105 protein-coding genes and 1 pseudogene (2 of these 106 cut by a window edge) are annotated in these 114072 nt (G+C 60.0%); 61 read left to right on the forward strand and 45 right to left on the reverse strand.

Annotated elements, in window-relative coordinates:
- The 9 genes from FHR70_RS05835 to FHR70_RS05875 form a co-directional block, all read right to left on the reverse strand.
- Positions 1-1057 carry the 5' portion of an LLM class flavin-dependent oxidoreductase gene (locus FHR70_RS05835; protein ID WP_183447982.1) on the reverse strand. It extends 14 nt beyond the left edge of the window, so the window shows 1057 of its 1071 coding nt (coding positions 1-1057); the start codon lies at positions 1055-1057; its stop codon lies beyond the left edge, outside the window.
- Between the two features lie 72 nt (positions 1058-1129).
- Positions 1130-1429, reverse strand: coding sequence for a hypothetical protein (locus FHR70_RS05840; RefSeq protein WP_183447984.1), 300 nt, complete (start codon positions 1427-1429; stop codon positions 1130-1132).
- On the reverse strand, positions 1426-3027 hold the full coding sequence (locus FHR70_RS05845; protein ID WP_183447986.1) for an SDR family oxidoreductase: 1602 nt from the start codon (positions 3025-3027) through the stop codon (positions 1426-1428). The genes FHR70_RS05840 and FHR70_RS05845 overlap by 4 nt, the downstream gene beginning before the upstream one ends.
- A 21-nt stretch (positions 3028-3048) precedes the next feature.
- Positions 3049-3573 carry a flavin reductase family protein gene (locus tag FHR70_RS05850; protein ID WP_183447988.1) on the reverse strand — a complete coding sequence of 175 codons (525 nt, stop codon included), beginning with the start codon at positions 3571-3573 and terminating at the stop codon, positions 3049-3051.
- Positions 3574-3763: 190 nt separating this feature from the next.
- The gene (locus tag FHR70_RS05855; RefSeq protein WP_246407802.1) at positions 3764-4315 is read right to left on the reverse strand and encodes a nuclear transport factor 2 family protein; all 552 of its coding nucleotides are present in this window, start codon (positions 4313-4315) and stop codon (positions 3764-3766) included.
- Positions 4312-6414, reverse strand: coding sequence for an acetate--CoA ligase family protein (locus FHR70_RS05860; protein ID WP_183447990.1), 2103 nt, complete (start codon positions 6412-6414; stop codon positions 4312-4314). The genes FHR70_RS05855 and FHR70_RS05860 overlap by 4 nt, the downstream gene beginning before the upstream one ends.
- 50 nt (positions 6415-6464) lie before the next feature.
- Complete coding sequence (locus FHR70_RS05865; RefSeq protein WP_183447992.1) at positions 6465-7349, reverse strand: SMP-30/gluconolactonase/LRE family protein; 885 nt, start codon at positions 7347-7349, stop codon at positions 6465-6467.
- Between the two features lie 82 nt (positions 7350-7431).
- The gene (locus FHR70_RS05870; RefSeq protein WP_210277481.1) at positions 7432-8658 is read right to left on the reverse strand and encodes an ABC transporter substrate-binding protein; all 1227 of its coding nucleotides are present in this window, start codon (positions 8656-8658) and stop codon (positions 7432-7434) included.
- Between the two features lie 108 nt (positions 8659-8766).
- Complete coding sequence (locus FHR70_RS05875) at positions 8767-9525, reverse strand: glucose 1-dehydrogenase (RefSeq protein WP_183447993.1); 759 nt, start codon at positions 9523-9525, stop codon at positions 8767-8769.
- A 222-nt stretch (positions 9526-9747) separates the two neighbouring features.
- On the opposite strand from FHR70_RS05875, the gene FHR70_RS05880 reads away from it, so the two are divergent.
- Entirely contained in the window at positions 9748-10524 is a 777-nt protein-coding gene (locus FHR70_RS05880; protein ID WP_183447995.1) for an IclR family transcriptional regulator, read from the forward strand.
- Positions 10525-10655: 131 nt separating this feature from the next.
- Positions 10656-10846 (forward strand): annotated as a pseudogene (locus FHR70_RS24585) (3-oxoadipyl-CoA thiolase); the annotation flags it as partial.
- A 114-nt stretch (positions 10847-10960) separates the two neighbouring features.
- Here the strand turns inward: FHR70_RS24585 and FHR70_RS05885 are convergent.
- Entirely contained in the window at positions 10961-12823 is a 1863-nt protein-coding gene (locus tag FHR70_RS05885) for a TRAP transporter large permease subunit (protein WP_425487846.1), read from the reverse strand.
- A 71-nt stretch (positions 12824-12894) separates the two neighbouring features.
- Entirely contained in the window at positions 12895-13950 is a 1056-nt protein-coding gene (locus FHR70_RS05890) for a LacI family DNA-binding transcriptional regulator (protein WP_183447999.1), read from the reverse strand.
- 104 nt (positions 13951-14054) lie between these two features.
- On the opposite strand from FHR70_RS05890, the gene FHR70_RS05895 reads away from it, so the two are divergent.
- The 4 genes from FHR70_RS05895 (at position 14055) to FHR70_RS05910 (ending at position 18278) form a co-directional block, all read left to right on the forward strand.
- Positions 14055-15071 (forward strand): TRAP transporter substrate-binding protein, encoded by a 1017-nt coding sequence (locus FHR70_RS05895; protein WP_183448001.1) that lies wholly within the window; start codon positions 14055-14057, stop codon positions 15069-15071.
- A gap of 92 nt (positions 15072-15163) precedes the next feature.
- Positions 15164-15703 carry a VOC family protein gene (locus FHR70_RS05900; RefSeq protein WP_183448003.1) on the forward strand — a complete coding sequence of 180 codons (540 nt, stop codon included), beginning with the start codon at positions 15164-15166 and terminating at the stop codon, positions 15701-15703.
- Positions 15704-15711: 8 nt separating this feature from the next.
- The gene (locus FHR70_RS05905) at positions 15712-16977 is read left to right on the forward strand and encodes a ribulose-bisphosphate carboxylase large subunit family protein (protein ID WP_183448005.1); all 1266 of its coding nucleotides are present in this window, start codon (positions 15712-15714) and stop codon (positions 16975-16977) included.
- 14 nt (positions 16978-16991) lie between these two features.
- Positions 16992-18278, forward strand: coding sequence for a four-carbon acid sugar kinase family protein (locus FHR70_RS05910; protein WP_183448006.1), 1287 nt, complete (start codon positions 16992-16994; stop codon positions 18276-18278).
- 133 nt (positions 18279-18411) lie between these two features.
- Here the strand turns inward: FHR70_RS05910 and FHR70_RS05915 are convergent, their stop codons facing one another.
- From FHR70_RS05915 to FHR70_RS05925, 3 genes are all read right to left on the reverse strand, one after another.
- Positions 18412-19173, reverse strand: coding sequence for a glucose 1-dehydrogenase (locus tag FHR70_RS05915; protein ID WP_183448007.1), 762 nt, complete (start codon positions 19171-19173; stop codon positions 18412-18414).
- A gap of 70 nt (positions 19174-19243) precedes the next feature.
- Complete coding sequence (locus FHR70_RS05920) at positions 19244-20875, reverse strand: acyl-CoA synthetase (RefSeq protein ID WP_183448008.1); 1632 nt, start codon at positions 20873-20875, stop codon at positions 19244-19246.
- A 40-nt stretch (positions 20876-20915) separates the two neighbouring features.
- Positions 20916-21725, reverse strand: coding sequence for an IclR family transcriptional regulator (locus FHR70_RS05925; RefSeq protein WP_183448009.1), 810 nt, complete (start codon positions 21723-21725; stop codon positions 20916-20918).
- A gap of 200 nt (positions 21726-21925) precedes the next feature.
- Between FHR70_RS05925 and FHR70_RS05930 the strand changes: the two genes are divergently transcribed.
- The 4 genes from FHR70_RS05930 to FHR70_RS05945 all read left to right on the forward strand — a co-directional run bounded on the left by FHR70_RS05930 (position 21926) and on the right by FHR70_RS05945 (position 24914).
- Positions 21926-22078: a hypothetical protein gene (locus FHR70_RS05930; protein WP_183448010.1), complete on the forward strand. Its 153-nt coding sequence runs from the start codon at positions 21926-21928 to the stop codon at positions 22076-22078.
- A gap of 20 nt (positions 22079-22098) precedes the next feature.
- Positions 22099-23109, forward strand: coding sequence for a TRAP transporter substrate-binding protein (locus FHR70_RS05935; protein WP_183448011.1), 1011 nt, complete (start codon positions 22099-22101; stop codon positions 23107-23109).
- Between the two features lie 95 nt (positions 23110-23204).
- Entirely contained in the window at positions 23205-24008 is an 804-nt protein-coding gene (locus tag FHR70_RS05940) for an SDR family NAD(P)-dependent oxidoreductase (RefSeq protein WP_183448012.1), read from the forward strand.
- Positions 24009-24056: 48 nt separating this feature from the next.
- A complete protein-coding gene (locus FHR70_RS05945) occupies positions 24057-24914 on the forward strand; it encodes a PCC domain-containing protein (protein ID WP_183448013.1) in 858 nt (285 codons plus the stop codon).
- A gap of 172 nt (positions 24915-25086) precedes the next feature.
- Here the strand turns inward: FHR70_RS05945 and FHR70_RS05950 are convergent, their stop codons facing one another.
- The 5 genes from FHR70_RS05950 to dctP all read right to left on the reverse strand — a co-directional run bounded on the left by FHR70_RS05950 (position 25087) and on the right by dctP (position 29355).
- Positions 25087-25977, reverse strand: a complete 891-nt coding sequence (locus FHR70_RS05950) for a shikimate dehydrogenase (protein ID WP_183448015.1) — start codon at positions 25975-25977, stop codon at positions 25087-25089.
- 5 nt (positions 25978-25982) lie between these two features.
- Positions 25983-26432, reverse strand: coding sequence for a type II 3-dehydroquinate dehydratase (aroQ, locus tag FHR70_RS05955; protein WP_183448017.1), 450 nt, complete (start codon positions 26430-26432; stop codon positions 25983-25985).
- 28 nt (positions 26433-26460) lie between these two features.
- Entirely contained in the window at positions 26461-27762 is a 1302-nt protein-coding gene (locus FHR70_RS05960) for a TRAP transporter large permease (protein ID WP_183448019.1), read from the reverse strand.
- Positions 27759-28277: a TRAP transporter small permease gene (locus FHR70_RS05965; protein ID WP_183448021.1), complete on the reverse strand. Its 519-nt coding sequence runs from the start codon at positions 28275-28277 to the stop codon at positions 27759-27761. The genes FHR70_RS05960 and FHR70_RS05965 overlap by 4 nt, the downstream gene beginning before the upstream one ends.
- 85 nt (positions 28278-28362) lie before the next feature.
- On the reverse strand, positions 28363-29355 hold the full coding sequence (gene dctP / locus FHR70_RS05970) for a TRAP transporter substrate-binding protein DctP (protein ID WP_183448023.1): 993 nt from the start codon (positions 29353-29355) through the stop codon (positions 28363-28365).
- A gap of 198 nt (positions 29356-29553) precedes the next feature.
- Between dctP and FHR70_RS05975 the strand changes: the two genes are divergently transcribed.
- The 15 genes from FHR70_RS05975 (at position 29554) to FHR70_RS06045 (ending at position 44214) form a co-directional block, all read left to right on the forward strand.
- On the forward strand, positions 29554-30222 hold the full coding sequence (locus FHR70_RS05975) for a GntR family transcriptional regulator (protein ID WP_183448025.1): 669 nt from the start codon (positions 29554-29556) through the stop codon (positions 30220-30222).
- Positions 30219-30899: a GntR family transcriptional regulator gene (locus tag FHR70_RS05980; RefSeq protein WP_183448027.1), complete on the forward strand. Its 681-nt coding sequence runs from the start codon at positions 30219-30221 to the stop codon at positions 30897-30899. The genes FHR70_RS05975 and FHR70_RS05980 overlap by 4 nt, the downstream gene beginning before the upstream one ends.
- Positions 30900-30966: 67 nt before the next feature.
- Positions 30967-32838: a bifunctional sugar phosphate isomerase/epimerase/4-hydroxyphenylpyruvate dioxygenase family protein gene (locus FHR70_RS05985; RefSeq protein ID WP_183448029.1), complete on the forward strand. Its 1872-nt coding sequence runs from the start codon at positions 30967-30969 to the stop codon at positions 32836-32838.
- A gap of 288 nt (positions 32839-33126) precedes the next feature.
- Positions 33127-34416 (forward strand): urea ABC transporter substrate-binding protein, encoded by a 1290-nt coding sequence (gene urtA / locus FHR70_RS05990; RefSeq protein WP_183448031.1) that lies wholly within the window; start codon positions 33127-33129, stop codon positions 34414-34416.
- Between the two features lie 60 nt (positions 34417-34476).
- A complete protein-coding gene (gene urtB, locus FHR70_RS05995) occupies positions 34477-36069 on the forward strand; it encodes an urea ABC transporter permease subunit UrtB (protein ID WP_246407803.1) in 1593 nt (530 codons plus the stop codon).
- Positions 36066-37202 carry an urea ABC transporter permease subunit UrtC gene (urtC, locus tag FHR70_RS06000; protein WP_183448035.1) on the forward strand — a complete coding sequence of 379 codons (1137 nt, stop codon included), beginning with the start codon at positions 36066-36068 and terminating at the stop codon, positions 37200-37202. The genes urtB and urtC overlap by 4 nt, the downstream gene beginning before the upstream one ends.
- Positions 37203-37205: 3 nt before the next feature.
- The gene (gene urtD / locus FHR70_RS06005) at positions 37206-37958 is read left to right on the forward strand and encodes an urea ABC transporter ATP-binding protein UrtD (protein WP_183448037.1); all 753 of its coding nucleotides are present in this window, start codon (positions 37206-37208) and stop codon (positions 37956-37958) included.
- 2 nt (positions 37959-37960) lie between these two features.
- Complete coding sequence (urtE, locus tag FHR70_RS06010) at positions 37961-38656, forward strand: urea ABC transporter ATP-binding subunit UrtE (RefSeq protein WP_183448545.1); 696 nt, start codon at positions 37961-37963, stop codon at positions 38654-38656.
- On the forward strand, positions 38631-39473 hold the full coding sequence (locus tag FHR70_RS06015; RefSeq protein ID WP_183448039.1) for an urease accessory protein UreD: 843 nt from the start codon (positions 38631-38633) through the stop codon (positions 39471-39473). Before urtE ends, FHR70_RS06015 begins: the two co-directional genes overlap by 26 nt.
- Before the next feature lie 9 nt (positions 39474-39482).
- Complete coding sequence (locus FHR70_RS06020; protein ID WP_183448041.1) at positions 39483-40103, forward strand: urease subunit gamma; 621 nt, start codon at positions 39483-39485, stop codon at positions 40101-40103.
- The gene (ureC, locus tag FHR70_RS06025) at positions 40103-41830 is read left to right on the forward strand and encodes an urease subunit alpha (RefSeq protein ID WP_183448043.1); all 1728 of its coding nucleotides are present in this window, start codon (positions 40103-40105) and stop codon (positions 41828-41830) included. Before FHR70_RS06020 ends, ureC begins: the two co-directional genes overlap by 1 nt.
- 2 nt (positions 41831-41832) lie before the next feature.
- Positions 41833-42318 (forward strand): urease accessory protein UreE, encoded by a 486-nt coding sequence (locus FHR70_RS06030; protein ID WP_183448045.1) that lies wholly within the window; start codon positions 41833-41835, stop codon positions 42316-42318.
- Positions 42299-43009 carry an urease accessory protein UreF gene (locus FHR70_RS06035; protein WP_246407804.1) on the forward strand — a complete coding sequence of 237 codons (711 nt, stop codon included), beginning with the start codon at positions 42299-42301 and terminating at the stop codon, positions 43007-43009. Before FHR70_RS06030 ends, FHR70_RS06035 begins: the two co-directional genes overlap by 20 nt.
- A complete protein-coding gene (ureG, locus tag FHR70_RS06040; protein WP_210277482.1) occupies positions 43006-43629 on the forward strand; it encodes an urease accessory protein UreG in 624 nt (207 codons plus the stop codon). Before FHR70_RS06035 ends, ureG begins: the two co-directional genes overlap by 4 nt.
- Positions 43630-43641: 12 nt before the next feature.
- A complete protein-coding gene (locus tag FHR70_RS06045) occupies positions 43642-44214 on the forward strand; it encodes a HupE/UreJ family protein (RefSeq protein ID WP_183448047.1) in 573 nt (190 codons plus the stop codon).
- A gap of 83 nt (positions 44215-44297) precedes the next feature.
- Here FHR70_RS06045 and FHR70_RS06050 read toward each other — a convergent pair whose 3' ends face one another.
- Positions 44298-44585, reverse strand: coding sequence for a (2Fe-2S)-binding protein (locus FHR70_RS06050; RefSeq protein ID WP_183448049.1), 288 nt, complete (start codon positions 44583-44585; stop codon positions 44298-44300).
- A 219-nt stretch (positions 44586-44804) separates the two neighbouring features.
- On the opposite strand from FHR70_RS06050, the gene FHR70_RS06055 reads away from it, so the two are divergent.
- The 10 genes from FHR70_RS06055 to FHR70_RS06100 all read left to right on the forward strand — a co-directional run bounded on the left by FHR70_RS06055 (position 44805) and on the right by FHR70_RS06100 (position 51303).
- Positions 44805-45023, forward strand: coding sequence for a hypothetical protein (locus FHR70_RS06055; RefSeq protein ID WP_183448051.1), 219 nt, complete (start codon positions 44805-44807; stop codon positions 45021-45023).
- 13 nt (positions 45024-45036) lie between these two features.
- A complete protein-coding gene (locus FHR70_RS06060) occupies positions 45037-45429 on the forward strand; it encodes a hypothetical protein (protein WP_183448053.1) in 393 nt (130 codons plus the stop codon).
- Positions 45430-45443: 14 nt separating this feature from the next.
- Positions 45444-46238: a cyclic nucleotide-binding domain-containing protein gene (locus FHR70_RS06065; protein WP_183448055.1), complete on the forward strand. Its 795-nt coding sequence runs from the start codon at positions 45444-45446 to the stop codon at positions 46236-46238.
- A 178-nt stretch (positions 46239-46416) separates the two neighbouring features.
- A complete protein-coding gene (locus FHR70_RS06070) occupies positions 46417-46581 on the forward strand; it encodes a periplasmic nitrate reductase, NapE protein (protein ID WP_425487847.1) in 165 nt (54 codons plus the stop codon).
- A 139-nt stretch (positions 46582-46720) separates the two neighbouring features.
- Positions 46721-46885, forward strand: a complete 165-nt coding sequence (locus FHR70_RS23890) for a 4Fe-4S dicluster domain-containing protein (protein ID WP_246407902.1) — start codon at positions 46721-46723, stop codon at positions 46883-46885.
- Positions 46882-47139 (forward strand): chaperone NapD, encoded by a 258-nt coding sequence (locus FHR70_RS06080; protein WP_183448060.1) that lies wholly within the window; start codon positions 46882-46884, stop codon positions 47137-47139. The genes FHR70_RS23890 and FHR70_RS06080 overlap by 4 nt, the downstream gene beginning before the upstream one ends.
- 4 nt (positions 47140-47143) lie before the next feature.
- Positions 47144-49663 (forward strand): periplasmic nitrate reductase subunit alpha, encoded by a 2520-nt coding sequence (gene napA, locus FHR70_RS06085; protein ID WP_183448061.1) that lies wholly within the window; start codon positions 47144-47146, stop codon positions 49661-49663.
- Positions 49660-50133 carry a nitrate reductase cytochrome c-type subunit gene (locus tag FHR70_RS06090; protein ID WP_183448062.1) on the forward strand — a complete coding sequence of 158 codons (474 nt, stop codon included), beginning with the start codon at positions 49660-49662 and terminating at the stop codon, positions 50131-50133. The genes napA and FHR70_RS06090 overlap by 4 nt, the downstream gene beginning before the upstream one ends.
- A complete protein-coding gene (locus tag FHR70_RS06095; protein ID WP_183448063.1) occupies positions 50133-50750 on the forward strand; it encodes a NapC/NirT family cytochrome c in 618 nt (205 codons plus the stop codon). The genes FHR70_RS06090 and FHR70_RS06095 overlap by 1 nt, the downstream gene beginning before the upstream one ends.
- 4 nt (positions 50751-50754) lie before the next feature.
- Positions 50755-51303, forward strand: coding sequence for a DUF4142 domain-containing protein (locus FHR70_RS06100; protein WP_183448064.1), 549 nt, complete (start codon positions 50755-50757; stop codon positions 51301-51303).
- 107 nt (positions 51304-51410) lie between these two features.
- Here the strand turns inward: FHR70_RS06100 and nirK are convergent, their stop codons facing one another.
- The 7 genes from nirK to FHR70_RS06135 form a co-directional block, all read right to left on the reverse strand.
- Positions 51411-52511 carry a copper-containing nitrite reductase gene (nirK, locus tag FHR70_RS06105; RefSeq protein ID WP_183448065.1) on the reverse strand — a complete coding sequence of 367 codons (1101 nt, stop codon included), beginning with the start codon at positions 52509-52511 and terminating at the stop codon, positions 51411-51413.
- A gap of 300 nt (positions 52512-52811) precedes the next feature.
- Positions 52812-54725: a nitric oxide reductase activation protein NorD gene (locus tag FHR70_RS06110; RefSeq protein WP_183448066.1), complete on the reverse strand. Its 1914-nt coding sequence runs from the start codon at positions 54723-54725 to the stop codon at positions 52812-52814.
- Between the two features lie 14 nt (positions 54726-54739).
- Positions 54740-55552 carry a CbbQ/NirQ/NorQ/GpvN family protein gene (locus FHR70_RS06115; protein ID WP_183448067.1) on the reverse strand — a complete coding sequence of 271 codons (813 nt, stop codon included), beginning with the start codon at positions 55550-55552 and terminating at the stop codon, positions 54740-54742.
- 59 nt (positions 55553-55611) lie between these two features.
- Entirely contained in the window at positions 55612-56958 is a 1347-nt protein-coding gene (locus tag FHR70_RS06120; protein WP_183448068.1) for a cbb3-type cytochrome c oxidase subunit I, read from the reverse strand.
- 12 nt (positions 56959-56970) lie between these two features.
- Positions 56971-57423, reverse strand: a complete 453-nt coding sequence (locus FHR70_RS06125) for a c-type cytochrome (protein ID WP_183448070.1) — start codon at positions 57421-57423, stop codon at positions 56971-56973.
- 225 nt (positions 57424-57648) lie between these two features.
- Positions 57649-57924, reverse strand: coding sequence for a cytochrome C oxidase subunit IV family protein (locus FHR70_RS06130; protein WP_183448072.1), 276 nt, complete (start codon positions 57922-57924; stop codon positions 57649-57651).
- Between the two features lie 3 nt (positions 57925-57927).
- Positions 57928-58494 carry a cytochrome c oxidase subunit 3 gene (locus tag FHR70_RS06135; RefSeq protein WP_183448074.1) on the reverse strand — a complete coding sequence of 189 codons (567 nt, stop codon included), beginning with the start codon at positions 58492-58494 and terminating at the stop codon, positions 57928-57930.
- Positions 58495-58629: 135 nt separating this feature from the next.
- Here FHR70_RS06135 and FHR70_RS06140 point away from each other — a divergent pair, with 135 nt between their 5' ends.
- Positions 58630-58785, forward strand: coding sequence for a hypothetical protein (locus FHR70_RS06140; RefSeq protein ID WP_183448076.1), 156 nt, complete (start codon positions 58630-58632; stop codon positions 58783-58785).
- 68 nt (positions 58786-58853) lie between these two features.
- Here the strand turns inward: FHR70_RS06140 and FHR70_RS06145 are convergent, their stop codons facing one another.
- The gene (locus FHR70_RS06145) at positions 58854-59102 is read right to left on the reverse strand and encodes a DUF2249 domain-containing protein (protein ID WP_183448078.1); all 249 of its coding nucleotides are present in this window, start codon (positions 59100-59102) and stop codon (positions 58854-58856) included.
- Positions 59103-59388: 286 nt separating this feature from the next.
- Between FHR70_RS06145 and FHR70_RS06150 the strand changes: the two genes are divergently transcribed.
- Positions 59389-59643 (forward strand): DUF1858 domain-containing protein, encoded by a 255-nt coding sequence (locus FHR70_RS06150; protein WP_183448551.1) that lies wholly within the window; start codon positions 59389-59391, stop codon positions 59641-59643.
- 9 nt (positions 59644-59652) lie between these two features.
- On the opposite strand, the gene FHR70_RS06155 is transcribed toward FHR70_RS06150, so the two are convergent.
- Positions 59653-60351 carry a Crp/Fnr family transcriptional regulator gene (locus tag FHR70_RS06155; RefSeq protein WP_183448080.1) on the reverse strand — a complete coding sequence of 233 codons (699 nt, stop codon included), beginning with the start codon at positions 60349-60351 and terminating at the stop codon, positions 59653-59655.
- 320 nt (positions 60352-60671) lie between these two features.
- Here FHR70_RS06155 and FHR70_RS06160 point away from each other — a divergent pair, with 320 nt between their 5' ends.
- The 5 genes from FHR70_RS06160 to hemN all read left to right on the forward strand — a co-directional run bounded on the left by FHR70_RS06160 (position 60672) and on the right by hemN (position 66019).
- Positions 60672-61127 (forward strand): pseudoazurin, encoded by a 456-nt coding sequence (locus FHR70_RS06160; RefSeq protein WP_183448082.1) that lies wholly within the window; start codon positions 60672-60674, stop codon positions 61125-61127.
- Between the two features lie 72 nt (positions 61128-61199).
- Positions 61200-62645, forward strand: a complete 1446-nt coding sequence (gene ccoG / locus FHR70_RS06165) for a cytochrome c oxidase accessory protein CcoG (RefSeq protein WP_246407805.1) — start codon at positions 61200-61202, stop codon at positions 62643-62645.
- Positions 62646-63827 (forward strand): NnrS family protein, encoded by a 1182-nt coding sequence (locus tag FHR70_RS06170; RefSeq protein ID WP_183448086.1) that lies wholly within the window; start codon positions 62646-62648, stop codon positions 63825-63827.
- Between the two features lie 339 nt (positions 63828-64166).
- On the forward strand, positions 64167-64421 hold the full coding sequence (locus tag FHR70_RS06175) for a hypothetical protein (RefSeq protein WP_183448088.1): 255 nt from the start codon (positions 64167-64169) through the stop codon (positions 64419-64421).
- Positions 64422-64666: 245 nt separating this feature from the next.
- The gene (gene hemN / locus FHR70_RS06180; protein WP_183448090.1) at positions 64667-66019 is read left to right on the forward strand and encodes an oxygen-independent coproporphyrinogen III oxidase; all 1353 of its coding nucleotides are present in this window, start codon (positions 64667-64669) and stop codon (positions 66017-66019) included.
- A gap of 15 nt (positions 66020-66034) precedes the next feature.
- Here hemN and FHR70_RS06185 read toward each other — a convergent pair whose 3' ends face one another.
- Positions 66035-66493 (reverse strand): MarR family winged helix-turn-helix transcriptional regulator, encoded by a 459-nt coding sequence (locus FHR70_RS06185; RefSeq protein WP_183448092.1) that lies wholly within the window; start codon positions 66491-66493, stop codon positions 66035-66037.
- Between the two features lie 59 nt (positions 66494-66552).
- Here FHR70_RS06185 and hmgA point away from each other — a divergent pair, with 59 nt between their 5' ends.
- From hmgA to FHR70_RS06200, 3 genes are all read left to right on the forward strand, one after another.
- Entirely contained in the window at positions 66553-67908 is a 1356-nt protein-coding gene (gene hmgA / locus FHR70_RS06190; RefSeq protein WP_183448094.1) for a homogentisate 1,2-dioxygenase, read from the forward strand.
- Positions 67909-68134: 226 nt separating this feature from the next.
- Positions 68135-68299, forward strand: coding sequence for a hypothetical protein (locus tag FHR70_RS06195; protein WP_183448096.1), 165 nt, complete (start codon positions 68135-68137; stop codon positions 68297-68299).
- 261 nt (positions 68300-68560) lie between these two features.
- Complete coding sequence (locus FHR70_RS06200) at positions 68561-70441, forward strand: tetratricopeptide repeat protein (protein WP_183448098.1); 1881 nt, start codon at positions 68561-68563, stop codon at positions 70439-70441.
- Between the two features lie 19 nt (positions 70442-70460).
- On the opposite strand, the gene FHR70_RS06205 is transcribed toward FHR70_RS06200, so the two are convergent.
- The 3 genes from FHR70_RS06205 to tam form a co-directional block, all read right to left on the reverse strand.
- Positions 70461-72371 (reverse strand): CHASE2 domain-containing protein, encoded by a 1911-nt coding sequence (locus FHR70_RS06205; RefSeq protein WP_183448100.1) that lies wholly within the window; start codon positions 72369-72371, stop codon positions 70461-70463.
- 6 nt (positions 72372-72377) lie between these two features.
- A complete protein-coding gene (locus FHR70_RS06210; protein WP_183448553.1) occupies positions 72378-72890 on the reverse strand; it encodes a FecR domain-containing protein in 513 nt (170 codons plus the stop codon).
- A 175-nt stretch (positions 72891-73065) separates the two neighbouring features.
- On the reverse strand, positions 73066-73839 hold the full coding sequence (tam, locus tag FHR70_RS06215) for a trans-aconitate 2-methyltransferase (RefSeq protein WP_183448102.1): 774 nt from the start codon (positions 73837-73839) through the stop codon (positions 73066-73068).
- 312 nt (positions 73840-74151) lie between these two features.
- Between tam and FHR70_RS06220 the strand changes: the two genes are divergently transcribed.
- The gene (locus tag FHR70_RS06220) at positions 74152-74976 is read left to right on the forward strand and encodes a DUF2189 domain-containing protein (RefSeq protein WP_183448104.1); all 825 of its coding nucleotides are present in this window, start codon (positions 74152-74154) and stop codon (positions 74974-74976) included.
- Between the two features lie 57 nt (positions 74977-75033).
- Here FHR70_RS06220 and FHR70_RS06225 read toward each other — a convergent pair whose 3' ends face one another.
- Genes FHR70_RS06225 through FHR70_RS06245 form a run of 5 tightly spaced genes read right to left on the reverse strand, consistent with a single transcriptional unit; the run spans position 75034 to position 79456 of the window.
- Entirely contained in the window at positions 75034-75369 is a 336-nt protein-coding gene (locus FHR70_RS06225; RefSeq protein WP_183448106.1) for a cytochrome C oxidase subunit IV family protein, read from the reverse strand.
- Between the two features lie 8 nt (positions 75370-75377).
- The gene (locus tag FHR70_RS06230) at positions 75378-76100 is read right to left on the reverse strand and encodes a heme-copper oxidase subunit III family protein (protein WP_183448108.1); all 723 of its coding nucleotides are present in this window, start codon (positions 76098-76100) and stop codon (positions 75378-75380) included.
- 14 nt (positions 76101-76114) lie between these two features.
- Positions 76115-76819 carry a cytochrome c oxidase subunit 3 gene (locus FHR70_RS06235; RefSeq protein ID WP_183448110.1) on the reverse strand — a complete coding sequence of 235 codons (705 nt, stop codon included), beginning with the start codon at positions 76817-76819 and terminating at the stop codon, positions 76115-76117.
- Positions 76812-78593: a cytochrome c oxidase subunit I gene (ctaD, locus tag FHR70_RS06240; protein WP_425487848.1), complete on the reverse strand. Its 1782-nt coding sequence runs from the start codon at positions 78591-78593 to the stop codon at positions 76812-76814. Before ctaD ends, FHR70_RS06235 begins: the two co-directional genes overlap by 8 nt.
- A 35-nt stretch (positions 78594-78628) precedes the next feature.
- Positions 78629-79456: a cytochrome c oxidase subunit II gene (locus tag FHR70_RS06245; protein ID WP_183448115.1), complete on the reverse strand. Its 828-nt coding sequence runs from the start codon at positions 79454-79456 to the stop codon at positions 78629-78631.
- 619 nt (positions 79457-80075) lie between these two features.
- Here FHR70_RS06245 and FHR70_RS06250 point away from each other — a divergent pair.
- Both FHR70_RS06250 and FHR70_RS06255 read left to right on the forward strand, forming a co-directional pair.
- On the forward strand, positions 80076-82052 hold the full coding sequence (locus FHR70_RS06250) for an autotransporter assembly complex protein TamA (protein WP_343058735.1): 1977 nt from the start codon (positions 80076-80078) through the stop codon (positions 82050-82052).
- Complete coding sequence (locus FHR70_RS06255) at positions 82052-86353, forward strand: translocation/assembly module TamB domain-containing protein (RefSeq protein WP_183448123.1); 4302 nt, start codon at positions 82052-82054, stop codon at positions 86351-86353. The genes FHR70_RS06250 and FHR70_RS06255 overlap by 1 nt, the downstream gene beginning before the upstream one ends.
- 62 nt (positions 86354-86415) lie before the next feature.
- Here FHR70_RS06255 and FHR70_RS06260 read toward each other — a convergent pair whose 3' ends face one another.
- A complete protein-coding gene (locus tag FHR70_RS06260) occupies positions 86416-87420 on the reverse strand; it encodes a Bug family tripartite tricarboxylate transporter substrate binding protein (RefSeq protein WP_183448125.1) in 1005 nt (334 codons plus the stop codon).
- A 310-nt stretch (positions 87421-87730) separates the two neighbouring features.
- Between FHR70_RS06260 and FHR70_RS06265 the strand changes: the two genes are divergently transcribed.
- Both FHR70_RS06265 and FHR70_RS06270 read left to right on the forward strand, forming a co-directional pair.
- On the forward strand, positions 87731-93580 hold the full coding sequence (locus tag FHR70_RS06265) for a HAMP domain-containing protein (protein ID WP_183448127.1): 5850 nt from the start codon (positions 87731-87733) through the stop codon (positions 93578-93580).
- Entirely contained in the window at positions 93577-95685 is a 2109-nt protein-coding gene (locus tag FHR70_RS06270) for a response regulator (RefSeq protein WP_183448129.1), read from the forward strand. Before FHR70_RS06265 ends, FHR70_RS06270 begins: the two co-directional genes overlap by 4 nt.
- Before the next feature lie 120 nt (positions 95686-95805).
- Here the strand turns inward: FHR70_RS06270 and FHR70_RS06275 are convergent, their stop codons facing one another.
- The 3 genes from FHR70_RS06275 to FHR70_RS06285 form a co-directional block, all read right to left on the reverse strand.
- On the reverse strand, positions 95806-96036 hold the full coding sequence (locus FHR70_RS06275; protein WP_183448131.1) for a hypothetical protein: 231 nt from the start codon (positions 96034-96036) through the stop codon (positions 95806-95808).
- A gap of 222 nt (positions 96037-96258) precedes the next feature.
- Entirely contained in the window at positions 96259-97635 is a 1377-nt protein-coding gene (locus FHR70_RS06280) for an FAD-binding oxidoreductase (RefSeq protein ID WP_183448133.1), read from the reverse strand.
- 38 nt (positions 97636-97673) lie between these two features.
- On the reverse strand, positions 97674-98873 hold the full coding sequence (locus FHR70_RS06285) for a mandelate racemase/muconate lactonizing enzyme family protein (protein WP_183448135.1): 1200 nt from the start codon (positions 98871-98873) through the stop codon (positions 97674-97676).
- Between the two features lie 331 nt (positions 98874-99204).
- On the opposite strand from FHR70_RS06285, the gene FHR70_RS06290 reads away from it, so the two are divergent.
- From FHR70_RS06290 to denD, 4 genes are all read left to right on the forward strand, one after another.
- On the forward strand, positions 99205-99747 hold the full coding sequence (locus tag FHR70_RS06290) for a TRAP transporter small permease subunit (protein ID WP_183448137.1): 543 nt from the start codon (positions 99205-99207) through the stop codon (positions 99745-99747).
- Positions 99744-101027 carry a TRAP transporter large permease subunit gene (locus tag FHR70_RS06295; protein ID WP_183448139.1) on the forward strand — a complete coding sequence of 428 codons (1284 nt, stop codon included), beginning with the start codon at positions 99744-99746 and terminating at the stop codon, positions 101025-101027. Before FHR70_RS06290 ends, FHR70_RS06295 begins: the two co-directional genes overlap by 4 nt.
- A 36-nt stretch (positions 101028-101063) precedes the next feature.
- Positions 101064-102074, forward strand: a complete 1011-nt coding sequence (locus FHR70_RS06300; protein ID WP_183448141.1) for a TRAP transporter substrate-binding protein — start codon at positions 101064-101066, stop codon at positions 102072-102074.
- 117 nt (positions 102075-102191) lie between these two features.
- Positions 102192-103175 carry a D-erythronate dehydrogenase gene (denD, locus tag FHR70_RS06305; protein ID WP_183448143.1) on the forward strand — a complete coding sequence of 328 codons (984 nt, stop codon included), beginning with the start codon at positions 102192-102194 and terminating at the stop codon, positions 103173-103175.
- Positions 103176-103209: 34 nt separating this feature from the next.
- Here denD and FHR70_RS06310 read toward each other — a convergent pair whose 3' ends face one another.
- Positions 103210-103476, reverse strand: coding sequence for a hypothetical protein (locus tag FHR70_RS06310; RefSeq protein WP_343058736.1), 267 nt, complete (start codon positions 103474-103476; stop codon positions 103210-103212).
- A 685-nt stretch (positions 103477-104161) separates the two neighbouring features.
- On the opposite strand from FHR70_RS06310, the gene FHR70_RS24285 reads away from it, so the two are divergent.
- The 4 genes from FHR70_RS24285 (at position 104162) to FHR70_RS06330 (ending at position 108858) form a co-directional block, all read left to right on the forward strand.
- Positions 104162-105532, forward strand: coding sequence for a protoglobin domain-containing protein (locus FHR70_RS24285; RefSeq protein ID WP_343058737.1), 1371 nt, complete (start codon positions 104162-104164; stop codon positions 105530-105532).
- Positions 105533-106095: 563 nt separating this feature from the next.
- Positions 106096-107076: a S1C family serine protease gene (locus FHR70_RS06320; protein ID WP_183448146.1), complete on the forward strand. Its 981-nt coding sequence runs from the start codon at positions 106096-106098 to the stop codon at positions 107074-107076.
- A 99-nt stretch (positions 107077-107175) separates the two neighbouring features.
- Positions 107176-108012: an aldo/keto reductase gene (locus FHR70_RS06325; protein WP_183448148.1), complete on the forward strand. Its 837-nt coding sequence runs from the start codon at positions 107176-107178 to the stop codon at positions 108010-108012.
- A 12-nt stretch (positions 108013-108024) separates the two neighbouring features.
- Positions 108025-108858, forward strand: a complete 834-nt coding sequence (locus FHR70_RS06330; RefSeq protein ID WP_183448150.1) for an inositol monophosphatase family protein — start codon at positions 108025-108027, stop codon at positions 108856-108858.
- Here the strand turns inward: FHR70_RS06330 and FHR70_RS06335 are convergent.
- Complete coding sequence (locus tag FHR70_RS06335) at positions 108849-109490, reverse strand: helix-turn-helix transcriptional regulator (protein ID WP_183448152.1); 642 nt, start codon at positions 109488-109490, stop codon at positions 108849-108851. The genes FHR70_RS06330 and FHR70_RS06335 overlap by 10 nt on opposite strands.
- Positions 109487-110602, reverse strand: coding sequence for an aminotransferase class I/II-fold pyridoxal phosphate-dependent enzyme (locus FHR70_RS06340; protein ID WP_183448153.1), 1116 nt, complete (start codon positions 110600-110602; stop codon positions 109487-109489). The genes FHR70_RS06335 and FHR70_RS06340 overlap by 4 nt, the downstream gene beginning before the upstream one ends.
- Before the next feature lie 172 nt (positions 110603-110774).
- Here FHR70_RS06340 and FHR70_RS06345 point away from each other — a divergent pair, with 172 nt between their 5' ends.
- The 3 genes in view from FHR70_RS06345 to FHR70_RS06355 are tightly spaced (at most 14 nt apart) and all read left to right on the forward strand, a layout consistent with a single transcriptional unit that may run on beyond the window.
- Entirely contained in the window at positions 110775-111869 is a 1095-nt protein-coding gene (locus FHR70_RS06345; protein WP_210277484.1) for an aminotransferase class I/II-fold pyridoxal phosphate-dependent enzyme, read from the forward strand.
- A gap of 14 nt (positions 111870-111883) precedes the next feature.
- Positions 111884-113275, forward strand: a complete 1392-nt coding sequence (locus tag FHR70_RS06350) for a M20/M25/M40 family metallo-hydrolase (RefSeq protein ID WP_183448157.1) — start codon at positions 111884-111886, stop codon at positions 113273-113275.
- On the forward strand, positions 113272-114072 hold the 5' portion of the coding sequence (locus FHR70_RS06355) for a pyridoxal-phosphate dependent enzyme (protein ID WP_183448159.1). The gene runs 168 nt beyond the window's last position; 801 of the gene's 969 nt are visible here — the first part of the coding sequence; the start codon lies at positions 113272-113274; the stop codon falls past the right edge of the window. Before FHR70_RS06350 ends, FHR70_RS06355 begins: the two co-directional genes overlap by 4 nt.

The following is a 114072-nucleotide window of genomic DNA, read 5'->3' on the forward strand; positions in this document are numbered from 1 at the left end:
CGAGGCTTCTGTCAGATCCAAGGGCCTTATTCACGGCCGGGATGATCTTTTCTCCCCAAAGTTCGATTTGACGCACCATGGTCTGCTGGTCGAAGTCGCCGAGCTGCGTCTGGATTGCAATGTGATCGGGCTTGAGAACCTCAATTTCGGCCAAGAGGCGGTCAATAACGTAATTCACACTTCCAATTGGGAGGTTCTTGCGCATCTGCTCGAAAGAGAGATCCTTCTGTGTTGGGGTTTCCTTCAGTAGATACCCGTCCTCACTCTGCTGACGGCGCTGGTGGAGAGCTTCAGACAAGCGGCGCTGGAAGCGTGCATTGTCGAGATAACTTTCAATTTCGGATTCGTTAGAGCTGGCATAGGCACACCGGAGGAAAGCTACTCTCGCGTCTCTAACATGCTTGCCCTCGGATGCTGCGGCCTGCTCAAGGGACTCGCGTAGTTTGGCGATTGTGTCCAAGCCATCGTGGAAAGCGGTTACGAAAAGATGGTTTCCCTCGCGATAGGCGCGGCTCATCGACCGAGAACTTCCAGCGGCAAGGTAGATCGGAGGGTTAGGTTGCTGAACCGGACGCACGGAAATGGCCGTTGGCGGGATCTGGCGATACTGCCCGTTATGCTCGTATATCTTCTGCTTCAGGCCTTTTTGGAGAATGTCCAGGTACTCCGAGAAGATCGCTGGCCCCTCGTCGACATTGACGCCGAATCGTTCGAACTCGAACTGCTGGTATCCAGATCCGACGCCGAGATCGAGGCGGCCGTTGGAGACGATATCTGCGAACCCGGCTTCTGCGAGGAGGCGTTGCGGATGATAGAGTGGCAGTACGCAAACTGCAGTTCCGAGTCGAATGGTGCTCGTCACACCAGCGCAGTGAGCCACCATCATCAAAGGTGACGGCACGAGGCTGTAGTTATTGAAGTGATGCTCTGCAAACCAGGCAGAGTTGAATCCGGCCTTCTCGGATGCGACGGCCTGCTCAATCGAGTTGCGGATCACCTGCTCGGACGTCTGATGGTATCCCCGTTGTGCCGCTAGTATAAACGTACCGAATTCCATGACAGGTTATCTTTCTGGTCGTTAGAGAAGAATATGGGCTATCGGCTGGTTCAGATGCCGCGAGTCAGATGATTAGGGGGAAGTTCGCTCTACATGAGCACGGATGAGATTCGATGTTTCATCGACCCAGCCGAACGGCGCAGCTGTAGAAATCATACTGCCATAGTCCGCGCGCCATGTCGGAACCGTAGGGGCACCGGGCAAGGTAGGGATGATATCAATTCCGATGAGAGCGTTGTCGTGGTCGACGAAAATCAGTTCTCGTACCTGTGGATGCCGATCAGACAGGCAGCTCAGCACGATCTTGAAGCTGCGAAAGTCTTCGGCATCCTGGAGGGTCAAACCTCTACTGGAAGAATAATGCACAATCATGCCATATTGACCTCATCGGAGGCTCCCGGATTACTTGCCGACCCGGCATTGCCGAAAGAGGTCCAGCCGCCATCGACATAGAATGCCGAGCCATTAATGTATGAGGCTTTTGAGGACGCCACAAAGTGCACGACATGAGCGACATCATCAGGTCGGCCAAAGTCGCCCATTGGAATACGTCGCCTGATCGCCCCGGCATCGATGCGGCCGGATCCTTCCAGTTCTGCGACACCTGGCGTTCGGATATATCCGGGCGCAACTGTAACCGTACGGCGTCCGTCTGGACCTAGCTCAGAAGCCATACAGCGTGTGAGGACATCGACAGCTGCCTTCGATGCCCCATAAGCATGGCGTGGCGCAAAGGGCAGAAACGAATTGATTGATCCTATATTGACAATGACGCCGTCGCGATCCGGCATCATGCGCAAGGCCTCACGCGCACAGAGGAAAGCCCCTGTCACGTTGACGCTGATCGTCCGGTCCAAGTCGGCGGCGGTCTGCTCAAGACTAGGCTTGAACTCATCAGCAATAGCTGCATTGTTGACAAGAACATGGATCGTTCCGCAACGCTGCTTGATTTCGGCAAAGCCATCGACCACCTGCTGTTCGTCGGTGATGTCGATGCCGATGCCTATATGCTCCTCACCGAGAGATCGAGAGACGGCTTCCGCCGCCTGCGCCTCCTTATCGACAACTATCACCCGATCGCCGGATGCGGCAAAGCGTTGGGCGATCGCTTCCCCGATTCCCCGCCCGGCACCTGTGACAACCACGTTCCGGCGTTTCTGTTTGATCTGAGGCGCTTGGAGTTCATCCGTAGGGGCGCCCTCGACAGGTGGGTGCGCAGTACCGGGCTGGTTGAAGGAAGCCCATCCTCCGTCAACGGGCACAACAGAGCCGGTGACGTAACGTGCTTCGTCGGAAGCAAGAAAGCCGATGACGGATGCCATTTCGTCTGGTCGCCCGATCCGTCCTAAGGGGACACGCTGTCGCACCAGGCCGAGGTCAGCTTTTCCGGTTCGTTCGAGCTCGGCAACCATGGGTGTGCGGACGTATCCTGGCGCGATTGCATTGACCCGAATGCCCTTACCAGCCCATTCGCACGCGAGAGACTTGGTCATTGATATGAGACCTGCCTTTGAGGCCGCATAGGCATTGCGGCGCGGATTGCCGAGAACACCTGCCATCGAAGCCGTGTTGACGATGGCCCCCCCCCTCGTCATGCGCTTCGCGGCCTCCTTGGCCATCAGGAAAGGGCCATAGAGATTCACCTGCAATGCCTTGCGAAAGTCAGCCGCGACTGTCTCTATGGTCGGAGCCATCGTAGGTCCTAGAGCGGCATTGTTGACGAGGACGTCCAGTCGGTCGACCTGAGTGTCGAGCCAATTGTACAGTTCCCGTATGTCCTGCTCTGATCCGAGATCGCAGGAATGGAATAGATGCTCCTCTCCGAACGCCTGAAGGGCTGCGGGGAAGCGATCGGTAGGCAGATCGACAGCAACGATCCGGAAACCTCTCGCTGCAAATTCTTCGAGCAGAGCCTGCCCGATGCCGCCGGCAGCACCAGTAATAAGGACAACTTTTCTTTCGTTGCGCACGGCGATTGCTCCCAATGAGGTTTAGAAATGGGTACCAAGACGGCGGAAGTATCCATCACGGTAGAGGAGGGGAGAGCCGTCGTTCGACTCAAGGGCTTCAACGCGGCCAAGATAGACGCTGTGCGTGCCGCAGAGCGTGACGGATTCAACGACGCAATCGAAGCTGGCCAACGAACCTTTCAGAACGGGTGCGCCGGTTGCAACCTCGATCCACTCGCCCGCGGAAAATCGCTTCTCAGTATCTATCTTCGAAGTTGAAAACAAACGGGCGATTTCGTGCTGATCTTCAGTCAGGAAGTTGACGACCATTCGTCCGCTTGCGGCAATGACGGCTTCCGTGCGGGCGCTCTGGTTGACGCAGACCAGAATGGTCGGCGGATCTGTCGTGGCTGAGCAGATAGCGGTTGCAGTCAGGCCCGCTCTTTGTCCACCATGAGCAGTCGTAATAATGGCTACCGGCGATGCGACTTGGCGCATCGCGACTCTGAAATCATCGGCAGAGACGGCGCCTACCTGCCTGGGCATGGATTTCGGTGCTCTTGCCATACTCAAGCTCTCCATTCGCAGAATATGTCTTTTGTAATGCCTTCCGGATCCGAAAGATCGCTGAAGGATCAGAGACGGCTCCCGCTGTTATTCTTGTTTCAATGGCTCAGAGGTCTCAAGGTGAGAGCAGCTGATAGGCCGAAATTCATCGTTGTGAATAAAAATCCGGTGCGCAGAACGCTTACAGTTCTCAAAATTCTTCTCTGCTGAAGAGTGCATAACTGGCATCCGCCGGGAAGGCAGCGCCGATCGGCTTTCGTGCCCCGAAGCGTTCGTCCTCGCTCAGCATCGGTACTGGCTGAGGTTCCATCCAATCATATACCACGGTGCGATCCAGAACCCGCCACTCCTGACCCCGCTTTTCGAAGAGGTCGCAGTACCGGCCTGCCAAAAGAACCTGTTCCGTTTGGCCTCCGGCTGCAGGTCCGCGCTGCAAGGCATGGAAGTAGCTTTCGACAGCCGCTTGTGTCGGGCTTTTGAATTCGATCAGGATATTGCTGACCTGATGGATCATCCGAGGATTCGATCTGAAGACCTTTTGCGCAAGTTCGATGAACCCTTCTGCGGGACCAATGTAGGCACCGTGGCGATCATAGGCATCAGGCCAATAGGAGGAGCGCAGGCTTGTTACATCAGCTCGGTCGATTCCTCGACAGTAGCGGTAGAGACAGTCCCGAATGGCCTCCCTATCCATGAGCTCGATGAGCAGGCTATGCATATCGCGAGTTGGGCTCATGGTCATTGGCCCCCCTGTCTAAGAATAAGTAGCGCATCGAGTGGCACGACACCCTGGCCCTTGGGAAGAATGCGCACTGGATTCAAGTCAATCGACTCAATGCGATCGGCGTTGGCGGCGGCGAAGCGAGATAGATTGGATAAGAGCTCAGCCAAGGCATCGATATCGGCGGGCTCCTCGCCGCGCACTCCCTCAAGGATGGCGTAGCCCCGGATCTCGCGGATCATGCGGTGAGCTTCAGCGACGTCGAAGGGAGCCGCGCGGAAGGTGACATCCTTCAGCACTTCCACGAAGATGCCGCCAAGCCCAAACATCACGACAGGTCCCAGGACCGGGTCCTGCACGACGCCAATAATCGTTTCGACGCCGCCGCTGATCATCGGTGCTACCACAATACCCTCAAGATAGGCACTTGGACACTTCTCCACAGCCTTTGCCAGGATCTCCGCTCCCATGCGATTGGCTTCTTCAGCTGTCCGAATATTGACGGCGACGCCACCGACCTCGGTCTTGTGAGCGATATCCGGGGATGAAATCTTCAGCACGACCGGGAATCCGATCTCGCCGGCCGCAGCACCAATGTCACCTCCGGGTGCAACAAGTCGCTCCTGCGGGAATGTGAGGCCCGCACGGCTTAGAACATCCTTGGCACCGCGCTCTGACAGAGCGCTTGCCTCGATTGAGATCTTTTCTCCCGGGGCAACCGGAGCGGTTTCTTGAGCTTCGTCGAAGCTTCTCCGGAAACGTGTGAGCGCGCCAAGGGCACGGATCAGCGCCGAGCCATCCTCATGGGCGATGAAGCCGTTCGCCTCATAGCGGCGGAAAACGTCCGGCCCCGCCGACATGGTGAGAGCTAGAACCTTCTCTTCATATCCTTTCGTCGCCTCGAGCAAGGTCTTGCGCAAGGGCTCCGCAAAGCTGGAACTGCCGGGACCGGTGCCGAAAATACCGACGAAGATATCGTAGCCGCCCTTATCAACCACGGCATTGATATACTTTGCCATCAGAGGAAGATCCGTCACAACCTGCGCCGTTGCATCAACGGGGTTGCGTGGCGATGCATAAGGAAGCATTGCTTTGAGCTCTTCCTGCGCATCCTCCGGCATGATCGCTACATCGAGGCCGTTGGCGACCGCGTCATCGGCCATCTGGATGCCGAAGCCGCCTGACATGGTGAAAATTCCGATTTTGTTGCCCCTCGGGTAGATGCCTCGGGCACACGCATAGGCTACGTCGAGTTGCTCAGCTGTGCTCGCAGCTCGAAAAACGCCAAACTGCCGCAGAACCGCATCGAAAACGGCATCAGACCCAGCAAGTGCTGCAGTATGCGATGCGGCAGCAGCGGCTCCGACATCAGACCGGCCCGTTTTCATGAAAACAATGGCCTTTTCGTTTCTGCGGGCGTGTTCGAGCGCAGCAAAGAAAAGCTCATGGTCTCTGATGCTCTCGGCATAGGCCATGATGACCTTCGTTTCCGGCTGGTCGACCATCCAGTGCAGCACTTCGGCAAGGTTGAGATCGGCCTCGTTGCCCGTCGTAATCCAGTGGCTGATGCCGAGGCCGCGGTTGCGGGCCAAGTGGGCGATATGTGCGCCATAGGCGCCGCTTTGCGAGACGATGCCAACGGGCCCAGGCTTGATGAACTCGTTGTCCAGTACAACCGAGAACGTGCCATAGAAGTTAGAAGCCGGATTGAACACACCGAGACAGTTCGGGCCGAGGATGCGCATGCCGCTCTTGCGGGCAATCTGACTGATCTCATCCTGCAGAATACGGCCTGGGTCTCCTGTTTCGGCAAAACCGGCCGAGAAGATGATTGCGTTCTTCACCCCAAGTTGCGCCGCATCGCGGACGGCCTGAACGGTCGCCTCTGCCGGCACGGCCAGCAGCGCCACGTCAGGGGTCTCCGGCAGAGCCGCGATGGATGCGTAGGCCGGGATGCCCTGAACAGTATCGCGGTTAGGATTGACTGGCAGAATGCGGCCGTCATAGCCGGCCTCTCGCATATAGCGCAGCGGACGCCCGCCGATGCGTGCCATATTGTCGGATGCACCTACAATGGCAACAGAACGTGGGGCCAGGAGTGCAGAAAGAGGAGAAGACACCGGACGTGGTTCCTTTCGGTAGCCTAACAGAGGATCGAGCTTCAGCAGCGTTACTCGGCTGTGATCTTGAACCGCGTTTCAGGTATTCCCTTGACGCCGAGCCCTTCGATAGCAAACAGGTGGCCGCCGGCAGGGTGCCGGGATATGGCGCGACCGGATCCGGAATCCTTGATCGATGTGACATAAAGAGTGCTCATGTCCGGTCCTCCGAAAGCAATGCAGGACGGCATGTCGACTGGACACTCGATGACACGGTCGACTAGGCCTTCGGTGTCAAATCGAGCAATTTTGCCGCTTTGTACGAGAGCCACCCAAATGAAGCCCTCGCTATCGATAGTGGCGCCATCGGGCCCGGAGTTGAACGGCTTCGTGTCAACGTGGATCCGAGGCTCCTCGAGGGGACCCGATCCAGACCCGTAGCGGTAGGCCCGGACGCTGCGGTCCAGACTGTCAGCGAAGTACATGGTTTCGCCATCTGGGCTGAAGCAGAGGGCATTCGCGATGCGGATCCCGTTGGCCAGCATCTGCGCAGCGCCCTTGCCGCTCACCCGATAGAGCTCACCAAGCGGGTCAGCCTGCACGCCCATGGTGCCGCACACGAAACGCCCTTGGCGATCAACCTTTCCGTCGTTGAAGCGAACAAGCGGGTCCGGCGGATCGAGCTTGAACAGAGGATCGGCTCTCCCGGTCCCAAGGTCGACCAGATAAATCCCGTCGCTGAGGCCGGCAACCAGCTTTTCCCCTTCCGCGAGGCCGATCGATCCGATCGTCGACGGCATCTCCCATTCGTGGAATTCGCCCGTTGCTTGATCGTAGCCTCGGATCAGCTTGCGCACGCCGTCAACCCAGTAAAGGCGCTGCTTGTCGGGGTCCCAGACGGGGCTCTCGCCCAGCATGTCGGGGACCTTGGAAATTCGGGTAGCAGAAAGAACCATCAGAGATCTTTTATGTTGGCGCTAAACAGAAACTGCTCCTCACAAGAGGCCGGGATGCACAGGCGCCCCGGCCGACGGGAGATCAGCTCTTGTTGACCAGCGGGCAAGCGCTTTCCGACAGGGGGCGCCAAGCCTGCTCTGCGGGAACTTCACCGAGAATCTCGTAGTAGTCCCAGGGATACTTGACCTCACCGGGCTTCTTGACGCGGACAGTCTTCATGGGCCGCATGACCACACCGTCGGCGCGGATCGAGACATTGTTCAACATCATGTCGTTCACAGGCGTGGCACGCATCTTGGCCATGACTGCGTCGCCCTCGTCCGTCCCTGCCGCGGCGACGGCTTTCAGGTAATGGTTGACGGCCGAGTACGTGGCAAGCTGTGACTCGTTCGGAATGCGCCCCTGGAACGCCTTTCCATAGCGCTTCGCGAGTTCGCGCGTGCCTTCATTCTGGTCCCAATAGGCCGAGCTGGTGAACACCATGTCCTGAGCAGCTTCCAAACCGATACCGTGTACCAGATTGATCTGAAGACCGAGCGGCGCGAGCTGCTGTCCGGCACTGGTAATTCCAAATTCTTTCGCCTGCTTAATGACGTTGGCGAGGTCGGATCCGGAATTTGCTATGCCAATGACTTTAGCCCCGCTCGCCTGAGCCTGCAGGAGCTGGGACGAAAAGTCAGTCGCGTTGAGCGGGTGCAACGTCGATCCAAGAACCTTGCCGCCGGCGGCTTGAATGAAGCGAGTGGCATCCTCCTGCCACATCTTCCCGAATGTGTAGTCGACAGTGATGAAATACCAGGTGTCAAGGCCGCGCCCAAGCAGTGCACTGACAGTGCCCTTCGGTAGCGTGTAGGTATCGTACGCCCAGTTCGTGCCCATCGGCGTGCATTTCGAGTTCGTCAGATCGGACGACGCAGTGCCGGCGATGAGGTAGGGTTTCTTATGGCTTGCCATGACGGGCTGAAGGGCGAGTGCGATCGATGATGCTGAGCAGCCGACGATCGTGTCGACACCCTCTTTCTCAATCCACTTCAACGCAGCGGCAACCCCGACATCCGGCTTGTTCTGGTCATCGGCAACAACGACTTCAATTTTCGTGCCCTTGATCTGGCCACCTGCATCCTCGACGGCAAGCTTAACAGAGGTGACGGATCCTGCGCCACAATTATCAGAGTAGACGCCCGATTGATCGTTCATGACGCCGATGCGGATAACGTTATCGGACATCTGGGCCATGGCTGGTGTAGCAAGTGCCGTCGCTGCAAGGAGCATGGTCGCGCGTGCGAGGCGGATAGTGCTGCTAGACATGTTCTCTTCCTCCACTAAAGCCCCAATTTTCGTTGGCGTAAGGGGGCAAATCTGTCATTCCTGATAGGCGTAAGCTTGGTGCTGTTTATCCGGCGAGACATGCCCCCATTATGAGAACGCGTAGGTGATTGCGCCATCGACGAAGATCATATCGCCGGAGATGAAGCTCGCTTCGTCCGACGCGAGAAATACAGCTGCGTTGGCAATATCCTCAGGTTGCCCGAGGCGACCAAGCGGAACGCGCTGGCGCCGGCGTTCCCAAGCGGCTTCGTCTACCACGAGGTTCGCGCCGTCGGTCTGTGTTGGTCCAGGCGCAATGGCGTTGACGCGCACATTGAGAGACCCGAATTCCGCAGCGCCCGAGCGGGTGGCAGCCGCAACAGCCGCTTTGATTGCGGAGTACATAATGCCATGCTTCATCGCGAGCACGGCAGAGGGGGATGCAATGTTGATGATGGATCCCCGCCCGGCCTCGCGCATCTGGGGCATTATAGCTTGGTAGCCCCAGATCACGCCTTTGAAGCCCACATCGATCATGCGGCCGATGACTTCCTCAGTCTGCTCCTCAAGGGGGCCATAACGGTTCCACATCGCGTTGTTCACGAGGATCGTCGTGGGGCCGTAGACCTGCCTTAGCGACTCTGCCGCTGCCATCACCTGCTCACGTACCGCAACATTGCCTACCAGCGCGACGGCTTTTCCACCATCTCGGCGAATTGCTTCTGCTGCGGTTTCGGCAACCTCCTCTTTAAGGTCCAGTACGCCGACGGCTGCCCCTTCTCGTGCAAAGGCATCGCTTATGGCCCGCCCTATGCCTCGGCCGCCGCCGGTCACCAATGCTACATGCCCTTGAAGTCTGCCACTCACGTTCGTTCCTCCTCGAGGCGGGAGCACGTAACACTCCTCGCGGAGCAAGGGCGTCAAATCGCCAATGCTCAGTCACTTAGAACCGATGGCCACACCGCCTTATTGCTACTTTTGGATGGGCTGGGTTGACTCCGAAAAGGATGGCATGTGCACTCTGGGGCAACCAGATTTTTTTGTATCTGCGATTTACATTCATATACATGAAAATGAGCGGGAGTAGCTATGCAGTCATCTCAAGTCAAATCGGCAATGCGTGCTCTTGAGATCCTCGAGTACTTCAGGCGCGTGCAACAACAGCGTTCGATGTCAGAGATTGCTGCGGACCTTCATTATCCTCAATCAAGCGCGACAGTTCTGCTCAAGACATTGATAAACTTGGGCTATCTCAACTTTGACCGGCGTCAGCGAGTGTATTTTCCGACCCCAAAGGTAACCGCATTGGGAGATTGGATCCCACGCAAGCTTTTCGGTACAGGGCAGATCCTCGAAGCGATGCGCGATGTCCATGCCGCCACAGGAGAGGGTGTCTTTGTCGGTGTCGCTAATGATGTATATCTACAGTACATCAAGACATTGGAGTCGATCCACGCCCTCCGTTTTCATCTCGACGAAGGCACGATCCGTCCTCTTACGCAGTCGGGGGCAGGGTGGCTTCTTCTTTCAACCTTAAGCGACGACAAGATCGACAACATCGTCCGTCGCGCAAACATCGCGACACCTACCAATCAACGCGTGAAGTTGAGCGTTATGATGGAGCGTGTCACGCAAATCCGGGAGCAAGGATACGCTGTAGCGGAAGATATACCGATTTTAGGTGGACGTACCCTCTGCGTTCTTTTGCCAGCGACGGTCCAGGGTCAGCCAGCGGCCCTGTGCATCGGTGGAGTAGCTGAACGCTTTCGACAGAATCATGATCGGTATCTAAACGCTCTGCAGGCGGCGGTTCGATCCGCTAGAATCCCGGATAGCTTCGATGTCCCAGTAAATATCGATATTTGACGTTGATCGTCAAAAAAGATCCTGAGCTGACGGATCTCAAAGTTGAGTAAAGATGACGATCAATCCAGATGGCAGGCAGTATGTAAGTCAGGGAAAGTTGACCAATGGTTAGAGGCTATGTCTGAGCGTATGTGCGCACACCCAATGGTCGGTATGGTGGCTCTTTGTCGAGTAAGCGAGTCGATGATTTCGCTGCATTGCCCTGAAGGCTCTGCTGGAGCGCTACTCAATCCCGGATTTCGAAGTCGTCGACGACGTGATCCGTGACTGCGTCAACCAAGCCGGTGAGGATAGCCGAGACGTGGTTCACATGGCGGTGCTGCATGAACAGGCTGATCATCTTTTAGCTAAGCGTTCGTGGGAAGAGGTTCGCAACAGACGGTCGTTCCAGCATGCTGCTGCTCTATGGCAGCAGCATGCAAATTCTGTTTCGCTTCTATAGATAAGCCGTCGACAGAGCCGGGATCATGGCGATGACGAGGAGCCCAACGAAGAGCGCGCCAATATAGGGCCAGATGGCACCCATGGCCTCATCCGGCGAGACGTTGCCGATCTTGCAGGCGATGTAGAATCCGATACCAATCGGAGGCGCCATCAGCCCTACATTCATCGCCGTTACCACGACCATGGAATAATGGATGTCGTTTATCCCGAGGGTCTTTGCGATCGGGAACATGATTGGAGCCATCAAGACAATGGCCGGCAGCCCCTCGAGCACGCAGCCGAGCACCATGAAGACTGCAATCGTCACGAGCATATATGTAATCCAGCCACCCGGCAGGTCTGTGACCATTGCAGCCATTTTGAAGGCGAAGCCAGTTTGGGTGAGCGCCCAGGCCATGGCGGAGGCTGTGCCCAGAATGATCAGAATAGCGCCCGAGAGAGCTGCCGTCTCGACCAACATGTCATAGATCTTGCTGGGGCGGATGCCGCCGTAAAGGACCATGCCGATGATGAGAGCATAGAGCACTGCAATGGTGGAGACCTCCGTGGCCGTTGCTACGCCACCTCCAACAGCGCTTCGAATCAGGAACGGCAGGACCAGAGCGGGAGCGGCCACCGCCAGAGCCTTGCCAACCAAACGAAGCGGAGCCCGACGGATCCCATCCATGACTTCGCTCCGCGCCTTCCAGCGGGCAAGGATGGCGAGAACAAGGAGCAGTACCATGGCGATGACGAAGCCGGAGGTGAACAATCCGGCAATGGACACGCCGGCGACCGACCCGAGCACGATAAGGACGATCGAGGGCGGCACCGTATCGGCCATAGCCGCGCCGGTCGCCAAGAGAGCGATCATTTCCCGTGGCTTGTGGCCGCGTCGCTTCATCTCCGGGAACAGAGCCGGTGCCACGGTGGCCATGTCCGACACCTTCGATCCGGAGATGCCGGACACCAGGAACAGCGAGCCGAGCAGCACATAGGACATGCCGGCCCGCACGTGTCCGAGCAGAGAGGCGAGGAAGTCGACGATGGCCTTGCCCATGCCGGTAGCGTCCAGAATGCAGCCCAGCAGCACGAAGATCGGCACCGACAGAAGGATCAGACTCGACATACCCTCATCAATCCGCCCGATCATCACCATTGTCGGAACCGAACTGGTAACGGTCAGAAAGGTGAGAGCGCCAAGACCGAAACAGAAAGCAATCGGCACGCCGATGGCAAGAAAGAAGGCAACGAAGCCTACGAGAAAGATGAGGATGTTGATGTGGCCCAACGGCGGCAGGGATGGGGATACAAGCCATAACAGCGCGCCTGCAACAGCGATGACAGCGGCTGCTGCGGCAATCTCAGAGGCCTTGGCGGCGCGGACTGTTTCCCTGAGCGCAAGAAGCGCCATCAAACCAATACCTACCGGAAGAGCAGCCACGCGCCAGCTCATTGGAATGTTGAGCGCGGCCGAGGTGATGTAGGATTCCTCAATCACGTATTCGATGGCAGGCCACAGCATGCCAAACAGAAAGACCGCAACCAGAAGAGGCCCAAGCGCGCTGAAGAACCCGCGCAGCCTTTCTGGAAACATATGAAGGAAGAGGGTCAGGCGGAGGTGCTCATTGCGGTCAATAGCGATGACAGCACCGAGCATGGCAAGCCAGAGGAAACAAAATGCGGCCGCCTCGTCGACCCAGATGATGGGAAGGGAAAGAATGTAGCGTGAAGTAACGCCCATCAAGAGGAGGCCGATGATCACAACAAGGATGATGGACGAAACCATCTCCACGGGCTTAAGGAGCACTGATCCGCTTTTCAAACCGGTCGGCATATCCTCGATTTCACCGATGCCGATGCTCTCTGTTGCCATAGTCATTGTCTCCTCCGTCGTCCCTGATTGTCTCTGGCACGTTTGTTCTTCGTGATTATGAATGGCCGCCGTCAGGGCAGATTTTCCCTGAAGACGACTTCGACCCGCATGGGATCGGGCGGGCTGTTGATCTTGTGTCCCTCCCGCAAATCGCGGAAGAGGGCGGCGCATTTGGCGATGGTATCTTCAGCGCTTTGGGTAATAACGGCATCCATCGTGCCGTCGAGCAGGAACTCGCGGGTGTCGCTTGTCAGTCCGTGGCCGACGAAGACCACATTCTTCTCGCGTCTTGAATCTTTGAGGGCGCGGCCGATGCCGGAAGCACCGCCGCCGATATTATATATTCCATCCAGATCAGGATGGTGGGAGAGAAATGCCCGCATTTGACGGTAATTCAATGCCTCGTCGTCATGTCCTTCACGCAGACCAACTACTTCGATGTCGGGATAGAGTTCCTGCAGGATATCGAGGAAACCCATCTCACGCTCTCCATGTGCGCGGTAGCTGAGACTGCCGGCGATCATGGCAACCTTAGCGGGACGTTTGGCGATGAAGCGGGCAAGCAGATAGCCTGCCATTCGCCCTGCGGCCCGATTGTCAAGACCGAAATAAGCTGTGCGCGTTGGGCTGGCGACGTCGGAGATTAGCGTCACCACAGGCTTTCCCGCGGCAGTGATGCGACTGACAGCTTCACGCACCACGGGATGCTCGATCGCCATGAAGGCTATCCCATCTGTATGCTTGGCGTGGCGGTTCAATGTCTTCGCAAGCAGGTCGGGGTTGAAGCTGTCGATATATTCGACAGTGGGCCTGATCGAGAAGCGCTCCAACTGCGGCGTCATCTCGCTGATCATGCGGCCCAGCATGGTGATGTAGCGGTTGGTTCCCAGTGGAAGAATGAACGAGATTTGCGCGAGCGGCCGCACGTCCCGGATCCGCTCATCGCTCTGGTCCACATACCCGAGTTCCGCTGCAGCCTTCATGACCCGCTTGACCGTCGCTGCCTTTACACCCTGGCGGCCGTTCAGAACCCGATCAACAGTGGCCGTAGAGACATCCGCGAACCGCGCGATGTCCACAATGGTCACACGCCGGTTGAAGGAAGGAATATCAGCAAGAGTGCTCATTAGTTACATCAAATTACATCAAAATTTTGATTTGACCGCATCATTCTTATGACGGATTTTTCCATTCGGAAAGAGAAAAACATCTTTTTGGGAGATATCACGCCATGATCATCAGCCGTAGGACGCTTCTCAAAGGCATCGGGGCTGCTCCGGCTGCCGTTAGCCTCTTCTCAGTTCCACGATACGCTCACGCTGCCGAAATTACGCTGCGCTACGGCAACAACCTGCCTCTCAGTCATCCCCTCAATATCCGTGCCAAGGAAGCTGCTGACCGGATCGCGAAGGAAACGAATGGGCGCGTCGAGATGCTGATCTTCCCTGCCAATCAGCTTGGCGGAGATACCGACATGCTATCTCAGGTGCGCAATGGTGCTCTGACCTTCTTCACTCCGTCGGCACTGGTGATCGCTACCCTTGTTCCGGTCGCGGCCATCAATGCCGTTGGCTTCGCGTTCAAGGACTACAACCAAGTCTGGGCTGCCATGGATGGTCCGGTTGGGGCTTTCGTACGTAAGGCTATTGCTGATTCCCGGCTGCACGCGCTTGAAACCATGTGGGATAATGGCTTCCGCCAGATGACCACGAGCGGTGCTCCGATCCAGAGCGCTGACTCGATGAAGGGCCTGAAGATCCGCGTTCCGGTGAGTCCGATCAGCATTTCGATGTTCTCCGGCCTTGGCGCTGCGCCGGCCAGTTTGCAGTTCAGTGAGGTCTATACGGCGCTCCAGACTAAAGTGGTTGATGCTCAGGAGAACCCGCTGCCGATCATTCAAGTGGCGAAGCTCTACGAGGTGCAATCCTCCTGTGCGCTCACGAATCACATCTGGGACGGCTATTGGTTCATCGCCAATGGCCGCCAGTGGGCAGGCATGCCGGGAGACGTGCAGGAGATCGTCTCGCGCGCTATCAATGAGGCGGGCCTGAAGCAGCGGCAGGACATCAAAACTCTCAACGAATCCGTGCAGGCCGATCTGCAGAGCAAAGGGCTGTCGTTCAATCAGTGTGATACGGAAAGCTTCCGCGCCAGATTGCGCGAAGCCGGCTTCTACAAGGAATGGAAGCAGAAGTTCGGCCCGGAGGCCTGGGGCCATCTTGAAAGCGTCGTCGGAACGCTCGCCTGACGAATGCTGTACGACCCGGTGGAAAGCACCGGATTCTCATCTTTCCCGGGCGCGGTTCAAGAGGTCGCGCCCTCATCGGATATAGGTAAGTTATGAGCCGATTTCTCGGAGAGATCAGGCAGGCAGGCTATGTTGTCGACGACATTGAAGCCGCCATGGATTATTGGTCGCGCGTTCTAGGTGTAGGGCCTTTCTTCTATAAGGAGCAGGTGCCGATCGAGAACTACAGGTATCGGGGTGAGGCCTATCGGCCGCACAATTCCGTGGCGCTCGCTAATTCCGGTCCACTCCAGATCGAGCTTATCCAGACCCGTAATGATGCGCCATCCATGTACCGCGACTTCAGGCAGGCTGGTCATCGTGGCCTGCAGCATGTCGCCTACTGGACGGAAAGCTACGATGCCGATCTGGAACGCTTGATGAAGCAAGGGTTTGTTCCGGTGATGAGTGGGGAGGTCGGCGAACGCGGGCGCTTTGTCTATTTCGACACTGAGTACCATCCAGGCACCGTGATCGAACTGTCGGAGGTGGCCGGACCAAAGGGCAAGATGTTTCAGCTGATCAGAGAGGCTTCGGAAGGATGGGACGGACGCGATCCGGTTCGGCCGTTCCCTAATCTTTCTCAGCTTTGAGGTTCGTCATGTCGGATGCGCATTACGAGGCGACCTATCTCGTTGAAACACCCTTGCCGCTTGAGGCGGTGGCCGAGGTGATGGCAGGCGAGCAATCCTGCGGGACCTTCACCCGTGTCGAGGGGGAAACTGACGAACTGCGCGAGCGCGCCAGTGCGAATGTCGTGGCAATTCGAGACCTAGGGGAAGTTGCGCAACCCTCCGTCCGCAGCTCTTGGCTCGACCGTAAGGGTCTATCAACGTCCTCCCGCCGCGGTGAGGTCGTAGTGCGCTTTCCGATTGCGAATGTTGGGGTAAACTTATCGACGCTTGCCGCAACTGTGGCTGGCAACCTCTTCGATCTTGGTGAGGTGACAGGCCTGCGGCTCGAAGCGCTCAAGCTGCCCAGCGCTTACCGGAAGCAGTATCCCCTCCCTCAACATGGCATTGCAGGCACGCGCCGCTTGACCGGCGTTACTCAAGGTGCGCTCATCGGGTCCATAATCAAACCGAACGTTGGGCTTCGTTCCGAGGAAATCGCATCGCTGGTGGCGCGCCTATGCGCCGCCGGGCTCGACTTCATCAAGGATGATGAGATCGCAGCCAATCCCGTCCACGCGCCACTGTCGACCCGCATTCCAGCCGTGATGGCCGCCGTGCGCCGCCATCAGGATCGTACTGGCAAGCATGTCATGGTCGCATTCAACATCACCGATGAGACGGATGCTATGCGACGGCATGCAGATCTGGTGGCTAAAGAGAGTGGTACTTGCGTCATGGCCAGCCTGAACTGGTGCGGGTTCTCCAGTATCGAGACACTGCGGCGCAGCACCGATCTGGTGATACACGGTCATCGCAATGGTTATGGCGCACTCTCGCGTCATCCTGGACTTGGTATTGGTTTTAGAGCTTATCAGACGCTTTGGCGCCTCGCCGGTGTCGATCATATGCATGTGCACGGCTTGGGAGGAAAATTCGCGCAGGCGGACGATGAAGTGGTGGAGAGCGCGAAGGATTGCTTGACATCTCTTTGCGACGCCGATGATCGAGTCATGCCTGCTTTCTCTTCCGGTCAGTGGGCGGGAACGGTGGAGCAGACCTATTCGGCCGTGAACACGTCTGACCTTCTTTTTATGGCAGGTGGTGGGATCATGGCCCATCCAGGCGGGCCAGCGGAAGGTGTCGCGAGCATACGTGAGGCCTGGCGGGCTGTGGAGGCGGGCGAGAGCATTGCTGGTGCCAGGGCCAAGCATCGCTCACTTGCGGATGCGTTCAGCTTCTTCTCGGAACATTAAGGGATAGGGCTGCCATGAAACCGTCCTATGGATGGTACGGAGACGATTTCACGGGAGCGACAGATACGCTTGCAACATTGGCACGACGTGGTCGTCGAGCCTTTCTTTTCCTACGCATACCCGATCAGCAGAAACTGGCTCAGGTCGGGGATCTTGACGCTTTAGGGATTGCAGGTGCTGCACGTACGATGGATCCGGCGGAAATGCGGGCCGAGCTCGTACCCATCGGAGCGTTCTTCCATGATCTTGGAGTTCGCATCCTGCATTACAAATGCTGCTCGACCTTCGACAGTGCCCCGGCGCGTGGAAATATCGCGGTGGCAACCGCGATCCTGCGCGAGTATATGGCGCAGGGAACTGTTGCTATCGTCGGCGGCCAGCCATCACTGGGCCGCTACTGTGCCTTCTCCAATCTGTTCGCATCATTCGGGGCTGATGGAGGTGTCTTCCGACTCGACCGTCACCCGACCATGAGCCGGCACCCGGCAACGCCTATGACCGAGTCCGACCTGAGACAGCATCTGGCCGCTCTCGGCATGGAGGATATAGAGGCGGTACACTGGCCTTTGCTTTCCGGAGACTCAGAAGCTATTGCCGACGAATGGCAACGACTGTCGGGGACAGCGTCCGCAGTGCTGCTCGATGCACTGGACGCACAGCATATCAGTACTATCGGCCGCTTGCTTCGAGCAGAAAGCCGGCGGAATTCCTTACTGGCAGTAGGACCTAGCAGCGTCGCCCAGGCTTTCTTCAACGAGAGGACGCAGACGGTAGATCCTCTGTCGAAAGCCATGGATGGGCCTGTGCTTGCTTTTGTGGGGAGCCTATCCCCGACAACGAGAGTGCAGATGGCGGCTGCGTATTCCTATACACGTCTGACTTTGGATCCCGAGAGCCTCCTGTCGAGCTCAAAGATGCGGGAGGAGATTATCGCAAGTGCGACATCTGCGTTGGCTCGAGGTGAGCACGTTATGCTTTCGACGGCTCCTGATGCTGGTGATGTTCCGCATTCTGCAACTACTGATCTCGCGGTAGTCAGCGCCTCCCTTGTTGATGAGGTTATCAGTCGTCATCCTGTTCGGCGGCTGGCGATCGCCGGCGGCGATACATCGAGCCGGATTGTTGGTCATCTCGGCTATTGGGGCCTTGGCTATCATAGCCAGATCAGCAACGGTGTCGCCGTTAGTCTCGCCCGGAGCGATGACCCATCACGCGATAGAATGCTCGTGATGCTTAAAGGTGGGCAAGTGGGTCATGAGCATTTGTTCGACGCATTTGTCGATAATAAATATACAGTGTGAAATAAGCGTGCCTAAGAAATTTATTATTAGTTTCAGTTCGAAATTGAATAGATTAAATAATAAGTTAATTGTTTTGTTGCTTGCACTCTCAAACTTCGATTCTTAGGGGTAGTTGGGGCAAATGCTTGCGTCTTCATTGACCTAACAGGCCCGCGGCGGTGAAACCGCCGTCCACACAGAAAGTCTGCCCTGTAATGAAACCTGATTTAGTCTCATCGAGGAGAAAGATCGCCATACTGGCGATGTCGGATGGCTCTCCATATCGACGCTGGGGAACTCTCTCGATCCACTCGGCGCGGATCTGATCAGTGTGGATCTCGCGCACAAGGGGCGTGTCTATGGGGCCTGGCGCAATGGCGTTGACGCGTACTCCCGAAGCCGCAAGCTCCACGGCCATGACCTGTGTCATTGTGATCACTCCGCCTTTAGAGGCGCCATAGGCGACCCTTCCGATGTTGCCGCGAATGCCTGAAACTGACGCGATGTTAACGATTGTGCCCTTGCCGCGCTCACGCATCCGTTTGGAAATCTCGCGAGACGTCACGAAGCTCCCGACGACATTGACGTCGAGCATCCTGCGAAACAGATCGGCACTGGTGTCGAGCGCCGGCACATCCTTCGCAATACCCGCGGCGTTGACTAGCCCGGTAATTGCGCCAACACGCGCTTCACATTGCGCCACTGCCTGTACGACTGCGGCTTCATCCGCGATATCCAACTGAAGAAAATGGGCGTTCTCACCGGGTCCTTCGAGCGCTTTCCGACTCTCATCAAGGTTCTGCTCGTCCCGATCCGCAATGATGGCGCGCCAGCCTTGATCAAGAACTGCCTTGGCGATGGCAAAGCCGATGCCGGAGGCTCCACCTGTGACAAAGACTGTTTGCTGCAAAGACACCGTGCTCTCCTGCTTTGTGATGCCCCACCTGATCTCTCACTGGCACATGCCGCTGTTGTAATAGTTCCGGTCAGCGCTGGTCTGAAACTGAATTGTGCTCAAGGCATTGAAGGCAGCCTTTTGTCTCCAATTCTCCACGAATAGCCTTTTTCGTGATCTTGCCATAAGCTGATTTAGGCAGCGCTTCCCAGAAGAATATACGCTTTGGAAGCTTATATCGTGCAAGCCTACCCTCGAGCCAAGCGAGGAGTTCGTCCTCGCTGAGTGTCCGTTCCGACCGCAGTGTGCAGACGGCAACCCCAGCCTCACCCCAAGTTCTGTCAGGTACGCCCAGCACTGCGACTTCCGAGATCGCCGGATGGGTGAGGATTTTCTCCTCGATCTCGCGTGGATAGATGTTGGAGCCACCCGAAATGTACATGTCCGAGGCACGGCCGGTGATAAAGAGAAAACCCTCCTCGTCCATATGCCCAAGGTCGCCGGTTCTGAACCAGCCTTCTCGAAAGGCTTTCGCATTGGCTTCCGGGTTGTTGTAGTAGCCGGCGAAGACAGCCGGACCACAGACGCAGATTTCGCCTGTCGTACCTGCCGACACCTCTTGTCCTTGATCGTCTTGGATCGAAACCTGCATGCCGGTACGCTCATAACCGCAGGTTCCAACTTTCACGCCAGGACTATCTTCCAGGTCGTGAAGGGCAGGAGGCAGAACAGTGATGTTGCCAGTGACCTCCCCGAGTCCGAAGTATTGCACCAGCACCTTTCCAAGTTTCGCCAGCGCGTGCTTCTGGTCCTCCCGGTACATGGGAGCGCCGGCATAGATCACATAACGGAGAGATGAGTGATCGTGCGCATCGACCGAAGGATGCTCTGTGAGAAGCTTCACGATGGTAGGTACCGTGAACATGTTCGTGATGTGCCACTTCTCCACTAGGCTCCAGGCCTCGTTCACGTCAAAGCGCTCTCCCGAAAGCAGCACCGTTTTGGCGGCCCGCGCGACCTGCACGAGTTGATGAACGCCAGCGCCATGAGATAGCGGCGCGACCACGAGGGATGCGTCGATGTTCGTCGTGCCCGGCATCAGGTCGCTAAGATGATTGGCGATGACGAAAGCCATCTGGCCATGGGTCAGAACGGCAGCCTTGGGCCGCCCCGTCGTTCCTGAGGTAAAGAAGAACCAGCAGGGATCATCGTGCTCCACCGCCGCTGCTGGCGCCGACTGCCCCCTGTGTTTCCCGACAAATTCGTCGTAGTCTTCCCCAAAGCTTGTGCGACCGATGGAGATGACAAACCGGACATCTGGAGCCGCTTCGCGGATTGCCTCGGCATGTTCGGGAAAATCACCGTGACAGATCATGGCTGAGGCGCCGCTTGCCTGGGCCAAGTAGGCAACCTCGTCCGGTGTTTGCCGGAAGTTCGTCGGCACCCAGACGGCGCCAAGTCGGAAGCAGGCAAACATCGATTCGAACATCTGGTTGCAGTTCTTGGACTGCACTAGGACGCGATCGCCTTTCCGGATACCCTTTGCCGCAAGCGCTGCCGCCATGGCATCGACACGCTGGTCGAGCTCTGCCCAGCTCCATGTGCGCTCGCCCCAGACGAATCCGATTTCTCCGCCGTGCCGACGAGCGGCCTGACGCAGGATGTGAGAAAGATTCATGACCCGCTTCGTCGCGGGCGTGATCAGGAGAGGGCTGCTGTTCATGAGGTTCGTTCCGAATGGACAGGGCGATGGATAAACATGGTCAGGCTCTCACAGGACGAAACATCTTGCGGAGCTTGCGCTCGACGCTCTCGACCTCTGTTCTGAGATAGCGGATAAGCTCCGGCTGTCGCTCAGCGCTCATGCGGCTGTCGATGGCCGCGAGGCTCAATGCGCCGGCGACACGCCCATCAGGGAATCTGATTGCAAGGCCGAGCCCCCAGGAACCGGCAACGATGCGACCGGGATTTAACGCATAACCCTGCCGGCGCGCTGCCGCGATGTCGTCACGGATCTGTTCCGCCGAATAATACGTGTATTGGGTTTCGAGAACCTTCCTGTTCGCAGCGAGGATGGTCTCCACCTCATTCTCTTCGAGAGAAGCCAACATCGCGAGCGAACCGGCGCCAACTCCGAGAGGATGCTGATTTCCGACCTGCAGAGCGTGGGTGCGCACGGGATAGGTGCCTTCCTCGCGATGCAGGCACACAGCGTAGTTGCCGCGTTTCACGGACAGGAAGCTCGTGTCCATCGTAACTGCAGAGAGATTGCGCAAGCTCTCAAGCGAAAGCTCAAGTAGGCCATGACGACGTGACGCAAGGGTGCCAACCACATAGGCTTCCTCGCCAAGATAGTACCGGCGGGTATGCGCCTCTTGTTCCACGAGGCCGGCCCGCATCAGCGCGAGGAGCAGCCGCCGCGCTGTCGGCTTATTGAGTCCGCTCCCCTCGACGATGTCGCTCAGCTGCATGCCCCGTTCCGCTTCGCGTCCGACGAGTGCCAGCAGGCGCAGGGCCCTATCCACACTTTGGGATCCTGACAGATCTCTGGTCGATAAGGAGGCATCATCCATGGTGCAAATCCGCGATAGGTCCACATAATGGACCAGTGCTGCCGGTCGTCATCCCTTCCTTGAAGCTAAATTGGATCGAGTTGTGTTGCAATGGTTTGTAAGACGTGTATCTTTTTGACGCCAGAAGAGAAAGAAAGATCCATAAAGTGGACCTGCCGCGGGGTATTTGTTGCTGTCCTGGCAAGGAGGGAGAGGGCGAGATGATCCTTGAGAGAGCCGGCTGGTTCCCGTGGCTTGCCATGCCTGGCTCGGTCATCGCCTTCTTCGGAATCGGTGCTCTGGCATTCCTTGCGCTCGGTACGTTCCACCTCGTTCCGGTGGTACGGGAGGCTGCAACAAGTCGCTCTACATAAGAAGCATGAGGGAGAGAGACATGATCATTTCACGACGTACCCTACTGCATGGCACTGCCTCCGCGGCACTCGCCGGCAGCTTCGGAGTTCGGGCTCAGTCAGCCGAATTCACCTATAAATATGCTAACAACTTGCCGATCACCCATCCCATGAACCTGCGCGCGAAGGAAGCCGCCGACAGAATCAAGCAGGAGACGGGCGGTCGGGTCGAGATCCAGATTTTCCCCAACAACCAGCTCGGCTCCGACACCGATATGCTGAGTCAGGTCCGGTCGGGCGGCGTCGAGTTCTTCACCCTGTCGCCTCTGATCCTGTCCACTCTCGTGCCCAACGCCTCAATCAGCGGCATCGGCTTCGCCTTCCCGAACTATGACAGCGTGTGGAAGGCCATGGACGGCGATCTAGGCGCCTACGTGCGCGGTCAGATTGCCAAGGCGAACCTGATCGTGATGGACAAGATTTGGGATAACGGCTTCCGCCAGACCACGAGTTCCAATAAGCCGATCAAAACGCCTGACGATCTGAAAGGATTCAGAATCCGCGTGCCGGTGAGTCCGCTTTGGACCTCCATGTTCACGGCCTTCGGTTCGGCACCGGCCAGCATTAACTTCGCAGAGGTCTATACGGCACTTCAAACGAAGGTGGTCGATGGGCAGGAAAATCCCCTCGCGATCATATCCACGGCAAAACTCTTCGAGGTGCAGAAATTTGTCTCCATGACCAACCACATGTGGGACGGGTTCTGGTTCTTGGCTAATCGCCGCGCCTGGGAGCGCTTGCCGGAGGACCTGCGCCCCATCGTGGCAAAGCACCTCAACGAGGCTGCGGTTGCCGAGCGCGCGGATGTGGCAAAGCTCAATGCAGGCCTCAAAGACGAGCTCGTCTCCAAGGGCATGCAGTTCAACGATCCTGATCCAGCCCTTTTCCGCGAGGCGCTGCGCAAGGCCGGGTTCTATGCCGAATGGAAGAAAAAGTATGGCGATGAGGCTTGGACCATTCTTGAAAAGGCTGTGGGCACTAGCCTGACCTGAACCATAGCTTAGTTAAGATCTTCGCGACCGGTGGATGCCGCCGGTCGCTGCACCTTCCCTGCTGAGCGTGCGGATTCCAGACGCTGGAGAGCTTTATGGTCGACCGTCTGAAGGGAAAAACGGCTATCGTTTTTGGAGCCGGTTCCTCAGGTAAAGGTTGGGGCAATGGCAAAGCCGCAGCCCTTGCTTATGCGCGCGAGGGAGCCCGCGTCGCCTGTATAGACCTCATCCGAGAGGCCGCGGAGGAAACGGCATCGATCATTGCGAAGGAAGGCGGCGAGGCTGCCGCAATCGCTGCCGATGTCACTGATACAGATTCCGTGGTGGCAGCCGTCTCTCAAGTCGCCACGTTTTTTGGGCGTATCAATATCCTGCATAACAATGTAGGTGTGGCCCATATGGGCGGTCCGGTCGAGCTGACCGAGGAGCAGTTCGAAGCAGCGCTGACGCTCAACATCGGACCGGTCTACCGCACTGCCAAGGCCGTGATTCCGCATATGCTGCGGCAGGGAGGGGGCGCCATTGTCAACATCTCCTCCCTCGCGGCAATCCGTTGGACGGGCTATCCCTACTTCGCCTATTACGCCACCAAGGCTGCAGTGAATCAGGCAACAGTGGCACTCGCGATGCAATATGCCCGTCAAGGCATCCGTGCCAACTGCATCATGCCGGGGCTCATCGATACGCCGTTGATCTATCGCCAGATCTCCGGGCAATACGCTTCTGTCGAAGACATGGTGGCGGCGCGCAATGCGGCTGTTCCCATGGGCCGGATGGGAACAGCCTGGGATGTAGCCAACGCGGCTGTCTTTCTCGCCTCCGACGAGGCGACGTTCATTACGGGCGTTTGTCTGCCGGTGGATGGCGGACAGAGCTGTGCGGTGTCCGAATTTCGCTGATAGGCAGGTTATACGTGCAGAATGGTGCTGCGGGAGTGTTGATTGACCATGAGACGCATCGAGCATCCAGGACCGGCTGATTCCGAGCGCATGACCGCCATCGCGGGTTCCGCCGTTCCGCTACGCTTTGTGTTGGAGCCAGGCCTCGCAGTCGATGCAGCTATAGCTGCAGGCCTGACACGAGCCGGCTGCATCGGCGGCTTTGTGGAGTTCCGGGGAGGCCGCTGCGAGCCTTTCCGCTATGTGATGCCTGCCGCATCCTCTGATCCGCGCTATGTGGCTTGGTATAGCGAGACCTTCGAACCAGTTGGGCCTGTGAATGTAGAGCGCGCCTGCGCCATTATCGGTGTGCGGGATGGAAAGATCTTTCTCCATTGCCACGGTATCTGGGAAACGTCCGAAGGAAAGCGGATGGGCCATATGCTCGCTCCCTTGTGCAGAGTCGCGGAAACCATTGAGGTTTCGGGCATTGGCTTTAAGGATGCCACCTTTGAGGCCATGCCTGATATGGAGACGAACTTCACCCTGTTCGAGCCGGTTCGGAGTGTCGGATCGAGGCCGTTGAACATGAATGCTCAAGTGCTTCTTGCAAGGATACGTCCTAATCAAGACATTAGCATCGCTATTGAAGGAATCTGCTTACAGCATGGAATAGAACGAGCCAAAGTTTATGGTATCGGGAGTCTAAATGGCGTGCACTTCAGTGACGGTTCTCAGTTGGAATCACATGCGACCGAGGTCCTGATCCATGATGGTCGCTTAGAGGACGAGGATGGGCAGGCGCGGGCACGCCTTGCCATTGACGTCGTTGATATGAACGGAGTGATCGCCTCTGGAGTGATCAACCGTGGTGATAACCCCGTATGCGTTACCTTTGAACTAGTAATCAAGGCGCTTGGTGGATAAGCTACAAATTGGTTTTCCGCCTAGGCGATCTCAGCTAAGCCAACCCATTCGATGCCAGAAGATGAGTGTAGAAAGCCTCGGAATTCTACGCTCTGCTCCAATTCGGATATTTTGGCCGATTGAGCCCTTAGAAGCTACAAATACTACCTTTACCCATTTTTACTGCCGAGTATCACATCTCTGCAAAGTGTTGGAGCATCCGCTCAGCATTTGCCTCCAGACCTGTGAAAAGCCTGAACGCACCTACAGCCTGAAAAACGGCCATGCCTCCGCCCGACATGATGCTGCAACCGCGTACTCGGGCCTGGCGCAACAATTCGGTTTCCAGGGGGAAGTAGACGATGTCGACGACCCAGAGTTCGGGGCGCAACAGATCGGCAGGCACAGCCATGCCTGGGTATTTCGCCATCCCGAGCGGCGTGGTGTTGACCATGCCATCAGCCGCAGCCATGGCGTCCTTAACGGAAACCCCATTTGAGGCGCGGCTTTCACCGAACCGCTCACGCAGGGCAGACACGAGAGCCTTGGCGCGGGTTTCGTCTGTATCGATGATGGTGACTTCGCCTATCCCCAGGGTAAGAAGGGCGTGGGCGACCGCAGCGCCGGCTCCGCCTGCGCCGAACTGAACGACCAAGTCGCGGCGAACGTCGGGTAACTCGCGTTGAAAGCTTTCGGCAAAGCCCCACCAATCGGTGTTGTGCCCAACACTACGGCCGTCTTTCAGAACAACCGTGTTCACAGCCCCCAGGGCCGCCGCGTCAGACGATAGCTCATCGAGAAGAGGGATCACTGCCTGCTTGCAGGGATGCGTGATGTTCAGCCCGGCAAAGCCGAAGCGCCGGGCGGCCGTGAGGATCTCTGGGAGCGCGTCCGCACCGAGGCCGAGCGTCTCCAGGTCGATTAGCTTGTAGACATAGCGCAAGCCTTGCTCGGCGCCTTCTTTCTCGTGGAGAGCGGGCGTCCGAGACGCCTGAATTCCGGTGCCCACCAAGCCCACAAGCACGGACGGATGGTGCCATGAATCCAAGGCCTTCCTAGTTCCAGTACGAGGGGCGCTTGTCATAAGCGTCAGACCTTTGCCGGCAGTGCGTCGATCATGTCGAGCATGGCACGCACGGCCACGGAATAGCCTTTGGTGCCGAGCCCCGCGATGACAGCAGTCGCGACCGGAGAGACATAGGATTTGTGATAGATCGGCTCGCGCTTATGGATGTTCGAGATGTGCAATTCGATGAGCGGACCGGGAAACATCTTCAGGGCGTCCATGATCGCCATGGACGTGAAAGTGAAGGCTGCCGGATTGATGATGATGCCGCTGCCCTCGTCGATGGCCTCATGAACCCATTCAATGATCTCATATTCCCGGTTTGACTGGTGAAAGACGATTGGCTGATCGGATGCGGCTTCCCGGCACATAGCTTCCACCTCGGCCAGGGTCGTGCGGCCGTAGATCTCCGGCTCGCGGGTTCCCAGGCGGTTGAGGTTGGGGCCGTTGAGAATGTAGATCGGCTTGCTCATCGGAATCAGTCTCTAAAAGGGAGCAGGCTCATCCCTGGTAGCCAAAGAGGCGCGGCAGCCAGAGCACGGTTTCAGGCACGAAGGTCATGATCGCGAGGGCAACGATCATGGCGACGAGGAACGGCAGCGAGTCGCGGACGATCTCGCGCAGCGGCTCTCCGGAGATGTTCGCCATGATGAACAGCAACAGCCCGTAGGGGGGCGTGATCAGCCCGATCATGATGTTGACGACCACCACCACGCCGAAATGCACGAAATCAATGCCCAGCGCCTGCGCGGTTGGAATGAAGACAGGCACCACGATCAGCAGGATTGCCGTTCCTTCCAATACGCAGCCGAGGAGAAGCAGCAGGACGTTGACGAAGATCAGGAATCCGACGGGGGACAGGTCCCACGATGCCAGAAGCGCCTTCACGCCTTCCGGAATATTCTCGACGGTAATGACATAATTGAACACGAGCGCACCGGCGATCAGCATGCCGATGGATGCCGTCGTCCGCGCGCTGACAGCAAGCGCCTTGTAGAATTCGCGCCAGCTCACGCTGCGGTAAAGCCCCGCCGATATGAGAAGCGCGTAACCGGCCGCGACGGCTGCGGCTTCCGTTGGGGTCATCACGCCGCTGTAGATGCCGCCGAGCAGGACGACCGGCATCATGAGGGATGGGAAGGCCTCCCAGGTGATCCGCGGCAGCTTGCGCAAGGGGACTGGCTTCTCGACTGGGAAGTTCTTGCGGCGCGCCGTGATCGCCACGATCATCATCTGGCTCAGGGCCATCAGCAAGCCTGGAATAACGCCGCCAAGGAAAAGAAAGCCGATCGAGGCGTCGGACACGAGCGCATAGAGTACCATCGGGATCGAGGGCGGGATGATCGGCCCGATCACCGACGAGACGGCCGTCAGCGCAGCGGCGTAGCTTCCGGGATACCGGCCGTCGCGGGTCATCATGGCCTGCATCATGCGTCCGGTGCCTGCGGCATCTGCGATGGCCGAGCCGGACATGCCGGCGAAGATGATGCTCTGCAGGATGTTGACCTGGGCAAGGCCGCCGCGAAAGCGGCCGACCAGTGCATTGCAGAACGCCATGAGGCGGTCCGTCATGCTTCCGATATTCATGAACTCGGCGGCGAGAATGAACAGCGGAACCGACAGGATGACGTAGTTGGAATACATGCCGTTGAGCAGCTGCTCGGCGGCAGTTCCCATGTCGAGCCCTGCCAGCAGCAGGTACAGGATCGAGCCGGCGATCATCGCATGGCCGATCGGCAGTCCAAGAAAGGCGAGGGCGGTGATCGCCACGAGCGAGATCGAGAAGGGGCTGGTGAGGTTCATACGCCGGAGCTCGCTTTGGTAGGGTCGAATTCATCCGGCGCCGCGCCCCGCATGGCCTCCCAGGCGATCCAGATGTAGCGAATGATCGTGGCGATGGCGAAGACGATGTAGATCGAGAACAGCCAATCGAACCTGATCTTGAGATAGCTTGTTTTCTCCACCTTCATGAATGTCACGTAGTCGATAACGGCCGGAAGAGAGATGGCGTAGAGCGCGATCACGGCGAAGGCGCTGACGAGCGCCATTACGCGGCGGGGTCCCGGGCCGACGGCGCCATAGATGATGTCGAAGCGGATTTCCTCACGCTCGCTCACGACAAAGGCTGCGCCCCACAGGACGAGCCAGAGCCATAGGACGACGCTGATCTCGTGCGTCCATCCGATCGGAAGTCCCAGAAGATACCGGAAGGCGATCTGCAGGAGGAAGGCTGCGAACATCGCGGCCAGCATCGCAGCGGCGATGTTCTCGGCGCGTCGAGCAAGCCACGAGCCGATTGCCCGCAAGGATGAGGTCATGAAAGCCGTTCCCCTCGTGAGAAGGCGCTGAGCACTTGTGACAAGGCCGTCGGAGCAAAGCCCCGACGGCCGAGGCATTGAAGCCTTACATCGCGTTGATCTTGTCGACCATGCCCGCCGGCCAGCTCTTTGCTAGGTCGGACGCCAGGTACTTCTTCTGCGCGAATTCGCGGAAGGCTTTCAGATCGGGAGTGTAGACCTCAAGGCCCTTCTCCTTGAAGAAGGTCGCGAGCTGCGCCTCCTGCTTGAGGTGTTCCTGCGTGCTCCACTCGATCGCCTTGTCGGCCGCCGCCTGGAAGGCCGCCTTCTTCTCCGCTGACAGAGAGTCCCAGACCTTGTTTGACACGGCCAGAAGGTCGAAGCCGACGAGATGGGAGGTCAGAGCAATCTGCGACATCACCTCATAGAACTTCATGTTCTGCACGTTCGGCAACGGGTTGTCCTGCCCGTCGATGGCGCCCGTCTGTAGGCCGGTATAGACCTCCGCATAGGCCATCGGCGTGGGGTTCGCGCCCAGGGACTGGCCGAGGAACTGCCAAGCATCGCCGCCGGGCATGCGCAGCTTAACACCGGCGAGGTCTTCCGGTTTGTTGATTTTCTTGTTGGGCTTGAGGCCTACATGCCGAGCGCCAAAATAGGTTGGCCCGAGGATGTGGATGCCCAGCTTGTCCGAGGCCATCTTCTTGAGCTGCTGGCCAACGTCGCTGGCAAAGGCTTTTTTCAGATGATCGGCATCGCGGAAGAGATAGGCCGAAGTGACGATGGACCATTCCGGGATCTGGTTCGAGATGTCCTGCGGGGCGATGTTGCCCATCTCGAGATTGCCGCGCTGCATGGCGACGAGCTCGGTGCCTTGCTTGAACAGGGTGCCGCCGTAATAGGGCTGAAGGTTGAAGCCCTGCGCCTTCACGGCCTCGCCGAACTGCTTCATCATGTTGGCCCGGATGTCCTGCTCCGAGAACACGGCCGAGAACCTCAGATTTGTTGGTGTCTGTGCGATAGCCGCTCCGGCTGTGCCCCATGCCAGTAAGGCCGCGCCTGCAGCCATCAGGGCACGCCGATTGATGTCAAATCCCATAATTTCCTCTCCTTCAAGTTGCCGCGCATTGGTCTGCGTCTTGGTGGAACTATCCTCTCAGAGGTTTGCGAAATCAATAGGCATTAAACAAAACATCTGATATTTTTGATTACAGCATATAAGATTGGCTGCTCACCCCTGAGATGAAGTAGCCTTGGAGGGTCCATTGAGGGCAAGGCACCAACCAAAGGTGGCCGGATGAGCGTCGAGTTGCTGGCGACGTCCATTGCCGACAGAGCCTACGACCAGATCCGCGCCGATATCGTATTCGGGCGACTGGTCCCCGGAACCCGCCTCCGGCTGGACCGGCTGGCGAGCGCCTATGGCGCAAGCGTCAGCACTTTGCGGGAGATCCTGAGCCGGCTCTCGTCGGAGGGCCTCGTCATCGCCGAGGGGCAGCGAGGCTTCCGGGTTGCTCCCGTCTCGCCCACAGGTTTCGAGGATGTGGCAGCCATGCGGCTGCTCCTGGAAACCTACGCCTTGCCTCTGTCCTTCGCGGCCGGTGATCTCGAATGGGAGAGCCGCGTCGTGGCTGCCCACCACAAGCTCGCCTTCATGGAGCGGCGAATGTTGGCCGGGGACCAGAAGGAAACGGAACTGTGGAAGCGCTACGACCGCGAATTTCACCAAGTCCTGATCGAGGCCTGCGGCTCCCAAACCCTGCTCGATCTCTACGCCGGCGTGTTCGATCAGTATCTCCGGTATCAAATGGTGGCTGTGGTGTTTCGTGGAGAGATCGCTGCCGGGGAGCACAGAATGCTCCTAGATTACGCCCTGACACGCAAAGCTGAGAAGGCCTGCGCGGTACTTACCCAGCATGTGAACGGATGCGTGGCTTATACGCTGAAAAAGGGAATGCTGGGATGAGCGACGACGTGCATGTGTTGCCTCAGCCTTCAACGGTTGGAGAAAGCGCCTATCAGAAGATCCGGTCTGATATCGTGTTCGGCCGGCTCCCTCCCGGCAAGAAGTTGAAGCTTGAGCGCCTCAAGGAGGATTACGGCGCCAGCGTCAGCACGCTTCGAGAGATCCTGAATCGTCTCCATTCCGAGCGGCTCGTGGTCGCCGAGGGCCAGAAAGGATTCGAAGTGGCGCCCGTCTCCATTGCCAATCTGAGGGAGATCGCCGCTCTCCGCCAGCTTCTTGAGTGCCGCGCGCTAGAGCAATCCTTCAGGGCGGGCGACGTGGAATGGGAGGGCCGGGTCGTGGCCGCCCACCACCGGCTCGCCCGGATGGAGGAGCGCATGGCTCAAGGCGACAGATCTCATACCGAGGAATGGAAGCGGTATGACTGGCAGTTCCATCAGGCGCTCATCTCTGCTTGCGGATCGAGGATGCTGATCGACAACCATGCTGCGGTCTTCGACAAGTACCTGCGCTACCAGATGATCGCCCTGAGCTATCGTGGCGACATCGCCGCCAACGAACATGCTGAGCTTATGAAATGCGCTCTCAGACGCGATGCGGCCCGCGCCTGCGAGGTCCTGACGCGCCACGTCGCCGGCGGGGTCGAGCATGCGCTCGCCACGGGAACCATCAGCTGACAGCAGAAGGAGCGGGCCGAGCCGGAAACACGCTTCCATACACGTGAGAGGAAATGGATCGACGAGCATGCGCAAAGCCATCGCCACCGTCTGCCTGAGCGGCACCCTGACCGAAAAGATCGAAGCCATTGCGGCTGCGGAGTTCAAGGGCGTGGAGATCTTCGAGAATGATCTTCTCTCTTTCAACGGCACGCCGGCCGAAGTGCGGCGCATGATCGAGAGGCTTGGGCTTGAGACCATCACCTTCCAACCCTTCCGCGACTTCGAGGGCATGCCCGAGCCGCAGCGGGCGAAGGTCTTCGCCCGGGCCGAGCGCAAGTTCGACGTAATGGAGGAACTCGGCTGCGATCTCCTGATGGTGTGCAGCAACGTCTCTCCGGACTCGCTTGGCGGCATCGAGCGTGCGGCGGCTGATTTTCATGAACTCGGCGAGCGCGCTGCCAAGCGTGGCATGCGGGTGGCCTTCGAGGCGCTCTCCTGGGGGCGGCACATCCACGACTATCGTGATTCCTGGGAAGTGGTGCGTCGTGCAAACCATCCGGCAGTCGGGTTGGTACTCGACTCCTTCCATGTGCTGGCGCGCGGAACGGACCTGTCGGCGATCCGGTCCATCCCATCCGACAAGATCTTCCTCGTGCAGATGGCCGACGCGCCGAAGCTCGACATGGATTACCTGTCCTGGAGCCGGCATTACCGCTGCTTCCCAGGACAGGGTGACCTGCCCATCGACGACTTCATGGATGCACTTCACGCGACCGGTTTCGATGGGCTCCTGTCTCTTGAGATTTTCAACGACCGCTTCCGTGCCGGCTCCGCGCGCAGCGTTGCCATCGACGGACAGAGGTCGCTCATCGTCATGCTCGACGAACTCCGCCGGCGGACGGGAGCGGCTCTTCCTGGCCTCCAAACCCTTCCGCCCAAAGCAGTCTGCTCAGGCGTTGAGTTCGTCGAGTTCGCCGTCGACGAACGGAGCGCCGTTGGATTGGAGCACGTCCTAAAGGGACTTGGCTTTCAGAAAGCCGGGCTTCACCGCTCAAAAGCCGTGACCCGCTGGCGCCAGGGCGACATCAACATTGTCGTGAATGCCGACAAGGAGGGCTTCGCCCATTCCTTCAATATTACGCATGGCACTGCTGTCTGCGCCCTTGCTCTGCGGGTCGATGACGCGCCAAAGACCGTGGATCGGGCCATAACGCTGCTGGATCAGCCTTTCCAGCAGCCGGTCGGACCCGGCGAGATGAACATTCCGGCGGTCCGGGGGCTTGGCGGCAGCCTCCTCTACTTCGTGGATTGCAAAACCGGGCTGGACCGACACTGGGATTTGGACTTCGAGCCGGTCGCGGCAGACGATTTCACCGGAGTTGGTCTGGAATCCGTCGATCACGTCTCGCAATCAATGCATTATGAGGAGATGCTGACGTGGCTCCTGTTCTATACATCTCTCCTCGATGCCCAGAAGACGCCGATCCAGGCAGTCATTGATCCAGGTGGTGTGGTGCAAAGTCAGGCCATCGAGACGCGTGATGGAAAACTGCGCTTGATCCTCAATGCCTCCCAGAGTCAGCGTACCCTGTCGTCGCGGTTCTTGAATGAATTCTTCGGGTCAGGAGTCCAGCACATTGCGCTTGCGACTGGCGATATCTTCTCGACTATCGAGCGTCTCAAGGAGAACGGCGTCGATCTCCTTCCCATCCCGGAGAACTACTACGATGACCTTGAGGCCAGAACAGACTTGTCTGCGGAGGACGTAGATCGGCTGCGATCAGCCAACATCCTGTACGATCGCGATGGACCAGACGAGTACTTTCAGGCTTACACGAAAACACTCGCAGGCGGCTTCTTCTTCGAAATCGTGCAACGACGGAATTACCAAGGCTATGGAGCCATGAATGCTCCCATCCGCCTCGCGTCTCAGACACGTTTGGCCATGGAAGTGTAACCTTATGCAGTCCTGACCTCGAATCGGACTTAATTGTCAGCATTCTGACCGTGGGCGGACATTACACGACGGTTGCGAACGCCCGCTCCAAGTCATCAGCGCCTGGTTAACTCAGCTCTCCGCCTCAGATTTGAGCTTTCGCCGCTTTTCTGAGCAGCGGTTCGGATGACCTCCTGAGTTTAAGGAGGACGTGATAGCTTCACACGATCCTCACTAACCATAATGGCACGGTTCTTGCTTAATGCTCCATGCTGCACCTGAACAGGGCACGCAAGGGGAGAAGGACCTATGTCGATATTCACCATGACGCGAAGAAACCTCGTGGCGCTGACTGCAGCGGCTCTGGTTTCAGGCGCCACGCTGCAAGCCGCAAGAGCCGAGGAAACGATCAAGGTAGGGGTTCTCCACTCACTGTCGGGGACGATGGCCATCAGCGAAACGACGCTGAAAGACGTTATGCTGATGCTCGTCGAGGAGCAGAACAAGAAGGGAGGGCTGCTCGGCAGGAAGCTCGAAGCAGTTGTCGTCGATCCGGCCTCCAACTGGCCGCTCTTCGCCGAGAAGGCCCGCGAGCTCATCAGCCAGCATAAGGTTTCCGCCGTCTTCGGAGCATGGACCTCCGTGTCGCGCAAGTCGGTGCTGCCGGTCTTCAAGGAACTCAACAGCATCCTCTTCTATCCGGTTCAATATGAAGGCGAGGAGAGTGAGCGGAACGTGTTCTACACGGGTGCCGCTCCCAATCAGCAAGCCATTCCGGCCGTCGATTACCTCGCCAAGGAAGAGAAGGTCGAGCGTTGGGTTCTGGCTGGCACTGATTATGTTTATCCGCGTACGACCAACAAGATACTGGAAGCCTATCTGAAGTCCAAGGGCGTGAAGGCTGAGGATATCATGATCAGCTACACGCCGTTCGGGCATTCCGACTGGCAGACAATTGTCGCCGACATCAAGAAGTTCGGCTCATCCGGTAAGAAGACGGCGGTCGTTTCTACGATCAACGGCGACGCCAATGTGCCGTTCTACAAGGAACTCGCTAACCAAGGCGTCAAGGCCACTGATATTCCGGTCGTGGCGTTCTCGGTCGGAGAGGAAGAGCTTGCGGGCATCGACACGAAGCCTCTCGTCGGGCACCTTGCAGCCTGGAACTACTTCCAATCGGTAGAGACGCCCGAGAACAAGGCTTTCATCGAGAAATGGAAGACTTTCACGAAGAACGCGAAGCGCGTCTCCAATGATCCGATGGAAGCCCATGTGATTGGCTTCAACATGTGGGTGAAGGCCGTCGAGAAGGCTGGCACGACTGATCCCGACAAGGTCATCGATGCCATCGTGGGAATTCAGGTGCCGAACCTCACCGGTGGCGTCTCTGAGATGCTCCCCAACCACCACATCACCAAGCCGGTGCTGATTGGTGAGATCAAGGAGGACGGGCAGTTCGACACCGTCTGGCAGACCGATGGCCTCGTCTCGGGCGATGCTTGGTCGAAGCACCTGGACGGTTCCAAAGACCTGATTGCCGATTGGCAGACCCTCAAATGCGGCAACTATAACACCGTAACGAAGAAGTGCGGCTCCTAAACACCTGACATGGGGGCGGCATTGGCCGCCCTCGCTGCCCCTCTATTCAAAGTTCTTCTCATGTATTGCTTGCACCATATTTTACGAGCCTTGCTTCTGTTGCTCGGCATGGCTTCCGCGGCCTTGGCAGGCCCCTATGAAGAGGCACTGCCCAAGTTCGCCAACGACAGCTATGCGGATACGGATGCCGCAATCGGCGCTGTCGCAAGCAGCGGCAATCCCTTGGCTGTGGATGTTGTCGAGGCTTTGCGCGACGGAAGACTTCTCATAGGGTCTGGTCAGGTTTTCATTCGCCGATCGTCCGGAGAACTGATCAACGCTGCCACCGGTCAAGCATGGGGCAGCCCGGCTGGCGAACTTAAGCCTGTCCGGATCAATAATCGGTTGCGCCGCGCCATCGAGGCTGCACTCGGCAACCTGACATTGCTCAGTCCCGATGCCGGCAGGCGTTTGGAGGCCGCTCGTGCCGTGTTCCGCTCCCGCGATGAGGCGGTTCTGCCGACGCTGGAAAAAGCCATTGCGCAAGAAAGCCAGGCTCATGTCAGGAATGCCCTGGAGAACGCGCGCGCTGCCATTCTCCTGAGCCAGCTGGATGCTTTGCCGATGCAGAGGCTTGGAGCGATCGAAACCCTGGAGGCTCGTGGCGACCAGGATGCGCTCGCCCTCCTGTCCAATCTGCCGCCCGACGCAACGCCCGAAATGAAGGCCGGCGCAGGGAAGGCAGTCGCCGGCATCCACACCCGCTTAGCATTATGGGAGGCGGTCCAAAACGTGTGGTACGGCATCTCCCTTGGATCCGTCCTGCTGCTCGCCGCCATCGGCCTCGCCATTACCTTCGGCACGATGGGCGTCATCAACATGGCCCATGGCGAGATGGTGATGCTGGGGGCCTATACGACCTTCGTGGTGCAGGAAATCATCCGCGCGTATGCTCCCGGTCTTTTTGGAGCCTCGCTTTTCATAGCTCTGCCGCTCGCCTTTCTGGTCGCAGGCGCCGTCGGCGTTCTCATTGAGAGAACGGTTATACGCTTCCTTTATGGCCGACCTCTGGAAACACTGCTCGCGACATGGGGGATCTCTCTCATTCTGCAGCAGGGTGTGCGCACGATCTTCGGCCCCACGAACCGAGAGGTCGGAACACCGGCATGGATGAGCGGTGCGCTCGAGGTCGGGGCGATGAGCCTGACCTACAACCGCATTGCCATCGTGGTCTTCGCCTTCTCGGTCTTCGCGGTCCTGCTCCTCGTGCTGCGATACACATCGCTGGGACTTTACGTGCGGGCTGTCACCCAGAACCGGCGCATGGCGGGCTCCATGGGTATCCGGACCAACCGCATCGACGCCCTGGCCTTTGGGCTCGGATCGGGAGTGGCAGGTATCGCCGGAGTGGCGCTCTCCCAGATCGACAATGTCAGCCCTAATCTGGGGCAGGGCTACATCATCGACAGCTTCATGGTCGTTGTGTTTGGTGGCGTTGGAAACTTGTGGGGCACGCTGGTCGGTGCGATGACGCTCGGCATCGCCAACAAACTGCTCGAACCCTATGCGGGAGCTGTGCTGGGTAAGATCGTCCTGCTGATTGCGATCATCCTCTTCATCCAAAGGCGTCCGCGCGGGCTCTTCGCGCTCAAAGGGAGGGCGGTCGAAGCATGAGAACGCAATCATTCTTTGACCGGCAGACCACTCTGGTTCTGTCGCTCCTGGCCGCCGTAGCCATCCTGGTGCCGTCCATGAACGGACTAGCCGCGCCCGGATCGGCGCTGCACCTCTCGGATCACTTGGTGCCACTGCTTGGCAAGTATGTTTGCTTTGCCCTGCTGGCGCTCTCTGTCGATCTCATCTGGGGTTTTTGCGGCATTCTGTCCCTCGGGCACGGTGCCTTCTTTGCCTTGGGCGGCTACGCCATGGGGATGCACCTCATGCGGCAGATCGGTCCGCGCGGCGTCTATGGTGATCCGATCCTGCCAGATTTCATGGTGTTCCTGAACTGGAAGGAATTGCCCTGGTTCTGGCACGGCTTCGACTCGTTTCCCTTCGCTGTGCTCATGGTGCTGCTGGTGCCGGGAGCGCTCGCCTTCGTTTTCGGCTGGTTCGCCTTCCGCTCCCGGGTCACGGGTGTTTATTTATCCATTATCACCCAAGCCATGACCTTCGCCTTAATGCTAGCCTTCTTCCGGAATGACATGGGACTGGGCGGCAACAACGGGTTGACCGACTTCAAGGAGATCCTTGGCTTCACCGTACAGGCGGGATCGACCAGGATTGTCCTGTTCGTGCTTTCGGTTCTGGCGCTTGCGGGTGGCTATCTGCTCTGCCGATGGGTTGTAGGCTCCACCTTCGGCAAAGTGCTTGTGGCCGTGCGCGATGCGGAAAGCCGCACGCGGTTCCTTGGCTACAGGGTTGAACACTACAAGCTCGTCGTATTCACACTCTCGGCCATGCTAGCGGGCATTGCAGGTGCGCTTTACGTGCCTCAGGTTGGCATCATCAACCCAAGCGAGTTTGCTCCCGCCGGCTCCATCGAGGTTGTCATCTGGGTTGCTGTCGGCGGCCGCGGAACTCTGGCCGGGCCCATTCTCGGGGCGTTGCTGGTCAATGCCGGAAAAACCTGGTTCACCGCCGCACTGCCGGAGTTCTGGCTGTTCGCCCTGGGTGGGCTTTTCGTCTTCGTTACGATCTTCATGCCACGCGGCATTCTTGGCGCTGTTGGGGATCTTTGGGAGAGGTCCAGTCAAAGATTTCGATCAGGTCGTCAACCACAACCTGTCACCCATGCGGCGGAGTAAGCCATGACCGCGCCTGTTACGCCGACCCTGCTTTACCTGGACAATATCACAGTCTCTTTCGATGGCTTCCGTGCCCTGAACGCTCTGTCGCTCACCGTCGATCATGCGGAGATGCGCGCCATCATTGGTCCCAACGGAGCTGGCAAGACGACCATGATGGATGTGATCACCGGCAAAACAAGACCAAGCGAGGGCACGGCTTTGTTCGAAGGTTCCCATGATCTGTCTGCTCTTGATGAGGCAGCCATCGCCGAGCTCGGCATCGGCCGGAAGTTTCAGACGCCGACCGTGTTTGAGATGCACACGGTCGAAGACAATATGCTTCTCGCGTTGAAGAACGAGCGAGGGCCTCTGGCAACCCTGTTCTCTCGTCGAACGACCCATGAAAAAGAGAGAATTGATGCATTGCTGGAGAGAGTGCGTCTTACCGCTCATCGCTATCGCCCGGCAGGCGAACTGTCTCATGGGCAGAAGCAATGGCTCGAAATCGGGATGCTATTGGCGCAAGAGCCTAAGCTCCTGCTGATCGACGAGCCTGCCGCCGGGATGACGGACCAGGAGACCGCCGATACCGTCGACCTTCTGCGTGACATCGCCATGAGCAAGGCCGTGATCGTGGTTGAGCACGACATGGCCTTTGTGCGTGATCTCGGCGTGAAGGTCACCTGCCTGCATGAGGGCTCCGTACTAGCCCAGGGATCGCTCGATGCGGTGAGTGCCAATGAGCGTGTGGTCGAGGTGTATTTGGGTCGATGACGATGCTTGCAGTGGAAAATCTGTCCCTCCATTACGGTGCCGTCCAGGCCCTGCGCGGCGTTTCCGTTGCTGCCGCCGTAGGCGAGGTCACATGCGTTCTGGGGCGGAATGGTGTGGGCAAGACGTCCCTGCTCCGAGCCATAGCGGGCCACCGCCCGATCTCAGGCGGCAGCATCCTTTTCGAAGGACAGGACATCGCCCGCCTGAAACCCTTTGAACGTGCAGCGCGGGGCATTGCCTATGTGCCCCAGGGACGCGAGATCTTCCCGCTCCTGACGGTGAAGGAAAATCTTGAGACCGGCTTTGCTCCCTTAAAGCGCAGCTCACGGCAGGTTCCTGAAGAGGTGTACGACCTCTTTCCGGTGCTCAAGTCCATGCTTGGGCGGCGCGGTGGCGATCTCTCAGGCGGGCAGCAACAGCAACTCGCGATCGGTCGGGCGCTGGTGATGCGCCCGCGCCTCCTGGTGCTCGATGAACCGACCGAGGGCATCCAGCCCTCGATCATCAAGGACATCGGACGTGCCATCGCTTACCTGAGAGAGCGTAAGGACATGGCCATCCTGCTCGTGGAGCAATACTTCGATTTCGCCCGTGATTTGGCAGACCGCTTCGTGGTCATGGAGCGTGGTGAAATCGTTCAGCACGGTGACCGTGCAGCGCTGGAGGGGAACGATGTTCGTCAGCGCCTTGCCATCTGAAGGCGATCCTGCGCTGCGTCAGCGGGCCCTGGGCCGAGTGTCCTTCATGGCAGCGAACCTCGAAGGGCAGACCCGACCGCTACGTATCGAGGAAAGCGGTTCCATGCGCATCCGCCTCCCGAAAGGGGAGGGCGCAGGTCTGGATGCCGTTCTCGTCAACACGGCAGGCGGCATTGCCTGCGGGGATCGTTTCTCGATCGAGATCGACGCACAGGCGGGTGCCTCCGTGACTGTTGCAACGCCTGCCGCGGAGAAGGTCTACCGCTCGGATGGGGCTGTCTCCAAGCTATCGGTGACACTCAAGGCAGGAGCGGGATCCCAAATCGACTGGCTGCCACAAGAGACGATCCTGTTCGATCAGGCAAGGCTCGAAAGGCAGCTTGAGGCAACCGTTGCCGAGGACGCGCGCCTCACCCTGCTTGAGGCGGTGGTCTTTGGGCGCGCAGCGAGAGCGGAGCGCATCTTGGATGGCCTCTTTATTGATCGGTGGCGTATCTGCCGCGGGTCGCGCCTCATTTATGCGGACACCTTGCGGCTGGAAGGTCCGATCGCCGATCTGCTGCAGAAGCCTAGCGTAGGCAACGGTGCCCGTGCTCTCGCGACCTTGATTCACGTCTCGCCTGGAGCCGAAGCCCGCCTGGATTCGGTACGCGAACATCTATCCTCTGGGCAGGGTTGCGACGCAGCGGCAAGCGCCTGGAATGGCCTTCTCGCCGTGCGCTTCTGTGCCGTCACCGTTGAAGCGCTACGGGCTTCCGTCTGCTCATTCCTCCTCACCTTTCGTGGCGAGCCCCTGCCTCGCGTCTGGCTCAGCTAGGACTTCCAAATGCAACTGACACCTCGCGAAAAAGACAAGCTCCTCATCGCCATGGCCGCGATGGTGGCTCGCCGCCGCCTGGAGCGTGGCGTGAAGCTCAATCACCCGGAAGCCATCGCCCTCATTACCGACACGGTCGTGGAAGGCGCCCGCGACGGGCGATCTGTCGCCGAGCTGATGGAGGCGGGCGCGCATGTTGTCGCAGCCGATCAGGTCATGGAGGGTGTGGCCGAGATGATTCACGACGTTCAGGTTGAGGCCACTTTCCCCGATGGCACCAAACTCGTCACAGTGCACCACCCGATCCGGGGCGCGGCCTCCAAGGATGTGCCTGGCGAAGTCATGGCTCAGGAAGGCGATATCGTCTTCAATGAGGGCGCGGAACGCACCGTTGTGACCGTGGCAAACACAGGAGACCGCCCCATCCAAGTGGGAAGCCACTACCATTTCTTTGAAACCAATCCAGCCTTGTCCTTCGAGCGCGAAATGGCGCGAGGCATGCGCCTGGATATCACACCCGGTACAGCGTTGCGGTTCGAACCTGGCTCCACGCGAGAGGTTGTTCTGATCCCATTGTCGGGCAAGCGCGAGGTCTACGGTTTCCGCCAGGGCGTGATGGGAGCTCTCTGATGACGAATGGAAGAAAGCCCGCCTCTCTCCCGCGCGCGGCTTATGCCAATATGTTCGGCCCCACCAAGGGCGACAGGATCAGGCTCGCAGATACTTCGCTCGTGATCGAGGTTGAGAAGGATTTCACGACCTATGGTGAGGAAGTTAAGTTCGGGGGCGGCAAGGTCATTCGCGATGGAATGGGTCAGGGACAGGCAACCCGCGCCGAGGGTGCGGTCGACACCGTCATTACCAATGCGGTTGTTCTTGATCATTGGGGCATTGTCAAAGGTGATATCGGGATCAAGGGCGGGCGGATCACCGGGATCGGTAAGGCCGGCAATCCGGATGTGCAGCCCAATGTGGACATCGTCATCGGCCCAGGAACGGAGATCATCGCCGGCGAAGGAAAGATCGTCACGGCAGGCGGGTTTGATTCTCATATTCACTTCATCTGCCCGCAGCAGATTGACGAAGCCCTGATGTCCGGCATCACGACGATGCTTGGAGGCGGCACAGGACCGGCTACCGGCACCTTCGCGACTACCTGCACGCCGGGGCCTTGGCACATCGCTCGCATGATCGAGGCCGCAGAGGCCTTTCCCATGAACCTGGCCTTCACCGGCAAGGGGAATGCCTCACGTCCGGGTGCGTTGGAGGAGATGATCGAGGCCGGAGCTTGCGCCATGAAGCTCCACGAGGACTGGGGAACCACGCCCGCGGCAATCGATTGCTGTCTGTCGGTGGCCGATGCCTACGACGTCCAGGTGATGATCCATACCGATACCCTCAACGAGTCCGGCTTCGTCGAGGACACCATCGCTGCGTTCAAGGGACGCACGATCCATGCCTTTCACACGGAAGGGGCAGGGGGCGGCCACGCGCCGGACATCATCAAGGTGGCTGGCCTTCCCAATGTGCTGCCATCATCTACCAATCCGACGCGACCTTACACGGTAAACACCATCGACGAGCATCTCGATATGCTCATGGTCTGTCACCATCTCGATCCGTCGATTCCTGAGGATCTGGCTTTCGCGGAAAGCCGCATTCGCAAGGAGACCATTGCGGCCGAGGATATCCTTCACGATATCGGCGCGCTCTCGATGATGTCCTCCGACAGCCAGGCCATGGGCCGCGTGGGCGAGGTCATCATCCGCACTTGGCAGACTGCGCACAAGATGAAGGTGCAGCGCGGGCCGCTGCCCGGCGAGACCGGTGACAACGATAACCTACGCGTCCGCCGTTACGTGGCAAAGTACACGATCAATCCTGCCATTGCTCACGGAGTGTCCCGGCATATCGGCTCGATCGAGGCTGGAAAGCTTGCTGATCTCGTGGTCTGGACGCCTGCCTTCTTCGGTGCGAAGCCCGATCTGGTCATTAAAGGCGGAGCCATTGCGGCGGCGCTGATGGGTGACCCGAACGCCTCGATCCCGACGCCGCAACCGGTGCATTACCGCCCGATGTTCGGCGCCTATGGTCGGGCTCTGGCGACAACCTCGCTCACCTTCGTGTCCAAGGCGGCGGTCGAGAACGGCTTGGCCGAGAGGATTGGGGTCCAGAAGCAGCTTGTCGCCATAGAAAACGTTCGCAGTGGCATTGGCAAGAAGGACATGGTGCTGAACAACGCGACCCCCTTCATCGAGGTCGATCCGGAAACCTATGATGTTCGCGCCGACGGTGAGCTGTTGCTCTGCGAACCTGCCAAAGTCCTTCCCATGGCTCAACGTTACTTTTTGTTCTAATCATGATCCGCGCAACATCCATCATCCGCCGTGACGCTGTCGATTCAGACCGCGTCGTCGATATCATCACCCTCGATCACGGCGATCGCCACCGGCGCCGCATCATGATGAACGCCGATGGCGGAACGGCTTTCCTTCTTGATCTGGATAGGGCCGACGTACTCGAGGACGGCGATGCCATCCGTCTCGACAGCGGCTGGCTCGTAGCAGTGAAAGCCGCGCCTGAAAAGCTCATCAAGGTTTCGACTGAGAATCCCCTCGATCTCCTCACTCTGGCTTGGCACATCGGCAACCGGCACGTGCCCGCAGAGATTACGTTAGAAGCAATCTACATCGGCTATGATCACGTGCTGCTCGATATGCTGCAGGGCTTAGGAGCCAAGACCAAGTTTGTGGATCGGCCCTTCCGGCCTGTAAGGGGAGCGTACCACCATCACGAACACGGCGGCCATTCGGGCGATCAACATCATGGGCATGGACATGGATGATGCATTCCTGCTGAAAGGAGCTGGGAACGGGCATGGCATCCTGCCGATCTTGGCCTGGCTCTCCCCAACTTATCCGGTCGGTTCTTATGCCTATTCCCACACGTTGGAATGGGCTGTTGACGCGGGGGACGTCACTAACGACGAGAATCTCGTTGCATGGCTAAAAGATCAGATGACTCTCGGCTTCGGCCGAAACGATGCAATTCTGCTGAGCCATGCCTATCGGGCGGTAGAAGCTGACGATGCCACGGCTCTCGAAGGTGTCAACGACTTGGCTCTTGCACTGTGCCCATCCGGTGAGTTGTATCTAGAGACGAGCCAGCAGGGACGCAGCTTCCTCGATGCCACCTTGGCGGCTTGGCCTGCGCCTGGATTGATCGATCTGAAAGGTGACGTGGCATTCCCGGTTGCCATCGGCATGGCGGCTGCGGCCCACGGCGTTCCTCTGCCTATCACCTTAAGCGCCTATCTCTTCTGCCTCGTTCAGACGCTTGTCTCTGCGGCCATCCGGCTCGCACCCATTGGGCAGACGGCAGGCACCCGCGTCTGTGCCGCCTTGGCTTTGGCGGTGCAAGAGATTGCACAGGAAACCATCAGTCTATCTCTCGATGATATTGGTGGCACAACCTTCCGAGCGGATCTCGGCTCCTTCCATCATGAAGACCAGTATACGAGGCTTTTTCGATCATGATTTCTCAGACAGGACCTCTTCGCGTTGGCATCGGTGGGCCGGTCGGCTCAGGCAAGACTGCTCTCATGGAGGCGCTCTGCAAGACCTTCCGCGAGCGCTACGACATCTGTGCTATCACCAACGACATTTACACCAAGGAAGATGCACGTCTCCTCACTGTGGCCGGAGCCCTGCCGGTGGAGCGCATCATGGGTGTCGAGACGGGTGGATGCCCGCATACGGCTATTCGCGAGGACGCTTCAATCAATCTCGCGGCCATTGCGACCATGTGCAAGCGCTTTCCAAAGCTCGACATCGTGCTGGTTGAGTCCGGAGGCGATAATCTGGCGGCAACCTTCTCACCTGAACTCGCGGATCTGACGATCTACGTCATCGACGTCGCAGGTGGCGAGAAGATCCCCCGCAAGGGTGGTCCGGGAATCACTCGTTCAGATCTTCTGGTCATCAACAAGATCGATCTCGCGCCTCACGTCGGCGCTGACCTTGCCATCATGGAAGACGACACGAAGCGTATGCGAAGCCTGCGCCCTTACGTCTTCAGCAACGTCCGAGCAGGTGTGGGCGTAAGCTCCATCGCTCAGTTTATCGAACAGGCTGGCGGCTTGGCCGCAGTCGCGTAAGAGGAGCTATTCATGAAAATCAAACATACTATCCTTGCAGCAGCAATGTCACTAGCCGCAACGCCGGCGTTGGCTCACAATTGGATGCCTTCAGATTCGGGGTTTTCTGCCGGATTCCTCCATCCGTTTGGCGGAAGCGATCACATGCTTACCATGGTGGGCGTAGGCCTTTTCGCCGCGTCGCTCAGGGGAAGAGCCCTCATCGCCGTGCCTGCCAGCTTTGTGCTTATGATGCTGGTGGGTGGAGCATTTGGTATCGCGGGTTTCCATATTCCCGCAGTCGAAGCAGTAATTGTGGCTTCCGTTATCGCCATGGGAATTGTTGTAGCGCTAGGGTGGTCTTGGCCCGTCGGTGCCGCAGCGATGCTCGCTGGTCTCATGGCCCTTTTTCACGGCTATGCGCATGGCGCCGAAATCCCAGCAGGAGCGACTGTCCTTCCATACTGCGCCGGGTTCATGCTGGCGAGTACCGCCTTGCAGTCCCTCGGTATTCTTATGGGGCACATTATCTTAAGACAGGGTAAGACAACCCGTCCGCTCGGAGCCATCATCATGTTTGCAGGTCTCGTCCTTACCTTCGGCTGAACGAAGAGACATCGTCTCCAAAGCGAGAATCGAGGCTTCGCTCCGGTCCTTTTCACCTATCTCATAGGGCCGCTTCATTTCAGTCATATGAACCGCGAGCGGGGCATCCATCTCTTCCGCTGTACGGCAGGCAGGTTCAAGTTTGCTTGTTGGTTCAGCGGGCAGGCTGCTTCACGATCTGCCGAACAGGCGTGCTTTTCGGCCAACCGCTCATCCAATATGGAGCGGATCGTCGTTGCGCATCGCCCGCACTGCGGGCCACAGCCGAGGTCGCGGTAGACCTGAGCGGGCGTATGAGGGCAGTCCAAGCTTGACTTAAGGCAGGCGCGCACTTCGCCGTCCGAGAAGACATTGCACGAGCAGACGATCACGAAGACCTCCTATCCAGAAGCAAGGTGACAAGCGCCTGACCCTTGAAGAGCAGCCATATGAAGCTCGTCTTGGCTTCGGGATATACCGCATGGATTCACGGAATTGATTGCGACAGATCAAACTGTCTGGCGGGGCAACAAACGCTCCGAGTTTGTCATGTCGCAAATTAGCAGGAGCGACGATGCGGTAAGGATCTGCCGGTTCAGTGGAGCCTGCCCATGGCTATTTGGTTTTATCGTTCCGTATTACGCTCTTTGAGCCGAGGGTTTGCCATCGCCATGTTGCTGGTCGGAACGGCAATGATGGCGCTCGTCGCCAGTTTGGCATTCTTTGGAGCTCTGATCAGCCTTCCAGTTCTTCTTTGTCTTCGGGAGGTGCGGCGACGCCTGCAGTCGGGCGTCATTCGCGAGGACCATTATGTTGGTCACCAGCGGTAATTAGGACAGAGCCATGACCATCAGATTGCATGAGGAGAGGCCGCTCCGCCAGACGGAGCCCCTGAATCCCGTGCAGTTACTCACCCGGGTTCGTGCTGTGGTCAGCATGCTTGATTTGAACTGCGTCTGCCGCAGCAAGCTCAATGCCGCTTTGGAGCGGTTCGAGAACCTGGAAACCCGGCGCCAGCTCAGGACGCTGCTCCTTGATGCCCGACATCAAGCAGAGCGCATTGGCGCGCTGCTCGAACTCGCAGGCGAACTCGATACCATCGATTCGGATGAGACGGACCTGGGGGTCTTCGATGAAATTACGCTCCTCTTTCAAGACATCGGAGCTGCGGCACAAGCGGGAGCGGCGGACATGTCAAAGGCGAAGCGCCTCGCTGCAGCACGCGGAACTGGATGAACCAGGAGAATTAAGTGATCGTAAGTGACGTTCTTGCGACAGGGTTGCTTCAAGGTCTTGATAAGGAGACCGCCGAAAGCGTGTTGCTGCTGGCCGAAAGGCGAATGGTTGCGGCAGGAGACATCGTTTTCACAGCAGGGGAGCCCGCCTGCGCCGTGCATGTGCTGGTTTCCGGGGTCGTGCATTTGGTCCAGTGTACTCCCAACGGCTCTCGCATAATTGTCAAGTACGTCCGGCCGGGTGAGGTTTTCGGCAGCCCGGCTCTGCTGGGGCGGTTCTATCCGACCGACGCCATCACGGTCACCGATTGCCTCGAACTCCAATGGCCTTCGGAGGTCATGCGCTGGCTGGTGGATCGAAACCCTGCTATGGCACTCAACGTGATTCGCAATCTTGAGGCACGCCTGCGCGAGATGGAAAGCAGAGTGCGGGATCTTTCGACCGAACCTGTCGAGCAACGCCTTGCCCGTGCGATTCTGCAACTGGTCGATACATATGGCCAACTGACCGAGGAGGGGGTCGAGATTCCATTTCCTGTGAGCCGACAGGATCTTGCAGACCTCATCGGCTGCACCCTCCACGTGGTCAGCCGAACGCTGTCAACGTGGGAGACGCAGCGCCGGGTCAAACGCTACAGGCGCCGCCTGGTAATCGCTGATGTCGAGGCTGTCGCGGGGGTTCTCTATGGAAGTCAGCCTCAAGTAAGAGAGGCTCCTTCATTGCCAGTTCATGGAGTTGAGGCGATTGCTACCTTTCACTCGGCAGCAAAAATTAGCATCGGACGACATGACGTGAACAATGCTACGTAAGTCTGGTCAATCATTTCGAATTTAAGTCTTTGTATAATTTATTATTTTTTCTTAGAGCGCCTATGGCTACGTAACTCTACGGACTATACTCTAGCCAAACTGGAGTGCCAGTGTACACTGGAACCTTCGCTTGTGAGGGCTGTTCATTATACCCAAGGTCTGCTTCCAGATGTCGATCATGCAATCAGAAATAGTGGAATCGGGCAGGAAGAAACGGGAAATCCTTACGTTTCTTATTCTTGCAGTCATGATCTGGCCCTTCATCGCCGTTGGAGTGGTCGCTGGATGGGGCTTCATCGTCTGGATGTACTATCTGTTTACTGGACCGCCTGGTCCCGTCTGATGGGGCGCCCATGACTGAGACCATTCATCTTAAGCGTCGTCATTTTCTGCTCGGCAGGTTCTCTGCAGGCGATCAATCTGAGAGCCCTCCCGTGGCCGTCATCGGACGCTCGTGCTTTGCTTTCCAGGGGATTGCCTGCATGAGCTGCCGTGATGCCTGTCCCACCGGCGCCGTGCGTTTTGACCTTGCCTTGGGTGGTGCCCGCCCCAGGATCATAAGCGATGCCTGCACCGGTTGCGGTGACTGCTTCCAGGCCTGTCCTGCCAATGCCATCGAACTTTCTGTCGTCGAGGAGGGCTCATGAACGGCGAGTGCCACATTTCCAGTCTCGTCGTTCACAGCCGTCCCGATCAGGTCCAGTCGATCCTCGAAGGCATTCGCTCGGTCCAGGGCGCAGAGGTTCACGGCGGCGCCGACACCGGCAAGCTGATCGTCACCCTTGAGACCGATACCGAGAGCCAAGTCGTCGAGCGCATCAACGCCATTCAGCTTCTCGACGGCGTCCTTGCCGCCACCCTCGTGTTCCACCACTTCGAGCCAGCCCAAGAGCGGGAGTAGACCCATGGACGTCACGCGCCGCACCATCCTGAAAACCCAGGCTGCCGCCGCTGCGGCCACCGCTGCGGGTATTTCAATTCCTGCCGAGGCCCAGAACATCCCGACGGGCGAAGACATTCAGCTCCAGTGGTCCAAGGCCCCGTGCCGCTTCTGCGGCACCGGATGCGGGGTGATGGTGGGCGTGAAGGACGGCCGCGTTGTCGCTACGCATGGCGACATGCAGGCGGAGGTCAACCGAGGCCTCAACTGTGTGAAGGGCTACTTCCTGTCCAAGATCATGTACGGGGCTGATCGACTCACGCAGCCGCTCATGCGCATGAAGAACGGCCAATACGCCAAGGATGGCGAGTTCCAGCCGGTTTCCTGGGATCGCGCCTTCGACGAGATGGCCGCACAGTGGAAGCGGGTGCTGAAGGAGAAAGGACCTGAGTCCGTCGGCATGTTCGGCTCCGGCCAATGGACTATGTGGGAGGGTTATGCCGCGTCCAAGCTGATGCGGGCGGGCTTCCGTTCCAATAACCTCGATCCGAACGCACGCCACTGCATGGCGTCAGCGGCCGTGACCTTCATCCGCACCTTCGGCATGGACGAGCCGATGGGCTGCTACGACGACTTCGAGCATGCGGATGCTTTCGTGCTCTGGGGCTCAAACATGGCCGAGATGCACCCGATCCTGTGGACCAGGGTAACCGACCGCCGCTTGAGCCATCCTCATGTGAAGATTGCGACGCTTTCCACCTATGAGCACCGGACAACGGATCTGTCCGATATGTCCTTGATCTTCAAGCCGAACTCAGATCTGGCGATCCTGAACTACATCGCCAACTACATCATCCAGAATGGCGCGGTGAACCGCGAGTTCGTCGAGAAGCACTGCAACTTCAGGCTGGCCAATACAGATATCGGTTACGGGCTGCGGCCTGACAATGTTCTGGAACAGCGGGCGCAGCATGCCAACGACGCGCAGGTCTCCCACCCGGCGAGCTTCGAGGATTACGCGAAGCTCATGAGCCAGTACACAGTCGAGAAGGCCTCGGAGATTTCGGGGGTTCCGAAGGAGCGGCTTGAGGCGCTGGCTCGCATCTACGCCGATCCTCAGACCAAGGTGATGTCGCTCTGGACCATGGGCTTCAACCAGCACGTCCGTGGCGTCTGGGCCAATCATATGGTCTATAATCTCCACTTGCTCACGGGAAAGATATCTGAGCCCGGCAACTCTCCCTTCTCACTTACAGGACAGCCCTCGGCTTGTGGCACCGCGCGCGAGGTAGGCACTTTCGCACACCGTTTGCCCGCCGACATGCAGGTCGCCAATCCCGAGCACCGCAAGCATGCCGAGGAGATCTGGAAGCTTCCGCATGGGCTCTTACCCGGGAAGGTCGGCTACCATGCCGTGCAGCAGGACCGTATGCTGAAGGACGGCAAGCTCAACGCCTACTGGATCATGGTCAACAACAACCTCCAGACGGCGCCGAACACCAACAACGAAACCTATCCTGGCTATCGAAATCCAGCGAATTTCGTGGTGGTGTCGGATGCCTATCCGACTGTGACCGCCATGGCGGCGGACCTGATCCTTCCAGCCGCAATGTGGGTGGAAAAGGAGGGCGCCTATGGCAATGCGGAGCGGCGTACCCACTTCTGGCACCAACTCGTCAACGCTCCGGGGGAAGCCCGCTCCGACCTCTGGCAATTGATGGAGTTCTCCAAGCGCTTCTCCACCGATGAGGTCTGGACGAAGGAAATTCTCGACGCCCATCCGGAGTACAGGGGCAAGAGCCTGTTCGACGTCCTCTTCAGGAACGGCAACGTGGACAAGTTCCCGCTGTCCGAAATGGATCCGACCTACGAGAACCGGGAATCGAAGGAGTTCGGCTTCTACGTTCAGAAAGGGCTATTTGAGGAGTTCGCCCAGTTCGGCGCCGGGCACGGGCACGACTATGCTCCTTTCGACACCTACCATCAGGTACGCGGGATGCGTTGGCCCGTCGTGAACGGACAGGAGACGCGCTGGCGCTACCGCGAAGGCTATGACCCGTATGTGGAGAAGGGAAGCGGAGTTCAATTCTATGGAAACCCCGACAAGAAGGCTAATCTCATAGGCGCTCCCTATGAGCCGCCGGCCGAGTCTCCAGATGCCGAATATGATATGTGGCTCGTCACGGGGCGCGTTCTGGAGCACTGGCATTCGGGTTCCATGACCTTGCGCGTTCCTGAACTTTACAAGGCATTCTCGGGTGCCGTCGTATTCATGCATCCGGACGATGCGGCCAAGCGAGGTCTCAGGCGAGGGCAGGAGGTCAAGGTCGTGTCGCGGCGCGGGGAGATCCGGAGCCGCATTGAGACGAGGGGACGCAACCGCGTGCCGCCTGGGCTAATCTTCGTTCCGTTCTTCGACGCAAGCCAACTTATCAATAAGGTCACGCTAGACGCCACGGACCCGATCTCGAAGCAAACCGACTTCAAAAAGTGCGCCGTCAAGGTGGTGGCGGTCGCGAGTGCCGATGCGGGAGGTCAGCAATGAGGTGTGGAATCTTTGCGGTGCTGGTCGGCATCGGCCCATTGCTAGCGGCCGGTGCGATCCTCGCTCAGGACGCGCCGCGCCTGCGTGGGCCTGAGCCGTTCACAAAGGAAACTCCGGCTCCACCGATGCAGCGGCAGATCACCGATGACGTGCGTGTGGGCCGCAACTATCCCGACCAGCCTCCAGTGATCCCACATTCGATTGAAGGCTATGCCGTCGACCTGAACGCCAACAAGTGCATGTCGTGTCATGCGCGCAAGTTCACTGAGCAGAGTCAGGCTCCGATGATCAGCGTGACGCATTATCAGGACCGGGCCGGCAACACGCTCGGCGGATTGGCGCCGCGCCGCTATGTCTGCGTGGCTTGCCACGTGCCACAGACAAACGCGAAGCCCCTCGTGGAGAACGTGTTCACCGATATGGACGCCATCACCGAGCCCGAGCGGCAGCCTGCAAGGGGGAGGCAATGATGGCGGCTGGCATCGCACGGGCCTGGGGCTGGTTCCGCGGCAACCGATGGGTCAAGACGGCGCTGAGCCCGCCAGGTTACTTAAGCCTAGCATTCCTCACGCTCGGTGGCTTCGTCGCCGGTGTGATTTTCTGGGGCGGCTTCAACACCGCGCTCGAATACACGAACACGGAGAAGTTCTGCGTGGGCTGCCATGAGATGCAGGCAAACGTTTTCGAGGAGTTGAAGGGCACCATCCACTTCACCAATCGTTCCGGCGTGAGGGCTACGTGCCCTGATTGCCACGTTCCGCACGAATGGACCAACAAGATCGCCCGCAAGATGCAGGCTTCGAAAGAGGTTTGGGGGCATATCTTCGGCTCGATCGATACGCGGGAGAAGTTCCTGGCCATGCGCAAGCATCTGGCCGAGCGCGAATGGGCGCGCATGAAAGCGAATGACTCGCTGGAATGCCGCAATTGCCACAGCGATGATTCAATGGACCTCACGAAGCAGAATCCTCGCGCTGCGTCAGCGCACGAGCGCTTTCTGTTCTCCGGCGAAAGAACCTGCATCGATTGTCATAAGGGCATCGCGCACCGTCTGCCGGATATGTCTGGCGTTCCAGGATGGCAGTAAGCTCATGAAAGCCTTCAGATCGCTCATTGCCTCCTCAATCCTCGCGGTGGCCTTGTCTGCCATAAGCCCGGCGGTCCAGGCGCAAGGGCAGGGAACGTCCGGCAGCCCTGCACAGACGCGCCCTATCGAACCTGAGGAATTCTTGCGTCTGGCCTACAGCTCGGCGTCTCTTCAGGGGCAGGCCGCCAAGTTGGCCGCCAGCCGTGAGACGAGACCGGAGGTCAAGAGCTACGCGGCCACGGCCGCAGATTTTCGCCTTGACCTTCTTCAGCGGATCGAAGCCTTCGCCAAGGCGCGCGGCCTGCGGCTTCCGTCCGTGAAGGAGTTCGAGCATCAGGTCATCATCGAGAACCTGGAGCCCCTCGACTATCTCGCGCTGAGCCGGCGCTATGCCGAAATCCAGGTGCAGGCGCTCGATCAGGAACTGACAATCTACCGCGCCGGAAGCCAAAGCGCCCATCAAGAAATCAAGTCGTTCGCCGATCAGGTGCTTCCAGAGCTGCAGAAGCAGCGCGAGGGAGCCCAGAAGATGTACGAAGCGGTCAGGCCCTGACCGGAGCGCAGCCTTCGAACATCCTAGTTTGCACTTATGACGTCGCACGAATTTAGGCCCGGGGTTCGCCCGGGCCTTGTGCTTTGGCTCTGTCCTGATTGCTGGCATTAGTGGCCGGTCGACTGGGCCGATCTCTGCGGGTTGTAGTCCTTGAAGATCGCTTCGTTCTGCGGCCCTTCGACCTGGAGGATACCGGCAAGGCCACGCTCGACGCGGCTGAGAGCATGATCGACCAGGATGTAGTTTCCGGGAACCTCAACCTTGAAATCCACCACGCTTGCACCGCCGGGAGGGGTGGTGATCGTCTGAACGTCTTTCATCGGCGAGCTCAGCGATGCCATCGGGTAAGCCTTATCGAAGATCTCGCCAATCACGTGGAAGGACGAAGTGTAATTCGGGCCACCAACGCCGAAGTAGATCCGGACCGTCTCACCGACCTTTGCTTTGAGCGGGTTCTTCTTCAGAGCGTCGGTGCTGCCGTTGAAGATGAAGTACTCGGGGCGCTCGCTGAGGAGCTTATCGATGCTCTCATCTGCATGACCCTTCGTGCCGTAGGCCTGCTCGGTGTAGATCTCTCCTTGCATGACGTAGAATTCATGATCAACCTTTGGCAGCCCTTCCTCCGGCTCCACCAGGATCATGCCATACATTCCGTTGGCGATGTGCTGTGCGACAGTAGGTGTAGCACAGTGGTAGACATAGAGGCCGGGGTTAAGCGCCTTGAACTCGAAGCCGCGAGTCTCGCCGGGAGCAGCTTCAGTAGCCTTCGCGCCGCCGCCGGGGCCTGTGACCGCATGGAAGTCGACGTTGTGCATCATAAGGCTGTCTTCGGCGTTCTTCATCTTGACTTCAACCGTGTCGCCGACGCGGACGCGCACGAAGGGTCCTGGAACCTTATTGTTGAAGGTCCAGTAATGATAGGTGGTCCCGTCAGCCAGCTGGCCAGTCACTTCTGTGGTTTCCAGGTCGACCTTGACACGCTGCGGGCCCCGTTTTCCGATAGGACCGGGAAGATCGGTGGGCAGGCGTACGATGTTCACAGGACCTGCGCTCGCTTCCGCGTGCGTATGGACATGAGGGGTGGCTGCGGCAACCTTGTCGCCTGCACGGGCAGGCAGCGGCTGTGTCAGCAGGGCCGCTGCGCCAAGCGCAAGAACGGCAGCGGTCGCGAGTAGCGGCCGGCGTCCCGAGAGTGTCATGGTCTTCATCGTCATCTCCTTTGTGGGACCGCCTGGCGGATCGTTTTGGTCCGTCATCGGATGAAGATGTTTTACGACAAGAGCTCGAGCGCTTATTTGTTGCGGCGCAAATAAGCTTGATCATACGGACAATTACGTAGGGAGGCGCAGGTTGAGCGCCGGTCAAACGCTGACCGCAGTCCCTAAATCCTTACGTCATGTGCCATTCCGACAGCATCCCTTGATCTGGGAGAAGCTGAGGCTCATGCCACAATGCAAAATGGCAAGCTCAATGGACTGAGCCTCTTGTATGTCGCGGAAGAGGATTGTTTAGCGGATGAGCTGCCGATAAATGGCTGGGAGAGCGGATGGCAGCTTCGCCACCTGACCCACAATGGCATAGCCGCCGCGGCCGAACAGGGTCGGGAAGTACGATTGCGCCTCCCGGTCCACGGTCACGCCAAACACGGTGACGCCCGCTCTCCGGGCCTCGATCACAGCCCGGCGGGTATCCTCGATGCCGAAGCGGCCCTCATAATAGTCGATGTCATTCGGCTTGCCGTCGGTCAGCACCAGCAGCAGCTTCTGCCGGTTCGGACGCTCGGAGAGTTTCGCCGTGGCATGGCGGATACCCGCACCGATCCGGGTGTAGTAGCCGGGCTTCAGGGCCGAGATGCGCCGCACCACGGCTTGGTTCATCGGCTCGTCGAAGTCCTTCACGGTTTCGACCCGCACCCAGGACCGGCGGCGCGACGTGAAGGTCAGGATGGAATGGGAATCGCCACAGGCGGCCAACCCATGCGCCAGCACCATCAGCGCTTCCTTCTCGACATCGAGCACCCGACGGTTGTCCACCCAAGCATCGGTGGACAGCGAGACGTCAACCAGCAGCGTCACGGCGAGATCGTGCGCCTGACGCTTGCTGGCGAGGTGAACGCGATCCGAACCTGAACCTCCTGAGAGCAGGTCGCTGCGGGCGCGCACCAGCGCGTCGATGTCGAGCTCCTCGCCATCCGGCTGCGCCCGCAGGATCTCGTGCTTGGGCCGCAGCGCCTCGAACTGCCGGCGCACGCGCCGGATCAGCCGGCGAGCCTCATCGTCGGCCTCCCAAGCCTCGCCCTGTTCGGGCGCAGGGGCCGCAAGCACCCGGCAGTGGTTCGGCAGATAGGCTTTGCGGGTATAGTCCCATTCCGGATAGGTGAGATCGGCCGTCAGGCTCGCCGTGTCGACGGCCTCCGGTGGCAGGTCGAGATCGAACTTAAGCCTGGTGGCCGGCTTGCCCTTGTGCTGGGAGAGCGGAATCTCCTCCATCTCGTCCAGGGCCTTCTCGGCGTTCTCGTCCTCGTCATCGTCGGAGGGGCGGTTGACGTTGACCATCTCCGCCATGGCCAGGATCTTCTCGAACCGGTTGAGGATGAACGGGTCGCTGCGGTGGGGCTGATCCGCTTCGCGCCGTGCGGCGAAGCGCTTGCGCGTGTCCGCGGCGGCGAGATCACTGGTTGCTGCCGGCTCGTCGCTGCTGCGATTGGGTTCTCCGGTCTCACGGGTCCAGGTGTCGCCCCAGAGCGGAACGGGCAGGAAGGGCTGGTAGCCCGCAGGGGCTTGGCGTGGAAGGGACGCGTCGCAAGCCGCCGTGTCCCAGAAGGGAGGCGGCGTCGCACCACCGTCCCCGAGGAGCGAGAGCACGATCTGCTCGATCCTGCGCTCCGCAGCCGGCAGGGGGCGCTGCGGCCGCTCCTCCAGCATGGCGGTGCAAAGGTCCTTGTACATGCCCGCCAGGCCGGGGCACTCCGCCAGAACGGCGGCGACCGTCTCCCGCACCCGCCGGAGCATCAGGATGTCCCGGCGCAGCGGATCGGCTTCATGGATCGGCTCCAGGGGAGCATGGGCGAAGTAGGCCGCGAGCCAGAGATAAAGCGCGCGATTGAGCACGCTTGACGGGAACAGCTCGATCCGCGGCGGCAGGAACAGGGTGGCCGCGTCCCGTCCGGGCTGCTCGAGCCGCTCCTCGGTGACGCCAAGGCGCTGAAGGAAGTTCAGGCGGTGGGACGAGGCGCGCGCGGCGGTGCCAGCAAGCTGCACGCCGGTCTCGCCGCCGAGGCCGCGGAAGAAGACCGCGAGGGATCCGCGGACCTCGTCAAGGGAGACGCCAAGCTCGGGGTAGCGCGGGTAGGTCACCGCGCGGCCGACCAGCCGGTGCCAGAACTGGCCGACGGTTTCTTCGAGTTCGAGGAAGTCGAGCATGGCGGATCTCCGGATCAGGCGAGCGTCGCGCGAGCAACCTCGATCAGGGCCTTCTTGACGTCGAGATCGTCGGTCAGCGGCTCGATCATGGCGGCGAGAACCGCTTCTTCAACCGGGACCCCCGCGGCAATGAGGGACGCGCAGTAGACCACCAAGCGTGTGGACACGCCTTCCTCCAGGTCCTGGCCTTTGAGCGCCCGCAGGCGGCGGGCCAGCAGGAGCAGTGGACGCACACGCGCCGCGGACAGGCCGCTCTCGGCCGCGACGACGACGCTCTCGTGCTCGACCGGCAGGAAGTCGAACTCGATGGCCACGAAGCGCTGGCGCGTGGAAGGCTTCAGCGACTTGAGCAGGGTCTGATAGCCGGGATTGTACGACACGACGAGCATGAAGGAATCCGGCGCCTGCAGCTCCTCGCCCGTGCGGTCGAGCGGCAGGATGCGCCGGTCGTCGGTGAGGGGATGGAGCACCACGGTCACGTCCTTGCGCGCCTCCACGATCTCGTCGAGGTAGCAGATGCCGCCCTCGCGCACGGCGCGGGTGAGGGGGCCGTCGGCCCAGACCGTATCGCCCCCCTTCAGGAGATAGCGACCGGTGAGGTCGGCGGCCGTGAGATCGTCGTGGCAGGAGACGGTGTGGAGGGGCAGCCCGAGTTTTGCCGCCATATGCGCGACAAACCGTGTTTTGCCGCAGCCGGTCGGACCTTTCAGGAGCAGGGGCAGGCGCTTGCTCCAGGCCAGCTCGAAGAGAGCGCCTTCATTGCCGGCTGGAACGTAGTAGGGGATTTCGACGGCGGGTTCAGGAACGGCTTGCAGCAGGGGTTTCATCGGTCAATCCTCAATATTCGAGACGGGGCAGGGCGGCCCGGTCCGGCCGCCCTGATGGCTCACTCGGCGGGCTGGAGACCATGCGCGATGCGCGGCGCCTTCTCGCGGCCGGGGACGAAGACCGCGTAGACGAACATCGCTGCGGAGATCAGCACGAACACGCCGGAGCCGAGGCGGATCCAGTAGAACAGCGCCAGTTGATCCTGGACGTCCATGTACGACTGGCCGAGCACGCGCTGCAGGTGGACCTGGATCACGCCCGCGAAGGTGAGCGCGAAGGTCATCACCGACATGGCCGTGCACATGATCCAGAAGCTCACGATGCTGAGCATCTGGTTGTACGGGGCCCGGCCGAGGATCTGCGGCACGGCGTAGGCCATCATGGCGAGGTTGAGCATCACATAGGCGCCGAAGAAGGCGAGGTGCCCGTGGGCGGCGGTGACCTGCGTACCGTGGGTATAATAGTTCACCGACGACAGGGTGTGCAGGAAGCCCCAGACGCCGGCGCCGAAGAAGGCCATGACCGAACAGCCGATCGACCACAGCAGAGCCGCGCGGTTCGGGTGCTTGCGGCCGGCCTTCCAAGTCATCTGGACGGTGAAGACCACCATGGTGAAGAAGGGTGCGACCTCAAGGGTGGAGAACAGGGAGCCGATCCACTGCCAGTAGCCGGGCGCGCCGATCCAGTAGAAGTGATGACCGGTGCCGAGGATGCCGGAGAACAGCGCCATGCCGACGATGACGTAGAGCCACTTCTCCACCACCTCGCGGTCGATGCCGTTGAGCTTGATCATCAGGAAGGCGAGCACGGAGGCCATGATCAGCTCCCACACCCCCTCGACCCAGAGATGCACGATGTACCACCAGTACATCTTGTCGACCGCCAGGTTGGAAGGGTTGTAGAAGGAGAACAGGAAGAAGATCGCCACGCCCCACAGCCCGAAGAGCAGGATGTTGGTGACGACGGTCTTGCGGCCCTTGAGCACCGTCATGGTGATGTTGAACAGGAACATCAGGCAGACGACCACGATGCCGACCTTGATGAGGAAGGGCTGCTCCAGGAATTCGCGACCCTCGTGGATCTTGAACAGGTAGCCCACCACCGCGATGCCCGCCGCGATGAAGAACATCCAGAACTGGAGCCTGGCGAGGAATGGGCTGAAGAGCTCGGTCTCGGTTTCCTCCGGAACCAGGTAGTAGGTGGCTCCCATGAAGCCGATCAGCAGCCAGACGATGAGCGCGTTGGTGTGGATCATCCGGACGACGTTGAACGGCAGCAACTCCGACAGCGTGTTGGGCAGGACGTAGATCGTGCCGGCGAGAACGCCGAACAGGACTTGGGCGATGAACAGGGCCAGGGCTCCGTAGAAGTAGAGCAGGGCCACCTTTTGCGTTTGGTACTTCATGATCTTCCCCTCTCAGCCGGCATTGTTCGGCGGCCAGCTCTGGGTCTTGATGCGGCTGGTCCATTCCAGGAAGTCGGCGAGGTCGTTGAGTTCCTGGTCGGTCAGGTTGAACTGCGGCATCTGGCGCCGTCCTTCGATGCCGGTCGGCTGGGCGGCCATCCAGGCCTTCAGCGTCTCGCGGGCGCCGGCCGGATCGTCCTTGCCGCCGTAGCGAACCCAGACATTGCCGAGCTCGGGGGCGAAGTAGGCCCCTTCGCCGAGGATGGAGTGGCAGTTGATGCAGGAGTTTTTCTCCCACACATGCTTGCCGCGGGCGACGGAGTCGTTGAGCGTCGACACATCGGTCGACGTGGTGTTCATGTAGTAGTGACTGTGGGCGGTCAGGCCCACGAAGATGGCGAAGAAGAAGAACGAGCCTCCGTAGAACACGTTTCTTGCCGCCGATTTGGTGAGGACTTCAGCCATCACGCGATCCTTCTTGATCGGGCAGGGAGGTGAGGGATGCGGCACGGGCCGCGGTGCTGGACAGCCTGTGGCGGGCTTCGGCTGCCGGCCGTCCGATCGAGAGGGGTGAACATGGGTGACACCTCGCAATGAAATCGCTTGCCGCGCTGAGCGGATGATCGGCAACGTACAGAAGCGTGCGGGGTGTTCTTTGTTCTGGCACAAGTTCTGGAGGGGAGCGCTCCGTCAGCCGCGCAGAAGATTGATTGCGGTGGCGCTCCAGGCCGAGACGGCAACCAGGATTAGCCAGGACGACAGCGCAATCTGCCAACCGGACGGAGCATGTCTGAGCTTAAGAAAGTCCATCAGCATCCAGCGCCCCTTAAGGACGGTTGCCGCTAGCACGATGCCGCTACCGACGAGGCCTCTCGCTCCCACATGCCAGACGATCATGCTGAGGGCGGTGAACAGAACCAGCAGGAACCAGGCGCGCGTTGCTTGGCGTGCGGCAATCCGAGTCATGATTCATCCAACCAGATAGATCAGCGGGTACATCACGACCCAGACGAGATCGACCATGTGCCAGAAAGCCGTGCCGGTCTTCAGATTATCCAAGCTGTCGTACATTGCGACCGCCGCGATGATAATAACTCCAAGTATGACGTGGAGGAGGTGGAATCCCGTCGCAAGGAAATAGAGCGTGAAGAACGTGTCCGTCTCTAGACCAATGCCCACACTTACCTTGGTCGCGTACTCCACAACCTTAATGGCGGTGAAGACGCAGCCCAGGGCTGCCGCTCCCGCGAGCAGCAGGCGCGCTATCGTCCGGCGTCCGATCACGCGAGCCTCGACGGCCAAGGCGGCCAGCCATCCGCTGGTGATCAAGACGAGTGTGTTCACCCCGCCAAGGACGGGGTCGAGCTGTGCCCGGCCTGCCGAAAAAACATCCGAATGAACAACTCCCGTTATGGCGAAGATTGCGAAGAGAAGTCCGAAAGTGACAGTCTCAGTCAAGATGAGAACCCACATCATCGGGTGTCCCGGCAGGTCCGAGAGTGCTCCCCAGGTTCTGTTCTCTCGCGCGGTGTCCATCGTTACCCTCTGGTCAGAACTTGCCAGGGCCGATGGTTATGCCGGTTATCGCGCATGCTCGTTGCGCTGTCGCAAACAAGTCCTCCGCGTTTCGGTTCATAGAAAGATGGAGTCGAAATACAGGGGAGATCGATGATGAGCGATGCGCAAGTTGGACTGGTGATGGCGACACCCCTCATCGTCATATTCGCCGTGATGCTTCACAGAATGGGTGTGCTGCGCTTGAGCGGCACCGTTGCAGCGGTGACCATGTCGGTTGTGATCGCCGTGACCCTGTTCCTCACTCAATAGCCAAGCCCTGAGTGGAGTAGTCGAGAGGAGCAGGTCCCCTCGCTTTTGGCGCTTCAAGATGAGGTGCTTCAGGCCACCTCGCGGCTGATGCGCACCTGCCAGAGACCTGGGCCCTTTACGATGTAGTCCCAATCGAACGAGCCCGGGTATCTGATGCCGAATTGGTAGAGGAGCGGCCTCAGATCATAATCGTTCACGAGCACGAGGCTCTCCCCTTCGTACAATTGGTCGAAGGTCCCGAAGATCAGGGGATGATGCAACTGCGGCATGATCTGTCGGAGGTCGATGACGGTCTCGGTGGCGTTGCAACTGCACATCGGTAGGTTCTCTTTGGTGGCCGGATTGGAGCCTTTCGCGACATTCGGGCAATAGTGTATCGGTCGAGAGGACGCCCCCAACATCGCATTTGGTGCCCCCGACGGCGATTCTGCTCCAACAATCGGAATATTTACACATCGCTGGTGCGGCTTCTTTGCCCCATCTCAAACAATAAGGTGCCTTGAGACTCCGCATCCTTCGGCTCGTTGATGCCGCGCAAAGAGCGGCGGCGAGAAACCCGGTAAACAGATGATGTCCATTGAAATCATTGGCTTGGAGGCCATGATGTCCGTTGAAGCAACTCAGTTCGTCGACGAGGTGATGCGGCGCTGGCCCATGACGATCCGCGTCTTCCTGAACCACAGGATGCACTGCGTGGGATGCCCTATCACCTGCTTTCACACCGTTGCTGACGCCTGCCGGGAGCATGGCGTCGAACAGGCCCAATTCCTCGCGGAGTTGGATGCTATGATTGCCAAGCGGAGCGAGCCCTCAAGCGACCGTGATCTCGGGGTCGTCGTCGCCCATTGGCCTGCATGAGGCGTACGCTTAGTTCGAGGGTGCTTCCGCGAGCATGAACAGCCTGTGAGGGTTGCGGATCGAGATCCTCTGACGGCCGCTCTCGACGAGGCCCTGGTCCTCCCATGCGCTCAGAAGACGGCTTACCGTGTGAAGGGTCGTGCCTGTCATCTCAGCGACGTCCTGTCGCGAGATCGGGAAGTCGATCTGGATGCCGTCTTCACCCTTGCGTCCCGCCTGCTGGGCGAGGCGCAGGAGAGCGTGGGCAACCCGCCGCTCGACCTGCTCGGTCGACATCTCGACGACGCGCGTATGGGCGTCCTGAAGGCGGCTCCCGACCGTCTGGATCGTGTTGACGGCGAGCGGAGGATGCTTGGCAACGAGGCGTGGCCACGCCGCCGACGGCCAGACGAGAGCAAGGCTATCCACGACCGCCAAAGCCGTCGCGGGGTAGGTGCCTCGCCCCATCGCCATGGCGATACCGAAGATCTCGCCTGGCGCCACGAAGCGGACCACGACCTGCTGGCCATCGGGCGTGACCTTCATGACCCGCAGGTGCCCATGAAGAAGGATGAAGAAGGAGTGCGCCTCCTCGTCCTGCTCAAAAACGTTCACTCCCTTCGGATAGCGGATCGACTGAGCCTCCCGGAGGATTTCGCTCAGATCGTCCGGTTCTACCCCGGTGAATATATCGAGATCGGCGACGAGGGATTTGTCCAGGCTCGGCATTCTTCGGCTTCCATCTCTTGTTCAACGGCCAAGCTTGCGGCATGCCGAAAGCGGAAGGAGTTCTCGTCCTTTCGCCTCGCGTAACGCCCCCGATCACCTTGGGATTCCTGGCTCCGCATTGTTTACACCGGCAGCCGCCTGACCGAATTGATGTAGCTCAAGGCAGGCGGCTCCTTCGATGAATTGGGAGCTCCTGTCAGCGGTTCCGGCAAAGAATGGCCGGCAGTTTGTGGCAGATCAAATAGAGAATGTCCGTTGAGGCATATGACTTCTCCGCAAGAGCCGGTGAGGCTCGCAGGTTTCATTCGAGGAGAAGCAACATGAAGAAGGTTATCGTGCTCGGCGGACTCGTGGCGGCCCTTGGTTTCGCTGGTGTGGCCGGCGCCGCCGAGGTTGAAGTGAAGATGCTCAACAAGGGCACCGAGGGTGTTATGGTGTTCGAGCCGGCCTTCGTGAGAATCAATCCAGGCGACACGGTCAAGTTCCTGGCTTCTGACAAGGGCCACAATGTCGAGACGATCGACACGATGGTCCCCGAGGGTGGAAAGACTTTCGTGGGAAAGATGAACGAAGAGATGGCGATCACCTTCGATAAGCCCGGCGTGTACGGCTACAAGTGCAAACCGCATTACGGCATGGGCATGGTTGGCATGATCGTGGTCGGTGAACCGACGAACGCAGACCAGGCCAAGGCCATCACACATCCTGGCAAAGCCAAGCAGATCTTCGGCAATCTGTTTGACAAGCTCGCGGCAACCAAGACCGCAGCGAAGTAACGCCTCCCGGCGCGGTTCTTCATGCCGCCGCGGTATTTCCATTGCGGCGGCGTCCATGTTCCTGGACACCCGATGGCTACTCTCGACATCAGCTTCAAGCCCGAGCGGGCGCATCTGCGTAAGCCGAAGCGCGGGCTCATCACAGAGCGGGTCGTCCCGCAGTCGGTATCCGGCCGCTACCGTCGCCTGAAGTGGATCGCGCTGGTCTGCTGCCTGGCCGTCTACTACGTATTGCCGTTCATCCGATGGTCCCGAGGACCCGCTCAGCCCGACCAGGCCGTGCTCCTCGACCTCGAGCGCGGACGCCTCTATTTCTTCTTCATCGAGATCTGGCCGCAGGAGGTCTATTACCTCACGGGCCTTTTGATCCTAGCCACGCTGGTTCTCATCTGGCTCAATGCCGTCGCGGGACGCGTCTGGTGCGGCTACTTCTGCCCGCAGACTGTCTGGACGGACCTGTTCCTGCTCGTCGAGCGCTGCATCGAGGGCGACCGCAGGGAGCGCCTGAAGAAACAGAATGCACCGCTCACGGCGAGGCGCGTGCTCGAGATCGGGTTCAAGCACGCGACCTGGCTCCTCATCGCCATGCTCACCGGGGGAGCCTTCGTTCTCTATTTTACGGATGCCAGGAAGCTTCTGACCGATCTCGCCATGGGCCGTGCCTCCATGCTCGCCTATGCCTGGGTGGGGATCCTGACCTGTACCACCTACACCCTGGCCGGGTATGCCCGCGAACAGGTCTGCACCTGGATGTGCCCGTGGCCGCGGCTTCAGGGCGCGATCTGGGATCCCGAGGCGTTGACTGTCAACTATCGCGATTACCGCGGCGAGCCGCGTGGATCGGCGAAGAAGGCCACCGAGCTGAAGGCGAGGGGTAAGCCGGCAGGCGACTGCGTAGACTGCATGCAATGCGTCACCGTCTGTCCGATTGGCATCGACATCCGCGAGGGGCCGAACTTCGCCTGCATCAATTGCGGCCTCTGCGTCGATGCCTGCGACACGACCATGGCGAAGCTTGGCCGCCCGCGAGGTCTGATCGACTACGAAGCGTGGTCGAACATCGAGCGTGGACGGGCGGGTGAGGCTCCCAAGCGCCGCGTAATCAGGCTGAAGACAATTAGCCTTGCTGCATCCATCGTCGCGCTAGGTGGCATCATGGGCGCGAGCCTTTCCATGCGCAGCGATGCCAAGATCACAGTGATCCATGATCGCAATCCGGTTGCCGTGCGGCTGTCGGATGGCCAGACCCGGAACGGCTACGCGGTGCGGCTTTACAACAAGGCCGATGGCGAAAGGTCATTCCGCCTTCATGTGAGCGGACTGGAGGCGGCAAGCGTGGACATTCTCGGCGAGACGGGTCTGCTGGCTGTCGCGCCAGACACCACACGCGAGTTGCGCGTGCTTGTCACGGCTCCGGTAAACGCGAGGCAGGACATCGTATTCACGGCCACCGACGCTGCCTCAGGACAGGCCGTGATGGCACAGGACGTTTTCATTCCAGTCGAGGGAGGTCAATAAGTGGCTCCGATCCCACGTCTGCGGGACTATTCGGGACCCGCGCTGCTTTCCTATGGTTTTCGACCATTCTTCCTTTTTGGGTCGCTCTATGCAGGCCTGTCCATCCTGGCATGGCTGCCGATGTTCTACGGCGAACTGCAGCTCTCGACCGCCTTTGTGCCACGTGACTGGCACATTCATGAGATGCTCTACGGCTATCTCCCTGCAATCATCACCGGGTTCCTGCTTACGGCCGTGCCGAACTGGACTGGACGAATGCCGCTTCAGGGTCGACCGCTGCTCGTCCTGCTTTTGACCTGGGTCGTGGGGCGAATTGCCGTTACCGCCTCTGCTCGGATTGGCTGGGAAGCCGCTGCGATCATCGACAACGCGTTTCTATTCCTGGTTGCGGCCGCCATGGGCCGGGAGATTCTCAAGGGAAAGAACTGGCGCAATCTCAAGGTCCTGATCGCAATCGTGATTCTTGCCGCCGGCAACATCGTCTTTCACATTGAGGCCAATCTTGCGGGGGGAGCCGAATACGGCATCCGGTTCGGAATTGCGTCCACCATGATGCTGATCATGCTGATCGGAGGCCGCATCGTGCCGAGCTTCACCCGGAACTGGCTGGCGCGAGAAAACCCCGGTCGCCTGCCGGCACCATTCGGTCACTTTGACGTAGCCTCCATGATTGCTGCCGGCATCGCGCTGCTCATGTGGATTGGATTCCCGGATTGGACAGTTACCGGAGCGGCTCTCATTGCCGCCGGTGCTCTTCAGGTTGTGCGCCTGGGGCGCTGGGCTGGCGAGCGCACCTGGCGCGATCGTCTCGTTCTCATCCTGCACATTGGCTACGCCTTTGTTCCCCTCGGCTTCATTCTCGTGGGCTTGTCCTCCCTCCGGCTCATGCCTTCCGGTGCGGGCATTCATGCTTGGACCGGCGGCGCGATCGGGGTAATGACCCTGGCGGTAATGTCACGGGCAAGCCTTGGGCATACGGGGAGGGCGCTCGTTGCGAGCACCACAACGCAAATACTCTACCTGCTGCTCGTCATCGGGGCGGTTGCACGAATCTGCGCGGCAATTCATCCGGGCTTCAGCGATACTCTGCTGCACGTGGCGGCTGCCTCCTGGGCTGGAGCATTCTTGGGCTTCTCTCTCACGTACTGGACGGTTTTCACACGTCCGCGGGTGGGAAACTGAACAACAGATGTGCCCAAGCATCTTTCAACGAAGGGCCGGCGCCAATAGCTGTTTCGGGTTACGAGCTCACTCAGTCGAAACAAGTTCTCGAAGGGGTTAGCTTGGCCTAGGGGAGTGACCCGATGGTAGCGCAAGATGTTCGTTCAAGATCCGCACGATCCTAACAACGTCATCCCTTGGAAGGGAAAAGGCGAGAGGGCCGTAGGAGGGGTGATCGAAGGCGAGAAGCGAGCCATCGATGCTTGCGACCTGCACATACCAGGGTGGCTCGATCACGGTTTCCACTGTCTTTCCATCGAGCGGAAGTTTGCGTGAGCCCTCAAGCATGCGAGACCTCGCTTGGCCAAGCAGCTGGATCAGTTTCGTCAACTGATTGAGATCAAGCCCGATCGGACGCGACGGGTCTTCCGTGGAGCCGATCTGTATCGTCACCGTCTGCCGGTCCTCGGAGACCGTCACGCCAACCCGTATTTCGGCCATGACACCTGCCTCGATTCTCAATCGGGTCATGTCGCTCAAAACGTTGAATTCAACCGAGCGCAACCTGAATGGATCTTTTGCACCGCTAAAGTGGTGGAACTGTGCCTGCGTTGATTTCTTGTGCGAGAGGCAAGGCGCCGGTCGCCGGTGGTAAGAGAATAGTCAGAGTAAGGCTGATGAACAAAAACTAGGTATTCGGTAAAGGTAGGTCCGAATGTAGGGGAAAATCCCTTCTGAACAGCCGTCATCTATAGGCAAAATTGACAGAGGTCAAAGAACCTGGGAGCGAAGCCTGGTACATCCCGGTATCTGGAGCTGCGATGCGATATCGCAGAATATCATACCCTGCGAGAGCCTTCATGAGGGACGACCTGAGAGCACGATATGGCGAGGAGCGGCTTCCCCGCTACACAAGCTATCCGACAGCGCCGCAATTCTCGGATGTCATCGGCCAGGAAGCTTACGGGCAGTGGCTCACTTCCCTCCCAGCGAATGCCACGGCCTCGCTCTACCTTCATGTCCCGTTCTGCCGCTCCATGTGCTGGTATTGCGGCTGCCACACCACCATCACTCAGCGGGATGCCCCGATCATCGACTATCTCGCCGTACTTCGCCGCGAAATCGAGCTTGTGACCGATCGGCTGAGCAATCCGCTGGCCGTGAAGCATGTACATTTCGGCGGTGGAACCCCGACGATTATAGAGCCGTCCGAGCTTCTCGGCCTCGTAGCCCTCATGAGGCAGAGGTTCAATCTCGACGGTTCTGCGGAGATCGCCGTCGAGATTGATCCTCGCACTCTGACAAAGACGATGACAAAAGCCCTGGGCGAGGCTGGCGTTACCCGTGCGAGCCTGGGCGTCCAGAGCTTCGATCCGGTCGTGCAGCGTGCGATCAACCGCGTCCAGAGCTTCGAGCAGACCGCCCGTGCGACTGAAGGTCTGCGCGGAGCAGGCATCTGCGGCATCAACTTCGATCTCATCTACGGTCTGCCGCACCAGACGGTGGAATCCTGCATCGAGACGGTCCGGCAGAGCATCGCGCTCCGCCCCGAGCGGTTCTCTGTCTTCGGCTACGCCCATGTGCCCTCGTTCAAGAAGCACCAGCGCAAGATCGACGAGGCGACGCTTCCTGATGGCGAAGCCCGCTACGCTCAGGCTGAGGCGATCGCCGAGGCTCTGGTGAGCGCAGGCTACCGCCGGATCGGCCTTGACCATTACGCCCTGCCGAATGACTCCATGGTGCAGGCCCAGGTCGACGGCGTTCTGCACCGGAACTTCCAGGGCTACACGACAGATCCAAGCGATGTGCTGATCGGCTTCGGTGCCTCCGCTATCGCACGGTTGACCCAAGGCTATGCCCAAAACGAGGTTGTGCTTGGGCGCTACGCCGAGCGCATCCAGCGGGGGGAGCTGGCAACGGCGAAGGGCTATGCCCTGACGACCGACGATCGTCTGCGGGCCGACCTGATCGAGCGCGTGATGTGTGACTTCCGGGTCGATGTGGGCCAGGTCTGCCGCAATCACGAGACCGCTCCTGAGGCCATCCTGCTAGCGATCCCGAAGCTGCGCGTGCTGCAGGACGACGGCGTTATCCGTCTGGAGGGCGATGTGCTGTCGGTCAATGACAATGCCCGCTTCCTGGTCAGGAGCGTGGCCTCGGCCTTCGATGCCTATCTCGGCGTCTCCGGCCGTACCCACAGCCGAGCAGTTTGAGCGGAGGGCGAGGCATCAGGTCTGATCGCTCCCATCTCGTGCTGCGATCTTGGCGATGATCTCGAGGTGCTCCAGAGCTTCCAGAAGGAGCCCAGCCTTCGGGCCAAGCTGGTCCAGCAGGCGGCGTTCAAAGGCCAGCGCTTTGGGAACAATCTGCCGGTAAGCTTTCTCACCCTGTGAGGTAAGGGTCAGGATCTCCTCACGCCGGTCCTCATCGCTCGGGCGGCGCCTGAGCCAGCGCCGCTCCTCCAGGGCCCGCACCGCCCGGCTGACCTTGGTCTTGTGCATGGCTGAGTGCCGACCGATCGCCTTGGCGCTCATCGCCTCGAACTGCCCCAAAGTCGCCAGCACTCGCCATTCCGGGATCGTCAGGTCGTGGTGCGGACCATAGACGGAGCGAAAGTCCTGGGAGACAGCAGCCGCGATCCGGTTCAGCCGGTAGGGCAGGAAGGCTTCAAGCTGGAGTTTGGCCATCGGGTTGTTGGTTACAAAATGGACAGTTACATTTGTGACCAACAGTGGAGGTCATGCCCATGAATGTCCAGAACCCGTCCTTGCCTCAGGCTTCCGAGAGGATCGAGAGCGCCATCCAGCCGGGCTACATGTCCGGTTTCGGCAATGGTTTCGAAACCGAGGCATTGCCCGGCGCCCTGCCCATCGGCCGCAACTCGCCCCAGAAGTGCTCCTATGGCCTTTATGCCGAGCAACTCTCCGGCTCGCCCTTTACGGCGCCACGCACCACCAACGAGCGCTCCTGGCTCTACCGCATCCGCCCGACCGTGTCTCACTGGGGCCAGTTTCAGAAGGCCGACATAGGCCTGTGGCGCACGGCACCTGCCGTCGAGGTGGAGATGCCGATCGCACCCATGCGCTGGGATCCGATCCCGATCCCCGATGAGTCCGTCTCGTTCCTGGAGGGCATCCGCACCATTACAACAGCCGGCGATGCCGGCGCCCAGGCGGGCATGGGTTCCCATGTCTACCTCGTCACCCGCTCCATGGAAGATGAGTACTTCTACAATGCCGATGGCGAATTGCTGTTCGTGCCGCAGCAGGGCTCGCTGCGGCTCTGGACCGAGTTCGGCATCATCGACATCGAGCCGGGTGAGATCGCAGTCATCCCGCGTGGGGTGAAGATCCGGGTGGAACTTACAGGCGGGCCGGCGCGCGGCTACCTGTGCGAAAACTACGGCGGCGCCTTCACCTTGCCCGAGCGGGGACCCATCGGCGCCAACTGCCTGGCCAACCCACGCGACTTCCTCACCCCTGTGGCCGCCTACGAGGACAAGGATGCGCCCTCGAAGATGTACGTGAAATGGGGCGGCACGCTCTGGGTGGCGGACATGGACCACTCGCCGCTCGACGTGGTCGCCTGGCACGGCAATTACGCGCCCTACAAGTATGACCTGCGCCGCTACTCGCCGGTGGGGCCGGTTCTCTACGATCACGCCGATCCGTCGATCTTCACGGTGCTGACCTCGCCATCGGAGACACCCGGCACGGCCAATATCGACTTCGTGATCTTCCCTGAGCGCTGGCTGGTGGCGGAGAACACGTTCCGGCCGCCGTGGTACCACATGAACGTGATGAGCGAATTCATGGGCCTGATCTACGGCGTTTACGATGCTAAGACGGGCGGGGGCTTCGTGCCCGGCGGCATGTCGCTGCACAATACCATGCTGCCGCACGGGCCTGACACGGATGCGTTCGAGAAGGCGAGCAATGTGGAGCTGAAGCCGCACAAGCTGGAAGGCACAATGGCGTTCATGTTCGAGACGCGCTTCCCGCAGAAGGTGACCGCCTTCGCGGCGCAGACCGAGGCACTTCAGAAGGATTACGCATCCTACGGCCAGAAGCTCAAGAAGCACTTCAATCCAAACCAGCGGTGATCGAGACGATGCTCTGTGGCAGCCGCCAGGATTCTTGGATCCTGGCGGCTTTCGTTTTGCAAGCCGCAGTACGTTCGTCGCCACATAAATAGCGTCTACTATATCGTTGCGACCATTACTCTTATGAGCATTTGCCACATTGCAGCCGCACTGCAACGCTTTGCTTATGTCTCAGGTGCCAGCATCGCGCGCCTGCAGTACAAGGGAAGAGCGGAACAAGCTGCCGATGAAACTGGAACGAAAGAACCACTCCCTCGCACCAGACACGAACAACGTTCTGGCTGAACTCGAACGCACGATGGTTGCATCCATTGCGCTGATGAAGCGCCTGCGGCGTGAGAGACGGCGCTCAGATCGCATCGCGCATTCGGTCGATCAGCAAAGCGCCTGAGCAAAGCTGTCAGCATTTCATGGACAGGGGCAATGATCCCCTGTCCCCGCATGCTGCTTTATCCATGTGGATTAGAGCCTGTGGAGGAAGAAGCTCTCTATCTTCAATGTGGCTTCCATTCCTCTATGTTGTAACGATAGTTATTCAGAGAATGACAAAATTCGGCACAGAGATTGTATGATCATTATGTGCCGATGAGCACCGACGCGACGAGCGTTCATCCTTATTCTCCTGCACGCACCAAGGCAGGAGGATCTGTTCATGACGACCTTCGACGCTTACTATCGCCGCCGCTCCTCGCAATCCGCTCTGCTCGCGGCGACGGCCGCTCTGGCGCTCCTTGCAGGAAGTGCCGCTTCTGCTTGTCCTCTGGGCAATCATGACTCTCCGCGGGTTCGCATGCTGCATGCCTTGCAGAAGCCGAACGATCATGGCTCCGGCCACCAGATGTCCCTTGCGCAGCTGCAACCACAAACCAGCACTGTTCAGCCGAAGCGGACTGAGCTTGGCACATACAGCCGCGATCTACCCCATGGCGCTGCAGCGCCCACCTCCGATGCCAAACCCCCGCTCCGGGACAATCTCGGTACTCTCTCCTGGTCGGTGACCAAGGATCCAAGCGGAGAGGCGCAGGCCTATTTCAATCAGGGCTACCGGCTAGGTTGGGGCTTCAATCATGCGGAAGCGGCGCGAGCCTTCCGCGCAGCGCAGGAGCTCGACCCGAATTGCGCCATGTGCCTGTGGGGTGAGGCCTGGGTACTCGGGCCGCATATCAACTACCCGATGGATGCGGACGCGAATGCGCGTGCGCTCACCGTCCTTGAGAAGGCAAGAGGTCTTGCCCCCGCCAGCGGGGACATGCAGATCGCCCTGGTGGAGGCGCTCTCGAAGCGCCACTCGCCTGATTCCAATGCCGATCGCAAAGCTCTGGACCAAGCTTATGCGGATGCCATGGAGGCTGTGCAGGCCCGCTTTCCGAACGATCCGCACATAGCAGTGCTCACGGCGGATGCTCTCATGAATCTCACCCCGTGGGACTATTGGGCCGACGGCGGCAGGACGCCGAAGGGCAAAACTGAAAAGATTGTCACGCTGCTGGAAGGTGTGCTCGGAACGGCGCAGTCTAGTCCGATAGAGCCCAAGCCTGATCACCCCGGTGCTGTGCATCTCTATATCCACACGGTCGAGGCGTCGGACCACCCGGAGCGAGCCGCTCCTCACGCCTCTCGCCTGGAAAGCCTGATGCCAGGGGCGGGGCATCTGGTGCACATGCCGAGCCATATCTGGTACAGGCTTGGACGCTGGCGCGAGAGCCTTGATGCCAATGTGCGTGCGGCAGCGGCCGATGAGGCGCTCGTCAAGGAGGGAGGCGCGAGCCTGCTTTACTCCGAAGCCTATTATGCGCACAACGTTCACTTCCTGATGGTCTCGGCGCTTACGGGTGGTGACGGCAGCACAGCCGTAGAGGCGGCACAGAAGCTCTCGGGCATTGTTTCGGAGCGCGCTCAGCGTGAGGTGCCGTGGACGCAGCCGATAACGGCAGCACCCTACAACGTTCATGCGGTCTTCTCGAAGCCCGAGGACGTGCTTGCCCTGCCGGCGCCGAAGGGTGACTTTCCCTACGTCAAAGCCGCGTGGCACTATGCGCGCGGTGTTGCCTTGGCCCGTCTCGGACGAGCTGATGAAGCCCGCGCGGAGGCAGGTGCCATAGACGCGCTGGCAAAGAGCCCTGAGATCATGGCTCTTCCCGATGCCGGTGTGCCGGGACCGGATGTGCTTTCGATCGCGGTGCATGAGATCGAGGCGCGGATCGCGCAGAATGCCGGCGAACACGCGCAGGCTGCCACCTTGTTCGCGGAGGCTGCGACGATCCAGGACGGGCTGCCTTACATGGAGCCGCCCTACTGGTATTATCCGGTCCATCAATCCCTCGGGGCGGCGCTGATGGCAGAAGGCAAGCCTGCCGAAGCAGCCATGGCGTTCCGTGAAGCGCTGCGGCGCTCGCCAAATAATGGCTGGGCCGCCGCAGGGCTACTGCGTGCAGCCGAGGCACAGGGCGATCAGCCGACGGTCGAGGAAGCCAAGTCCTTGATGCAGAAGAACTGGTTCGGAAACGGCATGCCGGCTCCCGAGCAGCTCTGAACCAGGCGCGTCATGATGGTTAGGACGGGCTCCGGTGGCGTACACCGGAGCCTGAACGCATGTGGCTGAGGCGGCGGTCCCTTCGCCAGAGCCAGACCGGAATGGAACCGGACCGGCCACGGATAGCTGTCGGGAACGTTCCCTCCAGGAGACCGGATTCAAAAACCGAACAGGCGTCGCCCGCTGCACGGTGGAGTTCGTCGCTCAGGGCCACATCGGCATCGTGTGCCGCGGCGACCTCCATCAAGCGGCTCGCCACATTGACCGTATCGCCGATGGCTGTGATGTGCTGATGGCTGTCGCCGCCGAGCCGGGATGCGATGATCTCGCCGAAATGTGCCCCGATCTTAAAGCCGATCCGAGACGCAATCCCATCGGGTAGTCTCGTCATCCATTCTTCCGTTCTCAGGCACAGTCCGACGCAGGCCCCCACCGCGTGGCAGGCGTCCTCAGGCGAGGAATCCGGCAGCCCGAACAGGATCATTGCGCCGTCGCCCATGAAGCTGGCGACGATACCCCGATGGTGCACCGCTTCCTGATCCACGAGAGCATGAAATCCCCTTAGCATCTCGCGAGTTTCGTCGAGGGGCAGGAGCTCACTCAGACCCGTGAAGCCCGACAGATCGATGAAGATCACGGCTGCCTTCTGGCGCACCGGCTTCATGAGAAAAGCGGGATCTTCGGCGAGCCGTTTTGTGAGACTCGGAGGTTGAAAGCGGCGCAGGGTTCTGCTCTGCAGGCTGAGCCTGTCCGCGCGAAGCCGGTCGAGCCAGAGCTCTGCCGCTCCGAAGATCATCGCCGGAGGCAGGGCGGCTAGCAGCGGAAGGGTTGCGCTGAGCCAGATGCCTCGCGTGAAAGCCACGAAGGTCAGGCCGATCCATGCGATTGTGACCACTGTGATAACCGCGAAACCCCAGATGCCGCGATGCCAAGCAAGGAGAAAAACGAACAGAACCGGCAGCAGGATGGCCACGGAGCCGTCGACGAGACGCACACGTCCGCCGCGCACCAATCCGTCGCCCTGCATCAGATGCGCCACTGCCGTCGCCAGAACCTCGACACCCGGCAAGACAGGATCGAAGGGTGTCGGAAAGGCATCGCCGCCTCCCGTTACCGTTGCGCCGATCACGACGATCCGGTCTCGAAACGCATCACCATCCGCTTGGCCGCTCAAGACTTGACTCGCACTGACCGTGCGAATGGTGCCGGCCGGGCCATAGAAGCGGAGGGCAAGTGCATATCCGCCCTCCGTGCCCGTCGCCACATTGCCGATGGCGAGTTTGTCCCCACTGAGAACCGGATCTTGTCCTATGGCAACAGAGACGGTGCGGAGCGGGAATGACGGAATGATCTGAGCGCCTGAGCGGATCAGAAGCGGAATGTGACGGGGTACACCGGACGGATCGGTGGATATGTTCACGACACCAAGTGCCGAGGCGCGGGCCAGAGTCTCGATCGGTAGGAGAAGTCTCTGCACTGTTGGGAGGTCGCCGGGTGCAGTGCCAACAGAGGCGGAAGCGAGTTTCGCACCGCGCTCGAACAGGCCTGCGGCCGCCAGAACGCTCCGCGTCCCGCCGAGTGCTTTTGCCAGCGCAAGATCACCCTCCGTCGGGCCTGGATCCACGAAAAGAATGTCGAGCGCAATGGCCTTGGGACGCATGCGTCCCACGTTCGAGACGAGCTGCGCCATCCTAGTGCGGGGCAGGGGATAGGCGCCGACCTGCTGCACGGTCTCATCATCGATGGCCAGGATCGTGATGCCCTCCGGTGCGGGGCGTGGGCCCTGGATCACAAACCGGAGGTCGATAAAGGGAGCTTCCAGGCGGTCGAGCAGGGAGGAATTGCCCTGCCAGTGCAGGAAGGCCAGTCCTGCTCCCCAGAGACCCGCCAAGGCCGCGGCGATCAGCGGGATGGCAAATCGCCTGCGCATGGTGGCTCAGCGCCCGAGACGGGCGAGGAGGGCGGCGGCGCGGGCAGCGGGCCAGCGCCGCACGACGAGAGGTGAGGTGCCGGCCTCGACATCGACACCCTCTCCAGGCCCGAGGCTGACGCCGCGCGTATTGCCTGAGATCCGCCGCACCGCGACCCGTCCGGTCACCACGAAGACGGAGGTTCTGGCGCCGATCACATCGACAACCCATTGCGTGCCACGCACGGCCGCGATGGCCTGCGGCGTCATGATCTGAAATCCCTGTCGCGCCGATTGTGCCGGCGCATCAATGAGGATGGCGCGGCCCTGCAGGTTCACGGCATCGGGCTGACCGTCCCTGTTCTGATCCACGAGATTGTAGGCTGCTCCCGCTTCAGCCTCGATAGTGAGGCCATCCCGGCAGCGCAGGATCTGTCGTTGCGGCGCTGTAGCCGTCTGGAGCACGCAGCCGATTCCTTGAGCCCGGGCAGCCTCGCTTGAGGGTAGATGGAACAGAGTGCCCAGGAGGACGAGCCGCATCGCAGCAAGGGGAATTGCCCAGCGGCTTGTCCGGCTCCGTGTCATCGTCGTTCTCCGCTGCCGAAGGATTGATTGTTGTCCTGAACGGCCCAAAGATGCCTATGAATCATAGTATGGAGGACGGGAGAGAGCCAGCGATGTGCCGGATGTCACCCTTCAGAGTTCGTGGCAGCCCTCACTGTCGTTGAGCGACGAAGAACAGACGCGGAAAGCGCAGGAGAACCTTGCCATCGGCTTGCCCCGGATATGCCATTGCAATCTCTGCGTGGTACCGGTCCAGGTATGCGGTTTGCTCCTCCGGGGAAAGGGGATCGAGATAAGGCCTCAACCCCGTTCCCTTGAGCCACTCGACGATGGCTGCCGCGTCCGCCAGGAGATGAACATAGGTCGTCTGCCAGATGTCAACCGAGCATCCCGCCTGAAGCAGCCAGGAATAGTAGTCCTCAAAGGATCCGATCTTCTCACGGGACACGGATGCAGTTTCGAGTTTCTCCGCCCAGGGTCCCTCCTGCACCATCTTCCGCATGAGTGTATGCGAGGGCTCCTGCAGGTTGTTGGGCATCTGGACCCCGAGGCATCCCCCTGGTGTCAGGAACGATGCGAGCCGTGCGAGCAGGCGCGGGTGATCCGGCAGCCATTGCAGAACGGCATTGGCGAAGATCAGATCGTAGCGCTCGTCCGGTTCCCAAGCCGCAATGTCCGCCTCCTGGAAGCTTACCCCCGGCAAACGTGCTCTCGCTTTGGCGAGCATGTCGGGGGAGGTGTCGAGGCCGAGCACGCGTGCGTCCGGGTAGCGGTTGGCGATCAACTCCGTACTGTTTCCGGGGCCGCAGCCGATGTCGACGGCGCTACGGATCTCTTCCAGAGGAATACGTCTGATGAGGTCGATTGCAGGCCGTGTCCGCTCGTCCTCGAATTTCAGGTATTGTCCGGCATTCCAATCTGCCAATGGCGGCCTCATCATTCTAAGGGGCACAGGATGTGTGCCGGACTAGGTTCTCGGTCTGACAAGCCAAGCATGAGGTTGATGAGAAGTACAAGAGTAAGTTTTTGAACACCGCTGGTGCGGTTAATGCTGCACTGCGCAACCCAATTCATGAGAATGGACCCGCTATTTCTGCCATATTAAGAATCCATTCAAGGGCGACATTCTCCTTGTTCACGGCTATACTCATTGCATAGGTTACGGCTAAGCGTGACCGCCGCATTGCCACGCATGGCCTGATCTCAACTGCCAAGGTTCAACCCTGGAGGAGCGGTTATGGCCCATTTCCACATTGTCGCCGGTGCCACGGAGACCCCGGCCCACCCGGTTGTCAGGAAGATTACACCCGACGATCTGAAGGAGGCGTTGGCGAGAGGGTTCGATGATTTCTGGGCAATGCCGTCCCATCTCGTCTTTCTCGGGCTGATCTATCCTATCATCGGTGTGTGCCTCGCAGCATTGACGTTCAGCAATAATGCGCTGCCGCTGCTCTATCCGCTGGCCTCGGGCTTTGCCCTTGTGGGTCCCTTCGCGGCGATCGGCCTTTACGAGATCAGCCGGCGGCGGGAGCTTGGTCTCACCACCACTTGGCAGGATGCCTTCGACGTCCTCAAGTCGCCGTCGATTCCTTCGATCGCCGCGCTCGGGGTGGTGCTGCTTGTGATCTTCCTCGTGTGGCTGACATCGGCGCGCATGCTGTACCAGTCCATCTTCGGCTACGAGGTGCCCGCATCTTACTCGCAATTCGTCAACCAGGTGCTCGCAACCTCCGAGGGCATGAGGCTGATCGTCATCGGCAACATTCTCGGCTTCTGTTTCGCCGTTGCGGTTTTGAGCATCAGCGTGATCTCGTTCCCACTTCTTCTCGACCGGGACGTGGGGGTGGCAGTGGCGATCTATACGTCGATCAAGGCCGTGGCGATGAACCCGATCACGATGGCTCTGTGGGGATTGATTGTGGCGGCTGGGCTCCTTATCGGATCGATCCCGCTCTTCGTGGGGCTCGCCATTGTCATGCCGGTGCTCGGCCACGCGACCTGGCATCTGTACCGCCGGGTGGTTGAACCTCCCCATCCTGACGAGGCTCATCCCGTGACATAGGTCACGCGTAGTTGACGGCTGAAGGCGGTCCTGAGAATGGGATCGCCTTTTTGCTGCTCAAGTGCTTGGTCCAAAAGATGAGACTCTGGAGAGAAGCGTGTGATCCGACTCCAGCACCATGATCGCCACAAAAACCAGCACGGCACTGACGGGCACCAGGATGGCATACACCAGGGAAAGGCGTTCCCAGGCCATGTGCATGAAGACGGCCACGATAAGTCCGGCCTTCAGCATCATGAACAGCATGATGAGCGAGTATCTCAGCAGTCCCTGAAGCTGGAAGTAGTCGACGAAGTACGAGCAGGCGCTTAAGATAAACAGCCAGACCCAGACCACGAGGTAGAGCTTGATCGGATGTTGCTGTCCCTGTGTGTGGGCGGATGCCTGTGCCATGATCGTGCTCACCAGAGGTAGAAGAAGGCGAAAATGAAGACCCAAACCAAATCGACGAAGTGCCAGTAGAGGCCCATGATCTCGACTGACTCGTAGTTCCCTCGGCGGCTTGTGAAGAAGCCGCGTTGCTCCTGATCGTAATCGCCCCGCCAGACCTTTCTGGCAATGATCAGGAGGAACAGCACGCCGAAGCTCACATGGGTGCCGTGAAAGCCCGTGATCATGAAGAAGCTTGATCCGAACTGCGCCGCTCCCCACGGATTGGCCCAGGGGCGCACCCCCTCATGGATCAGCTTGGACCACTCGAAGGCCTGCATGCCCACGAAGGTCGCTCCAAGCAGGGCCGTCACGAGCATCAGGATCGCGGTCTTTCGGCGGTCGCGACGATAGGCGAAGTTCACCGCCATGGCCATGGTGCCGCTGCTGCTGATCAGCACGAAGGTCATGATGGCGATAAGGATGAGCGGGAGGCTGGTGCCTCCGATGGTCAGGGCAAAGACTTCGCTCGGGTTGGGCCATGGTACGGTCGTGGACATACGTGCCGTCATGTAGGAGATTAGGAAACAGCTGAACACGAAGGTGTCGCTGAGGAGAAAGATCCACATCATGGCCTTTCCCCAGGAGACATTCCTGAAAGCCTGCCGGTCTGAGGAGAAGTCGGCTGTGATGCTTCGCAGGCCCGAAGCCTCGGGGTAGGTGTGGGTTGTGTGCGTCACAGCTTGTTCCGCCATGGGCATAGACTCTCTCACGTCAGCAACTGCCGACATATATCCACGAACTCGCCTGCCCAGCCCGTCCAGATGCTCAGGAGAACGAGCCAGAGGATAAGCAGGAAGTGCCAATACGTGGCGCAAAGCTCAACCGGCAGGAGCAATTGCTCAGTTGCAGGCACACGCCACACTTTCTCAGTGGTACGGGCCAATGCCACCAACCCGCCCAGGAGATGCAGGCCGTGCGCTCCGGTCAGGATGTAGAAGAAGTCATTGGCCGGGTTGGCGGTGAGGCGATAGCCTTCGCCCACCAACTGCTGCCAGGCAACGAGCTGTCCCGACAGGAAGGCCAGGGCCGCGATACCGGCAGCAATCAGGCTCGCTTTGAGTTCGGTTCTCTCGCCACGACGCACAGCGACCGTCGCGCCATGAAGTGCGATGCTGCTCAAGGCAAGCATTGCGGTGTTGAGCCAGAGGATTGGCGGGAGGGGCAAGGTTCGCCAATCCGGGAGCTGCATGCGCATAACATAGGCGCTGATGAAAAGCGCGAAGAAGGAGCCGATGACGGCCAGGAGCACACGCAGCCCGATAGTTGCAGGATGAGTCGATTGAACAGGCAGGCCCGGTAGAACGGCTGTTTCTCCCTGCTCCAGCCATGGCTTGGATGCCAAGCCCTGCCGCGAGAGCCACCATGTCGCGAGGATCGCCAGGATGCTCAGGAAGAACAGGATGCTACCCATGGCCGGCTCCCGATGTCCGTGTGGGCCACGGCTGGTTTTGAGCTATGAAATCCTGATCGGCTCCCGGTACACTGTAGTCATAGGCCCAGCGATAGACGACGGGCAGGTGTCTGCCCCAATTGCCGTGAGGCGGTGGTGTCTCGGGCGTCTGCCATTCCAAGGTGGTGGCGCGCCAGGGATTGCCGCCGGCCTCCCTGCCGTGACGCAGGCTCCAGAAGAGATTGAAGACAAATACCAGCTGGATGGCGCCGACAATCAACGCCATGATGGTGATGAAGGCATTAAGTGTGTGCGCCGAGGGAGGCACGAAGGCCATATCGGCGATGTCATGGTACCGGCGCGGGATTCCCATGAGGCCGAGATAATGCATGGGGAAGAAGATCGCGTAGGCGCCGAGGAACGTAACCCAGAAATGGAGCTTGCCGAGCCCATCATTCAGCATGCGTCCGGTTACCTTCGGATACCAATGGTAGATCGCGCCGAAGATCACCAGAATGGGGGCAACGCCCATGACCATATGGAAATGCGCGACGACGAACATGGTGTCAGAGAGTGGCACATCCACGACCACGTTGCCGAGGAAGAGTCCGGTCAGGCCGCCATTCACGAAAGTGACGATAAAGGCGAGCGCGAACAGCATGGGGATGGTCAGGTGGATATCGCCCCGCCAGAGGGTGAGGATCCAGTTGTAGACCTTGATCGCTGTTGGAATGGCGATGATCAGCGTGGTGGTGGCGAAGAAGAACCCGAAATAGGGGTTCATGCCGCTCACATACATGTGGTGCGCCCACACGACGAAGCTCAGCGCCCCGATAGCCAGCAGTGCCCAGACCATCATCCGGTAGCCGAAGATGTTGCGTCGCGCATGGGTGCTGATCAGGTCCGACACGATGCCGAAGGCCGGCAGGGCGACGATGTAGACCTCTGGGTGCCCGAAGAACCAGAAGAGATGCTGGAAGAGCAGGGGACTGCCGCCGTTGCGGTCCAGGGGCTGTCCCATCTCGACAATGGCCGGCATGAAGAAGCTGGTGCCGAGCGCCCGGTCGAACAGCATCATTACGGCGCCGACGAACAGGGCCGGGAAGGCGAGCAGCGCCATGAAGCTGGCCGTGAAAATGCCCCAGACGGTGAGCGGCATGCGCATCAGGGTCATGCCGCGCGCGCGCGCCTGCAGAACCGTCACCACGTAGTTCAGGCCCCCCATGGTGAAGCCGATGATGAACACCATCAGCGACACGAGCATCATGATGATCCCCCAGTCCTGGCCACCCGGTGTCCCTGACGTGATGGCCTGTGGAGGGTAAAGCGTCCAGCCGGCTCCTGTGGGGCCGCCCGGCGCGAAGAAGCTCGCCACGAGGATGAGAACCGCCAGGAGATAGATCCAGAAGCTCAGCATGTTGACATAGGGAAAGACCATGTCGCGGGCGCCGATCATCAGCGGGATGAGGTAATTGCCGAAGCCGCCGAGAAAGAGCGCGGTGAGCACATAGACCACCATCATCATGCCGTGCATGGTGATGAACTGGTAATAGGCATTGGCGTCGATGAAGGTGAAGACGCCGGGAAACCCCAACTGCAGACGCATCAGCCATGACAGGACGAGGGCGACAAGACCGACGGAGAGAGCGACGAACGCGTATTGGATGGCGATAATCTTCGCGTCCTGGCTGAAGACGTACTTCGTCACCCAGCTGTGCGGATGATAGAGCTCGACATCCTCGACATCGGGCGCTGCAACCACTCCTGTGGACCCAAGTGGGACATCAACCATCAGAATGTTCTCCCCGGCAGCTCTCGCTTCCTCTTCGATCAATCAGGCATGACGGTTCCATTCCTGATGCCCGGTGTCAGGTGCGCGAAGCTCTTCGACGCCTGTTCCTGCAGCCATGCCTGATATTCGCTCTCTTCCTGAACGATGACCTTCCCGCGCATCTGCGGGTGTCCGACGCCGCAGAGCTCGGCGCAGAGGATCTCGAAGGTCCCGGTTCTCGTCGGGGTGAACCAGATGTAGGAGATCTGTCCGGGCACCAGATCCATCTTCGCCCGAAACTCCGGCACATAGAAGTCGTGCAGCACATCGGGAGAGCGCAGGAGAGCCTTGACCGGTTTGTTGACCGGCAGATGCAGTTCTCCGCCTTCGATGACCATATCGTCCTGCGACTTCGGATCATCGCGGTTCAGGCCGAGCGGATTATCCGGGCTGATCAGGCGTGTGTCGGTTGTGGCGAGCTGCCCGTCCGGCCCGGGCAGCCTGAAGCTCCATTGCCATTGCTGGCCGAAGATTTCGATGTCGGTTGCGTCGTCGGGCACAGTGATGAACCGCTGCCACACGAAGAGGCCGGGCGTCAGCATGGCGGCGACGCCGACACCCGTTACGATGGTCAGCCACCATTCCAGACGCTTGTTCTCAGGCTCATAATGGGCTTGCCGTCCTTCCTGATGGCGAAAGCGGTAAACACAATAGGCCATGAAGAGGATGACGGCGACGAAGACCGCGCCCGTGATCCAGAAGGTGATGATGATCGTATCATCGATGTAGCGCCAGTTCGATGCAATCGGCGTCCACCACCAGGGACTGACGAGGTGGAAGACCACTGAACCGACAGCGACAAGAACGAGTATGAGCGCTACAGCCATTCCTCACCATCCTTGCCTTGAGCAGGCTGCGGATCTGAAGCAGAAGGCGCAACTCTATTTTGCGTCGTAGCTATGTTTTGATTGAGACACGACAAAAGAAGCCACAACCAAAACGCATTCAACAATCATCTTCGGCTGTGAGGCGGCTGCTCAATACATGCAGCAGCTTCATAATTGCCTGCAGCAGCCGTGAAAAATTACACCTGTTGGATTTGGCGGTCAATCAGGCTTGGCCATCGGGGGTATGAAGCAGCGACGGAGAGTGCCTTTGTTTCACATGAAACAACAGCGCGTAAGCGGGATCGCATATCTCAAAATAAAGGCATTCACATAAAGTGGCTAAATAGCGGCAACATTTCGTCAGATCTAGGGATGTATGCTGCAGTAGATCTTTATTCTGTGGATCTGACCGAGGCACATGATGTGGATCTTTTCCTCACAGCGCGCCTTTGCCGACGTCTCTCATCCACAATTAACCTGAATTCGTCTGGCCGGGGTTTTGCCGCTAAGGAAACTATGATTAGGTACGCGCCTGACGAACCTCAACAGATCGCAACATAGTCTCTGAGAACACTGGGCGTGCTGCGAGATCAAGAACCAGTTCCGTATCAGGGAGAGAGTGCCTCAAGTGCTGTGGCTGAGCACCATTCGAAGGATAGCGTTTCTCTTCCTGGTAGGCGTTCTGTTCAGTGGACTGCCATCCAAGCATGCCGTCGCGTTCGATCTCTTCGGATGGTTTCGCGGCAGCGATGAGCCGCCGGCTCCGAGCGCTGATGCTCTGCCCTATTCTCTGGATTACACCATCGGCGACGCCAAGAAGGGACTTGAGCAGACCCTGAAGGATGCCTCGACGCTGCAGAGCCTCCAGTCGGATCCTCCACCCGATGCCGCAGCCCTGGTCGCCCGGGCACAGGCCGATCTGCCGCGCCTGATCGATGCGCTCTGGGGGGCGGGGTATTATAACGCCCGCGTGGCGATCAACGTCGCGGGCGTGCCTCTGATGCTGCAGTCCTCGCGTACTGAGGCTGCAGCGCGCGCAGTCGCAGGGTACCGGGCGCGAGCTCTCGTCCCTGTCCAGATCATTGCGGATCCCGGACCTCAATTCGCCCTCCGGGATGTGGCCGTTCTGGACGCACGCTCAGGACGCCCATTCCCGCCTGGTGAGCTTCCGCCGCGTGTCGTGCAGATCAAGCCGGGCGATCCGGCGCGCTCGGCCGATATCCTGGCCGCCGAAGCGCAGATCGTCGATTATTTTCGTTCGGAGTCCCGCCCCTTCGCCAAGGTGGAGCGGCGTGACCCCGTGGTGTTCCACCCCGCACAAGCGATGGATGTGAGCCTTGCGGTCAATCCGGGGCCACGCGCGGGCATAGGCCCTATCACGATCCAGGGAGCCGAGGGCGTCGACCCTGCCGTGGTGCGTTCCTTCATCTACACCGAGCCGGGTAATCCCTACTCGCCTGCGGAACTGGCCTCCATGCGCAAGTCGATCTCCCAGATCGAAGCGCTCTCGTCCGTTCGCATCCGGGAAGCGGAAACCCTCGATGCCTATGGCAACCTTCCGCTCTTCGTGGAACTCACCGAGCGTCCACCGCGTATCATCGGGGCATCGGCCCAGTATTCAACGACGGACGGGCCGGCGCTCAGGGCCTATTGGGCCCATCGCAACTTGTTCGGCGGCGCCGAGAGGCTGAGGCTCGAAGGCAATCTTTTCTACCTGACCGAGGATGGCGGCCAGCCGGACCGGGACGATGGTTTCACATGGGACAATCTCGGCGGCCGTTTCCGCGCGAGCTTCCTGAAGCCGGCTCTCTGGGGAACCCGCAACGACCTGCTTGTCGATGCTCTCGTGGAACGCGACCGCACGGAGGGCTATACCAGCCGCCTCGTCAACGCGACGGCAGCCATCCGTCACCGCTTCAGCGAGACATTCTCGATCCAGGGCGGCATCGAATACGAACGGGGGCAGACCTCGGACATTCTCGGGCAGATCGACTACACCCTGGTCGGGCTGCCTCTTTCATTGAGTTACGATTCCACCGATAACGCGCTTAATCCCACAGAAGGCATCAGGCTGATCGCCTCGGTAACTCCTTATCCGGAGTTTCTCGGCTCCTCCGTTCCGATCACGGTCGCCCGGGGGACTGCGTCGGCCTATTATTCGCTGGACGAGGAGTCCCGCTACGTGCTGGCCGGGCGCATCGGCCTCGGCTCCATCGTGGGGGCGGATCTCGACGAGATCCCCGCCAATCGCCGGTTCTTTGCGGGTGGCGGCGGCTCTGTGCGCGGCTATACATATAAGTCTCTGAGCCCAAGCTTCGACGGCGAGCCAATCGGCGGCCGGAGCCTGCTGGAGGCCTCGCTCGAGGCCCGCATCAAGATCACCGACACGATCGGCATCGTGCCCTTTGTCGATGCCGGCACCGCCTTCGAGTCGAGCTATCCGGATTTCGATGAGCGCATCCGCATCGGCGCCGGGCTGGGCCTTCGCTACTATACGGGGATTGGCCCCATTCGCCTGGACGTTGCGATCCCGGTCAATCGGGAACAAGGCGATCCGACCTATGCCATCTATGTCGGAATCGGGCAGGCCTTCTGATGAAAAAGCCAATCCGCTCCCTTGCCCTCCTGACAGTCTTTCTCGCCGCGGCGCTGGTCGCCTCCTGGTTTCTTGTCTCGCGGCCAAGCCAGGCGCAGAGTGACCAGGGCGTGCTGGCCAGCCTGATTTCGCGCCTTCTCTCCACGCCGACCACCCGGGTCAGCATCGGCAGCATTGAGGGCGCACTCTCCTCCAATGCCGTCATCCGCGACGTGCGCATCGCGGATCGGAATGGCGTGTGGCTCAATCTCGATCGCGCCAATCTCGTCTGGAGCCGGACGGCGCTCCTGCGCGGGCGCCTGCAGGTCGACGAACTCACCGTTGGCCGTCTCCAGATCCAACGCCGGCCGTTACCGGCCGAGGAGGATGCGCCGGTCTCCGACGAGCCGATTCTCCCTGAACTGCCAGTACGGGTTATCGTCGACCGCTTTGCTTTGCAGGAACTGGTGCTCGGCGAGCCGGTGCTGGGCACCGAGGCGCGGCTTTCGGCGGCAGGCTCCGCGCAGATCGGAAATCCCTCGGAAGGTCTCGATCTGACCTTCGCGGCTCAGCGTCTCGATGCGCCAGGGCAGCTGTCGATCGATCTCAACTACGTGCCGCAGACCAACCGTCTCTCGCTCGATTTGACGCACCAGGAGCCTGCGGGCGGGATCGCGGCCCGGCTTCTGGAGCTTCCCGGCCTGCCGCCCGTCGACCTGAAGCTCGCGGGGCAGGGGCCTCTGAGCAACTTCGCGGCGCGGCTCGATTTTGCCGCCGGTCCCACGATCGGAGCTGCGGGCACGACCACGGTGCGGCGCACGAATGCCGCCTACGACCTGAATGTGGACTTGGCCGCCCGGATCGAAGGGCTGCTGCCGGCGCCGGTCGCACCCGTGTTCAGCGGCACCACGCAGCTCGTCGGCAATGTGAGCGTCGCCGATGACGGAGGCATACGCTTCCAGCCGGTTCAGATCACGTCGAATGTCGCCCGCTTCGACATGAGCGGCACAATCAGCTCCAGTCAGGTTCTCGACATCCGTCTCAATGCCCGTGCCCTCCCGACGGATGGCAGCAGAACACGCGCCGGTGCGGCGGAGATCGCCCGGCTCAACTTCGACGGGACTGTGCAGGGTCCGCTGACAGCACCGCGCGTCAACGGCACCCTGGATGCCGCCGAGGTGCGTCTGCCAGAAGGCTCCCTCGATGCGCTCAACGCCCGTCTGACCATGAACCCCGTGGAGGGCATCTCCCCTCCGGACCGGTTCTCCTTCGCGATCGACGCCAATGCTAGCGGGATCCGCCCTGCCGATCAGGCGCTGGCGCGCGCAATCGGGCCAACCCTGGCGGTGACCTCTCGTGGCTCCTTCGATCTGGAGGGTGTTGCCAGCGTGGAGACCGCGCGCATCGAGACATCGACCGCGCGGGCGAGCTTCACCGGCCGGGTCGGATCGACGGTCCTCGACGGTACGCTGGATGCAAGTATTCCGGCGCTGGCCCCGTTCTCAGGCATGGCCGGGCGCACGTTGCGAGGCTCGGCGGATCTTAACGCTCGGCTGACCGGCAACCCGCGGCGCTACGACATGGCGGCAGCCGTCGATGCGAGGCTCCGCGAGCTTTCGACCGGAATACCGGCTATCGACGGTCTTCTGGGACGCACAGTCACGGCTATAGGCACGCTCCGCCGCATCCCGAATGGGTTCGCCTTCAACGACTTCCGCATCGATGGAGCGCATCTCGATGCGCGCGTGGACGGGCAGGCCACGCAATCGGCTGCGAACCTGGGTCTCGACATCACCGTCGATGAGTTGAGGCGTGTGGACGAGCGTATCACCGCAGGCCGGGCCAGCGTTGCGGCGCGCCTGACGGGCTCGCTCGAACGGCCGGATCTGACCGGCACCGCGACGCTCACCAATGTCCGCGCGCTCGGCCGCTCCATCCCGCGTCTTGCCCTCGATCTCAATGCCCGCGACGTAACCGGTGCACTCGACGCAGCTCTCACACTGGAGGGCCAAGTCGATGACAAGCCGGCCACAGGTTCCCTGCATCTGGCGAAGCCACCCGAGGGTGGATGGCTGCTCGACCGGCTCGATCTCGACATCGGATCGGTGGCGCTCAATGGAAATCTCCGCCTGGATCGCGATCAGCTGGCCCAGGGCGAGATCTCCCTTTCTGGCAGCGACTTCGACGATCTTTCACCACTGATGCTCACAAAACTTGATGGGGCGCTCGATGCCGTCGTGTCGCTCAGCGCGCAGGGTGGGCGACAGGACGTGCGGGTCACCGCACGAGGAGCGCGCTTCGCCGTAACCGATGTCGCCGTGCGCGACTTCGACACGCGGCTCGCGATTCAGGATCTTTACCGGCGCCCCATGATCGATGGCTCCGTCTCCGCAGCCTCGGTGACAGCCGGCGGCCAGACCTACCGGGATGTGCGTCTCATAGCAGAAGGCACGCCCGAAGCCTCGCGCTTCACCGCCTCAGCGACGGGGCAGGGATTCGATCTCGATGCGCAGGGTCGCGTCGTGCCGGGTGATGCAATCCGAATCGAGCTGGCCTCCTTTGCGGCCCGCCGTGGCGGCAGGCGCCTGGCCTTGGCTCAGCCGGCCACCATCACGCTGCAGAATGGCTCTGTTGCTCTTTCCAATGTCGTGATCGCGGCCGACCAGGGACGTGTCGCCTTATCCGGCACCATTGGTGACAGGCTCGATCTCAACGTCGACATCGGCAATCTGCCGCTCCAGACGGCCGAGATCGTCGTACCAAACCTTGGTCTCGCCGGTATAGCCAACGGCAGTGCCGCGATTACTGGAACCACGAGCAATCCAAGCGGCACCTATCGCCTTACTCTGTCTGGCCTCGCGACCGCACAGACCCGGCAGGCAGGATTGCCGCCGCTCGGCATCGAGGCGCAGGGCCGGTTGGCCGATCAGCGCATCGGTGTGGACGCGCGCGTCACCGCCGGGCGCGCCGGCACCTTCCAGGTGTCCGGCAGCGTTCCGATCGAGGCAACCGATGAGCTTGCGCTCAGGGTTTCGGGGCGCACCGACCTCGCCATCGCGAACACGTTTCTCTCGACCTCCGGCCAGCGTCTCACCGGTGCGGCCAATCTGGATCTCACTATTGCCGGAACGACGGCCGATCCTCGTGTTCAAGGGAGTGTTGTCATCGCGAATGGCAGCTTCTCCGATGCGCTGCAGGGCATCCAGCTCAACGGCATTGCCGGGCGGCTTTCCGCGCGCGGGCAGGTGCTCGTCATCGAGAGCCTGACGGCGCAGACGCCGAACGGCGGCTCTCTGGCGGCCCGAGGGCAGGTGACCATTGATCCGGCGGCAGGTTTCCCTGGGGAGATCAGGATCAGCGGCAGCCGGGCTCAGCTCGTTTCCAACGAAACCGTGGAGGCGAGCGCCGATTTGGACCTGACCCTTTCGGGGCCTCTGACCAGCCGGCCACGTGCGGCAGGGCGCATCGACATCATCACGATGAATGTCTCAGTGCCGGATCGTCTGCCGACGACCCTGCGTCCATTGCCTGGAACGAAGCATGTGCGCCCCACGCCGACGGCTGCGGCGCGTCTTGCCCTGGCGCAGAGGCGGCAATCCGCCTCGGCCAGGGGCACGCCCTTCAGGGCCGATCTCGATTTGACGTTGACCGCGCAGAACCGCATCTTCGTGCGGGGGCGGGGCATCAATGCCGAACTCGGTGGCGACCTGAGACTGCAGGGCACGACGCAGGATCCCATCGCCATCGGGGCTTTCGAACTGCGCCGCGGACGCTTCGATCTTCTGGGGCAGAGGATTGACTTCGTGCGCGGCCGCCTGGATTTCACCGGCGATCTCACGCCGTCACTCGATTTCCTGGCCGAGACCCAGGCCGGGGACGTCACGGCACGCATTGCGGTCACCGGGCCGGCCTCGAGCCCCGAATTCGCGTTTAGCTCCAGCCCCGACCTGCCGCAGGACGAGGTGCTCTCGCGCGTCCTGTTCCAGAAGCCCTCCGGCGGCCTCTCGGCCGGGCAGGCCCTGCAGCTTGCGCAGGCCGTGGCGCAGCTCTCCGGCGGCTCCGGCAACGATGCCTTCGAGCGTCTGCGCCGCTCGCTGGGAGTCGACAGCCTCGATATCACGGTCGGTGCTGGCGGTGGGCCGGGGGTCGGTGTCTCGCGCTACATCAGCGACAACGTTCGCGTGGGTGTGCGGGCTGGCGCCCGACCCGAGGAGAGCGGTGTCACGGTCGATATCGACCTGACGCGGCGTCTCAAGGCTCAGGGCGAGGTGAATGCCGAAGGCGGCACCTCCGTCGGTCTCGGGTTCGAGTTGGAATATTGAAGCTGTCGAGCTGGAAATGATCCGGTGGGAGCTGCCAGATCGCGGCTCCCACACTTCATTCATCAGTCGACCTTGGCGCCGGATGCCTTGACGACCTTCGCCCATTTCTCGTGTTCGGCCCTGACATAGGTCATGAGCTCATCCGGACTCATGGGCCGAATCTCGCCGCCGAGATCGGCAAAGCGCTTCTGCAGCTCCGGCGTCTCCAGCGCCTTGCGGACTTCCTGGTTCAGCCGGCCCGTGATTTCTGGAGCTGTGCCCTTGGGAGCAAATAGCGCGAACCAGCTAGTGGCCTCGAATTGCGGAAGGCCCGCTTCAGCGAGCGTCGGCTTGTCGGGAATTGCCGGAGAGCGCTTGGACGACGTGACCGCCAGGGCCCGCAGGTTTCCGCCGCGCACGTGCTCGATCGAGGAGGGGAGATTGTCGAACATCACGTCGACCTGCCCGCCGATCAGGTCGTTCACCGCCGGTCCGCTGCCGCGATAGGGCACGTGAGGCATCTCGACGCCCGTCATCTGCTTGAAGAGTTCGCCGGACAGATGAATCGAGGTGCCGTTGCCGGACGAGGCCATGGTGAACTTGCCGGGCGTCGCCTTCGCTTCGGCGATGAACTCCTGCACGGTGGTGGCCTTCACCTTCTTGGGGCTCACCACCATCAGGTTGGGCACACCGGCCACATAGGCGACAGGTGCGAAATCCGTGAGCGCGTCATAGGGCATCTTGGCATAGAGGCTCGGATTGATGGCATGGGTGCCGACCGTGCCCATGACCAGCGTATAGCCGTCCGGCTCCGCTTTCGCGACCGCATCCGCTCCGATATTGCCGCCGGCGCCGCCGCGATTCTCGATGACGAATTGCTGGCCCAAGGACTGGGACAGCTTCTCGCCCACGAGTCGGGCGAAGATGTCCGTGGTCCCGCCTGGCGTGAAGGGCACGATCACGCGGACCGGCCGCGCCGGATAGGTTGCCGTCTGGGCAAGCGTGGCTCCTGCCCAGGTCAGACAGGCGCCGGCTCCGAGCAGAAGGCCTAGCATGCGCCGGCGGGTCGAGCATGAAGAGAATGACATGGCGGCTCCCTGAGGATTATGGTGTTGGTGGTGCCGATATTCCGGAACGGCAGCCACCATGAGAGCGCAACCCATAACCCAGGGCAATGGGCCTCAAGCGCGGATTGGAATCTGTACAGCCCCATTCATGAATGAAACTTAGTTCCGATAAATGTAGGCTGCGATTTTTCTGCTCCAAGGGAACTTTCGTCCCTTGAAAAACGTTACCTGGGGTCGAATTCCATCCGAAGACGAACAAAGTAGCTTTTGGGATGTCGGCACATGGGGGTCCAGGCGCGAGTAAGCCTGGAACAGCGTAACAGGGGGCCTTATGTCACAAGTCGAAACCGCCATTTCGCAGCTTGATCCCAAGCTGCTGCTCAAAACCCTGCGCGCATTCCGGAGAGGCGACTTCTCCGCGCGCCTGCCCTCGGATTTGACTGGGATCGATGGCGAGATTGCCGAAGCTTTCAATGACATCGCCGACCTGAACAAGGGGCTTGCCCAGGAACTCGACCGGGTAGCCAAGGTGGTCGGCAAGGAAGGCCGGATCGGCGAGCGCGGACGTCTGGCGGCCGCAACCGGCTGCTGGAGCGAGTGCATCGACTCGGTCAACTCCATGATCGGCGATCTCGTCCAGCCGACGACCGAGGTGGCCCGCGTGATCGGCGCGGTGGCCAAGGGCGACCTCAGCCAGAGCATGCAGCTCGAGATCGAAGGGCGCCCCCTGCGCGGCGAATTCCTGCGCATCGGCAAAGTGGTCAACACCATGGTGGGTCAGCTGAGTTCGTTTGCCTCCGAAGTGACGCGCGTCGCCAAGGAAGTGGGCACGGAAGGCAAGCTCGGCGGCCAAGCGCAGGTGAAGGGCGTGGCCGGTACCTGGAAAGACCTCACCGACAACGTGAACATGATGGCTGCGAACCTGACCGGTCAGGTGCGCAACATCGCGGAAGTGACCACGGCAGTGGCAAACGGCAACCTGTCGAAGAAGATCACCGTCGACGTGAAAGGCGAGATGCTCGAGCTGAAGAACACCATCAACACCATGGTGGACCAGCTCAACTCCTTCGCGTCCGAAGTGACCCGCGTCGCCAAGGAGGTGGGCACGGAAGGCAAACTCGGCGGCCAAGCGCAGGTGAAGGGTGTCGGAGGCACCTGGAAGGACCTCACCGACAACGTGAACATGATGGCGGCCAATCTGACGGGTCAGGTGCGCGGCATCGCCGAGGTCGTGACCGCCGTCGCCGTGGGCAACCTCACCCGGAAGCTGACCGTGGACGCCAAAGGCGAGATTGCTGCTCTCGCTGACACCATCAATGGCATGATCGATACGCTGGCCACCTTCGCCGATCAGGTGACGAACGTGGCGCGCGAGGTGGGTATCGAAGGCAAGCTCGGCGGACAGGCCCTGGTGCCGGGCGCTGCCGGGCTGTGGCGCGACCTCACCGACAACGTGAACATGATGGCCGCGAACCTCACCGGCCAAGTGCGTAACATCGCCGATGTGACGACTGCGGTGGCGAACGGCGACCTGTCGAAGAAGATCACCGTCGACGTCAAGGGCGAGATGCTGGAGCTGAAGAACACCATCAACACCATGGTGGACCAGCTGAACTCCTTCGCCTCCGAGGTGACCCGCGTGGCGCGCGAAGTGGGCACGGAAGGTAAGCTGGGCGGGCAGGCGCAGGTTCGCGGTGTCGGTGGTACCTGGAAGGACCTGACCGACAACGTGAACATGATGGCGGCCAATCTGACGGGTCAGGTGCGTAACATCGCGGATGTCACCACCGCGGTGGCGAACGGCGACCTGTCGAAGAAGATCACTGTCGACGTACGTGGCGAGCTTCTCGAACTGAAGAACACCATCAACACCATGGTGGACCAGCTGAACTCCTTCGCCTCCGAGGTGACGCGTGTTGCGAAGGAGGTCGGTACCGAGGGTAAGCTCGGCGGCCAAGCCCGCGTGGAAGGTGTCGGTGGTGTCTGGAAAGGCCTCACCGACAACGTGAACATGATGGCGGCCAACCTGACCGGTCAGGTGCGTAACATCGCGGATGTCACCACCGCGGTGGCGAACGGCGACCTGTCGAAGAAGATTACCGTCGATGTGCGTGGTGAGCTGTTGGAGCTGAAGAACACCATCAACACCATGGTGGATCAGCTGAACTCGTTTGCCTCTGAGGTGACCCGCGTGGCAAAGGAAGTGGGCTCCGAGGGCAAGCTCGGAGGGCAGGCCCAGGTGAAGGGTGTCGGCGGCGTCTGGAAAGGCCTCACCGACAACGTGAACCTCATGGCGGCCAACCTTACCGGTCAGGTGCGCGGCATCGCCGAGGTCGTGACCGCGGTTGCGACGGGTGACCTGTCCAAAAAGATCACCGTCGTGGTCGAAGGCGAGATGCTGGAGCTGAAATCGACCATCAACACCATGGTGGATCAGCTGAACTCCTTTGCGTCCGAAGTGACCCGCGTGGCCCGCGAGGTGGGCTCTGAGGGCAAGCTAGGCGGTCAGGCACAGGTGAAAGGCGTTGCCGGCACCTGGAAGGACCTCACCGACAACGTGAACATGATGGCGGCGAACCTCACCGGCCAGGTGCGTAACATCGCCGATGTGACCACCGCGGTGGCAAACGGCGACCTGTCGAAGAAGATCACCGTCGATGTCAAGGGCGAGATGCTGGAGCTGAAGAACACCATCAACACCATGGTGGACCAGCTGAACTCCTTCGCCTCCGAGGTGACCCGCGTGGCGCGCGAGGTGGGCACGGAAGGCAAACTCGGCGGTCAGGCGCAGGTTCGCGGTGTCGGCGGCACGTGGAAGGACCTGACCGACAACGTGAACATGATGGCGGCCAATCTGACGGGCCAAGTGCGTAACATCGCAGACGTGACGACCGCGGTCGCGAACGGCAATCTGTCGAAGAAGATCACCGTCGACGTGAAAGGCGAGATGCTGGAGCTGAAGAACACCATCAACACCATGGTGGATCAGCTCAACTCCTTCGCCTCCGAGGTGACCCGCGTGGCCAAGGAAGTGGGCACCGAGGGCAAACTCGGCGGTCAGGCCCGCGTGGAAGGCGTGTCGGGTCTGTGGCGCGATCTCACCGACAATGTGAACCAGCTTGCCGCCAACCTGACCAATCAGGTGCGAGCCATCGCGGAAGTGGCAACGGCCGTGACGCGCGGTGACCTGACCCGGTCGATCACCGCCGAGGCCCTCGGCGAGCTTGCCGCGCTCAAAGACAACATCAACGAGATGATCCGCAACTTGCGCGATACGACGCTCAAGAATGCGGAGCAGGATTGGCTGAAGACAAACCTCGCCAAGTTCACCCGCATGCTGCAGGGCGAGCGCGATCTCGCCACGGTGTCGAACATGATCCTGTCGGAGATCGCCCCGCTGGTGAACGCGCAGCAGGGCGTCTTCTACACGGTCGAGAACCGTGGCGACGAGCCGACCCTGGAACTCGTCGCCTCCTATGCCTTCACCGAGCGGAAGCATCTTGGAAACCGCTTCCGCCTGCGGGAAGGTCTCGTCGGTCAGGTGGCTTACGAAAAGAAGCGCATTCTTCTCACCAATGCGCCGAACGACTACATCAAGATCGGTTCGGCCCTTGGCGAGGCGGCGCCGCTCAACATCATCGTTCTGCCGGTTCTGTTCGAGCAGGAGGTGAAGGCGGTGATCGAGCTTGCTTCGTTCAACCGCTTTTCTGAGACCCACCAGTCCTTCCTCGACCAGCTGACGGAATCGATCGGTATCGTTCTCAACACGATCGCGGCCAATATGCGCACGGAAGGTCTCCTGAAGCAGTCTCAGCTTCTGACTTCCGAGCTTCAGAGCCAGCAGGAGGAGTTGCGCAACACCAACGACCGCCTGGAGCAGCAGGCAGCCACGCTGCGCCAGTCCGAGGAGCTTCTGCGGCAGCAGCAGGACGTTCTGCAGAAGACGAATGAAGAACTCGAGGACAAGGCGCGACTGCTCGAGATTCAGAAGCGGGAAGTGGAGACAAAGAACCAGGAGGTCTCGATTGCCAAGACCGCGCTCGAGGAAAAAGCCGAGCAGCTTTCCCTGACCTCGCGCTACAAGTCACAGTTCCTGGCCAATATGAGCCATGAACTGAGAACGCCTCTCAACTCGCTCCTGATTCTTTCGAAGCTTCTGACCGAAAACTCCGAAGGCAATCTGACCGACAAGCAGAAGGAGTTCGCCAAGACGATCCATGCGGCCGGTTCCGATCTCCTGTCGCTCATCAACGACATCCTCGACCTGTCCAAGATCGAGTCCGGAACGGTGAGCCTTGAGGTCTCCAACGTCGCCTTCAAGGATCTTGTCGAGAACATGGACAGGACATTCCGCCAGGTTGCGGAGGAGAGAAAGCTCCACTTCCAAGTCGAGGTTGACCCGAAGCTCCCATTGGCCATCCGAACGGATTCGAAGCGCCTGCAGCAGGTGCTGCGCAACCTTCTGTCGAATGCCTTCAAATTTACGGAACGCGGAGGCGTGACGCTTCAGATCGGCTCAGCCGAGGGCTCGCCGTTGCGGGCCGGAAGCCAGTGGATCGCCATGTCCGTGACGGATACCGGCATCGGCATCCCGGAGGACAAGCAGCGGATCATCTTCGAGGCCTTCCAGCAGGCAGACGGCACCACGAGCCGGAAGTATGGTGGAACCGGTCTCGGCCTGTCGATCAGCCGAGAGATCGCACGGCTCCTCGGTGGCGAGATCGTGGTGTCGAGCACGCCTGGAAGCGGATCGACCTTCACGCTCTTCGTTCCCGTGGAGCCGCCTTCAAGTCATGGAGCGCTCGGCACGACATCCGCAGTGCGATCGAATGGCGATGGATCGGCATCCTATGCGTCGCCCGAGGATGCGCCCGGGGCGATGATCCGCCAGCCCTCAGCCGCCATGGCGCTTTCGGCGTCCCTCGACGATCGCCATGCGATCACGGTGGGAGACCGCATCGTGCTGATCATCGAGGACGATGCGATGTTCGCCTCGGTGCTGCTGGAACTCGCCCGAGAGGAGGGGTTCAAGGGTCTGATCGCCATGGATGGCGCTTCGGCGCTTGCCCTGGCCCATCGCTACAAGCCGCATGCGATCACCCTCGATATCGGCTTGCCCGACATGGATGGATGGGCGCTCCTCGATCTCCTGAAGCACGATCCGAGAACAAGGCACGTTCCCATTCATGTGATCTCGGTCGACGACCAGAAGAAGCGCGGCCTCAAGGCCGGCGCCTTCGGCTTCCTCGAGAAGCCTGTCGACCGGGAAGCTCTCATGGGGGCGCTCAACCGTACGAAGGAGTTCATCGACCGGCCGGTAAAGAAACTTCTTCTCGTCGAGGACGATGACAACCAGCGCATGAGCTTGTCCGAGCTCATGAAGAGCGAGCAGGTCGACGTCACCGCGGTGGGAACGGCCGAAGGTGCCCTGGAGGTCATCCAGGTGCGGCCCTTCGATTGCGCCATCGTGGATCTCGGGCTGCCGGATCTGCCTGGTGCCGAACTGATCGAGCGCATTCGCAAGACGCAGGGCGGTGAGGAACTGCCGATCGTCATCTATACGGGTCAGGATCTGACCAGGGAGGAAGAGCGCCGGCTGCAGAGCATCGCCGCGACGATCGTCGTCAAGGGCGAGGGCTCATCCGAGCGGCTTCTCAACGACACGGCGTTGTTCCTCCACCGGGCGATCAGCGCCATTCCGGAAGAGAAGCACATCATCGTGGAGCATCGCGCCGATGGATCACTCGATGGTCGCAAGGTGCTCATCATCGATGACGACATGCGCAATATCTTCTCGCTGACGAGCGCGCTCGAGCAGCACGGGATATCCGTCATCTTCGCAGAGAACGGCCTGGAAGGCATCGAGAAGCTCCAGGCCAATCCGGATGTCGACGTAGCTCTGGTCGACATCATGATGCCGGAGATGGATGGCTACGAGACCATGCGGGAAATCCGGAATATTTCCCGGTATCACGATCTGCCGCTTGTCGCCGTAACGGCTAAGGCGATGAAGGGTGATCGTGAAAAATGTCTCGAAGCAGGAGCGACGGATTATGTGTCGAAACCTGTGGACATAGATCAACTTCTCGCCGTCCTCCGCGTTCAACTGAGCCGGAGCACCTATATCCCTGAAGGGAAGACTGCTCCCAATGGCGCGGCAGGGGTCGGGTTGAGCTCATGATCGAAGACGCTAGGCAGGCGGACACGGGCCTGGGACCGGATGAGTTTCATCTGGTCTCGGCCCGCCCTCTGACGGATCCTATTCCGGCCAAAATCTTGGTGGTCGATGACGATCCCAGGAATCTGATCGCCGTTGAAGAGGTTTTGCGATCGCCCGGTGTGGAGATTGTCACCGCCGATTCGGGCGAATCTGCCTTGCGTCATGTTCTTCAGAGCGATTTCGCGGCCATCCTTCTCGATGTGCAGATGCCCCGCATGGATGGCTACGAGGTTGCCAGCCTGATCCGGAACAGGCCCCGCTCATCGCGGGTGCCGATCCTGTTCCTGACGGCCTTCAACAAAGACGACATGCACGTCTTCAAGGGCTACTCTGCCGGTGCGGTCGACTATGTCTTCAAGCCCATCGAGCCCCTGATCCTCAAGTCGAAGGTCGACATCTTCGTCGACCTGTACCGAAAGACGGAGGAGATCCGCCGGCAGGCCGAGCAGGAGCGGCATCTCCTGATGGACAACCTGCGGGTTCGCAGCGAGAAGCTGAAGGCCGAGCAGGCCCTGCGGCGACGCGAGGAGCATCAGGCCATCGTTCTGCAGTCGCTGCCGATTGCGCTCTACACGGCCTCAGTGCAGGACGATCACCGGCAGCTTCACTTCACCAACGAGAGCATCGAGCGGATCACCGGCTTCCGACCGGGAGCCTTCCTCGAACGTTCAGACTTCTGGTCTTCCCGGATCAATGACGAGGATCGAGGCAGGGTTCTGAGCGAACTCAAGCGCCTGGAGCAGGAGGGAGCCGTCAGCCTCGAATACCGCTGGCTGTGCGCAGATGGCGTCGAGCGATACTTCCTCGATCAGACCGTTCTCATGCAGGATGAAGAGGGTCGCCCGCGCGAATTCTTCGGCATGTGGTTCGACATCACCGAACGCAAGCACATGGAGCAAAACCTGCTTCATGCCAGCAAGCTGGAAGCCGTTGGCCGCCTCACGGGCGGCATCGCTCATGACTTCAACAACATGCTGAGTGTCGTCATCGGCAATCTCGATCTTCTCAAGAAGAGCATTCAGGGCAATGAGAAGGCGGAGCGGCGGGTGCGAATGGCCATGGAGAGCGCTCAGCATTGCGCTGATCTCACCTACAGGCTTCTGACCTTCTCCCGCCGTCAGGCGCTGCAGGTCTCGACAATCGATGTGATGAGTCTCATGCCGAGCCTCCTTGAACTCATGCGCACGACACTCGGTGAAAACATCAATGCCAGCGTTCGCGCCGATGAGGGCATCTGGCCGATCCAGGTTGACCGGGCCCAGTTCGAGGCGGCTCTGCTCAATCTTGCCGTGAATGCACGCGATGCCATGCCGGATGGCGGCGATCTGACGATCACCGTTGCGAACCAGGTCGTGGAAGAAGGAAAGCCTCTCCCCAGCGGGGATTATGTGGAGATTGCCGTTCAGGACACCGGCATCGGCATGCCGCCTGAAGTGCTCGCGAAGGTCTTCGAGCCGTTCTTCACCACCAAAGAGAGTGGCAAGGGCACAGGCCTTGGCCTCAGCATGGTGTATGGCTTCGTTCAGCAATGCCACGGCCGGGTCGAGGTGGAAAGTGCGCAGAATGTCGGAACGACAATCCGCATCTTCCTGCCTCGCTCACATGAAGTTGCTGAGAACACGTCTCACAACCACGCGCATATTGCTGCTCCCTTTGGAGAAGGGCGTACGGTATTGGTGGTCGAGGACAACCCTGCTGTCAGGCAGGTCGCGACATCAACGCTTCGCTCGCTTGGCTTCACGGTACAGGAGGCCGAGAGCGGCGATGCTGCGGCTCAGGTCTTGAAGAAAGCAGAGGACATATCCCTCGTCCTCTCCGACGTCCGGATGCCCGGTGAGCTGAGCGGCGTTGATCTCGCCCGTCTCATCCAGGACGAGCATCCTGGTATCCAAGTGCTTTTGACAACAGGCTATTTCGATGGCGGAGAGACGCTCGACGATCTCAACCTCCTCTACAAGCCCTATCGCGCAACGGACTTGGCGGAGAAAATCCAGGCTCTGATGAAGCAGCCGGAGATTGTCGAGTTAGAGAATGTCTCGTCACGCCCAGCAGCGGCTGTCGCATGAATTCTCAGGTGTGTCTTGACCGAACTGGTTTGCCAGGAAGATAAAACGTTAAGAGTGATCTCGAACTGCGCGTTTCTGAGGAAAGAGATCACACTACGCGAAGAGCCCTCGATCGGGTGCTCACAAGGTCGCAGTGAGTGTGTCTCTGTCGCCCTGCCACGCGGTGTAGAAGTCGCCGGTGCGATCAAGAACGAAGACGGTAGGGCAGTTCGACACGGCCGACCAGCAGGCCGACTCGACGGCGAATTTCAAGGCTTTGGCGCGAAAATAAAACGAACCCAGATCTCTCCCAAACTGCGAGACCGTCCAACGATTATGCTTGAACGCAACGCAGTACGCTCCGTGGGCCATCAGGATCCTCCCAAGTAGCTTGTCTGGCAAATCACAGGGCCGTTGCTAACCATCCTGCCATGAGAATGCAACCACCTATGGCCGCTCGTTTAAGGGAGAAATCTTAATGGCGGGTTTCGCCTGATAGCGATGAAGGCCCACATTGGGAAGCTATTCCGAGCGGTGGAGATGGAGCACTCAATCTGCTCTCATCCTCAGGTGCCTTGAAGCCAGCGGCTTTGCTCAAAGCACACGGCCGGGATTGAGAATGCCGGCCGGGTCGAGGGTTTGCTTCATCTTGGCCATCAGGGCGAGTTCAGGTTCGGACCGGCTCAGAGAGAGATAGGGCCGTTTGATGCGTCCGATGCCATGTTCGGCCGATACCGAGCCGCCGAGACGCGAGACCAGGTCATACACAAGCCCCTGAACGTCTTTCTTGGTCTCGTCAGTCATGTCTTGAATGGCAACATTGATATGGATGTTGCTGTCGGCCACATGCCCGAAAGCGACCCAGATGGCCTCTGGCCATTTTTTGGGCATTTCCTCGCGCAGGTGTGCGACCGCTTCCGTCATCCGGTCGAGCGGAACGCTTACATCGAAGCGGATTTCCTCGGGCAGGAAGCGGCCGTACTCATAAGGCGTTTCCCTGTAGGCCCAGAACCGGTTCCGGTCGGTGCGCGATTGTGCGACCAAGGCGTCCTTGATCAGTCCCCGCTCATACAGATCGCTCAGAACAAGCGAGAACGCCTCCGTTCCCGCCGGGTCTTCTCCCATATCCGCCTCGATGAGAAGCGTGATGTCATGCTCGGCCTCGAAGGCGTTCGGGAGGCCGCAGATCCGAGTGGCGACGCTCATGAACTCGCGCCACATGGCCTCGAACACGAGCAGGCGCCCGGGATGCGCCTGCTGGAATTGGCGCAGCACCAGTAGTCCATCTTCGAAGCTGCCGACGGCGCAGAGGGCGGTCTGAAGACCCTGGGGTTTCGGGTGCAATCCAATCACCACCCGTGTGATCACGCCGAGAGTGCCCTCGCTCCCGATGAACAACTGCGTCCAGTCATAACCCGCGTTGTTCTTCAGCATCTTGTTCAGCGAGCGGACAACGGTTCCGTCCGCAAGAACGACTTCCAGGCCAAGGATGTTGCGGCGGGCCATGCCGTAGCGCAGCACCTGGTTGCCGCCGGCATTGGTGGCGGCATTGCCTCCGATCGTGCAGGTCCCCCTCGCGCCGAGATCGATCCCGCAGAGATAGCCCGCCTCGTCGGCGGCTTGCTGCACGGTCGCGAGCGGCGTGCCGGCGAGTGCCGTAAGCATTGCGCTGGCGGCATCGATTTCTTCGATGCCGGTCATACGCTCAAGGGAAAGGGCGATTTCTCCCGCTTGAGGGTGCGCCCCACCGGCCAATCCCGTCAGGCCCCCTTGCGTGACGACAGGGTGGCCATGCTCATGGCAGATCCGCAGAGCCGTGGCGACATCCTCGGTGGTTTGCGGCAGGGCCAAAGCCTTCGGAGGTGTAGGAGCAAGACCGCTGGCATCCGCATGATTGCGCAAGGGGATATCGGATCCGGTTCTAACCTGCGATCCGAGGGCGGCTTTGAGCGCATCAATCACGTCGTTCATTGCATTCCATTTTGAGAGAATGTTCGCTCAAGTCCTGACTATGAGCTCTCGGATAGTCTGACGATTGCATCCGGCCGGCTGCAGAGGTCCGGCAGCAATTCCAGCCCTAGACCTGGCTTCATGTTGACCGTCACCTCTCCGTTGGAAACGGTGGGAAGCTCCGTCACCAGCTCGGTGTACCACCCGGTGTAGAATGCTCGGACGCTTTCCTGGATCAGGGCGTTCCTTGCATGCAGGGAGAAGTGGCAGGAAGCCGCGTAAACCACCGGTCCTGTGCAGTCATGGGGCGCAACCGGCACATGCCAGGCTTCGGCGAGGGCGGCAATCTTGCGGGCCTCGGTAAGCCCACCGCACCAGGACAGATCGAGCATGACGACGCCCGCCGCACCGGTTTCGAGATATTCCCGGAACGCATGCGTGTAGGACAGGGTTTCGGATGCGCAAACCCATGCCTTGGAATGGCGGGCGTATTCCTTGAGATCGCCGACATTGTCGAGGCGGAACGGGTCCTCATGCCAATAGGTGTCAAACTCGGCGAGAGCCGCGGCAAGCTTCTTGGCCATCGGCAGGCTCCACAGGGAGTGGAACTCGACCATGATGTCCATCTTGTCGCCGACGGCCTTACGGATCTTGGCGAACGGCTCAAGGGCCGTCTTCAGTTCGGCAGGAGAGATATCATAGCCGTGGCTGCGCTCGGCTGCGACATCGAACGGCCAGATTTTCATGCCGGTGATGCCCTGCTCCAGCAGGGAATGGGCCAGATCGTCAGCGTTGTGCAGGAACGCCTCCAGATCCTCATAGGCCCCCTCGGCACTGCCGACGCCCCAGTTCGCCACCTTTTGCGCACGGCTGTCGCGGATGTACCTGTACCCGGCACAGGTGTTGTAGACCCGGATCCGATCCCGGGAGCGCCCTCCAAGCATATCGCAGATGGGCTTGCCATGAACCTTGCCGAACAGGTCCCACAGGGCAATATCGACCGCCGAGTTGCCCCGTGTTTCCACCCCGGCCGACCTCCAGCCAAGATAGTTTTGAACATCACGGTTGATGGCCTCGATCTGGAGAGGATCGCGCCCGATCAGCTTGGGTGCGACGGTCTCATGGATATAGGCCTCCACGGCGGCCGCGCCCATGAAGGTTTCGCCCAGACCGATAAGGCCTTCGTCCGTGTGCAGGCGAACCCAGATGATGTTCGCGAATTCCTGCAGACGGATTGTCTCGACACCGGTGATTTTCATCAGACTCTCGCCATGGCTATGGCCTATCTGCTCACGAAAGGCGGCCGGGAACAACACTTACAGTGAATGACTGAGCACTTGGAGCTCAAGGTGCGATATCCACCGGAATGAGTTCGCGCTGTGGTATTCATAAGTATAATTCGCAACAATAGAACACTTCCTTCAAGGCGGCTTTTGTTTAAACATCTGAGGCTCCAAGCCTGTTCGGCACCGAATTGACACCCTTCGAGACTGGGCCTTAGATCAGTGAAACTTTGACCATGAGTGACCTTGAACAGTCGCTTGAGGCGAACAGAATAAGGCGGGCAGGGACAGGAAGCAGGGAGCAGCGGTGAACAGGGCTATATCCTTATTTTTCAAGGGTCTGGAGGGGCTCTTGGTCCTCCTGCTCGCCGCCATGGTCGTCATGGTGTTCGGCAACGTGGTCCTGCGCTATCTCTTCGATACCGGGATCGACGTATCTGAGGAGCTCTCCCGGTACTTCTTCGTCTGGCTGACATTCATCGGTGCGGTCGTGGTGGGACGGCAGAATGCTCATCTGGGTGTGGAGACCCTGGTGTCCCGTTTGGGTGAGCGTGGGCGTAAGCTTTGCATGGTTCTGTCGGACCTTTTCGTGATCGGCTGCTGTGCTGTTTTCTTCTGGGGGACTTGGCAGCAGGCGGAGATCAACGCCACCAATTATGCTCCCATCACGGAAATCTCGATGCTCTGGGTCTATGGTGTCGGCTTCTTCGCGAGCATAGGGCTGGGCCTTATGGCCGCGCTCCGCATCCTGCGGGTTCTCACCGGGCGGTTGAGCGACCACGAGCTGCGGGCCTTCGCGGGAGACTACAGTGATGATGAAGCCCATACTTTGAGAGGGCACCTCGAGTGACGATCCTCGTATTCCTCACGTCGCTTCTGGGCGCTATGGCTCTTGGGATGCCGATCGCCTTCGCGCTCATCGTCTGCGCACTGGCGCTAATGCTCTGGCTCGGCAACTTCGACAGCCAGATCGTGGCGCAGAACATGATCATCGGAGCGGACAACTTCCAGCTCCTGGCCGTGCCGTTCTTTCTCCTGGCCGGAGAACTGATGAATGTGGGAGGGCTGTCGAAGCGCATCGTCAACTTTGCCCTGGCGTGCCTGGGGCATATTCACGGTGGCCTTGGTTATGTTGCCATCGTGGCGGCTCTCATCCTGGCCGCCCTGTCCGGGTCCGCTGCGGCGGATACGGCGGCCCTGGCGGCCATTCTCATCCCGATGATGCGCAATGCAGGGTACAACATTCCGAGGGCTGCGGGGCTCATCGCAGCGGGCGGCATCATCGCTCCGGTGATCCCGCCCTCCATCGGCTTCATCATTTTTGGCGTCGCAGCCAACGTTTCGATTTCGCAACTGTTTCTCGCAGGCGTCGTGCCGGGCGTGATGATGGGTATTTCCCTTGTGGTCGCTTGGGCGATCGTCAGCAGGCGGGACAAGATGCAGACGTCGCCACGCACCACCATGCGCGAGCGTGGCAAGGCCTTCGTGGATGGATTCTTTGCTCTCCTGATGCCGGTGATGATCCTGGGTGGCATCAAGTGGGGCATCGTCACGCCGACAGAGGCTGCCGTCCTGGCCGCCGTCTATGCCTTTGTGATCGGCATGTTCGTTTATCGCGAGCTGAAGCCCTCGATGCTGTACGGAGTGTTTCTCACGGCCGCTAAGACGACCGCCGTGGTTATGTTCCTCGTGGCGGCCGCACTGGTCTCCGCGTGGCTGATCACTCAGGCCAATATTCCGGGTGAGATCAGCGGACTCATCGAGCCTCTGATGGGCAACAAGACCCTGCTCATGTTCGCCCTGATGTTCCTTGTGGTCATTGTCGGAACGGCACTGGACTTCTCTCCTACCGTCCTGATCCTGACACCGGTTCTCATGCCGATCGTCAAACAGGCCGGCATCGATCCGGTCTATTTCGGCGTCCTGTTCATCATCAACAATGCGATCGGTCTGATCACGCCCCCGGTGGGGATCGTGCTCAACGTCGTCAGCGGTGTTGCCCGCGTGCCGATGGGGGCCGTGATCAAGGGCGTCAATCCGTTCCTGATCGCGCAACTTTTCGTGCTCGTCCTGCTCATCCTGATCCCCGAACTGGTGACGGTGCCCCTCGCCTGGTTACGGGGACGGTAAGTTGGCTGAAGTTAAATAACGAGAGAGGAAACAACCATGAAGGCTTTCAAATTCACCCTTGCTGCAGGTGTCGCAGCGACCCTTCTCGCGGCTGTCCCAGCCTATGCGCAGTTCACCGAGCGCAACATTCGCCTTTCCAACGGCGTGAACGAGGATCACCCCAATGGTAAGGGCGTCGAGAAGTTCAGGGCGTGCCTGACCGACAAATCGGGCGGCAAGCTGAAGGTTCAGGGCTTCTGGGGCAATGCCCTCGGTGGCGATCTGCAGGCGACCCAGGCCCTTCGCTCCGGCACGCAGGAGATGGTCGTCACCTCGAGCTCGCCCCTGATCGGCATCCTGCCGGATCTCGGCGTCTTCGATCTGCCGTTCCTCTTCGCCAATGAGAAGGAGGCTGATGCGGTCCTCGACGGCAGCTTCGGTAAGCACATCGACGCAAAGCTTGAAACCGTCGGCCTCGTCAACCTGGCTTATTGGGAAAACGGGTTCCGCAACCTCACCAACTCGCGCCGTCCGGTCGAGAAGTGGGAGGATTTCAAGGGGCTCAAGGTTCGCGTCATGCAGAACAACGTGTTCCTCGACACCTTCAAGACCCTGGGTGCTAACGCGGTACCCATGGCGTTCGGTGAGGTGTTCACCGCATTGGAGACCAAGGCAATCGATGGTCAGGAGAACCCCTTCGTGACCATTGACACCTCCAAGTTCTACGAGGTGCAGAAGTACCTGTCGGTCACCCGCCACGCCTATACGCCTTTCCTTGTTCTCTACTCGAAGAAGCTGTGGGACGGATTGTCGAAGGATGAGCAGGCGGCTTTGCGCGATTGTGCCGTCGTGGCTCGCGATGAGCAGCGCAAAGTGTCCCGCGAACTGTCGGAAGCTTCGCTCAACAAGATCAAGGGTGAGGGCACCGTCGTCAACGAGTTGAATGCCCAGGAGGCCAACCGCATGCGTGAGCAGGCCAAGAGCGTCTGGGAAAAGCATGCGGCGACCATCGGTCCGGAAACCGTGAAGATGATGCAGGACGAGCTGACGAAGATTCGAGGGAAGTAATTCGCCTCCCCTGAAAAGGTGGCGCCGCTCGACAGCGGCGCCACCTTCGTTTCTACTATCCGCATAATGAAGTCACGATAGCCAGCTACGGTATTGCCTAACAAGGGATTTTGACCGATGCAGATCCTCATTCTCGGAGCCGCCGGAATGGTCGGCCGCAAGCTTGTCGAGCGCCTGGTGCAAGAACGGCAGCTCGGTGGGCAGGAGATCACGCGTCTGATCCTGCATGACGTGGTCGAGCCGGAACGTCCTGAGGCTTCGTTCCCAATTGACACTCTGACATCGGACTTCTCCATGCCCGGAGAGGCGGAGCCTCTGGTGGCGACCCGCCCGGATGTCATCTTTCATCTGGCTGCCATCGTCTCCGGTGAAGCGGAAGCCGATCTGGAGAAGGGATACCGGATCAATCTGGATGGCACCCGGCTCCTGTTTGATGCGATCCGCCATGTGGGCGATGGATATCGCCCCAGGCTGGTGTTTACGTCCTCCATCGCCGTGTTCGGGGCTCCATTCCCGGAGGCCATCGGCGACGAGTTCTTCCTGACGCCTCTCACGAGCTACGGCACGCAAAAGGCCATCGGCGAACTGCTACTGGCCGACTATTCAAGGCGCGGCTTCTTAGACGGTATCGGCATTCGGCTGCCGACCATCTGCGTGCGTCCCGGCAAACCAAACAAAGCCGCCTCAGGGTTCTTCTCGAGCATCATCCGCGAGCCGCTGAACGGGCAGGAAGCGATCCTGCCTGTACCCATGGACGTGCGGCATTCCCACGCTTCGCCTAGATCGGCCGTCAATTTCCTCATTCATGCGGCGACCCTCGACCTCTCACGGGTTGGGCCTCGCCGCAACCTGACGATGCCGAGCGTGTCTGTGACGGTTGCGGAGCAGATCGATGCGCTCAGGCGGATTGGCGGCGAACGCTGCGTCGCCCGGATCCGTCACGAAATCGACCCGAATATCGTGCGCTTCGTCGAAGGCTGGCCCCGGCGCTTCGATGCTCGCAGGGCCGAGAGTTTGGGCTTCCGGGCAGAGGGGAGTTTTGACGAAATCATCTCGATCTATATCGAGGATGAGCTCGGGGGCGCTCTGCCGGATCAATAGTGCTCCGGCGTGCCAGCCGATATTCCAGGTACTGCTACCTTTGCGGGCGCTCTGGAAAGAGGCGTCGTCTCAGCGCAGCCCACTTTTGAATGGCCCAGATCGTGAAGTGACCGACGGGCTTGCGCAGGAAAGGGACATCGTAGGCCATCAGCAGCAGGCCCAAGGGCAGCATCCATAATCCTAAGACCGGCAGGATCGAAAAGATGCCTCCGATGACGAAAACAAGGCCGACGGGCAATCTGATCCACTTGGCGTCCGGATGGCGCAAGCTGCGGAGAACCCGCGCGACTTTGCCCGGCACCTCATGTTCCAAGTGCCTGAACGCCTGTCTTAGAACAGCTCTGCCGCTACTGGGTCTCATGGCTTCTGAATTGTTCGCTCGTGAAAGAGTTCCGCGACGATTTCCGAAGGCCAGCATCTGGCCGCAATAAACGAGCTTCCGATCCGGAATGCAGGAAGGTGTCCAATCGCGAGTTGAAAGCCAGATCACCTGTGACAGCCTCAAGGTAGATAGCCCGCAGGTGATGCCAGTTTGATATCAGGGTACTAGACGCCGGATCCCAAAAGAGCCGCGGCCACAGCCTGCTGTCCCTGCATTCCTATCATCGAGGCTCGCAGAGCCCTTTCCCTTTGGTCGAGCCGCTGAAGATAGGGGTCGAATTCAAGCGGAAGGGCAGGGTCACCCAGGAAGCGCGGCTTGTCCCCACGCTCGTAATACTCAGCTCGCAACAACTGGCCTAAGTGGTCCTGAATGGTCGCTGGAAGGGAGGGAGTGTTCCTGCGTTGACGGAGTGCAATTTCTCCGACTTTGAAAGATAAAAGATATTTTGTTTCATGGTCGATCATGCTGTAACCCCGCAGCTACTCAGGACAACGCGTGATGCCGCTCTGGGTTGCAGGGCGGACAAGGGGGCGCTGCAAAGCTCGGCCGCATGATTGTCGCTGAATTGGGCCGGCAGCCGCGTGCAAGCCTCGCTCAAGCCTAAGTGACTAACACTCCTCCATTCATCGGAGTATGTGCATTGCACAACGATATAGCGATTGCGGATCGACTCGTATTTATTGGAATTGATGAAAGAGTTCGCCAGGAGTTGCGCTCGATCTGGCAGGACATGCACCCTGTTCTACCCCAGATCCTTGAGCGGTTCTACGAGCATATGCATCGGCAGCCGCAGCTGTCCAAGCTGATTGGAACGCAACAATCACGTCTCGTCTCGGCGCAGTTGCAGCATTGGGGGCGCCTGTTCAGCGGCAGCTTCGATGCCGCCTATGTCGAGGGCATTCGGCGTATCGGATTGATTCACAACAAGATCGGCCTGGAGCCGCGGTGGTATATCGGAGGCTATGCGTTCATCCTGAACGAACTGGTCATTTCTCTGTCGAAAAAGCATCGCTTCAACGGGTCTGCGCTGGCCCGCAAGCTCACGGTCGTGAACCGCGCCGTCATGCTGGACATGGATTTCGCAATTTCCGTGTATCAAGACGCCTTCGTTCAGGACCGACAGAAGAAGGGCGAGATGCTGGCGCAGGCTGTGGCCGCCTTCTCCAATGCCGTTCAGGAGAGTCTGCAGATCTCCGGGATGGCGAGTGGAGCTCTTTCTGAAAGTGCAGCAGCTCTTGACGCTGCCACAGCCGATGCCAGCAGCCTTGCACATCAGGTAACAAGCGCCGCAGAGCAGACCGCTTCCAACATGCAGTCCGGCGCAGCGGCCACGGAACAGCTTGCTTCATCCGTGCGCGAGATCGGGCAGCAGGCCAGCCGCTCTGCGGATGTCGCCCGCCATGCGCTGCAGAGTTCGAGGCGGACGAAGGACACCGTCAATGGGCTGGCCGAGCAGGCAAGGGAGATCGGAGATGTGGTCGACCTGATCGAGAGGATTGCCGCTCAAACCAACCTGCTCGCCCTGAACGCTACCATCGAAGCGGCGCGAGCCGGGGAAATGGGCAAAGGCTTTGCCGTCGTGGCCCAGGAGGTCAAAACCTTGGCGAACCAGACGGCCAAGGCCACCACGGAGATCGGCTCCCGCATCGGTGCCATTCAGGAAGCTACCCGGCAAAGCGTCACCGATATCGACGACATCGGGCGCATCATGGATGATTTGAGCGGCATCGCCACGGCGATTGCCGCGGCCGTCGAGCAGCAGGCTGCCGTCACATCGGAGATCGCCGTGAACGTCAACCAGACGACCGATCATACCCATGCGGTGGCGCGCAGCATCGAGGCTCTGTCAGGTTCGACAGCTTCCGCCGCGTCGGCGGCTTATGAGGTGTCGAATGCCAAGCAGACTCTGGACCAGCAGCTGCAACGGTTGAAGCAGGACATCGACCAGTTCCTTGCAAAGGCTCAGGCAGCATAGGCATGGCGGGGGTCTAGCCTCCCTCCTTCTTCAATGCTCCTGGGTCGTGTCTTTTAGGATACAGACACATCCCGGCAAATCAGACACCTTGGCGATTGACGCAGCGGCATTGTTCCGCGTGCCGTGAGAGAGACGCGAGACTTTCTCCGTGGGGGCGAAGGTGGACCAGGTGGATCTTGAGATCGAGCATATTGCCCGAGCGTTCTTTGTCGCTCGGCATGAGACAGGGGCTTGGGAGAACGCCTCCCGGATCCTGAAGCATGAGTTTCGCCTCTATGCCAGGCAAGCCATCAGCATGCTTGAAAGGCGCCAAGAGCCTGTGCAACGGGTCGAGCGGGAGGTGCCCCCGGTCAGATCTCTGGAACCCGCCTAAGCGAGCCTCCTCACCCTGATATCATCGAGCGTAGCAATCCTGGATCGGAACCATCCCGCGGATCTGATGCAACTTGTCCTCAGAACACGCCTTTTTGTGCGTCAAAAAGTGGGAGAGCTGTTGAAGGGATGGTTTTTCCTGCCATTTTGAAAGGGTGCAGGCTCTCGGCAGAGAGACCGGGGAGTTTTTCATGCAGCCACCCGACGAATGGGAAATCCCTCCTGAGTTCCAGCCTGACCCGAGGCTTCTCGATTACGATCTAAAGAATGCTCTGTCCGCCGTGGTTTCACTGCGGGCGCGTGTTCCCGAAGATGCATTCACCGCCGAGACACTCGGTGTCGAGCGGGCCGGGCAGGGTGTGGTCATCCGGGATGACGGCCTTGTCGTAACTATCGGGTATCTTATCGCCGAGGCCGAAGAGGTCTGGCTCACCACCAACAGGGGGCGGGCCGTTGAGGCGCATGTGATCGCCTATGACTATGAAAGCGGCTTCGGCCTGGTGCAGGCGCTCGAGCCGCTTGGCTTGCCTGTGTTGGCCCTTGGGGATTCCCGCCGCTTGAAGCCTGGAGAACAGGTCGTCGTTGGAGGAAGCGGAGGGCAGATTCATTCCCTGGCAGCCCAGGTGGTCGCCTGCCAGGAATTTGCAGGCTATTGGGAGTATCTGATCGACGGTGCCATCTTTACCGCACCGGCCCATCCCAATTGGGGCGGGACAGCGGTGATCGGCCCGCGCGGAGATCTCGTGGGGATTGGATCCCTCCAGCTCCAGCACCAGGCCTCCGGTGGGACCGTCGTGCCCCTCAACATGAGCGTACCCATCGATCTCCTGAAGCCCATTCTTGACGACCTCCTGACCGCAGGCCGAGTCAAGCGCGATCCACGCCCCTGGCTCGGTTTCTATGTTGCGGAGGCTGAGGACGACCAGCTCACAATCATCGGCCTTGCCGGAGATGCCCCGGCACAGCGGGCAGGTCTGAGAGCCGGCGATCAGATTCACGCGGTTGCGGAGCAGAGCGTGACCTCGCTGGCGGAGTTCTATCGGGCCGTGTGGGCGCTCGGCCCGGCCGGCGTCGATGTGCCCCTCACGCTCGAGCGGGAGGGCGACAGGTTCGATGTGACGATCAGATCGGCGGACCGGGGCCGCTTCATGAAGACACCCCGCCTGCAATAGCGTCATGCCATGCCGGCTAACTTGTGACCTTGCCGACTGGTTTGAAGGCGGGCTGTCTCCAGATTGCGCATGGAAGGAATTGTTCAAGGAGAGCTGACGATGAGCCTGGCTGCCACCTTGCCGAATGGCGAAAGCATTCCCGCACTCGGGCAGGGCACCTGGCAAATGGCCGAAAGAGCTGGCCGGCGGGAACAGGAGATCGAGGCTCTGCGGCTTGGGGTTGAACTCGGAATGACCCTCATCGACACGGCCGAGATGTACGGTGAAGGAGCCGCCGAGGAACTGGTTGCCGAGGCTCTGGCTGGAGAGCGGGAGCGCCTCTTCCTCGTCAGCAAAGTCTATCCTCACAATGCCAGCCGGCAGGGCGTGATCCAAGCCTGCGAGCGCAGTCTTCGACGGCTAAAGACGGATCGGCTCGATCTTTATCTCCTGCATTGGCGCGGAAGCGTCCCGCTGGAGGAGACGGTTGCCGGTTTCGAGGAGCTTCGCCGATCCGGCAAGATCCGCCATTGGGGTGTCAGCAATTTCGATACGGATGACATGGAGGAGCTGCTTGGCGTGCCGGAAGGTGAGACCTGTGCCACCAACCAGGTTCTCTACAATGTGACGCGGCGCGGTCCCGAGTTCGACCTCATCCCATGGATGGAAGCCCACCGCATGCCGTTGATGGCCTACAGCCCCATCGAGCAGGGGAGGCTTCCTCGAGGTGGTGCGCTGCAGGCCATCGCGTACCGTTACGAGGCAAGCCCATTCCAAGTCGCTCTGGCATGGTTGCTGAACAGGCCAGGAGTCATCGCTATCCCGAAGGCGTCCAGCGTTCAGCATGTGCGGGAGAACCATAAGGCGTTGGAGATCCGGTTGACTCCGGAGGATTTGGCCGCCATCGATGCCGAGTTCCCAGCGCCGAAACGCAAGCGCCCGCTTGAGATGATTTAGGTGAACACTCTCATGAGTTTTTCCCAATCCGATGCCATGATCGTCGCGGACATTCTTAGGAAGGCGGCGCAGACTGAGATCCTGCCGCGGTTCCGGAACCTGTCCGCCGGTGCCATTCGAGCCAAGAGCTCGCCGCTCGATCTCGTCACAGATGCGGACGAAGCGGCCGAGCGGATGATTGAGGCGGAACTTCAGCGTCTGTTTCCCGCTGCCCTCGTGGTTGGAGAGGAGGGTGTGAGCCGCAATCCGCGGCTGCTCGATGATCTCGACAAAGCAGACCTTGCCTTCATTCTCGATCCCGTCGACGGCACGCTCAACTTCGCATCCGGGCTTCCCCTGTTCGGCGTCATGGCCGCCGTGGTGATGAAAGCAGAAGTGGTCTGCGGAATTATTCTCGACCCGATCTCCGATGATTGGGCCATGGCCGTTCGTGGTGAAGGAGCCTGGATCCAGCGCCCTGACGGCAGCACCGCGCCTCTTCGCGTGTCATCCGCCGTTCCGCTCCCCGAGATGGCGGGCAATGTCTCCTGGCGCTACCTTCCCGAAGCCCTACGGCCCCTGGTAACGGGCAACCTGCCGAAGGTCGCGATGGCGGCCGATCTGCGCTGCTCGGCCCATACCTATCGATTGATCGCCGCAGGTCACCTGCACTTCTCGTTCTCGTCGAGTGTCATGCCGTGGGATCACGCGGCCGGTTGGCTGATCCATCGCGAGGCCGGTGGCTATACGGCGCATTTCGACGGCTCTCCCTACCGTCCGGCCAATCGGAGCGGCGGCCTCATCAGCGCACCCGACGAGACGAGCTGGCGGGCCGTGCGCGACGCGCTCCTTCCTTCTCAGGCCTGATCCTTCCTGCGAAGGTAGTTGTAGACGGTGGCGCGACCCAGGCCGAGCACGCGAGAGATATAGGCCGCCGCATTGCGGCCGCCGAAGGCGCCGTCGCCGGCCAGATCGGCGACGAGCTGCTGCTTCTGCAGGCGCGTCATGTCCGCGATGGAGAGCCCGCGTTCACGCGTCCAGCTCTGGATGTACTCGTTGATGCGCTCGTGCCAATCCTCCTTGAACAGGGAAGCCGGTTTTTCGGCAGCCTGAGGCACCGCCACAAGTGCGGTCAGCGTCTGCATGACTGCATGAAAGTGGGAGACATCGACGTTGATGCAGAGAATGCCGATACTCCTGGAGCCTGCGCGAAGAACGGCACTGACCGATTTGATGCGCCGCCCGTCCCAATTCACCTTCTCGTAAGGGCCGATGATGACATCGGATGGCTTGAAATCGATCTCATGCAGGAGGGACGGCTCGCCGAGCTCCCGCTTGGAGAACGGGTTCGACAGATGGACGACCGTCTCCGTCGACAGATCGTGCAGGACCACTTCCGCATAGGGCTGGAAGAGCAGGGCAATGGCGTCGCAGACCGGAGCATAGGCCGCCAGCTCCGGTGAAAGGTCCGTTGATGGAGACACCGTCGCCTGTGTCATGCGAGTTCCGCGCGCACGAAGGCGGCAAGGCGCTGAAGGCCGGCCTCCAGATGATGGGCCGGGGCGCCGATGCCGATCCTGATGTAATGGTCCATGCCATAGACATCGCCCGGCAGAAGCATGATGCCGCGCTCCTCGCGCAGGCGATGCACCAGCTCCGTCGAGTTCATGGGCATGGCATAGTGAAGAAAAGCCATGCCGCCGGCCTTGGGCGGCACGAACGAGAACAGATCGCTGTTCTCATCGACCCAGCGCTGCAGGAGAACGAGGTTCTCGCGCAGGATCCGCTTGCTGCGCGCGAGGATCTCTTGCCGCTTTGCAGGCTCAACGACGATTTCGGCCACGAACTCGCTGACGGCGCCGGTCGTGATCGACGTGTAGTCCTTGCGTTGCCACGAGGTGTAGATCTCCTGCGCAGGCCCGACGAGCCAGCCGATGCGCAGTCCCGGGAGCGCCATCGCCTTCGAGAGGCCGCTGGTGATGATGGCCTTCTCGTAAAGGTCAGCGAAGCTCGGAGGCTCGTCCTGCTCAAGCTCGGCTCCCTTGTAGACCTCATCCGCGTGCAGGTAGATCCCGTGCTCGCGGGCAATCGCCACGAGCCCGTCCATCGTTTCGCGCGACAGGACGCTCCCGGTCGGGTTGTTGGGGTTGCAGATCGTCATCATCTTCGTGCGGGCCGATACGGCCTTGCGCACATCGTCGAGATCGGGAGTCCATCCCAGCTCTTCCCGGAGAAGGACCTCCTTCACGGTCACTCCAATGGCGCGCGCCCAGCCCCAGATCTGCAGGTAGTTCGGAACGAAGACGACAAGCTCGTCGCCGGGTTCGAGCAGCGACATCACGAGGAGGAAGTTGGCCTCAGCCGAGCCGTTGGTGACGATCACCTCGTCGGCAGTCCGGTTCACATACAACTTGGCGATGGCTTGCCGTAGCTCCACGCGCCCGTTCGTCCAGCCGTATCCCAGCTCCACGTCGAGCAGTTGTGCCTGTTGTTCCGACGTCAGGAGTTCGCGAAGGGAGTAGGGATGTACCCCGCTGTCGGACAGGTTGTACTCGACCGTGTTCTCATACAGCGACTGAATGCGCTCGAGGGTGAACTCTTCGATTTTCATAAAATCCCCGTGAGGCTGAGCAGGATATCAGGCTCTGTAGCACCCTAAACTTGGACGTTGAAGTCCAAATTGGACTTGACGGTTTAAAATCTCTCCTGCCATGGTCCGGCTGTTAAGCGCCACAGCACTGTCATTCACGATTGGAGCAATTGTGCAGTTCGATACGTTTCTCATGGAACGCAACCAGACGCTCTTCGAGAATGGCGTCGAGATCAATCTGACCGAAAGCGGCGTGCATCCCTGCACCATCGAGGAGATCATGCCAGCGGACGCCGCGCAGGCACTTCTGAGCCTGCCGCTCGGTTACGGCTGGACGGATGGACGGCCGGATCTGCGCTCCGCAATCGCAAGCTGGTATCCGGGCGCATCGGCCTCCAACGTGCTGGTCACCAACGGCTCCTCGGAAGCTACGATGATCACCCTGATGGCCATGGTGGATCCAGGTGACAGGGTTCTCTTTGCCGTTCCCAATTTCATGCAGGTCGATGGCCTCGGACGCGCTCTGGGCATGAATGTTCAGCGGCTTCCGCTCCTGCCGGATCAGGGATGGCAGATCGACCCGGATGCACAGGCGCAGGCCGTGAGCGGGGGCGTGAAGCTGATTGCCGTGACAAACCCCGGCAACCCGACGGGTGCCGTTCTCTCGCCGCGCAGCCGCGAGGTGCTACTGGAGGCGGCACGCAAGGCCGGAGCCTGGCTTTTGGTCGATGAGATCTACCGCGGTGGCGAGATCGACGGGGCAGAGACGGAAACGTTCTATGGAAGCTACGAACGTGTCATCGTCACCAGCAGCCTGTCGAAGTCGTTCGCTTGTCCGGGGCTGCGCCTCGGATGGATCGTAGGGCCCGAGGAGGTCGTCGAGGAGGCTGCCAAGCGCCAGGACTACACTACCATTGGCAGCGGCATCCTCAGTCAGATCGTCGGCGCTGCCGTGATGGCGCCGGAGAACCGCGAGCGCATCCTGGCCCGGGGACGGGCCCTGCTGCGCGAGAATGCAGATATCGTCCAAAGCTGGATCGAGAAACGGAACCGCTGGTCCTGGCAGCGTCCCGAGGCCGGCGGGATGGCCTTCCTGCACTATGACTTCGACATGACCTCGGAGGCTTTGTCGAATGCGTTTCGCGAAGAGGAAAGCGTTTTCGTCGTGGCCGGAAGCTGGTTCGGGATCGAGAACCACATCCGGATTGGCATCGGCGTGAAGACAGAACACCTAATGGAGGGGCTCGCCCGCCTTGACAGCTTTCTTGCCCGTCGCGGTCTAGCGTAAGGCGAGGCCAGGGGATGCTGCCGAAGGATCATCTGCTGAGGGCAAGTGAAGAGCTCCGACGTCTCGTCGCCATTCCATCCGTCAGCGCGCGCGGCGAAAAGCTTGCCGAATGCGCTGAGGCCGTTCGCGATCTGCTGACTGAAGCGGGTTTCGCGACAGAGATCCAACCGGGAGAGGTGGGTCCCTTCGTCGTAGGCGAGATCGGCAGCGGCCCGCTGACGGTCATGATCTACAATCATTACGACGTGCAGCCTGAAGATCCGGTGTCGCTGTGGCATTCTTCGCCTTTTGAAATGTCCGAGCGCGACGGTCGCTGGTACGGGCGTGGCGTTGCCGACGATAAGGGAGAGTTCATCAGCCGGCTGGCTGGCTGGCGCTTGTTCCGCGAGCAGCATCCCGGTTCCTTGCCGTTCAGGCTCATCTGGCTCGTCGATGGCGAGGAAGAGATCGGCAGTCCGTCGCTCGAAACCTTTCTGAAGCAGCGCTTCGAGGGCAAGGTTGTCGATGTCTGCTGGTGGGAGTATGGCGAGATCGACTCGAGCGGGCGCCCGATCATCCTCTGCGGCTTCAAGGGCGTGATGGCCGTAGAGTTGCGCGCCAGAACCGCAAGAGCGGATCTGCATTCGAGCCTCGGCGCGGTCTTCGACAACCCGCTGTGGAGGCTCGCAGCCGCAACGGCGTCTCTTCGTGACCCGTCAGGACAGATCTTGGTCGAAGGTTTCTATGATGCCGTGCGGCAACCTTCTCCCAGCGACAAGGAACTTGCCGCAGTTCCTCCCTATTCCCTCGACAGCTTGTTGGAGGCAACGGGTGCACAGCGGCTTCTCGAAGGGATCGATGCCGAAAACTTCTACCGCGCCGTCAATTTTGAGCCGTGCATGAATGTCAACGGCTTCTCGGGCGGCTATGAAGGTGAGGGTGCGAAGACTGTTTTGCCTGCGGAGGGTTCGGTCAAGATCGATTTCCGCCTCGTGCCCGATCAGGATCCGCAGCGGATCGTTGCGCTTCTGCGCGCGCATCTCAACCGGCATGGCTTCGAGGACATCGAACTCATCGTTCATGATGCCAATGTGAAGCCGGTGCGATCGGCGACGGACCACTGGTTCATCCAGGATGTGAAGGAGCTTTCGGAAGCGCATTTCGGTCGACTGGCCATTGTGCAGCCGAGTTCGCCGGCCTCGGGCACGGCCCATCCTTTCGTCGAGCAGCTCGGCGCAGAGATCGTCGGTCTCGGCATCACCCATCATGGAGCCATGCTCCATTCGCCCAATGAGAACATCATTGTCGACCAGTTCGCCAGGATGATTGAATGTTCTGCCGCGATTCTTGCAAGGCTTTCGGAAAGAGCAATCCGAATTGGGCGCCAAGCGAAGATCGAGCAGCTGACGCACGGAGAGATACCATGATCAGCATCGTTCTCGAGGCTGCCGCCCGATCGGTGCAGGCTCGCCAGCGGATCCGCAGTCACATCTACGAGACACCCTTACTCCCGTCGCGGCAGATCGGCCGGGATGTCGGCTCGTCGGTCTTCTTCAAGGCCGAGAATTTTCAGCTCACAGGATCCTTCAAGATACGGGGAGCTGCAAGCAAGATGACGTCGCTCGGCATCGATTGTGAAGTCATTACGGCGTCATCCGGCAACCACGGCATCGCATCGGCACAGGCGGCTGCGTCAGTCGGTCAGGCTTTGACGGTGGTGCTGCCTGAAACCGTCGCTCAGGCCAAACTCGACCGCATCCGCTCTTTCAATGTGAACGTCGTTCTGCATGGGGCGGAGAGCGGCCTGGCGGAGCTTTATGCGCAGGAGCAGGCGGCTGCCCGTGGCCTCGTTTATGTGTCTCCCTACAATGATCCTGAGATCGTTGCCGGTCAGGGGACCATCGGGCTGGAACTGCTCGAGCAGTCGGAGGGGATCGACAATGTCTTCGTCGCCATGGGCGGCGGCGGGCTGATCGGTGGCATCGGGTCTGTGCTCAAGAGCTTCAGCCCCGGAACGCGAATCTATGGCGTCGCAGCGCAGAATTCGGCTGCTCTTGCGGTTTCCATGATCGCTGGACGTGTTGTCGAGACTGAGCATCACGACACGCTTGCCGATGGTGTCGCAGGAGGCATGGATGAGGACAGCATGACACTGCCGCTCGCCGTCGCAGTCGTCGATGAGGTCGTCACCTGCACGGAAGCCGAGATCGCGGGTGCTCTCCGT

The sequence above is a fragment of the Microvirga lupini genome (assembly GCF_014191055.1).
GTDB lineage: Bacteria > Pseudomonadota > Alphaproteobacteria > Rhizobiales > Beijerinckiaceae > Microvirga > Microvirga lupini_A.

What these genes read in the sequence shown, in the direction of transcription:
- FHR70_RS05895 (WP_183448001.1), top strand. Translation starts at nt 14,055, where the DNA reads ATGATCATCAGCCGTAGGACGCTTCTCAAAGGCATCGGGGCTGCTCCG.
- FHR70_RS05865 (WP_183447992.1), bottom strand. Translation starts at nt 7,349, where the DNA reads ATGGTTCTTTCTGCTACCCGAATTTCCAAGGTCCCCGACATGCTGGGC.
- FHR70_RS05965 (WP_183448021.1), bottom strand. Translation starts at nt 28,277, where the DNA reads ATGACCTCATCCTTGCGGGCAATCGGCTCGTGGCTTGCTCGACGCGCC.
- FHR70_RS06030 (WP_183448045.1), top strand. Translation starts at nt 41,833, where the DNA reads ATGATCCGCGCAACATCCATCATCCGCCGTGACGCTGTCGATTCAGAC.
- urtD (WP_183448037.1), top strand. Translation starts at nt 37,206, where the DNA reads ATGACCGCGCCTGTTACGCCGACCCTGCTTTACCTGGACAATATCACA.
- FHR70_RS06345 (WP_210277484.1), top strand. Translation starts at nt 110,775, where the DNA reads ATGGAACGCAACCAGACGCTCTTCGAGAATGGCGTCGAGATCAATCTG.
- FHR70_RS05850 (WP_183447988.1), bottom strand. Translation starts at nt 3,573, where the DNA reads ATGGCAAGAGCACCGAAATCCATGCCCAGGCAGGTAGGCGCCGTCTCT.
- FHR70_RS06285 (WP_183448135.1), bottom strand. Translation starts at nt 98,873, where the DNA reads ATGAAAATCACCGGTGTCGAGACAATCCGTCTGCAGGAATTCGCGAAC.
- FHR70_RS06225 (WP_183448106.1), bottom strand. Translation starts at nt 75,369, where the DNA reads ATGGCACAGGCATCCGCCCACACACAGGGACAGCAACATCCGATCAAG.
- FHR70_RS06195 (WP_183448096.1), top strand. Translation starts at nt 68,135, where the DNA reads ATGAAACTGGAACGAAAGAACCACTCCCTCGCACCAGACACGAACAAC.
- FHR70_RS06265 (WP_183448127.1), top strand. Translation starts at nt 87,731, where the DNA reads ATGTCACAAGTCGAAACCGCCATTTCGCAGCTTGATCCCAAGCTGCTG.
- FHR70_RS06060 (WP_183448053.1), top strand. Translation starts at nt 45,037, where the DNA reads ATGACCATCAGATTGCATGAGGAGAGGCCGCTCCGCCAGACGGAGCCC.
- FHR70_RS06185 (WP_183448092.1), bottom strand. Translation starts at nt 66,493, where the DNA reads ATGGCCAAACTCCAGCTTGAAGCCTTCCTGCCCTACCGGCTGAACCGG.
- FHR70_RS06095 (WP_183448063.1), top strand. Translation starts at nt 50,133, where the DNA reads ATGGCGGCTGGCATCGCACGGGCCTGGGGCTGGTTCCGCGGCAACCGA.
- FHR70_RS05880 (WP_183447995.1), top strand. Translation starts at nt 9,748, where the DNA reads ATGCAGTCATCTCAAGTCAAATCGGCAATGCGTGCTCTTGAGATCCTC.
- FHR70_RS06270 (WP_183448129.1), top strand. Translation starts at nt 93,577, where the DNA reads ATGATCGAAGACGCTAGGCAGGCGGACACGGGCCTGGGACCGGATGAG.
- FHR70_RS05960 (WP_183448019.1), bottom strand. Translation starts at nt 27,762, where the DNA reads ATGAACCTCACCAGCCCCTTCTCGATCTCGCTCGTGGCGATCACCGCC.
- FHR70_RS05945 (WP_183448013.1), top strand. Translation starts at nt 24,057, where the DNA reads ATGAGACGCATCGAGCATCCAGGACCGGCTGATTCCGAGCGCATGACC.
- FHR70_RS06330 (WP_183448150.1), top strand. Translation starts at nt 108,025, where the DNA reads ATGAGTTTTTCCCAATCCGATGCCATGATCGTCGCGGACATTCTTAGG.
- FHR70_RS05940 (WP_183448012.1), top strand. Translation starts at nt 23,205, where the DNA reads ATGGTCGACCGTCTGAAGGGAAAAACGGCTATCGTTTTTGGAGCCGGT.
- FHR70_RS05870 (WP_210277481.1), bottom strand. Translation starts at nt 8,658, where the DNA reads ATGTCTAGCAGCACTATCCGCCTCGCACGCGCGACCATGCTCCTTGCA.
- napA (WP_183448061.1), top strand. Translation starts at nt 47,144, where the DNA reads ATGGACGTCACGCGCCGCACCATCCTGAAAACCCAGGCTGCCGCCGCT.
- FHR70_RS05935 (WP_183448011.1), top strand. Translation starts at nt 22,099, where the DNA reads ATGATCATTTCACGACGTACCCTACTGCATGGCACTGCCTCCGCGGCA.
- FHR70_RS06135 (WP_183448074.1), bottom strand. Translation starts at nt 58,494, where the DNA reads ATGGACACCGCGCGAGAGAACAGAACCTGGGGAGCACTCTCGGACCTG.
- FHR70_RS05985 (WP_183448029.1), top strand. Translation starts at nt 30,967, where the DNA reads ATGCGCAAAGCCATCGCCACCGTCTGCCTGAGCGGCACCCTGACCGAA.
- hmgA (WP_183448094.1), top strand. Translation starts at nt 66,553, where the DNA reads ATGAATGTCCAGAACCCGTCCTTGCCTCAGGCTTCCGAGAGGATCGAG.
- FHR70_RS06130 (WP_183448072.1), bottom strand. Translation starts at nt 57,924, where the DNA reads ATGACTCGGATTGCCGCACGCCAAGCAACGCGCGCCTGGTTCCTGCTG.
- ureG (WP_210277482.1), top strand. Translation starts at nt 43,006, where the DNA reads ATGATTTCTCAGACAGGACCTCTTCGCGTTGGCATCGGTGGGCCGGTC.
- urtC (WP_183448035.1), top strand. Translation starts at nt 36,066, where the DNA reads ATGAGAACGCAATCATTCTTTGACCGGCAGACCACTCTGGTTCTGTCG.
- ccoG (WP_246407805.1), top strand. Translation starts at nt 61,200, where the DNA reads ATGGCTACTCTCGACATCAGCTTCAAGCCCGAGCGGGCGCATCTGCGT.
- FHR70_RS06110 (WP_183448066.1), bottom strand. Translation starts at nt 54,725, where the DNA reads ATGCTCGACTTCCTCGAACTCGAAGAAACCGTCGGCCAGTTCTGGCAC.
- FHR70_RS06155 (WP_183448080.1), bottom strand. Translation starts at nt 60,351, where the DNA reads ATGCCGAGCCTGGACAAATCCCTCGTCGCCGATCTCGATATATTCACC.
- FHR70_RS06205 (WP_183448100.1), bottom strand. Translation starts at nt 72,371, where the DNA reads ATGCGCAGGCGATTTGCCATCCCGCTGATCGCCGCGGCCTTGGCGGGT.
- FHR70_RS05925 (WP_183448009.1), bottom strand. Translation starts at nt 21,725, where the DNA reads ATGGATGATGCCTCCTTATCGACCAGAGATCTGTCAGGATCCCAAAGT.
- FHR70_RS05900 (WP_183448003.1), top strand. Translation starts at nt 15,164, where the DNA reads ATGAGCCGATTTCTCGGAGAGATCAGGCAGGCAGGCTATGTTGTCGAC.
- FHR70_RS06245 (WP_183448115.1), bottom strand. Translation starts at nt 79,456, where the DNA reads ATGGCTGTAGCGCTCATACTCGTTCTTGTCGCTGTCGGTTCAGTGGTC.
- FHR70_RS06235 (WP_183448110.1), bottom strand. Translation starts at nt 76,819, where the DNA reads ATGGGTAGCATCCTGTTCTTCCTGAGCATCCTGGCGATCCTCGCGACA.
- FHR70_RS06230 (WP_183448108.1), bottom strand. Translation starts at nt 76,100, where the DNA reads ATGGCGGAACAAGCTGTGACGCACACAACCCACACCTACCCCGAGGCT.
- FHR70_RS06255 (WP_183448123.1), top strand. Translation starts at nt 82,052, where the DNA reads ATGAAAAAGCCAATCCGCTCCCTTGCCCTCCTGACAGTCTTTCTCGCC.
- FHR70_RS06350 (WP_183448157.1), top strand. Translation starts at nt 111,884, where the DNA reads ATGCTGCCGAAGGATCATCTGCTGAGGGCAAGTGAAGAGCTCCGACGT.
- FHR70_RS05910 (WP_183448006.1), top strand. Translation starts at nt 16,992, where the DNA reads ATGAAACCGTCCTATGGATGGTACGGAGACGATTTCACGGGAGCGACA.
- FHR70_RS06090 (WP_183448062.1), top strand. Translation starts at nt 49,660, where the DNA reads ATGAGGTGTGGAATCTTTGCGGTGCTGGTCGGCATCGGCCCATTGCTA.
- FHR70_RS06045 (WP_183448047.1), top strand. Translation starts at nt 43,642, where the DNA reads ATGAAAATCAAACATACTATCCTTGCAGCAGCAATGTCACTAGCCGCA.
- FHR70_RS05855 (WP_246407802.1), bottom strand. Translation starts at nt 4,315, where the DNA reads ATGACCATGAGCCCAACTCGCGATATGCATAGCCTGCTCATCGAGCTC.
- FHR70_RS06320 (WP_183448146.1), top strand. Translation starts at nt 106,096, where the DNA reads ATGCAGCCACCCGACGAATGGGAAATCCCTCCTGAGTTCCAGCCTGAC.
- urtA (WP_183448031.1), top strand. Translation starts at nt 33,127, where the DNA reads ATGTCGATATTCACCATGACGCGAAGAAACCTCGTGGCGCTGACTGCA.
- FHR70_RS05885 (WP_425487846.1), bottom strand. Translation starts at nt 12,823, where the DNA reads ATGGCAACAGAGAGCATCGGCATCGGTGAAATCGAGGATATGCCGACC.
- FHR70_RS05890 (WP_183447999.1), bottom strand. Translation starts at nt 13,950, where the DNA reads ATGAGCACTCTTGCTGATATTCCTTCCTTCAACCGGCGTGTGACCATT.
- urtE (WP_183448545.1), top strand. Translation starts at nt 37,961, where the DNA reads ATGCTTGCAGTGGAAAATCTGTCCCTCCATTACGGTGCCGTCCAGGCC.
- FHR70_RS06035 (WP_246407804.1), top strand. Translation starts at nt 42,299, where the DNA reads ATGGGCATGGACATGGATGATGCATTCCTGCTGAAAGGAGCTGGGAAC.
- FHR70_RS06125 (WP_183448070.1), bottom strand. Translation starts at nt 57,423, where the DNA reads ATGGCTGAAGTCCTCACCAAATCGGCGGCAAGAAACGTGTTCTACGGA.
- FHR70_RS06120 (WP_183448068.1), bottom strand. Translation starts at nt 56,958, where the DNA reads ATGAAGTACCAAACGCAAAAGGTGGCCCTGCTCTACTTCTACGGAGCC.
- dctP (WP_183448023.1), bottom strand. Translation starts at nt 29,355, where the DNA reads ATGGGATTTGACATCAATCGGCGTGCCCTGATGGCTGCAGGCGCGGCC.
- FHR70_RS05930 (WP_183448010.1), top strand. Translation starts at nt 21,926, where the DNA reads ATGATCCTTGAGAGAGCCGGCTGGTTCCCGTGGCTTGCCATGCCTGGC.
- FHR70_RS23890 (WP_246407902.1), top strand. Translation starts at nt 46,721, where the DNA reads ATGAGCTGCCGTGATGCCTGTCCCACCGGCGCCGTGCGTTTTGACCTT.
- FHR70_RS05980 (WP_183448027.1), top strand. Translation starts at nt 30,219, where the DNA reads ATGAGCGACGACGTGCATGTGTTGCCTCAGCCTTCAACGGTTGGAGAA.
- FHR70_RS06280 (WP_183448133.1), bottom strand. Translation starts at nt 97,635, where the DNA reads ATGAACGACGTGATTGATGCGCTCAAAGCCGCCCTCGGATCGCAGGTT.
- FHR70_RS06325 (WP_183448148.1), top strand. Translation starts at nt 107,176, where the DNA reads ATGAGCCTGGCTGCCACCTTGCCGAATGGCGAAAGCATTCCCGCACTC.
- FHR70_RS05975 (WP_183448025.1), top strand. Translation starts at nt 29,554, where the DNA reads ATGAGCGTCGAGTTGCTGGCGACGTCCATTGCCGACAGAGCCTACGAC.
- ureC (WP_183448043.1), top strand. Translation starts at nt 40,103, where the DNA reads ATGACGAATGGAAGAAAGCCCGCCTCTCTCCCGCGCGCGGCTTATGCC.
- FHR70_RS05950 (WP_183448015.1), bottom strand. Translation starts at nt 25,977, where the DNA reads ATGACAAGCGCCCCTCGTACTGGAACTAGGAAGGCCTTGGATTCATGG.
- FHR70_RS06340 (WP_183448153.1), bottom strand. Translation starts at nt 110,602, where the DNA reads ATGAAAATCGAAGAGTTCACCCTCGAGCGCATTCAGTCGCTGTATGAG.
- FHR70_RS06080 (WP_183448060.1), top strand. Translation starts at nt 46,882, where the DNA reads ATGAACGGCGAGTGCCACATTTCCAGTCTCGTCGTTCACAGCCGTCCC.
- hemN (WP_183448090.1), top strand. Translation starts at nt 64,667, where the DNA reads ATGAGGGACGACCTGAGAGCACGATATGGCGAGGAGCGGCTTCCCCGC.
- FHR70_RS06055 (WP_183448051.1), top strand. Translation starts at nt 44,805, where the DNA reads ATGGCTATTTGGTTTTATCGTTCCGTATTACGCTCTTTGAGCCGAGGG.
- FHR70_RS06335 (WP_183448152.1), bottom strand. Translation starts at nt 109,490, where the DNA reads ATGACACAGGCGACGGTGTCTCCATCAACGGACCTTTCACCGGAGCTG.
- FHR70_RS06275 (WP_183448131.1), bottom strand. Translation starts at nt 96,036, where the DNA reads ATGGCCCACGGAGCGTACTGCGTTGCGTTCAAGCATAATCGTTGGACG.
- FHR70_RS06220 (WP_183448104.1), top strand. Translation starts at nt 74,152, where the DNA reads ATGGCCCATTTCCACATTGTCGCCGGTGCCACGGAGACCCCGGCCCAC.
- FHR70_RS06070 (WP_425487847.1), top strand. Translation starts at nt 46,417, where the DNA reads ATGCAATCAGAAATAGTGGAATCGGGCAGGAAGAAACGGGAAATCCTT.
- FHR70_RS06015 (WP_183448039.1), top strand. Translation starts at nt 38,631, where the DNA reads ATGTTCGTCAGCGCCTTGCCATCTGAAGGCGATCCTGCGCTGCGTCAG.
- FHR70_RS05840 (WP_183447984.1), bottom strand. Translation starts at nt 1,429, where the DNA reads ATGATTGTGCATTATTCTTCCAGTAGAGGTTTGACCCTCCAGGATGCC.
- FHR70_RS06115 (WP_183448067.1), bottom strand. Translation starts at nt 55,552, where the DNA reads ATGAAACCCCTGCTGCAAGCCGTTCCTGAACCCGCCGTCGAAATCCCC.
- FHR70_RS06300 (WP_183448141.1), top strand. Translation starts at nt 101,064, where the DNA reads ATGAAGGCTTTCAAATTCACCCTTGCTGCAGGTGTCGCAGCGACCCTT.
- FHR70_RS06200 (WP_183448098.1), top strand. Translation starts at nt 68,561, where the DNA reads ATGACGACCTTCGACGCTTACTATCGCCGCCGCTCCTCGCAATCCGCT.
- FHR70_RS06210 (WP_183448553.1), bottom strand. Translation starts at nt 72,890, where the DNA reads ATGCGGCTCGTCCTCCTGGGCACTCTGTTCCATCTACCCTCAAGCGAG.
- FHR70_RS06150 (WP_183448551.1), top strand. Translation starts at nt 59,389, where the DNA reads ATGTCCGTTGAAGCAACTCAGTTCGTCGACGAGGTGATGCGGCGCTGG.
- FHR70_RS06260 (WP_183448125.1), bottom strand. Translation starts at nt 87,420, where the DNA reads ATGTCATTCTCTTCATGCTCGACCCGCCGGCGCATGCTAGGCCTTCTG.
- FHR70_RS05920 (WP_183448008.1), bottom strand. Translation starts at nt 20,875, where the DNA reads ATGAACAGCAGCCCTCTCCTGATCACGCCCGCGACGAAGCGGGTCATG.
- nirK (WP_183448065.1), bottom strand. Translation starts at nt 52,511, where the DNA reads ATGAAGACCATGACACTCTCGGGACGCCGGCCGCTACTCGCGACCGCT.
- aroQ (WP_183448017.1), bottom strand. Translation starts at nt 26,432, where the DNA reads ATGAGCAAGCCGATCTACATTCTCAACGGCCCCAACCTCAACCGCCTG.
- FHR70_RS06140 (WP_183448076.1), top strand. Translation starts at nt 58,630, where the DNA reads ATGAGCGATGCGCAAGTTGGACTGGTGATGGCGACACCCCTCATCGTC.
- FHR70_RS06160 (WP_183448082.1), top strand. Translation starts at nt 60,672, where the DNA reads ATGAAGAAGGTTATCGTGCTCGGCGGACTCGTGGCGGCCCTTGGTTTC.
- FHR70_RS06020 (WP_183448041.1), top strand. Translation starts at nt 39,483, where the DNA reads ATGCAACTGACACCTCGCGAAAAAGACAAGCTCCTCATCGCCATGGCC.
- FHR70_RS05905 (WP_183448005.1), top strand. Translation starts at nt 15,712, where the DNA reads ATGTCGGATGCGCATTACGAGGCGACCTATCTCGTTGAAACACCCTTG.
- FHR70_RS06100 (WP_183448064.1), top strand. Translation starts at nt 50,755, where the DNA reads ATGAAAGCCTTCAGATCGCTCATTGCCTCCTCAATCCTCGCGGTGGCC.
- FHR70_RS06145 (WP_183448078.1), bottom strand. Translation starts at nt 59,102, where the DNA reads ATGTGCAGTTGCAACGCCACCGAGACCGTCATCGACCTCCGACAGATC.
- urtB (WP_246407803.1), top strand. Translation starts at nt 34,477, where the DNA reads ATGTATTGCTTGCACCATATTTTACGAGCCTTGCTTCTGTTGCTCGGC.
- denD (WP_183448143.1), top strand. Translation starts at nt 102,192, where the DNA reads ATGCAGATCCTCATTCTCGGAGCCGCCGGAATGGTCGGCCGCAAGCTT.